The organism is Actinacidiphila alni (assembly GCF_900112845.1).
In the GTDB taxonomy this organism is placed as follows: Bacteria; Actinomycetota; Actinomycetes; order Streptomycetales; family Streptomycetaceae; genus Actinacidiphila; species Actinacidiphila alni.
Genome location: NZ_FONG01000001.1, coordinates 1 through 115,343, shown reverse-complemented (window position 1 = coordinate 115,343; position 115,343 = coordinate 1). Strand labels below are relative to the sequence as shown.

Annotated in this window: 87 protein-coding genes and 2 pseudogenes (1 of these 89 running past the window's edge); 46 read left to right on the top strand and 43 right to left on the bottom strand. The window is 72.6% G+C overall.

Features of this window, described 5'->3' with window-relative positions:
* From BM076_RS00440 to BM076_RS00430, 3 genes are all read left to right on the top strand, one after another.
* Nucleotides 1-334 carry the 3' end of a nucleotidyltransferase family protein gene (locus BM076_RS00440; protein ID WP_177246265.1) on the top strand. Its footprint begins 344 nt before the window's first position, so only the last 334 of its 678 coding nucleotides appear in the window; the start codon falls outside the window, past its left edge; it ends in the stop codon at nucleotides 332-334.
* Between the two features lie 139 nt (nucleotides 335-473).
* Nucleotides 474-2,093 (top strand): malate synthase A, encoded by a 1,620-nt coding sequence (aceB, locus tag BM076_RS00435; protein ID WP_093711272.1) that lies wholly within the window; start codon nucleotides 474-476, stop codon nucleotides 2,091-2,093.
* Nucleotides 2,094-2,167: 74 nt separating this feature from the next.
* Nucleotides 2,168-2,656: a GNAT family N-acetyltransferase gene (locus tag BM076_RS00430; RefSeq protein ID WP_093711694.1), complete on the top strand. Its 489-nt coding sequence runs from the start codon at nucleotides 2,168-2,170 to the stop codon at nucleotides 2,654-2,656.
* Here BM076_RS00430 and BM076_RS00425 read toward each other — a convergent pair.
* The 9 genes and pseudogenes from BM076_RS00425 to BM076_RS00385 form a co-directional block, all read right to left on the bottom strand.
* Nucleotides 2,637-3,452 (bottom strand): SDR family oxidoreductase, encoded by an 816-nt coding sequence (locus tag BM076_RS00425; protein WP_093711693.1) that lies wholly within the window; start codon nucleotides 3,450-3,452, stop codon nucleotides 2,637-2,639. The two genes, BM076_RS00430 and BM076_RS00425, sit on opposite strands and share 20 nt — an antisense overlap.
* Nucleotides 3,453-3,599: 147 nt before the next feature.
* A pseudogene (locus BM076_RS00420) lies at nucleotides 3,600-4,988 on the bottom strand (nucleobase:cation symporter-2 family protein); the annotation flags it as partial.
* 378 nt (nucleotides 4,989-5,366) lie between these two features.
* Entirely contained in the window at nucleotides 5,367-6,737 is a 1,371-nt protein-coding gene (locus BM076_RS00415) for an 8-oxoguanine deaminase (RefSeq protein WP_093711271.1), read from the bottom strand.
* 15 nt (nucleotides 6,738-6,752) lie between these two features.
* Nucleotides 6,753-7,670: a factor-independent urate hydroxylase gene (gene pucL, locus BM076_RS00410; RefSeq protein WP_093711270.1), complete on the bottom strand. Its 918-nt coding sequence runs from the start codon at nucleotides 7,668-7,670 to the stop codon at nucleotides 6,753-6,755.
* A gap of 5 nt (nucleotides 7,671-7,675) precedes the next feature.
* Nucleotides 7,676-8,107, bottom strand: coding sequence for a hydroxyisourate hydrolase (gene uraH / locus BM076_RS00405; protein ID WP_093711269.1), 432 nt, complete (start codon nucleotides 8,105-8,107; stop codon nucleotides 7,676-7,678).
* A complete protein-coding gene (uraD, locus tag BM076_RS00400; RefSeq protein ID WP_093711268.1) occupies nucleotides 8,104-8,637 on the bottom strand; it encodes a 2-oxo-4-hydroxy-4-carboxy-5-ureidoimidazoline decarboxylase in 534 nt (177 codons plus the stop codon). The genes uraH and uraD overlap by 4 nt, the downstream gene beginning before the upstream one ends.
* 128 nt (nucleotides 8,638-8,765) lie before the next feature.
* Nucleotides 8,766-9,107 carry a helix-turn-helix domain-containing protein gene (locus BM076_RS00395; RefSeq protein WP_177246294.1) on the bottom strand — a complete coding sequence of 114 codons (342 nt, stop codon included), beginning with the start codon at nucleotides 9,105-9,107 and terminating at the stop codon, nucleotides 8,766-8,768.
* 53 nt (nucleotides 9,108-9,160) lie between these two features.
* Nucleotides 9,161-9,487, bottom strand: coding sequence for a hypothetical protein (locus BM076_RS00390; RefSeq protein ID WP_093711266.1), 327 nt, complete (start codon nucleotides 9,485-9,487; stop codon nucleotides 9,161-9,163).
* A complete protein-coding gene (locus BM076_RS00385; RefSeq protein ID WP_245795615.1) occupies nucleotides 9,484-10,872 on the bottom strand; it encodes an amidohydrolase in 1,389 nt (462 codons plus the stop codon). Before BM076_RS00385 ends, BM076_RS00390 begins: the two co-directional genes overlap by 4 nt.
* 263 nt (nucleotides 10,873-11,135) lie before the next feature.
* On the opposite strand from BM076_RS00385, the gene BM076_RS00380 reads away from it, so the two are divergent.
* Nucleotides 11,136-11,324, top strand: coding sequence for a thiazolylpeptide-type bacteriocin (locus tag BM076_RS00380; RefSeq protein WP_093711265.1), 189 nt, complete (start codon nucleotides 11,136-11,138; stop codon nucleotides 11,322-11,324).
* A 92-nt stretch (nucleotides 11,325-11,416) separates the two neighbouring features.
* Here BM076_RS00380 and BM076_RS00375 read toward each other — a convergent pair whose 3' ends face one another.
* The 9 genes and pseudogenes from BM076_RS00375 to BM076_RS37150 form a co-directional block, all read right to left on the bottom strand.
* On the bottom strand, nucleotides 11,417-13,447 hold the full coding sequence (locus BM076_RS00375) for a TOMM precursor leader peptide-binding protein (protein WP_093711264.1): 2,031 nt from the start codon (nucleotides 13,445-13,447) through the stop codon (nucleotides 11,417-11,419).
* The gene (locus BM076_RS00370; protein WP_093711263.1) at nucleotides 13,444-14,205 is read right to left on the bottom strand and encodes an ABC transporter permease; all 762 of its coding nucleotides are present in this window, start codon (nucleotides 14,203-14,205) and stop codon (nucleotides 13,444-13,446) included. Before BM076_RS00370 ends, BM076_RS00375 begins: the two co-directional genes overlap by 4 nt.
* Before the next feature lie 107 nt (nucleotides 14,206-14,312).
* Nucleotides 14,313-15,248, bottom strand: a pseudogene (locus tag BM076_RS00365) (ABC transporter ATP-binding protein); the annotation flags it as partial.
* 1,625 nt (nucleotides 15,249-16,873) lie between these two features.
* The gene (locus tag BM076_RS00360) at nucleotides 16,874-17,992 is read right to left on the bottom strand and encodes a lantibiotic dehydratase C-terminal domain-containing protein (RefSeq protein ID WP_093711262.1); all 1,119 of its coding nucleotides are present in this window, start codon (nucleotides 17,990-17,992) and stop codon (nucleotides 16,874-16,876) included.
* The gene (locus tag BM076_RS00355; protein WP_245795614.1) at nucleotides 17,989-20,793 is read right to left on the bottom strand and encodes a lantibiotic dehydratase; all 2,805 of its coding nucleotides are present in this window, start codon (nucleotides 20,791-20,793) and stop codon (nucleotides 17,989-17,991) included. Before BM076_RS00355 ends, BM076_RS00360 begins: the two co-directional genes overlap by 4 nt.
* A 56-nt stretch (nucleotides 20,794-20,849) precedes the next feature.
* Nucleotides 20,850-22,439 carry a SagB family peptide dehydrogenase gene (locus BM076_RS00350; protein WP_093711261.1) on the bottom strand — a complete coding sequence of 530 codons (1,590 nt, stop codon included), beginning with the start codon at nucleotides 22,437-22,439 and terminating at the stop codon, nucleotides 20,850-20,852.
* A 60-nt stretch (nucleotides 22,440-22,499) separates the two neighbouring features.
* Nucleotides 22,500-24,479 (bottom strand): TOMM precursor leader peptide-binding protein, encoded by a 1,980-nt coding sequence (locus BM076_RS00345; RefSeq protein ID WP_407640598.1) that lies wholly within the window; start codon nucleotides 24,477-24,479, stop codon nucleotides 22,500-22,502.
* Entirely contained in the window at nucleotides 24,476-26,890 is a 2,415-nt protein-coding gene (locus tag BM076_RS37155) for a TOMM precursor leader peptide-binding protein (RefSeq protein WP_245795613.1), read from the bottom strand. Before BM076_RS37155 ends, BM076_RS00345 begins: the two co-directional genes overlap by 4 nt.
* Nucleotides 26,891-26,895: 5 nt before the next feature.
* The gene (locus BM076_RS37150) at nucleotides 26,896-28,557 is read right to left on the bottom strand and encodes a BTAD domain-containing putative transcriptional regulator (RefSeq protein WP_093711260.1); all 1,662 of its coding nucleotides are present in this window, start codon (nucleotides 28,555-28,557) and stop codon (nucleotides 26,896-26,898) included.
* A gap of 709 nt (nucleotides 28,558-29,266) precedes the next feature.
* Here BM076_RS37150 and BM076_RS00330 point away from each other — a divergent pair.
* The 4 genes from BM076_RS00330 (at nucleotide 29,267) to gcl (ending at nucleotide 34,175) form a co-directional block, all read left to right on the top strand.
* Nucleotides 29,267-30,091: a TIM barrel protein gene (locus tag BM076_RS00330; RefSeq protein ID WP_093711259.1), complete on the top strand. Its 825-nt coding sequence runs from the start codon at nucleotides 29,267-29,269 to the stop codon at nucleotides 30,089-30,091.
* 108 nt (nucleotides 30,092-30,199) lie between these two features.
* On the top strand, nucleotides 30,200-31,099 hold the full coding sequence (locus BM076_RS00325) for a 2-hydroxy-3-oxopropionate reductase (RefSeq protein ID WP_093711258.1): 900 nt from the start codon (nucleotides 30,200-30,202) through the stop codon (nucleotides 31,097-31,099).
* 271 nt (nucleotides 31,100-31,370) lie between these two features.
* On the top strand, nucleotides 31,371-32,120 hold the full coding sequence (locus tag BM076_RS00320) for a hypothetical protein (protein WP_093711688.1): 750 nt from the start codon (nucleotides 31,371-31,373) through the stop codon (nucleotides 32,118-32,120).
* Nucleotides 32,121-32,375: 255 nt separating this feature from the next.
* Nucleotides 32,376-34,175: a glyoxylate carboligase gene (gcl, locus tag BM076_RS00315; protein ID WP_093711257.1), complete on the top strand. Its 1,800-nt coding sequence runs from the start codon at nucleotides 32,376-32,378 to the stop codon at nucleotides 34,173-34,175.
* Here the strand turns inward: gcl and BM076_RS00310 are convergent.
* A complete protein-coding gene (locus tag BM076_RS00310; RefSeq protein WP_322934410.1) occupies nucleotides 34,165-35,730 on the bottom strand; it encodes an AMP-binding protein in 1,566 nt (521 codons plus the stop codon). The two genes, gcl and BM076_RS00310, sit on opposite strands and share 11 nt — an antisense overlap.
* Nucleotides 35,731-35,822: 92 nt before the next feature.
* Nucleotides 35,823-37,499: an AMP-binding protein gene (locus BM076_RS00305; RefSeq protein WP_093711255.1), complete on the bottom strand. Its 1,677-nt coding sequence runs from the start codon at nucleotides 37,497-37,499 to the stop codon at nucleotides 35,823-35,825.
* A 112-nt stretch (nucleotides 37,500-37,611) separates the two neighbouring features.
* On the opposite strand from BM076_RS00305, the gene BM076_RS00300 reads away from it, so the two are divergent.
* The 4 genes from BM076_RS00300 (at nucleotide 37,612) to BM076_RS00285 (ending at nucleotide 42,674) form a co-directional block, all read left to right on the top strand.
* Nucleotides 37,612-38,484, top strand: coding sequence for a helix-turn-helix transcriptional regulator (locus BM076_RS00300; RefSeq protein WP_093711254.1), 873 nt, complete (start codon nucleotides 37,612-37,614; stop codon nucleotides 38,482-38,484).
* A 127-nt stretch (nucleotides 38,485-38,611) separates the two neighbouring features.
* On the top strand, nucleotides 38,612-39,280 hold the full coding sequence (locus BM076_RS00295) for a LysE family translocator (protein WP_093711253.1): 669 nt from the start codon (nucleotides 38,612-38,614) through the stop codon (nucleotides 39,278-39,280).
* Nucleotides 39,281-39,490: 210 nt separating this feature from the next.
* A complete protein-coding gene (locus tag BM076_RS00290) occupies nucleotides 39,491-41,032 on the top strand; it encodes an MFS transporter (RefSeq protein WP_093711252.1) in 1,542 nt (513 codons plus the stop codon).
* Between the two features lie 343 nt (nucleotides 41,033-41,375).
* Nucleotides 41,376-42,674, top strand: coding sequence for an MFS transporter (locus tag BM076_RS00285; protein WP_107416914.1), 1,299 nt, complete (start codon nucleotides 41,376-41,378; stop codon nucleotides 42,672-42,674).
* On the opposite strand, the gene BM076_RS00280 is transcribed toward BM076_RS00285, so the two are convergent.
* Complete coding sequence (locus BM076_RS00280; protein ID WP_093711251.1) at nucleotides 42,572-43,165, bottom strand: putative glycolipid-binding domain-containing protein; 594 nt, start codon at nucleotides 43,163-43,165, stop codon at nucleotides 42,572-42,574. The genes BM076_RS00285 and BM076_RS00280 overlap by 103 nt on opposite strands.
* 253 nt (nucleotides 43,166-43,418) lie before the next feature.
* On the opposite strand from BM076_RS00280, the gene BM076_RS37145 reads away from it, so the two are divergent.
* Nucleotides 43,419-43,907, top strand: coding sequence for an SAV_915 family protein (locus tag BM076_RS37145; protein WP_107416913.1), 489 nt, complete (start codon nucleotides 43,419-43,421; stop codon nucleotides 43,905-43,907).
* 53 nt (nucleotides 43,908-43,960) lie between these two features.
* Here BM076_RS37145 and BM076_RS00270 read toward each other — a convergent pair whose 3' ends face one another.
* Nucleotides 43,961-44,803 (bottom strand): GntR family transcriptional regulator, encoded by an 843-nt coding sequence (locus BM076_RS00270; RefSeq protein ID WP_093711250.1) that lies wholly within the window; start codon nucleotides 44,801-44,803, stop codon nucleotides 43,961-43,963.
* 281 nt (nucleotides 44,804-45,084) lie between these two features.
* Between BM076_RS00270 and BM076_RS00265 the strand changes: the two genes are divergently transcribed.
* From BM076_RS00265 to BM076_RS00240, 6 genes are all read left to right on the top strand, one after another.
* Nucleotides 45,085-46,386 (top strand): extracellular solute-binding protein, encoded by a 1,302-nt coding sequence (locus tag BM076_RS00265; RefSeq protein ID WP_245795612.1) that lies wholly within the window; start codon nucleotides 45,085-45,087, stop codon nucleotides 46,384-46,386.
* Nucleotides 46,387-46,463: 77 nt separating this feature from the next.
* Nucleotides 46,464-47,432, top strand: a complete 969-nt coding sequence (locus BM076_RS00260) for a carbohydrate ABC transporter permease (RefSeq protein ID WP_407640597.1) — start codon at nucleotides 46,464-46,466, stop codon at nucleotides 47,430-47,432.
* Nucleotides 47,429-48,337, top strand: coding sequence for a carbohydrate ABC transporter permease (locus BM076_RS00255; RefSeq protein WP_093711249.1), 909 nt, complete (start codon nucleotides 47,429-47,431; stop codon nucleotides 48,335-48,337). Before BM076_RS00260 ends, BM076_RS00255 begins: the two co-directional genes overlap by 4 nt.
* A gap of 83 nt (nucleotides 48,338-48,420) precedes the next feature.
* Nucleotides 48,421-50,016 carry a beta-N-acetylhexosaminidase gene (locus tag BM076_RS00250; protein ID WP_093711248.1) on the top strand — a complete coding sequence of 532 codons (1,596 nt, stop codon included), beginning with the start codon at nucleotides 48,421-48,423 and terminating at the stop codon, nucleotides 50,014-50,016.
* Between the two features lie 96 nt (nucleotides 50,017-50,112).
* Nucleotides 50,113-51,516, top strand: coding sequence for a cellulose binding domain-containing protein (locus BM076_RS00245; protein WP_093711247.1), 1,404 nt, complete (start codon nucleotides 50,113-50,115; stop codon nucleotides 51,514-51,516).
* 186 nt (nucleotides 51,517-51,702) lie between these two features.
* Nucleotides 51,703-53,766 (top strand): sigma-70 family RNA polymerase sigma factor, encoded by a 2,064-nt coding sequence (locus tag BM076_RS00240; protein WP_093711246.1) that lies wholly within the window; start codon nucleotides 51,703-51,705, stop codon nucleotides 53,764-53,766.
* 22 nt (nucleotides 53,767-53,788) lie between these two features.
* Here BM076_RS00240 and BM076_RS00235 read toward each other — a convergent pair whose 3' ends face one another.
* Nucleotides 53,789-54,886, bottom strand: a complete 1,098-nt coding sequence (locus BM076_RS00235; protein ID WP_093711245.1) for a winged helix DNA-binding domain-containing protein — start codon at nucleotides 54,884-54,886, stop codon at nucleotides 53,789-53,791.
* A 119-nt stretch (nucleotides 54,887-55,005) separates the two neighbouring features.
* Here BM076_RS00235 and BM076_RS00230 point away from each other — a divergent pair, with 119 nt between their 5' ends.
* Entirely contained in the window at nucleotides 55,006-56,799 is a 1,794-nt protein-coding gene (locus BM076_RS00230) for a DUF4132 domain-containing protein (protein WP_093711244.1), read from the top strand.
* A 65-nt stretch (nucleotides 56,800-56,864) separates the two neighbouring features.
* On the opposite strand, the gene BM076_RS00225 is transcribed toward BM076_RS00230, so the two are convergent.
* The 6 genes from BM076_RS00225 to BM076_RS00200 form a co-directional block, all read right to left on the bottom strand.
* Nucleotides 56,865-57,146: a hypothetical protein gene (locus BM076_RS00225; RefSeq protein WP_093711243.1), complete on the bottom strand. Its 282-nt coding sequence runs from the start codon at nucleotides 57,144-57,146 to the stop codon at nucleotides 56,865-56,867.
* 190 nt (nucleotides 57,147-57,336) lie between these two features.
* Nucleotides 57,337-58,551: an XdhC family protein gene (locus tag BM076_RS00220; protein WP_093711242.1), complete on the bottom strand. Its 1,215-nt coding sequence runs from the start codon at nucleotides 58,549-58,551 to the stop codon at nucleotides 57,337-57,339.
* Nucleotides 58,552-58,588: 37 nt separating this feature from the next.
* Entirely contained in the window at nucleotides 58,589-60,055 is a 1,467-nt protein-coding gene (locus BM076_RS00215; protein WP_093711241.1) for an NCS2 family permease, read from the bottom strand.
* A 134-nt stretch (nucleotides 60,056-60,189) separates the two neighbouring features.
* Complete coding sequence (gene pucD / locus BM076_RS00210) at nucleotides 60,190-62,604, bottom strand: xanthine dehydrogenase subunit D (RefSeq protein ID WP_093711240.1); 2,415 nt, start codon at nucleotides 62,602-62,604, stop codon at nucleotides 60,190-60,192.
* A 2-nt stretch (nucleotides 62,605-62,606) separates the two neighbouring features.
* On the bottom strand, nucleotides 62,607-63,083 hold the full coding sequence (locus tag BM076_RS00205; RefSeq protein WP_093711239.1) for a (2Fe-2S)-binding protein: 477 nt from the start codon (nucleotides 63,081-63,083) through the stop codon (nucleotides 62,607-62,609).
* Nucleotides 63,074-63,979, bottom strand: coding sequence for an FAD binding domain-containing protein (locus tag BM076_RS00200; RefSeq protein WP_093711238.1), 906 nt, complete (start codon nucleotides 63,977-63,979; stop codon nucleotides 63,074-63,076). The genes BM076_RS00205 and BM076_RS00200 overlap by 10 nt, the downstream gene beginning before the upstream one ends.
* Before the next feature lie 347 nt (nucleotides 63,980-64,326).
* On the opposite strand from BM076_RS00200, the gene BM076_RS00195 reads away from it, so the two are divergent.
* Both BM076_RS00195 and BM076_RS00190 read left to right on the top strand, forming a co-directional pair.
* Nucleotides 64,327-66,006, top strand: coding sequence for a PucR family transcriptional regulator (locus tag BM076_RS00195; RefSeq protein ID WP_093711237.1), 1,680 nt, complete (start codon nucleotides 64,327-64,329; stop codon nucleotides 66,004-66,006).
* Between the two features lie 206 nt (nucleotides 66,007-66,212).
* Nucleotides 66,213-66,983: a hypothetical protein gene (locus BM076_RS00190; RefSeq protein WP_093711236.1), complete on the top strand. Its 771-nt coding sequence runs from the start codon at nucleotides 66,213-66,215 to the stop codon at nucleotides 66,981-66,983.
* A gap of 384 nt (nucleotides 66,984-67,367) precedes the next feature.
* On the opposite strand, the gene BM076_RS00185 is transcribed toward BM076_RS00190, so the two are convergent.
* Nucleotides 67,368-68,207, bottom strand: coding sequence for a Rossmann-fold NAD(P)-binding domain-containing protein (locus BM076_RS00185; RefSeq protein ID WP_093711235.1), 840 nt, complete (start codon nucleotides 68,205-68,207; stop codon nucleotides 67,368-67,370).
* A gap of 89 nt (nucleotides 68,208-68,296) precedes the next feature.
* Nucleotides 68,297-69,016 carry a GntR family transcriptional regulator gene (locus BM076_RS00180; protein WP_407640596.1) on the bottom strand — a complete coding sequence of 240 codons (720 nt, stop codon included), beginning with the start codon at nucleotides 69,014-69,016 and terminating at the stop codon, nucleotides 68,297-68,299.
* A gap of 246 nt (nucleotides 69,017-69,262) precedes the next feature.
* Between BM076_RS00180 and BM076_RS00175 the strand changes: the two genes are divergently transcribed.
* From BM076_RS00175 to BM076_RS00135, 9 genes are all read left to right on the top strand, one after another.
* Nucleotides 69,263-70,294, top strand: a complete 1,032-nt coding sequence (locus tag BM076_RS00175) for a LacI family DNA-binding transcriptional regulator (RefSeq protein WP_093711234.1) — start codon at nucleotides 69,263-69,265, stop codon at nucleotides 70,292-70,294.
* A gap of 99 nt (nucleotides 70,295-70,393) precedes the next feature.
* Complete coding sequence (locus BM076_RS00170) at nucleotides 70,394-72,697, top strand: endo-1,4-beta-xylanase (protein ID WP_093711233.1); 2,304 nt, start codon at nucleotides 70,394-70,396, stop codon at nucleotides 72,695-72,697.
* Between the two features lie 4 nt (nucleotides 72,698-72,701).
* Nucleotides 72,702-74,156 carry an ABC transporter substrate-binding protein gene (locus BM076_RS00165; RefSeq protein ID WP_093711232.1) on the top strand — a complete coding sequence of 485 codons (1,455 nt, stop codon included), beginning with the start codon at nucleotides 72,702-72,704 and terminating at the stop codon, nucleotides 74,154-74,156.
* A 45-nt stretch (nucleotides 74,157-74,201) separates the two neighbouring features.
* On the top strand, nucleotides 74,202-75,212 hold the full coding sequence (locus tag BM076_RS00160; RefSeq protein ID WP_093711231.1) for a carbohydrate ABC transporter permease: 1,011 nt from the start codon (nucleotides 74,202-74,204) through the stop codon (nucleotides 75,210-75,212).
* 14 nt (nucleotides 75,213-75,226) lie between these two features.
* Nucleotides 75,227-76,123, top strand: a complete 897-nt coding sequence (locus BM076_RS00155) for a carbohydrate ABC transporter permease (protein ID WP_093711230.1) — start codon at nucleotides 75,227-75,229, stop codon at nucleotides 76,121-76,123.
* 52 nt (nucleotides 76,124-76,175) lie between these two features.
* Nucleotides 76,176-77,165, top strand: a complete 990-nt coding sequence (locus BM076_RS00150) for a Gfo/Idh/MocA family protein (RefSeq protein WP_218160018.1) — start codon at nucleotides 76,176-76,178, stop codon at nucleotides 77,163-77,165.
* Nucleotides 77,162-78,172 carry a Gfo/Idh/MocA family protein gene (locus tag BM076_RS00145; RefSeq protein ID WP_093711229.1) on the top strand — a complete coding sequence of 337 codons (1,011 nt, stop codon included), beginning with the start codon at nucleotides 77,162-77,164 and terminating at the stop codon, nucleotides 78,170-78,172. Before BM076_RS00150 ends, BM076_RS00145 begins: the two co-directional genes overlap by 4 nt.
* The gene (locus BM076_RS00140; RefSeq protein WP_093711228.1) at nucleotides 78,169-80,202 is read left to right on the top strand and encodes an MGH1-like glycoside hydrolase domain-containing protein; all 2,034 of its coding nucleotides are present in this window, start codon (nucleotides 78,169-78,171) and stop codon (nucleotides 80,200-80,202) included. Before BM076_RS00145 ends, BM076_RS00140 begins: the two co-directional genes overlap by 4 nt.
* Nucleotides 80,195-80,983 (top strand): phytanoyl-CoA dioxygenase family protein, encoded by a 789-nt coding sequence (locus BM076_RS00135; protein ID WP_093711227.1) that lies wholly within the window; start codon nucleotides 80,195-80,197, stop codon nucleotides 80,981-80,983. The genes BM076_RS00140 and BM076_RS00135 overlap by 8 nt, the downstream gene beginning before the upstream one ends.
* A gap of 22 nt (nucleotides 80,984-81,005) precedes the next feature.
* Here BM076_RS00135 and BM076_RS00130 read toward each other — a convergent pair whose 3' ends face one another.
* A complete protein-coding gene (locus tag BM076_RS00130; protein ID WP_093711226.1) occupies nucleotides 81,006-81,992 on the bottom strand; it encodes a LacI family DNA-binding transcriptional regulator in 987 nt (328 codons plus the stop codon).
* The gene (locus BM076_RS00125) at nucleotides 81,989-83,299 is read right to left on the bottom strand and encodes a Gfo/Idh/MocA family protein (RefSeq protein ID WP_093711225.1); all 1,311 of its coding nucleotides are present in this window, start codon (nucleotides 83,297-83,299) and stop codon (nucleotides 81,989-81,991) included. Before BM076_RS00125 ends, BM076_RS00130 begins: the two co-directional genes overlap by 4 nt.
* A gap of 232 nt (nucleotides 83,300-83,531) precedes the next feature.
* On the opposite strand from BM076_RS00125, the gene BM076_RS00120 reads away from it, so the two are divergent.
* The 3 genes from BM076_RS00120 to BM076_RS00110 all read left to right on the top strand — a co-directional run bounded on the left by BM076_RS00120 (nucleotide 83,532) and on the right by BM076_RS00110 (nucleotide 86,833).
* Nucleotides 83,532-84,518, top strand: coding sequence for an acetylxylan esterase (locus BM076_RS00120; protein ID WP_093711224.1), 987 nt, complete (start codon nucleotides 83,532-83,534; stop codon nucleotides 84,516-84,518).
* A 214-nt stretch (nucleotides 84,519-84,732) separates the two neighbouring features.
* On the top strand, nucleotides 84,733-85,599 hold the full coding sequence (locus BM076_RS00115) for a (2Fe-2S)-binding protein (protein ID WP_245795611.1): 867 nt from the start codon (nucleotides 84,733-84,735) through the stop codon (nucleotides 85,597-85,599).
* A 175-nt stretch (nucleotides 85,600-85,774) separates the two neighbouring features.
* On the top strand, nucleotides 85,775-86,833 hold the full coding sequence (locus BM076_RS00110; RefSeq protein ID WP_093711223.1) for a DUF2637 domain-containing protein: 1,059 nt from the start codon (nucleotides 85,775-85,777) through the stop codon (nucleotides 86,831-86,833).
* A gap of 128 nt (nucleotides 86,834-86,961) precedes the next feature.
* On the opposite strand, the gene BM076_RS00105 is transcribed toward BM076_RS00110, so the two are convergent.
* Nucleotides 86,962-87,471 (bottom strand): ATP-binding protein, encoded by a 510-nt coding sequence (locus tag BM076_RS00105; protein ID WP_093711222.1) that lies wholly within the window; start codon nucleotides 87,469-87,471, stop codon nucleotides 86,962-86,964.
* Nucleotides 87,472-87,833: 362 nt separating this feature from the next.
* On the opposite strand from BM076_RS00105, the gene BM076_RS00100 reads away from it, so the two are divergent.
* Complete coding sequence (locus tag BM076_RS00100) at nucleotides 87,834-90,659, top strand: fascin domain-containing protein (protein ID WP_107416912.1); 2,826 nt, start codon at nucleotides 87,834-87,836, stop codon at nucleotides 90,657-90,659.
* Between the two features lie 64 nt (nucleotides 90,660-90,723).
* On the opposite strand, the gene BM076_RS00095 is transcribed toward BM076_RS00100, so the two are convergent.
* Together BM076_RS00095 and BM076_RS37140 are read right to left on the bottom strand one after the other, a co-directional pair.
* Nucleotides 90,724-92,466 (bottom strand): pyruvate dehydrogenase, encoded by a 1,743-nt coding sequence (locus BM076_RS00095; protein ID WP_093711220.1) that lies wholly within the window; start codon nucleotides 92,464-92,466, stop codon nucleotides 90,724-90,726.
* Nucleotides 92,467-92,528: 62 nt separating this feature from the next.
* A complete protein-coding gene (locus tag BM076_RS37140; RefSeq protein WP_245795610.1) occupies nucleotides 92,529-93,356 on the bottom strand; it encodes a protein phosphatase 2C domain-containing protein in 828 nt (275 codons plus the stop codon).
* A gap of 1,687 nt (nucleotides 93,357-95,043) precedes the next feature.
* Between BM076_RS37140 and BM076_RS00085 the strand changes: the two genes are divergently transcribed.
* The 6 genes from BM076_RS00085 (at nucleotide 95,044) to BM076_RS36340 (ending at nucleotide 99,547) form a co-directional block, all read left to right on the top strand.
* The gene (locus tag BM076_RS00085) at nucleotides 95,044-95,487 is read left to right on the top strand and encodes a hypothetical protein (protein ID WP_093711218.1); all 444 of its coding nucleotides are present in this window, start codon (nucleotides 95,044-95,046) and stop codon (nucleotides 95,485-95,487) included.
* A 318-nt stretch (nucleotides 95,488-95,805) separates the two neighbouring features.
* Nucleotides 95,806-96,789 (top strand): helix-turn-helix domain-containing protein, encoded by a 984-nt coding sequence (locus BM076_RS00080; RefSeq protein WP_093711217.1) that lies wholly within the window; start codon nucleotides 95,806-95,808, stop codon nucleotides 96,787-96,789.
* 190 nt (nucleotides 96,790-96,979) lie between these two features.
* Nucleotides 96,980-97,465, top strand: coding sequence for a DUF456 domain-containing protein (locus BM076_RS00075; protein ID WP_093711682.1), 486 nt, complete (start codon nucleotides 96,980-96,982; stop codon nucleotides 97,463-97,465).
* Between the two features lie 103 nt (nucleotides 97,466-97,568).
* Nucleotides 97,569-97,955: a PPOX class F420-dependent oxidoreductase gene (locus BM076_RS00070; RefSeq protein ID WP_093711216.1), complete on the top strand. Its 387-nt coding sequence runs from the start codon at nucleotides 97,569-97,571 to the stop codon at nucleotides 97,953-97,955.
* Nucleotides 97,956-98,160: 205 nt separating this feature from the next.
* Complete coding sequence (locus tag BM076_RS00065; protein WP_093711215.1) at nucleotides 98,161-99,207, top strand: LacI family DNA-binding transcriptional regulator; 1,047 nt, start codon at nucleotides 98,161-98,163, stop codon at nucleotides 99,205-99,207.
* Nucleotides 99,208-99,409: 202 nt separating this feature from the next.
* On the top strand, nucleotides 99,410-99,547 hold the full coding sequence (locus BM076_RS36340; protein ID WP_177246263.1) for a hypothetical protein: 138 nt from the start codon (nucleotides 99,410-99,412) through the stop codon (nucleotides 99,545-99,547).
* A gap of 48 nt (nucleotides 99,548-99,595) precedes the next feature.
* On the opposite strand, the gene rsgA is transcribed toward BM076_RS36340, so the two are convergent.
* From rsgA to BM076_RS00030, 7 genes are all read right to left on the bottom strand, one after another.
* Nucleotides 99,596-100,693 carry a ribosome small subunit-dependent GTPase A gene (gene rsgA, locus BM076_RS00060; protein ID WP_245795609.1) on the bottom strand — a complete coding sequence of 366 codons (1,098 nt, stop codon included), beginning with the start codon at nucleotides 100,691-100,693 and terminating at the stop codon, nucleotides 99,596-99,598.
* Between the two features lie 423 nt (nucleotides 100,694-101,116).
* A complete protein-coding gene (locus BM076_RS00055) occupies nucleotides 101,117-102,133 on the bottom strand; it encodes a LacI family DNA-binding transcriptional regulator (protein ID WP_093711213.1) in 1,017 nt (338 codons plus the stop codon).
* Between the two features lie 157 nt (nucleotides 102,134-102,290).
* Nucleotides 102,291-102,611, bottom strand: a complete 321-nt coding sequence (locus BM076_RS00050; protein ID WP_093711212.1) for an L-rhamnose mutarotase — start codon at nucleotides 102,609-102,611, stop codon at nucleotides 102,291-102,293.
* Between the two features lie 71 nt (nucleotides 102,612-102,682).
* Nucleotides 102,683-103,783, bottom strand: a complete 1,101-nt coding sequence (gene rhaS, locus BM076_RS00045; protein ID WP_093711211.1) for a rhamnose ABC transporter substrate-binding protein — start codon at nucleotides 103,781-103,783, stop codon at nucleotides 102,683-102,685.
* A gap of 164 nt (nucleotides 103,784-103,947) precedes the next feature.
* Nucleotides 103,948-105,021, bottom strand: a complete 1,074-nt coding sequence (locus BM076_RS00040; protein WP_093711210.1) for an ABC transporter permease — start codon at nucleotides 105,019-105,021, stop codon at nucleotides 103,948-103,950.
* Nucleotides 105,014-106,069: an ABC transporter permease gene (locus BM076_RS00035; RefSeq protein WP_093711209.1), complete on the bottom strand. Its 1,056-nt coding sequence runs from the start codon at nucleotides 106,067-106,069 to the stop codon at nucleotides 105,014-105,016. The genes BM076_RS00040 and BM076_RS00035 overlap by 8 nt, the downstream gene beginning before the upstream one ends.
* Nucleotides 106,066-107,586, bottom strand: a complete 1,521-nt coding sequence (locus tag BM076_RS00030; protein ID WP_093711208.1) for a sugar ABC transporter ATP-binding protein — start codon at nucleotides 107,584-107,586, stop codon at nucleotides 106,066-106,068. Before BM076_RS00030 ends, BM076_RS00035 begins: the two co-directional genes overlap by 4 nt.
* Nucleotides 107,587-107,885: 299 nt before the next feature.
* On the opposite strand from BM076_RS00030, the gene rhaI reads away from it, so the two are divergent.
* The 5 genes from rhaI to BM076_RS00005 form a co-directional block, all read left to right on the top strand.
* Nucleotides 107,886-109,052, top strand: coding sequence for an L-rhamnose isomerase (gene rhaI, locus BM076_RS00025; protein ID WP_093711207.1), 1,167 nt, complete (start codon nucleotides 107,886-107,888; stop codon nucleotides 109,050-109,052).
* A gap of 165 nt (nucleotides 109,053-109,217) precedes the next feature.
* A complete protein-coding gene (locus BM076_RS00020) occupies nucleotides 109,218-111,272 on the top strand; it encodes a bifunctional aldolase/short-chain dehydrogenase (protein ID WP_093711206.1) in 2,055 nt (684 codons plus the stop codon).
* A 247-nt stretch (nucleotides 111,273-111,519) separates the two neighbouring features.
* Complete coding sequence (locus tag BM076_RS00015) at nucleotides 111,520-113,013, top strand: rhamnulokinase (protein ID WP_093711205.1); 1,494 nt, start codon at nucleotides 111,520-111,522, stop codon at nucleotides 113,011-113,013.
* Between the two features lie 56 nt (nucleotides 113,014-113,069).
* On the top strand, nucleotides 113,070-113,894 hold the full coding sequence (locus tag BM076_RS00010; RefSeq protein WP_093711204.1) for a (Fe-S)-binding protein: 825 nt from the start codon (nucleotides 113,070-113,072) through the stop codon (nucleotides 113,892-113,894).
* A partial coding sequence (locus BM076_RS00005; RefSeq protein WP_107416911.1) for a lactate utilization protein B occupies nucleotides 113,891-115,343 on the top strand: 1,453 nt, incomplete at its 3' end. The genes BM076_RS00010 and BM076_RS00005, both read left to right, overlap by 4 nt.

The window sequence follows — 115,343 nt, the reverse complement described above, 5'->3', positions numbered from 1 at the left end:
TGCGGCGGCGGTGGCGCGGGTGCTGGCGGCGGCCGGCGGCGGCGAGGCGCTGGTGTCGGCGCTGGCCGCCGCGGTGTACGACGGCAGGCGCGGGCATCCGGTGCTGATCGGCGGTGCGCGCTGGGCCGGGGTCGCGGGCAGTGCGGCCGGGGACCGCGGGGCGCGCACGTATCTGCGCGAGCACGCGGAGCAGACCGTCCTGGTGGAGTGCGGGGACATCGGCGACCCCGCGGACATCGACACCCCGGCCGACCTGCGGCTTCTGCGGCCCGCCGAAGACCGGTCGGAGCCCGGTGGCGGGACCCCCTCTGCACCGGGTGCCACAAAACGTTGAACTTCCGCACTGTGAAATCTATACTCCACCTCGCAGAAGCGTCCGTACCTCGGACCGGCTCAGGCACCGGCAGGCACTCGGTGCCACGGCCGCATCCCGGCGGGCGCCAGGCACACTCGCACTCTGGAGCAGTGACAGCATGTCCGCATCAGCGCCGTCTCCGGCCGTCGTTTCCGAGGCCGCCGGACCCGTCCCCCGCGCGGAGGAGGTGCTGACCCCCGAGGCCCTGGTGTTCCTCGCCGAGTTGCACCGCCGCTTCGCGCCCCGCCGCGCAGAACTGCTGGCCCGCCGCCGTGAACGGCGCGCCGAGATCGCCCGCACCGGCACCCTGGACTTCCTCCCGGAGACCGCGCACATCCGGGACGGCGACTGGCAGGTGGCCCCCGCCCCGGCCGCGCTGAACGACCGCCGCGTGGAGATCACCGGCCCCACCGACCGCAAGATGACCATCAACGCGCTCAACTCCGGCGCGAAGATCTGGCTCGCCGACTTCGAGGACGCCTCCGCGCCGACGTGGGAGAACGTCATCGGGGGCCAGGTCAACATGACCGACGCCTACGAGCGGCGGATCGACTTCACCTCCCCCGAGGGCAAGACCTACGCCCTCAAGGCCGCCGACGAGCTGGCCACCGTCGTGATGCGCCCGCGCGGCTGGCACCTGCCGGAGCGGCACCTGACCGTGGACGGCGAGCAGATCCCCGGCGGTCTGGTCGACTTCGGGCTGTACTTCTTCCACAACGCCAAGCGGCTGCTCGACCTCGGCAAGGGCCCCTACTTCTATCTGCCGAAGACCGAGTCGCACCTGGAGGCGCGGCTGTGGAACGACGTGTTCGTCTTCGCCCAGGACTACGTGGGCGTGCCGCAGGGCACCGTGCGCGCCACCGTGCTGATCGAGACGATCACGGCCGCGTACGAGATGGACGAGATCCTCTACGAGCTGCGCGACCACGCCTCCGGGCTGAACGCGGGCCGCTGGGACTACCTCTTCTCCATCGTCAAGAACTTCCGCGACGGCGGTGCCCGCTTCGTGCTGCCGGACCGCAACGCGGTGACGATGACGGCGCCCTTCATGCGCGCGTACACCGAACTGCTGGTGCGCACCTGCCACAAGCGCGGCGCGCACGCGATCGGCGGCATGGCGGCCTTCATCCCGTCGCGGCGCGACGCGGAGGTCAACAAGGTCGCGTTCGAGAAGGTCAGGGCGGACAAGGACCGCGAGGCCGGGGACGGCTTCGACGGCTCCTGGGTGGCGCACCCGGACCTGGTGCCGATTGCCCGTGCCTCCTTCGACGCGGTGCTGGGCGAGCGGCCGAACCAGAAGGACCGGCTGCGCGAGGACGTGCACGTCACCGCCGCCGAGCTGATCGACATCGCCTCGCTGGACGCCAGGCCCACCTTCGAGGGCCTGCGCAACGCGGTGCAGGTCGGCACCCGGTACATCGAGGCGTGGCTGCGCGGCCTCGGCGCGGTGGCGATCTTCAACCTCATGGAGGACGCCGCCACCGCCGAGATCTCCCGCTCGCAGATCTGGCAGTGGATCAACGCCGGTGTCGTCTTCGAGAACGGCGAGAAAGCGACCCACGACCTCGTGCTGCGGGTCGCCGCCGCCGAACTGGCAGCGATCCGCGAGGAGATCGGCGAGGAGGCGTTCGCGGCGGGCAAGTGGACCGAGGCCCATGAACTGCTGCTGCGCACCGCGCTCGACACCGAATACGTCGACTTCCTGACGCTGCCCGCCTACGAGCAGCTCCAGGGCTGAGGGGACGTGCTCCAGGGCGTCGCCGGGCGCAATCCGCTTGCGCCCGGCGACGCCCGTCCCGCATGCTGCCCGGCATGATCATCCGCGACGCGACCGACGCCGACTGGCCGCAGATCTGGCCGTTCCTGCGGCGGATCTGCGAGGCGGGCGAGACCTTCAGCTATCCGACCGACATCACCGAGGCCACCGGCCGGGACTACTGGATGCTCCCGCCGCCAGCGCGCACCGTGGTGGCGGTCGCGGACGACGGCACGGTGCTGGGCACCGCCAAGATGAACGCCAATCAGGGCGGCAACGCGGCCCATGTCTCCAGCGCCAGCTTCATGGTCGACCCCGCGCACTCCGGGCGCGGGGTCGGCCGGGCGCTGTGCGCCGAGGCGCTGCGCTGGGCGACGGCGGAGGGTTTCCGCGCCATGCAGTTCAACGCGGTGGTGGAGTCCAACACCCGCGCGGTGAAGCTGTACGAGTCACTCGGCTTCCGGGTGATCGGCACGGTCCCCGAGGGCTTCCGGCACCCCCGGCTCGGCTATGTCGGGCTGCACATCATGCACCGGGCGCTGTGATCCCCGGGCCGCGTCCGGCCCTGGCGTCCCGCTTGAGGTGCGCGGTGCGGGCCGCCAGATAGTCGTCGTAGGTGATCCGGCCGTCGGCGCGGCCCGGTGTCAGATTGCCGCCCGCCCGCAGCTCGGCCATCAGCGCGCCCGGCAACCGCAGCGGCACGACCAGCCGGCGCCGGCCCGCCGCGCGCAGCGTGGCGCGGGTCAGATCGGCGGCGCTGCGGATCTGCGGGCCGCCCAGGTCCGGTGCGTGACCGGCCGGTTGGCCCGCGGCCAGCTCCACCAGCCGGTCCGCGACCTCGCCGACGTCGATCGGCTGGAAGCTGACGCCCGACAGGGTCAGCACGGCGGGCAGCCGCTTCTGCGCGACGGTCAGCCGGGCCACCAGGCTGTGGAACTGGGTGGTGCGCTGCACCGTCCACGGCAGTCCCGACTCCTCGACGACCGCCTCGGCGGCGAGCTTGGCACGGTAGTAGCCGAGCGGGACCCGGTCGATGCCGACGATCGAGATGTAGACCAGGTGCGGGTCGCCGCCCGCCGCGACCGCTGCGCCGGTCAGCCGCCGGGTGGCCTCGACATCACCGCGGCCGTTGGTGGTGGCGCAGTGCGCGATCGTGCCGACGCCCGCGAACAGCGCGTCGTCCAGGCCCGCGCCGGTCCGCAGATCGCCGACCGCCCACTCGTACGGCCGCCGGTCCGCCGCCGGCCGCGGGTGCCGGCTGAGCAGCCGTACGGGCCGGCCGGCGGCGAGCAGCCGACCGACCAGCGCGCGGCCGAGGGTGCCGGTGCCGCCGGTGACCAGGGTGACGGCGTCGGCATCGGTGTCGGATGCCGGTCCGGTGTCGGCGTCCGGTGCGGTGTCGGGTTCGTTCGCGGGCTCGGTCGGGCTCAAGAGCGCTCACCTCTGGCTGTGGCCGGTTGAACGCATGGTAGACGGCGCTCCCCCGCGTCAGCGGGATTCCGCGACCGCCGCCGCGGGTCCGGTGCGCGGTCCTGGCACCACCGCGTCCGGCACCACCGCGTCCGGCGGCGCGGCGGCGGGGGTGCGGCGGCCGGTGTGGTGGAAGGCGAGGTTGAGGGCGACGGCGACCAGGCAGCCGGTGCTGATGCCGGAGTCCAGGACGATCCGCAGATGCGGGTCGAAGCGGTCGTAGAAGCCGGTGGAGACCACGGGGATGATGCCGACGCCGAGCGCGGCGGCCACGATCAGCAGATTGTCGCTGTCGGTCAGATCGGCCTCGGTGAGCGTCTTGACCCCGCTGGCCGCGACCGTGCCGAACAGCACCAGTCCCGCGCCGCCGAGCACCGGCTGCGGCACCAGCGCGATGACCGACGCCAGCACCGGGCACAGGCCCAGCAGGACGAGGATGCCGCCGGCCGCGGCGACCACGAAGCGGCTGCGTACTTTGGTGATCGCGACCAGGCCGATGTTCTGCGCGAAGGCGCTGGCCATGAAGCCGTTGAACACCGGGCTGAGCGCGGAGCCGAGCGCGTCGGCGCGGATGCCGGCGGCGATCGTCGCCTCGTCGGCGGGGCGTTCCACGATCTTGCCGAGCGCCAGGATGTCGGCGGTGGACTCGGTCATGCAGACCAGCATCACCACGCACATCGAGATGATCGCGGCGATCTGGAATTCGGGCGCGCCGAAGTGGAAGGGCGTCGGGAAGCCGACGAGGTCGGCGTGCCGGATCGCGCCGAAGTCCGTCTTGCCCAGCGGCAGCGCGAGCAGCGTGCCGAGCACCAGCCCGATGAGGATGGCGATCTGCTGGAGGAAGCCGGTCAGCAGCCGGCGCAGCACCAGCACGATCACCAGGGTCGCCGCGGCCAGTGCGATATTGGACTGCGAGGAGTAGCCGGGGGCCGAACTGTCGCCGCCCTGGGCTCAGTTGACGGCCACCGGCAGCAGCGAGAGCCCGATCAGGGTGATCACCGAGCCGGTGACGACGGGCGGGAAGAACCGTACGAGCCGGCAGAAGTACGGGGCGAGGACGAAGCCGGCGACGCCCGCGACGATCACGGCGCCGTAGATCGCGGGCAGCGCGTGGCCGGGGGCCGCGGACTTGCCGATGGCCAGCATCGGCGCGACGCCCGCGAAGGACACGCCGTTGACGAAGGGCAGCCGGGCGCCGATCCGCCCGATGCCGAGGGTCTGGAGCAGGGTGGCGAGGCCGGCCGTGAAGAGGCTGGCGCTCATCAGGAAGGTGATGTCCGCGGTGGACAGGCCGATACCGGCGCCGACCACCAGGGGCGGTGCGACCACCCCGGCGTACATCGCGGCGACGTGCTGGAGTCCGCTGGTGAGGAGCCTGCCGGGCGGGAGTGACGCGTCCACGGGGTGGACGGGTTGAGCGGTGACCACGTTTCCTCCTGGCGGTTGAACGCGGCGCGCGCCGGACATGGCGCAGTCGCGGTTTCAGGGAGGTGCGTCGGGTGAGGGGCCCGGGCCGGACGGGGTGAGGGTGCGTCGGGCCGAGTGGGGGGGGTGAGGGGGTGAGGGGGTGAGTGCGGCGGGGGTGAGGGGGTGAGGGAGCCTCGCGCCGGGCGGGGTGAGAGGTGCCCCCGGACCTGGTGGGTGAGGGGTGCCCCCGGGCCGCGGGTCCGACCGTGGTCCCGCGGTCCGGGGGCGTGTTGCCGGAGCCCGTGTCAGGACAGGGCCCGGCCACCGGTCGGGGGCCGTCCCTCCCCGACCGGTCGATCCACTGGGGCGACCGGCGTGTTACGCCAGGCCCGCGATGCGCGCCAGGCGCTGCGCCTGCGACTTGGTCAGTCGCGCGATGGCGTCCTCGTCGGCGCGGGTGAGCCGGCTGTTCTCGACCACCGGTACGCCGTTGACCAGCGACAGGGTGACCGGGGCCGCGGCGCCGAGGACCAGCGCGGCGACCGGGTCGGCGATCGAGGCGTGCCCGATGCCGTCGAGCTTCCACAGCACGAGGTCGGCGAGCTTGCCGGCCTCCAGGGAGCCGATCTCGGCGGTGCGGCCGAGGACGCGCGCGCCGCCGTAGGTGCCAAGACGCAGCGCCTGGCGGGCGTTGAGCGCCTTCTCGCCGCCGCCGAGCCGGTTGATCAGCAGGGCGTTGCGCAGTTCGGTGTGGAGTTCGCCCGATTCGTTGGACGCGGTGCCGTCCACGCCGAGGCCGACGGGCACGCCCGCGGCGAGCATGTCGGGCACCCGGGCGATCCCGGCGGCGAGCCGGGCGTTGGACGACGGGCAGTGCGCGACGCCGGTGCCGGTGCGGGCGAAGGCGGCGATGTCGGAGTCGTTCATGTGGACGCAGTGCGCCATCCACACGTCGTCGCCGAGCCAGCCGGTGGACTCGAAGTAGTCCGTCGGGCCCATACCGAACAGCTCGTGGCAGAACTTCTCCTCCTCCACCGTCTCGCTGCCGTGGGTGTGCAGGCGCACGCCCTTGCGGCGGGCCAGCACGGCCGCCTCGCGCAGCAGGTCGGTGGAGACCGAGAACGGCGAGCAGGGCGCGGCGGCGATGTGCAGCATCGAGCCGAAGGAGGCGTCGTGGTGGGTGTCGATGGCCTGCTCGGTGGCGAGCAGGGCGCCCTCGGTGGTCTCCACGGCGAAGTCCGGCGGCAGTCCGCCGTCGCTCTTGCCACGGTCCATCGAGCCGCGCGCGGCGGTGAAGCGCACGCCCAGTTCGGCCGCCGCCCGGATCTCGGCGCCGAGTAGGTCGCCGGCGCCCTTGGGGAAGACGTAGTGGTGGTCCATGGCGGTGGTGACGCCGCCGCGGGCCATCATGCCGAGCGATCCGGAGGCGGCGGCGTACACCATCTCCTCGTCGATCCGCGCCCACGTCGGATACAGCTCCACCAGCCAGTTGAAGAGGTTGCTGTCCTGGGCCAGGCCCCGGGTGATCCACTGGTAGAAGTGGTGGTGGGTGTTGACCAGGCCGGGCGTGACCAGGTGCCCGGTGCCGTCGATCCGGCGGGTGACGTTCTCCAGGCCGGCCGGGGCCGGTCCGGCGCCGACCGACTCGATCAGTTTGCCCGCGACGACGACATGGCCGGAGGCGTACTCGGTGTCGTCGGCGTCGACCGTGGCGACGGCGCAGTTCTCGATGACGATGCGGTTGCTCATGTGCGGTGCTGCCTCTCAGTCCGTCACCGGGATGCCCGGTTCGGCGCCGTCCCGCAGCACGGTGCCCTCGATGAGGCCGTACGGGCGGTCGGCGGCGAGGTAGACCTCGTTGTCGTTCTTGAGGCCGAAGGGTTCCAGGTCGACGAGGAAGTGGTGCTTGTTGGGCAGCGACAGCCGGACCTCGTCCACCTCGGGGCGGGACTCGATCACCCGGGTGCCCATCGTGTAGAGGGACTGCTGGAGGGAGAGCGAGTAGGTCTCGGCGAACGCTTCGAGCAGGTGCCTGCGGACCTCGTCGTACGACGTCTCCCACTGCGGGGCCGGCTGCTCGTCGGCGGTCCAGTTGAACCGCCAGCGGGCGTTGACCTCGGTGGCGAGGATGCGGTCGTACGCCTCCTGGAGCGTCGTGTACTTGTCCTTGACGAAGCCCCAGAATTCGGAGTCGGTGGAGTTGAGGACCACCAGGTCCTTCAGCCCGGAGATCACCTGCCAGCGCGCGCCGTCGAAGGTGACCTCGGTGGTGCGGGTCTCCTGGCCCTTGCGGACGAAGGAGTGCCGCTTCTCCTCGCCGCCGTCGGCCGCGGGGGCCGCGCCGGGGGTGGCGATCCGCTCCCAGGCGTACTCCTCGATCCGGATCCGGGCCCGCTTGATCGGCTCCTGGCTGGTGACGAAGTGCCGGGCGAGGTGGATGCCGAACTGTTCCGCGGACTCGATGCCGTGTTCCTTCGCGAAGGCGAACACCGTGTTCTTGGTGGTGTCGGTCGGCAGTACGTGCGCGTTCGAGCCGGACAGGTGCACGTCGTCCATGTCGCCGGAGAGCGCGACGGAGACGTTCAGGTCCTTGATGTGATGCGTGCCGCCGTCGCGGGTGATCCTGACGACGCGGTTCTCCGCCTTGCCGTACTGATTCTGGCCGAGATACGTGGTGGGCATCGGTGCTAGCTCCCTCGGTATACGGAGTAGCCGAACGGATTGAGCAGCAGCGGTACGTGAAAGTGCTCGCCCGGCCGGACGGCGAAGACGATCGCCACCTCCGGGAAGAAAGCTCCGCTGTCCCTTGCGCGGGGGGCGTCCTGCTGTGCGTTGGCTTGGTTGGCCTTGCGGGTGAAGTACGGCTCCACGTCGAAGTGCAGCCGTACGTGCGTGGTGCCTTCCGGCAGCGCCGGGAGATCCTTGCAGCGGCCGTCGCCGTCCGTGCTGGACGTGCCGTGCGGCGACCAGATCTCGCCGGCCGAGGCGCGCACCGACAGGTGGACGGTCACGCCCTCGGCGGGGCGGCCGACGCTGGTGTCCAGGATGTGCGTGGACACCGAGGTGGCGGCCGCACCGGTCGCACCGGTGTCTCCGGACGTGGCGGTCGTGCCGGTCATGCGGGCTCTCCTTCGGAGGCGGAAGCGGCCGGTGCCGCCGCCTCGGCGAGGCGGGTGAGCCGGATGCGGTTGATCTTTCCCAGTTCGGCGCGGACGATCTCGCGTTCGGTGTCCGTGTCGTTGCCGATCCGCTCCTTGAGGGCGGCCAGCATCTGCGCTCCGGTGCGTCCGGTGGCGCAGATCAGGAAGACATGGCCGTGCGCGTCCTGGTAGGCCAGGTTGAGCGCGAGCAGTTCCTCGCGCTCGGCCGCGCCGACCCCGCTCTGTTCCCGTGCCGAGGTGGCGTCGCCCGGGGTGGGGCGGCCGATCGGCGGGTGTCCGGCCATCGCCTCGGCGAGGTCGCCGGCGGTGAGCGCCGCCATGGCCGTGTCGCTCGCCACGAGGAGGTCCTCAAGGCGGTCGTACGGCCGGCCGGCGGCCAGCGCGGCGTCCCATGCCGTGCTGGCGCACACCTCGTGGAGCTGCGCGGACGCCGCTTCCGGGGTGGCCTCGTTGAACCGGGAAAGGCCCGGCGATGCGGTGGAAGTCACAGTCGCAAGCTAGAAGCCGCCGCCGCGCGACGTCAACAGTTTGTTGAAAACTTCCGGTAACAAAGCCGGGGCACAGGTGAATGGAAGGCGCGGACGGCGGCCCTGCGGTGGCCCCGAGGCGGGCCCGGTCACTCGCCGCTGTCGGCGCTCTTTTCCCTGTTCACAGCCGCTGTCTCGCGGTTGAGGTAGTTGTAGACGGTGAAGCGGCTGACGCCCAGCGCGGACGCGACGGTCTCCACGCCGTGCCGGACGGAGAAGGCGCCGCGTTCCTCCAGGATGCGGACGACGGTCTGCTTGTCCTTGCGGCCGAGGTCGGGCAGCGGGCCGTGCCGCCGTTCGAGGTCGGCCAGCAGGTGGTCGAGGGAATCGGCCAGATGGGGCAGCCGGACGGCCACCACTTCCTGGCCCTCCCAGCTCAGCACCACATCGTCACCGCGCGCCTGGTCCGGCGCGACCATTTCCGCGCCCATCGCGTCCACCAGCGGCTTCACCGCGGCGGCGAAGGGGTGCCCCCCGGCGGTCGTCACTTGCCGACCTCCCCGGCCCCCGTGCCTTCGCCTTCCCCGGCCCCGGTGTTCTCCCCGTCCCCCGCGCCCTCGCCCGTCCCCGCGCCGTCGATCACATTGACCTGGAGCGACACCCGGGTGGCGCCCGCCGCGAGGGTGCGGCGCAGCAGATCGGCGACCGTGCCGACGATCGCGTCGGGCCCGCCCTCGGCCGTGTTGCCGAACGGGCCGACGTCCACCGCGTCCAGCGCCGCGCCCTCCACCACCTCGCGGGCCACCACGGCGTGCGCGGGCGGCTCGTCCAGGTCGAACGGCTCGGTCGTGAATTCCAGCCTCAGTCTCACCAGGGCCCCTCGGGTGGCTGCGGTACGTGACTGCCGACCTTAACCGACGGCATCCGGGCCCGTACCGCCACCGTCATCGCCGCGATGCCCGCCTCCAGCGTCAGCCGGGGGTGCGGGGCGAAGCGCGGCGAGTGGTTGGGCGGCAGCGCGGCCAGCCGCCGCGCGGCGTCGGCGGGGCCCGTCCCCTCGCCCGCCGCCGCCCACTGCCGGGGGCCGGCCGCGCCGAGCATCCAGTAGCCGGTCCTGATGCCCGGCACCCCGTGCAGCCGCACACCGGCCTCCCCGTAGAGCGCGACGTCCTCGGTGGCCATCGAGGGCTGCCAGCGGGTCACCCGCCGTGCCCCGAAGGCCGCCTCGTGGGCGCGCCGCAGGTCGGCGGTCAGCTCCGCGTCGGGGACGGTGGGGCCCGACCTGGACAGCACCCGGACCTCCGGGGCGGGCGGCGCGGGTTCGGGCGCCGCGGCGGCCTCGGCCCGGACGATCCGCTCCACGGCGGCGACCGCCCGGTCCAGGGCGGCGTCGGAGAAGGCCCGGACCGTCACCTGGAGGGTCGCGGTGTCCGCGATGACATTGCCCGCGCCCGGTGTGCCCGCGCGGACCGAGCCGACGGTGAGCACCAGCGGTTCACCGGGCCCGGTCTCGCGGGAGACCACGGTCTGGAGCCGCAGGACGACGGCCGCCGCCGCGATCACCGGGTCGGCGGCGAGCTGCGGGGTGGCGGCGTGGCCGCCGCGGCCGTGCAGCACGATCTCCAGCGTGGTACTGCCCGCGAGCAGCGGGCCGTTGGCGTGCGCGACCATGCCGGCGGGCAGCGGCACCACGTGCTGGGCCAGCACCTCGCCGGGGACGGGGAAGCGCCGGTAGAGGCCGTCGGCGAGCATCGCGGCGGCGCCGCCGAGCGTCTCCTCGGCGGGCTGGCCGACCACCAGCAGGGTGCCCCGCCACCGTTCGGGCTCCCCCGCCAGCCGGGTGGCGGCGCCGGCCAGGCAGGCCAGGTGCATGTCGTGGCCGCAGGCGTGCATCACCGGTACGGGGGCGCCGTCGGGTCCCGGCGCGGTGGCGGTGCTGGCGTACGGCAGGCCGGTCTCCTCGCGGACCGGCAGCGCGTCGAGTTCCGCGCGGATCATGACGACGGGTCCGGGCCCGTTCTCCAGGACGCCGACCACGCCGTGCCCGCCGATCCCGGACTCGACCCGCAGGCCCGCCGCGGTGAGCGCGGCGCCGAAGCGGGCCGCGGTGCGCTCCTCGGCGCCGGACAGCTCGGGGTGCCGGTGCAGGTCGAGGTACAGCTCGGCGGCCCGCGCCAGCACGGCCTCGGGCACGGGTTCAGGCTCGGGAGCGGTCGCGTTCGCTTTCGCGGGTACGGCGTTCATGGGCGCGGTCATCGGGCGCTCCGGACGGGGTCGGGGGCGTACGGGACGGGGTGCGGACCGAGGTGCCTGCCGGGGTACGGGCCGGGTCGCCGCCGCGTACGGGCGCCGGCCGAACAGCCGCGAGACACAAGGGCCTTGGCGCGTGTGGCGTGACACGCGGTCCTGGCGGTGCCAGCGGGATGACAGCGGGCGGCAGGGTGATTCGCCAGTGGACGCGCGTAGAAAGATGCTGCCGGTCCGCTGCGGACCGCGCTCCCTGCTGAGAAGGAGTCATCATGGCTGACATCTCCAAGCTGGACACGCCGCTCGCCTCCCTGGCCCAGGAGATCCTGGAGCTGGAGTCGGAGACCTTCGAGATCACCGACTACTCGGACGCCAGCGAGGTCATGCTCGGCTCGTCGACGAGCTGCTCCAGCACCAGCACCTGCTCCAGCACCACCAGCACCACCAGCTGCACCGCCTGACGAGCCGTCACCCGTATCACGCTCCGCGGACCGGCCTTCCCGGTCCGCGGAGTAGTCATGTCCGACGGGGTTCGGCGGAACCCCGTCGGCGCTCACGGGAACGGGTGCGGGACGCGGCGCACCTCGTCGTCCCGCAGGTCGTCCGGGCGCAGGCCGCCGCGCCGCTGGGCGGTGCGCAGCCGCGGCATGGTCAGCGCGCGCTGCCGCGGCCAGCCGAAGTCGATCGGCAGCAGTCCCGGCGCCAGCGTGCACACCGTCCGCAGGCCCATCCGGCGCTGCTCGGGCGTGGTCTGGTCGACCACGATCACATCGCAGCCGGCCCGCACCAGCTCGTCCTTGCACCACAGCACGTCCTCGCGCAGGTCGAGGCCGCGCGGCCGGCTCCGCTCCCACGCGGCGTAGACGTCCTCCAACGCCCGGACGGCGGGCGGCTCCAGGTAGTTTCCGACGTGCGCCGCCATCTCCGGCAGGCCGAACAGCGCGGCGTGGTCCGGGAGTCGGCGCACAAGGTCGAAGTCGGCCGCCATTGCTGCCAGTTCGGCCGGACGCTCCGTCACCTGCCGTGGCAGGTGCGGGAGATAGGTGAGGATCTCCGAGACGGCCGACTCCACCGCGGTCTCCGGGTCGAAGGCGGCGCCGGCGGCGAAGGCCAGGGTGCCGGGGCCGCCGTCGCGGCGCACGGCGAGGCCGGTGACGACCGGCACCGCGAGGTCGATCCGGTTGTCGAAGGCGTGCACGTCGTAGCCGCACAGCGCGGCGCGGTCGGTCATGGCGCGCACCACCGGGCTGCGGCAGGAGCCGAGGTCGATCTCGGTCAGCGGCGCGTTGCCGTACCAGCCGAGCAGGAAGGCGTCCCGCTCGATGAGTTCGAGCAGGCCGAAGAGCACGGCCTCCTCCAGGCAGCTGCCGATCGCACAGCCGTTGGAGCACTCGAAGACGAAGTGGTCGGCGGCGGTGCCCGCGCTGTAGTAGACCAGCCGGGCCGGCACCAGCAGCTCGCGCTCGTCGCGCAGCGACCAGCCGCGGACCCACGGGATCGGCCGCGCCGGGTCGAAGGGCGCGATCATCGGGTCGGTCGCGTAGGTCCGGGGCGCGTAGAGGCCGCAGTCGCGCGGGTCGAGGGCGGCCTCACCGCGCCCGACGAGGCTGTCGTACGCCTCGGTGATCATGCCGCCGGTCTCCCGGCGGTGGGTGCCGGCGTAGCGTTCGAGCCCTTCGAGGAAGGCCAGATCGCGGCTGGCGGCGAAGGAGTTGGCCTGGCCGCTCCAGGTGACGTCGGTCAGGCCCGCGTAGCCGCGCATGAAGACGCTGCCCGCGACCGGGGCGGTGGTCGGCGAGGTGACGTCCATCCACGTCCCGGCGCCCAGCACCCCGCACACGGAGTTGGCGAGCGCGTCGGTCGGCAGCCCGTACGACCCGGGCGAGCGCAGCCGGTAGCCGTCGGGGGCGGATTTGGCACGGGACACGGGGAAGGGCTCGCGTACGGCAACGTCCGTCTCGGCAGGGCCGGTTGACGTCTCCGGACCATGAGGTCGACGGGGGCCATGAGGTCCGTGCGGTGCGTGCGGTGCGTGCGGACACAGCGGGTCGGCGAGCAGCGGCACGCTCTGGACGTGGCCGGTCTCCAGGTCGTACCGGGTGACCCGGGGCAGGTCGTGGCCGTCGGCCGGCGCGGCGGACCGCAGGGTCAGCTCGTACAGCGCCCACACCGCGTCGACGGCGAAGTCCGGCAGCGGCGGCCAGGCGCCCGCGGCCGTACGGGCGAGGCCGGTCTCCAGGGCCTCGCGTTCGGTGCGGGTACGCAGCCGCTGCCAGCGGATCGCCAGGCAGACCCCGCAGGCGGCGGTGTCGGGCGTGCCGCCCCAAGGGCCGAGCAGCACGGCGTCGGAGGTGAGGTGCACGGTCGCGGACGCGCGGTGGCGCGCGGCCTCCGGCGGCTCGGGACGCAGCACATCGTGGCCGCCGACGACGGCGACGGTCGGCGCGGGCACACCGCCCGCGTGCGCGGCGCGCCGGGCCAGGCGCCGTTCCAGGTCGCGCCCCGCCGTCTCCAGCGGGGTCTGTCCCGGGATGTCGGCCGCGTCGGGCGCGGTCGCGGGTCGTACCGGGGTGTCGAGGCTCATGTCCGGTTGCTCCAGCGGAAAGAGCGGGCGGCGATCAGCCCGAAGACGACGGTGAAAGCGGCGAGCCCCGCGCAGTCCAGGGCGAGCGAGCCCGCCGTGGCGCGGCCCGCGAGCACATCGGTGAGCCCGTGGTCGAGGTAACGCAGCGGCAGCACCCACGACATGGTCTGGATCCAGCCCGGCAGCAGGTCGGCCGGGTAGAAGGAGCCGGACAGGAACGCCATCGGCACCATCACGCAGTTGGCGATGGCGGCGACCGCCTCCGGGGTGTCGGCGAGACTGCCAACCACCAGGCCCATGGCCAGGAAGGCGGCGACACCGAAGACCAGCAGCGGCAGCGCCAGCGGCCAACTCCCGTCCAGGTGAAGGCCGAAGAAGGGCAGCAGCGCGACCGCCGTGAACAGCACCGCCTGCGACAGGCCGACCACGACGGCGACCACGAAGCGCGAGGCGAGCACCGTCGGCAGCGGGGTCGGGGTGCGCCAGATCAGCCGCAGGATGTCGTCGCGCCGCCAGTGCATCAGCGCGAAGGCGGGGCCGAACAGGGCGGCGTTGCCGACGCCCCAGGACAGCACACCGGGTGCCACGTAATTGATGTACGGCAGGCCGTCGTCCACCGACTGGCCGCGGAAGAGCAGGCCGAAGACGACGAGGAAGACCAGCGGGAAGGCGAAGGTGAAGAAGACGGTGGTGCGGTCGCGTATCGACGCCAGGTAAGTCGCCCTGGTCAGCGCCGAGTACGGGGAGGCGGTGGTCACGGTCGGGGCTCCGTTCCGACGGCGGCGCTCGTACTCGCCGTCGTACTCGCACTCGTGCTGGTGGCGGCCTTCGTGGTGGTGGCCTTCGTGGTGGTGGTCGCGGGGCGGTCGTCGGCCGGTCCGGCGGTGCCCGCGGTGCTGGTCAGCCGCAGATACGCGTCCTCCAGCGTCGCCGTCCTGGTCTGGATCGCGTCCATGTCCACGAAGGAACTCACCTCGACCAGCACCTTGTTGGCGTGCCGGGTCTCCAGGACGACCTCGCCGCCCTCGACCAGGACGCGTTCGACGCCCTCGACGGCGCGGGCCTGTTCGACGGTGATCAGGTGCGCGGGGATCAGCAGCCGGGCGGGCGCGGCCATCGAACGGATCAGCGCGCCCGGGGCGTCGAGCGCGACGACCTTGCCGCCCGCGATGATCGCCACCCGGTCGCAGAGCGCCTCGGCCTCGTCCAGGTAGTGGGTGGTGTAGACGATGGTGCGGCCCTCGCCGCGCAGATCGCGCAGCACCGCCCACAGGGCGCGGCGCGCCTCGGGGTCCAGGGCGGCGGTCGGCTCGTCCATGAAGATCAGGTCGGGCTCGTGCACCAGCGCGGTCGCCAGGGCCAGCCGTTGCCGCTGGCCGCCGGACAGGTCGTCGACCCGGCTGCGTTCCTTGTCGCGCAGCCCGACCAGGTCCATCGCCCGCCGCGCCGCCGCCCGGTCCACGCCCTGGAGCGCGGCGACCGTCTCCAGGTGCTCCCACGCGGTGAGCCGGGTGAAGAAGGCCGACGCCTGCGTCTGCACGCCGATCCGGCGCAGCAGCGCCGTGTTCCGCGGCCACGGGCTCTGCCCGAAGACGGCGACCTTCCCGCCGTCGGCCTTCCGCATGCCCTCGACGATCTCCACGAGCGTCGTCTTCCCGGCCCCGTTGGGCCCGAGCACACCGAAGAACTCCCCCTGCTCCACGGTCAGCGACACCCCGTCGAGCGCGCGCACCTCGCCGTACCGCTTGCTGACACCGTCGAGCACGATGGCGGGCCCCACCGTCCGGGGTTGTGTCGTCATGGCACCTCTCTCCCGCTCCTGAGGCGGCCCCGCCGGGGCGGGCCGGTTGGATACGTCATGTCCGCCGCGCACGGCGGCGCCGTCCGGCGGGGCGCCGGGCGCTTCCGGCCCGGCTCTGTCGGCCCGCGCCGTCGCGGACACGGGGACGGCCGAAGCCGCGGGTGCGTCTCCCGGCGCGCGCGAGGTCCCGTCCGCGGCACTGTCGGGCGCCTCGCCCGCCGGGCCGCGCCTCAGCGCGGCTGCCCTCAGGCCCAGGAGGCGGAGCAGCAGGGCGACTACGACCAGGGCGACGGGCAGGTACGGGGTCCAGGCGGACCAGCCGTCGGGGAAGGTCGCGCAGGCCAGGAATCCGGCGGCGGCCAGGGCCGCGACGGCCATCAGGGCGAGGCAGGCGGCGTAGCCGCCGTAGACGACGCGAAGGCGTGTCGGGTAGGCGCGCAGGCGGGCGCGGGCGTCGGGGGCCCCGGCCTCGGCCCCCCGCCGGCCGGGGGCGTCCGTACGACCGCCGTTCGTCGGGGCGGAAGCCGAACGAGAGGGAGCCGCCGCCGCGGCGGCATCCCCTTGCGCGGCCTTCGGCCGGAAGGCCGCCCGTACCGCCACCGCGAGGAACGTGCGGCTCTCGGTGGCGAGTTGGAGGGTGCCGAGGTTGTAGCCGAGGGCTTTGTAGCCGTCGAGCGGCGGGAGCGGGATGAGGTTGAGCAGGGCCATGGCGGTGCCGAGCAGCAGGAGGCCGCCGAAGAAGGGGACGGCCTGGGCCGCGTCGGGCAGCAGGGCCCAGACGATCCAGAAGGGCGCGAGGAACAGCAGATTCATCACGGCGCCCGCCGCCGCGACGGCGACCTGCCGGCCGCGCCGGCCGAGGAACTGGACGTCCCGCACCTCGCAGTACAGATACGTCATGAAGCCCCAGTGCCGCTGGAGCCCGATCTCGCCGACCCGCAGCCCGTACGCCCGCGCCACCACGCCGTGCGCCAGTTCGTGCAGGCCGAGGCTGACCCACAGGACGCAGCCGACGGCGGCGAGCGCCACCGGCTGGTGGTAGAGCCGCCGGGTCTGGTCGACGAGGTCGCCGAGGAACACGGCGGCGAGCACGAGCATGGCGACGGCCAGGGCGTTGAGCGGTACGAGGACGGCGCGGCGGCGCGCGAAGGCCGTCGCGTCGTGCAGCCGGTCCATGAGCGCGGGCGCGTCCGCGACCATCCGGGTCCGGCCGCGCAGCAGCGTCGATTTGGGCGCGGGCTCCTCGGCGGCGCCGCCGGGCGGCACCACCACCGGCCGCCCCCCGTCCAGGAGTTGACGGACCGACAGCACCCGCAGCATCTGCTGCCACTGCGCGTCGCCGAGCCGCGCCCCGAACCGCTCGGCGTACTCCGCGCCGATCTCGGCGAGCGACCGGCTGCCGTCGAGCCGCGCGATGATGAAGTGCTCCTTGACCCCGACTTCCATCCGCACCCCGGTGACCGGGTCCTTGAGCAGATGGACGGCGACCGGTCCGCGCATCAGGGCGGGTCCGACCTGGATGCCGGGACGCAGCGCGGGCCGCAGCCCGAGCAGGCGGCCGGCCATCGCGCCCCCTGCCGCCGTACTTCCGGTCGTTGTGCCTCCGGTCGCCGTATCCCCGGTCGTCATGGCGCCGCCGACGGCTGGGGCTCGCGCAGCGCGCGGGCCAGGACGTAGGAGAGGAACGCCTCGTCGCGGACGGTGACCGACAGCCGGTTGTTGGTCATGTGCATGTACGGCGACAGCAGCATCGGCAGTGCCTGCGCCGCGTCGGTCACCGGCAGGTCGCGCTCGCCGTCCCAGGAGCGGAAGACCAGGTCGCCCCGGTCGGCGAGCGCCACGACCCGTTCGCGCAGTTCCAGGCAGTGACCGGCCCAGCCGCCGAGGAATTTCGGCAGCCGCCCGGGGTCCTCGACGACCGCCCGGCGGATCTCCTGGAAGCGCCGGGGCAGCGCGTCCATCGACCGGTAGGCGCGGTCGTAGCCGTCCTGCGCGGTGTAATTGGTGCCGGAGAAGGCCGAGTTCCAGAACTCGTGGTAGCGGTCGAGGAATTCCAGCAGCGGCGCGTCCTCGCGCAGCAGACAGCCGGACATGGTCATCATCAACTGCGCCGACACGCCCAGCAGTACGGTCCGCAGGTGCAGGTTCATGGACGCGAGCGCGTCGATGACCAGGTCACTGGAGCGCTGGAAGTGCCATTCGGCCAGCTCCACCCCGGCCGGGCCGCCGTATTTGCCGTACTCGGGCTCGTACGGCTCCGGGCTGAAGGAGTTGTTGGGCCGCAGCTTCATCCGGCCCTCCTCGTCGACGAGTCCGTTGCGCTCGCCGCCGGGGAACTCCAGCTCGAAGAGGGTGTTGTAGAGGTCGGCGAAGAAGCCGTCCTTGACCTCGTAGAGCGCGGGCCGCTTGCGCAGGAAGGCGTCGATCGCGGCGGTCGCGCGGGCCGCGACGACCGGTTCCGCCTGCGGTGACGACGGCCGCAGCCGCACTCTGATGTGCGGGCCCTCCAGCCAGTAATTGATGAAGAAGTAGCCGCTCAGCAAGCCGTCGCGGGTGAGTGCCTCGACCAGCGGGCGGACGCATTGCAACAGGAAGGGGCGGGGGCTGGCGGCGTAGAAGACGTGGAACGCCTGCCAGTCGCCGCGCCCGGCCGCGCCGCCGGGCGCGGTGGCGGTGGCGATGTCGGTGATGGCGGCGGGTGCGGTGTCGTGGGAGGGGGCGGGTCGCGCCCCGGGTGCGGTCATACGGCGCTGTCCTGCCTTCCGTGCGGGCCCGCTCCGGCCGGTGCTGCCGCGCGGGGGACGATCTCGACGGCCAGTTCGGCCACGTGCCGGCCGCGCGGCGAGCGGACGTGCAGCTCCTCCTCGCCGGGCAGCATCTCCTCGAACACGGTCCTGGTCCGGCCGCCGCCGGTCAGTCCGTCGAGCGCGATCAGCGACAACGGGCTGTCGAAGTCGACGTATTGGGGCTTGGAGCCGCCGAAGACCGCGCCGAGGCCGCCGGCGCCGTCCGCCTTCTCCTCGTGGACGGTCGCGAACACCCGGTCGGGCAGCCCGTGTTCATGCCGCCAGCGCTGCCAGCGCAGATAGCACCCGGCCTCGTCCAGGCCCGGTTCGCGGACCGGCAGGCTGCCGGGCGCCGCCGTCCACGACCTGCGGTGCAGGACGAGGCCGCGGTAGCGGACCCGGGGACGGGCGGTCACGCCGTCGCGCTCGGGTCCCGCCGGGACGCCGCGCCACACGTCGACGGCGGCGCGCGAGGTGGGCGAGAACAGCAGGAGTGTGCGCGGCACCTCGGGCAGCACCATCGGCACCAGATAGCCGAGGTAGAGCGGGACGACCTCGCGGCCGAGCCGCCGGGAGCGCAGCACCAGCCGGTCCGCCACCGGGTCGTGCTCGGCGTAGAGGTCGTCCAGGTCGATCCGGCCCTCGGCGAGGACGGTGCTGCTCTCGCCGGGGCAGACGATCTCGTGGTCGGTGAGCCGGCCGTGCAGATTGAGATTGGTGGTGGCGGAGCCCGCGGTGATCTCGGCGAAGACGGCGCCGGGCGGCTGCCAGTCGCGCAGGGTGTCGCGCAGCCGGTCGGTGAGAGTGCCCTCCCCGGCGTCGCCGTCGCGTTCCCGGCTGCCGCCGGGCGCCGCGTCGAAGCAGTGCGTGAAGCGGGTGAAGGGGAAGGACAGCCCGCCGTAGGAATTGTTGAGCACGACGAGCGGGTCCTCGGCGCGCCGGGCGAGTTGCAGGAAGTGGCTGTGCGGGGCGAAGTGGCTGCCGAGCGGGGCGAGTTCCGCGGTGACGGCGGCGACGGTCTCCTCGTCGAGCCGCAACTCCTCGCCGGGCGCCGCTTCGTGGGCGGCCCAGGCCGCGCGCATCCGGCGGGTGAATTCGGCGCGCGCCCGGTCCAGCGCGGTGACCTCGGGCATGCCGAGCCAGTTCTCCTCCGGCGCGTGGCCGCCGTCGGCCGCCCAGGGCGACTTGAGCGAGGTGAACTGCAGATACTGCGTGAAGATGTCCTCGTGGAAGTCGTGCACGAACCGCAGCAGGTCGTCGCACCGCCCGCCGCGGCCGTAGCGGGCGAGGAAGAAGCCCTTGAGGATCAGCCGCTGCGGAAGGGCGACGTCGAAGGCGGGCAGCATGCCGGTGAGCGCGTGCAGCGGCGCTGCGGCCAGCTCTGTCCACTCGGTGAGGTCGGCCTCGACGCTGTCCTCGCGGACGTCCTCGTAGAGCAGGGTCTGCGGCAGTGACGGCGTGGCGGCGCCGAGGTCGCTCTGGAGCGCGAGCAGGTCGCGGCGCAGCTCGCCGAGCAGGGCGCGCCGGTCGGCGACACCGGCGGCGGGCCAGCGTTCCACGCAGGCGGCGGGTCCGTCGAGCCGGTCGGCGACGGCCTCGGCCCAGTCGCGGTCCAGGGCGCGCAAGGCGTCCTGGAAGGACCGCAGCGGGTCGGGGGTGTGCACATCGGTGGCGAGGCCGGTCATCTGGAGGATGCCGAGGTCGAGCAGGGTCGCCGCGTACTGCTCGGCGTCCTGCTCGCTCGCGCCGGTCCCGGCCGCCAGCCAGGCCGTCAACTCGGCGTATCTGACGGGCTGTTCGCCGTGGAAGAGGGCGATCATCCGTTCCAGCACGTCGCTGTGGCGCAGGAAGAACAGCCGGTCGTGGGCCGCGTCGAAGCTGACCTGGGCGCTGTCGTCGCCGGCGGTCACCGAGCGGCGGACGTAGCGGATGCGGTTCTCGTCCAGCTCCCAGCCGGCGGACAGCGCGACGGGCAGGTCGCCGCGGCGGGCGTCGTCGCCGCCGATCAGTTCGGCGATCCTGGCCAGCACCACCACATTGAGCCGGGGGTGGCTGGTCCAGCCGCCGCCGGTGCGCACTTCGGGTCCGACGTCGCCGAAGCGGCCCTCGGCGACGGCGGTGAAGGTGCTGAACGGGCTGGTCTTGCAGGCGGTCCGGTACAGATACGCCAGCAGCGAGCGCTCTTTCTTGCGGGTCCGCTTGTCGGGGACGGGCGCGCGGTCGGCGATGAAGGCGTCGAGCTGCCCGTCCAGCGTCGGCGAGGCCAGCGCCAGGGCGAGCCGCAGCCGTTCCTCGCCTGCCAGGCCGCGCAGTTCGGCGCGGCTCGCGGCCAGGTCCCGGTCGATCAACGGGCCGCCGTCGCCGCGCAGTTCCTCAAGGCGCAGCCGTGACTCCAGCCAGTCGGTGAGCAGTTCACCGGTCCGCCCGCCGGCCGCCGCGGCCAGCGCCCGTACTGCGTCGGGGTCACGCGGCAGCCGGTCGTTGAAGACCTGACGGCGCAGTGCGAGCACCGCGCGCCGCTCCCCGTCGTCCTCGGTGGCCTTGACCAGCAGGGTCAGCGGGTCGCTCAACTCGGCGGCGAGCGCGGCCAGTCGCCGCTCCGCGGCGAGCACGCGGTCGGCCCAGCGCCGGGTGTCGGGGCAGCGCAGCCGGTGGACGGCCTCCACCGGCAGCCCCGCCACGCGCAGCATGAAGCGGCGGTGCAGCAGCCACTCCCGCGGCGCCTCGATGTCCGGCGCGTCGGCGGCGGTCACGCTCATGCCGCTCCTTCCTTCGGTTCGTGCGGGGTACGGTTCGGGCGCCGGCGGTGGGCCCGTCAGGCGATCTCGTAGCGGAAGTCGGCGGGGCGCGGCCGTTCGTGGCCGATCATCATGATCAGCAGCGGCACTTCGCCGGTCTCCTCCAGCGCCAGCTCCTCGGTGAAGGAGATCGCGTCGAAGCCGAGCGCGACCCCGCAGGACAGACCGGCCGCGGCGGACGCGGTGTAGACGGCCTGTGACGCGGCGCCGATCACGGCGTTGACCAGGCGGTAGCCGCGGTCGCCCACCGCGTCGAGCACGGCGGTGGTCCGTGCGACGGGCACGATCACCGCCGCCGCCTGCTCCAGGTTGTAGTTGGCGAGGAAGTAGTTGCGCTGCAGGAATTCGCCCGGTGCTCCGGCCTTGACCAGTCGCAGCGACCGGTCGGCCGGGTCGTACAGATAGCTGCCCTGCGCGATGCCCGCCACATGGTTGACGAAGACGTACGAGCGGCTGAGCGGCCCGGCGCCGGGGGTTTCGGTGTCGCTGTCGAGGGTGCCCGCGGTATCGACGGCGGCGAGCACCGTGGACAGCGCCTCGGCGGGCAGCGGTGTGACCGCCTGGAAGCGGCCGAAGCTGCTGCGGCGGGACCGCAGTGCCGTGCCCACGGCGACGTCGAGGGGGCGCGGCGCGGGCAGCGCGGTGCGTTCGCCGCCCGCCGGCACCGGTAGCGCGAGAGCCGTGTCCAGCGCCCCGGCGGGCGGGCGGTCCGCGGCGCCGTCGAGGGTCGCCGCGTGCATCCGGCGTACGGTCTCGAAGGTCATGGTGGTGCGGGAGCGCTCCTGGTCGGCGTGGTGGACGCGGGGCGCGAAGGACGCTTCCACGGGCGCGGGCCGCGCGGACGGTGCGCCCTCCCAGGTCAGTGGGACGACGGCGAAGACGCCCTCCTCGTCCTGGTCGAGGCCGAGCAGCCGGCCGAGCCGCGCCTCGTCGAACCACAGCGCGGGCCCGATGTGCAGCCCGCGTGCCCTGGCCCAGATCCGCCAGGTCTGGAGCAGCGCGCCGATGTCCATCGTCACGACGTGGTAGCTGAAGCTGTTGTACTTGAAGGCGTTCTGCCAGAAGCGCACGCCCAGCACCAGGAACTGGTCGCAGTCCGCGCCGAGTTCACCGCCGAGCGCGGCGCGCACCTCGGCGGTGGCGTCCCCGGCGAGCAGCCGCCGCATGCGGTGGTGGGGCGTGGAGTAGTAGTAGACGCCGGGCGTCAGCGGGCCCGAGGGGCCGCTGACCCAGTGCACGCCGATCGGGTAGAGGCCGCCGCCGGAGGCGGTGCCGCGCGACCAGTTGGCCTGGGTGTACATCGGCAGCGTGCCGAGGTCGGAGTTGGCCTGCACCGCCAGCCGCCGGCCGACCAGGCCGTACGACTCCTGGAGCATCCCCGACAGCAGCGGCAGCGTGAAGGCGCCGGTGCCGCGCGGCCCGAACAGGCCGCGCTGGACGGTCGCTTCCGGCGGCGCCTCGTCGCGCGGCAGCGGGAAGGACTCGGCGCCGGGGAAGTGCTTGCCCTTCCTCGGCCGGTCCGCCCAGTCCGGCACGAAGTCGGCGGGCTCCATGGGATACCGGCCCCGCCGGACGATGGCGGTCGCGTACTCATGGGCGAATCCCACGGGCGTTCCTCTCTCGGTCGAAGCGGGGCGGGGCGTCATGGCCATGTGCCTGACGGTGCGTCACGGAAAGGGGTGCGGTGCCTCGTTGAGGTCGTCGGCGGTCAGGTCCCGGTCGCGCAGGCCCGCTTCCCGCAGCGCGGTCCGCGTCCTGGGCAGGTGGCGGGCGCGCTGTCTGCGCCAGCCGAAATCGATGGGCAGCAGGCCGGGCACGATGACGCCGGCCGTGTGGAAGCCGAGCGCGCGCTGTTCCGGCATGGTCTGGTCGATGACGATCACGTCGAAGCCGGCCTTGGTGACGGCCCCGACGCAGGTGGCGACGTCGGCGGCGAGGTCGTCGGCGGGCGGGACGGCGCCGGCCCCGGTGGCGGCGAGGGCGTGCAGCGGGACGAGCGGCCGGTCGCCGCGCAGCAGGAAGTCGGCGTGCGCGGCCAGGTCCGGCAGCCCGTACATCAGTGGGTGGTCGTGCAGCACCTGGACACGGTCGAAGTCGGCGGCCAGGGCGCGCAGTCGGGGTTCGTCGCGGGCGGTCCTGCGGCGCAGGTTGACCGCGTCGGTGGCGATCTCGCAGAGTCCGGCGGCGAGTGCCGCCTCCGGGTCGAGTCCGGCGCCCGCGCCGAAGCAGAGCCGGCCGAGGCCGCCGTCGATCCGTTCGGCGACCGCCGTGACCACCGGGATCGGGAAGGTGACGCGGGTGTCGAAGAAGCGGGCCCGGTAGCCGTACATCGCCAGCCGGTCGATCATCGCCCGGGTCTGCTGGCTGCGGCTGCCGCTCGCGTCGATCTCCGGCAGCGGCGCCCTGCCGTACCAGGCGAGCAGGAAGGCGTCGCGCTCGACGACCTCCATCAGCCCGAAGTACACGGCTTCGGCGAGACTGCCGCCGGACGCGCAGCCGTTGGAGCTCTCCTGCACGAAGCGGTTCGCGAGGCCACCGGGCGCGTGGTAGTACGCCAGGATCTCCGGTACGAGCAGCGGGTGTTCGTCGCGCAGCGACCAGGCCCACACCCAGGGGATCGGCCGGTCGGGGTCGAAGGGGCGCACGCCCGGCTCCGCGCGGTGGAAGTCGTCGCTGTAGAGGCCGCAGGCGCGCGGGTCCAACACCTCGTGCTCGGCGGCGAGTTCACGGAAGGACGCGGTGACGGCGGTGCGTTTGCCGCGCGGGCGCATCCCGGCGAAGCGTTCGAGTCCCTCCAGCAGGCCGACGCGTTCGCTGGAGCGGTAGCGCGGGGTGTGGCCGCCCCAGAAGCACTCGCGCAGGTAGTCGCCGGAGCGCAGCAGGAAGGAGCCGACCGTCGAGGAGGTGGACGCCGAGATCAGGTCGGGCACCACGGAGGGGCCGAGCATGCCGGCCGCGGGATTCACGAACGCCTCGAACGGTATGTCGTAGTCGTCGGCGTCCCGCGCCCTGAACACCTCGGGCGCGGGCTTCGGCGCCGGCGGGAGCACGATCCGCGCGGCCTCGGCGGTGTCGGCGGGCCGGTCGCCGCAGCGCGGGCACTCGGCGTCGGGCACGAAGGAGAAGCGGGTGACGCGCAGCGTCTCCAGGTCGGCCAGGAAGGCGTAGGGGAAACGGCGGTCGGCTCCGGCGCCCGGCCGGTCGCGGTGCGCCGCGACCAGGGCGGCGAGGCCGTCCACGCCGAAGTCCGTGGCGTACGGCGGGCGTCCGGCGGGCCGGGTGCCGGAGCCGGTCTCCAGTGCCTCGCGCAGTGCCCGCGACCGTACGCTCTGCCAGCGCCGCGCCAGGCAGCGCCCGCAGCCGGGTCCGCCGCCGGGGGCGAACGGCCCGACGACGGCGTGGTGTCCGTAGACGCGGACCTCGACGGTGTCCGCTGACGTACCGTCAATCGCACTGCCGTGCACGGTCAGTTCGTCGCGGACGCCGAGCGCGCGGACGCGCACCGCGGGGACGGCGCCGGTGGTGTGCGCGGCGAGGCGGGCCGTGAGCCGGGCGGCCAACTCCGCGCAGGCGTCCGCGAGCGGGGCACCGGCGGGTGGCGCCCCGGCCGGTGCGGCGGGCGCGACGGGCGCGGGGGCGGTGGTCACGGGCGGGCCGCGGCGGTCGTCAACAGGACGCGGGTGGCGTGGACGCGGCCCGCGGCCAGGTCGGGGGCGTGGACCGGGACGGCGAGCACATCCTGTCCCGCGGCGCGCAGCCGCGCCGCGACGGCCGCCCAGTCGGTGGCCGCGGCCATGTCGACGGCGCCCTCTTCGGAGACCTGGACCGTGCCGGCGTCGAGGTCGGCCAGCAGCGGGTCCCCCGCGTCCAGCGGCGCCCCGGCCGCACCCTCGACCTGCACCGCGCCCAGCAGATCGCGTACGGCGTCGAGCGCGGCGTCCCGCCACCGCGGGCCGGCGGCGAGGGTCCACCGCCACCGGCCGGTCGCCGGGTCGGCGGCGCGGGCCAGGACAACGGGCAGCGCGCGTTCCTCGGCGGCGCCGAGGTCGAGGATCTCCAGGTCGACGCCGAGGCCGGCCGCCGACCGGGCGAGGAAGGTCAACTCGGCGTCCTCGCCGGACAGTTCGCCGACCGGCAGGCGCCGCACGGTGAGCGTGCCGCGCAGGGCGCGGCGCAGCGTGTCGTGCGCGAGGGCGGTGCGGACGGCGCGGCCGGTGGCCTCGGCGGCCGTGCCGCCCGCTCCGGTGCCGGCCGAGCCGGCCTCGACGATCCGGTCCCGGTTGTCCGGGCCGTACGGCCGCACGGCCGCCGCGGGCACCAGCAGCGTCTCGCCGCCGAGCAACGAGGTGGCGGTGCACCAGCGCGGGACCGCCCCGGCCGCGGGGCCGACGCCGGAGGCGATGCTCAGCGCGGCCGGGTCGACGGACCGCCACTTGCCGCGCGCGGCCTCCAACTCCGCTCCGGACAAAGCCTGTCGGACGGGGACGACATGCTCGGCGTACACCTCGGCCGCGCGGTACAGCGCCCGCAGCCGGGCGCCCGCGACATGGTGGACGTCGAAGGCGGTGATCTCCCGCCGGACGCCGTGCCCGGTGCCGAGCACCACGGTGCTGACCTTCAGCGGCGTCTGGGACAGATCCTCGTCCGCGTACGCGCCGAAGACGCCGCTGCGCTTCTGGACCAGCACGGCCCGGCCGGTGAGTTCGGCGAGCGCCGCCTGCGCGGCGTCCTCCTCCCCCGCGCCGTCCGTCACGGGCCCGCCGAGCGGCGAGACGGCGGCATTCCCGGCCGCCGCGCTTTCCGGTACCTCTTCCGGGGTCGCGCCCGCCGAGGTGTCCGCTACGGCCTCCGGTGCCGTACCCGACCTCTCGGCTTCAGGCGTACCGATCGCGGTATCGGCGGCCGGTGCCGCCAACGCGGCGTCCAGCGAGGCGAGTTCGGGCAGCGGCTGCGCATCGGCGGCCTCGGGCGCGGCGCCGCAGCGGGGGCAGCGGGGGTGCGGGAGGAGGGGTTCCGCGGTGGTGTCGAGCGAGTCGATGTCCTGGACGAGGAGCTGATTCTCGGTCTCGGCGGGCAGCACCCCGGTGGTGCGGCGGAAGACCTCGTACGCCAGCAGATTGCCGATCATCGCGGCGAGCGGTCCGCCGACGGTGGGGGCCGCGCTGCCGGCGGGGCCGGCGGGGGCGACGGTGCTCCACAGGTCGGCGGCGGCGCCCGCCGGGCCGTTGGCGCCGAGCCGCAGCGCGGCGCAGGTCCAGCAGCCGGCGGCGTCCGGCGCGGTCAGCGGGCCGATCACCACGGATTCGCCGAAGGTCCAGGCGGGCAACAGCAGGCGGCCGGCTGGGAGGCCCGCGTCGAGCAGGCGGGCGGTCTGCCGGGGCGCGTGCCCGCCGGTCACCAGCACCAGGTCGTAGCCGTCGAGCTGGTCCCAGCCGTAGCCGCCGGACGCGGCCTCGGCGTCGGGCGCCGCCTCCAGCAGATTCACCTCGGCCGGGCAGCCGGCCGCCCGCAACTCCGCCGCCTCGTCGAGGACTTCGGCGAAGCGGTTGCCCGGGGTGTCGACGGTGCGCGGCACCGCGACGGCGGCGCAGCCGTTGCGGATCAGGCCGAGTACGGCCCAGCGGGCGAGCGCGTCGTCGCCGAGGACCGCCACCCGGGTCCGCCGGAAGCGCGCGAAGCGGTCGGCGGCGCCGTCGGTGTAGTGGTCGACATAGTCGATCTGGGCGGCGAAGCGGTCGGCGACGGCCGGGGCGAGCGGCTCCGCGTCGGCCGCGGGCGGGACGGCGTCCCGCGCGAAACCACGCGCGTAGAGCGTGCTCACCAGCCGGACCACCATCTCACGCTGCTTGTCACCGAGCCCCTGGCAGAGCGCGGCCACCGTGTGATCGCCCGTCAGGTGCGGGACGATCAGGGTCGCGAAGCGGTAGGCGGACGGCATGACGACGCTGAAACCGCCGCGCGCGTTGTGGAAGTGCACACCGGTCGGCGTCTGCGTGTACAGCACGTCCCGCCGGATCCGCGGCCGGGTGTCGGCGATCTCGTCATACGGTGACACCATGTCAGTCACGCCTCCGTAGTGTGCAGTTCCGCTGCGCTGAGCCGCCGCGGTGTGGTGGATGTGCCCTTCCCGCCCCCGGCCCGGCCGGCCGGGATCCCGGCGCCGCCGGGAGCGGCTTCGGTACGACCGGGGGCGGATCCCGAGCGGCTGGGTTCTGCTCCGGTACGGCCGGGGGCGGATCCCGAGCAGCCAGGTTCTGATCCGGCACGGCCGGAGCCGGATCCCGAGCGGCTGGGTTCCGCTCCGGTACGGCCGGAGCCGGAATCCGGGCAGCCGGGTTCTGATCCGGTACGACCGGACGCGCGCCCGGTCCGGCCGGAAGGTGTTCCCGCGCCGCCGGAAGGGATTCCGGTACTGCCGGAGGCGGATCCGCCGCAGCCGGTGGATTCGGCACCCCGGCCGGGAAGTCCCTCCGCGCGCCCGGCCGACGACCCGACGGGCCCGGCCCGTTGCCCGGACGGATCCGACACCGCCCCGGACCCCACCCGGCCCGGCGCCGCCGCTTCCGCCCGGTCCGGCGCTGTCGCGGCCGTTGACCGGCCCGTCGCTCCCGGTGCCGCCGACCGGTCCGATACAGTCTCCGGCCGATCCGGCGGCGCCGCCGCCCGGCCCGCCGCCGCCGACGCCGGCCGGTCTGCCACTCCCACTGCCGCCGACCGGTCCGGCACCGTCCCCGCCCGGTCCGGCGCCGCCGCAGTCTGCGTCGCCGATCCGCCCGGCGCAGCCGTTACTCCGCCGGTGGCCGCCGCGCGGGCGAAGACGCGCAGGAGTTCGTGCATGCGGTACAAGCCGCGCGGGCCCTCTTCCAGCAGACCCGCGCCGACCAGGCTGTCCAGCACCCGGCCGCCCTCGACGGGCTCCCCGGCCACCGGGTCGCCCGCCGAATTCCCCGCCGGGGCGGCGGCGGACGCGGGACCGGGCCCGGCGACTGCGGCGCGGTGCGCCGCCCGCTCGGGTTCGCCGCGCAGGATGGCCAGTTCGAGGCGCTGGAGCGCGGGGCCGGGGTCGACCCCGAGGGCCTGCGCGAGATGGGTCTTGACCCGCCGGTACTCGGCGAGCGCCTCCGCGCGGCGGCCGACGCGGTACAGCGCCTCCATCAGCTGCTCGGTGAAACGTTCATGCAGCGGATGGGCGCGCGCGGTGGGCCAGATCTCGGCCACCGCCTCCCGATGCCGCCCGCATGCCAGTTCGAGGTCGAAGACGCGCTCGATCGCCCGCAGCCACTCCTCGTGCAGGCGCGGCAGTTCGTCGCGATGCAGCAGGTCGGACGGGACATTGGCGAGCAGCGGCGGCTGCCACAGTGCGAGCGCCTCGCGCAGCAGCCGCAGCTCCGCCTCCGGCTCCTCGGTGGCATAAGCGCGGTCGAGGAGTTCCCTGAACTGCACGAGATCCAATGTGCCGGCGTCGGCCGTGAGCCGGTATCCGCCGGGCACGGCCTCGATGGTGTTGCCCGCGATCCCGTATTTGCCGAACAGCCGCCGCAATCGCAGGACACAGCTGTGCAGCGCCGACTTGGCCTGGGCAGGCGTCTCCTCGCCCCAGATCACGCGTTGCAGGAAGTCCGCGGAGACCACCGAATTAGCATTCAGCAGCAATGCGGCGAGCAGGGCGGCCGGCCGGGACGGCTGGAGCACCGCGGATTCGCTGCCGTCCGTGACGGCCAGCATTCCGAGAACCCGGAATCGCGTCCGCGCGACTACCGCCTGCGGCGGCGTTCCGCCATTTGCCGCTGGTAATCCGGCACTGTTTTCGAGCGCATTCGACCAGACCACCGATCCACCGTCCCCGTAGCCCCGTATCGACCGCCGACACGTCCGGCAGGTGTGGGCCGGAGCACGGCGGAGTCCTTTGAGGCCCATACCGGTTGGCGGTCAGCAAGGACAGTACGGCAGCGATGTTTGGCTTGTCCAGGGAAAAATCGGATGCCGGGGGGTTAGCGATCTGTTAGAGGGGTGCGGTGCGCCCATACACGAACTCACTCCGGAAAACGGGACACACCGGACCGTACCCCTCCGGTACGGAAGCGAGCAATCGGACATTCTTCGCAGTATTGCGGGATCGTAAAGCGGCATTCGCCTTACCCCTCGCCGGACGGCTTTATGCGCGCCACCGGGAGGTCGACTTCGCTTTACGCAGGAAGTTCGCCCCGGCTTTGCTCTCCGGGCGCCGCCACTGGAATAGACCAGGACCAATTCCGTGACACCCGCCCGGGGTCTGAGCTGCGAAGAGGGCGCGGTGGCCGGAAGCCGCCGGTCGGCGGGCCCGCGGCGGCGGGACGCGGGCCGGTGGCCACGAAGACTTGACAGCCGCCGAGGGGCTGATTCAATGTTCCACAAGACAGAAAACAACTTCCGCAATACGGAAGGGGCGCACACAGTGAGCTTCGCCGACGCGCGCTTCGATGTGAACCTCTCGATCCTGTTCACCGAACTCCCGCTGCTGGAGCGGCCCGCGGCCGCCGCCGCGGCGGGCTTCGACGCGGTCGAGCTGTGGTGGCCGTGGGTCGACGACCCGACACCGCCGCAGGCCGAGCTGGACGCGCTGCGCTCCGCGCTGGAGTCGGCCGGCACCCGGCTGGTGGGGCTGAACTTCTACGCGGGGCAGCTGCCGGGCCCCGACCGCGGCGCCCTGTCGGTGCCCGGCGAGGAGTCGGAGCGCTTCCGCGCCAATGTCGACGTCGCCGCCGGCTTCGCCGCGTCGGTCGGCTGTACCGCGCTCAACGCGCTGTACGGCAACCGGGTCGAGGGCGTGGACCCGGCCGCGCAGGACGAGCTGGCGCTGGAGAATCTGGTGCTCGCCGCCCGCGCCGCCGACCGGGTCGGCGCCACCTTGCTGATCGAGGCGCTCAACGCGCCCGAGTCGCCGCGTTATCCGCTGGTGAGCGCCCCGGCCGCGGTCGAGGTCGTGGACCGGGTGAACACCGCCACCGGACTGGACAACACGCGCTTCCTGCTGGATCTCTACCACCTGTCGATGAACGGCGAGGACCTCGCCGAGGTCGTCGACCGCTACGCGGACCGCACCGGCCACGTACAGATCGCCGACAACCCCGGCCGCGGCGCCCCCGGCACCGGCACCCTCCCCCTGGAGGACCTGCTCGGCCGCCTGCGGAAGGCGGGCTACACCGGCTGGACCGGCCTGGAGTACAAGCCCGGCCCCGACGGCAGCGCCGCCGCCTTCGACTGGCTCCCCCGCGGCTAGCACCCGATCCGTACGACAGGCACCGGGCCCGGTCCGTACCGCGGGCCGCAGGGCCCCGGGGCGCCTCGCGCTCCCGGGCCGGGCCCCATCACACCCCGAGAGGACCTCATGAGCACCAACCTTCCCAAGGTCGCCTGGATCGGCCTCGGCATCATGGGCTCCCCCATGGCCGAGAACCTGATCAAGGCCGGATACGACGTCACCGGCTACACGCTGGAGGCCGCGAAGCTGGAGCGGCTGGCGGCGGCGGGCGGCACGGCCGCCGGGTCGATCGCCGAGGCCGTACGCGACGCCGATGTGATCGTCACCATGGTGCCGGCGTCGCCCCAGGTCGAGGCCGTCGCGTACGGCGAGGACGGCATCCTGGCACACGCCAAGCGGGGCGCGCTGCTGATCGACACCTCCTCCATCACCCCGCAGACCTCGATCGACCTGGCGAAGGCCGCCGCCGACAAGGGCATCCGGGTGCTGGACGCGCCGGTGTCCGGCGGCGAGGCGGGCGCGATCGAGGCCGTGCTGTCGATCATGGTCGGCGGTGAGCGGGCCGACTTCGACGCGGCCAAGCCGCTGCTGGACGCGCTGGGCACGACCGTGGTCCTGTGCGGCCCGCACGGCGCCGGCCAGACGGTGAAGGCCGCCAATCAGCTGATCGTCGCGGTCAACATCCAGGCGTGCGCCGAGGCCGTGGTCTTCCTGGAGAAGTCCGGGGTGGACCTGGGCGCCGCGCTCGAGGTGCTGGGCGGCGGCCTGGCCGGTTCCACCGTGCTGGCCCGCAAGAAGGCCAATTTCCTCAACCGCGAATTCGCGCCCGGCTTCCGGATCGACCTGCACCACAAGGACATGGGCATCGTCACCGACGCGGCCCGCACCGTCGGCGCCGCGCTGCCGGTCGGCTCGGTGGTGGCCAATCTGGTCGCCTCGCTGCGCGCCCAGGGCGACGGCGGCCTCGACCACTCCGCGCTGCTGCGCGGCGTGGAGCGGCTGTCCGGCCTCCCGGTCAAGGACTGACCCGGGTCGCGGGACCGCCTCCCCGGCCGGGGGCCCACGTCACGTCGGTCCCCGGCCCCCCTGAACACCGTCCGGCGGTGCGTGACTTGTCCTGTCGCGCCCAAACGCACCGCCGGGCGGGACCACCCCCGCGCGCCCCGGACGAATCCCGCGCGCACCTCATCCCGATCGGCCGTGGCCCCCGCAGGGCTGACTCCTGCACTATGGGACGTGCATGTCGTGCACGATGTCCCTGGCACATTCCGCCGCCGCCGACCGGGAGTTGTCCACCATGGCAGAGCGCGTGCTCGTACGCTGTCCGGCCTGCGACCGGGAGCATGCGTACATGGCGCCGACGTATCCGTGCGCGTGCGGTGCGCCGCTCGCGCTCCCGGTGCTGTCCGGGGGCGCGCCCGAGCAGATCGCGCACAAGTCGTGGGACGAGTCCTGGGTGCGGCTGCGGTGTCCGGACTGCGGCAGGACCGACGAGTGGCCGATGCCGGAGTTCGACTGCGCGTGCGGCGCGCTGATCCGGCTGCCGGTGGCGGGCGAGGCCGCGCAGGAGGCCGGGAGCCTGCCGGTGGGCGCGCACCAGACGGGTGCGCCGCCGGACCCGACCGGTGACGTACCGCCGCCGCCCACCGACCGGCCGCCCTTCCGGCCGGTCACCATCAGGACCGGGCGCGACGCGCTGACCGCCGCCGCGCAGTTCCTGAAGTGGCTGGGCTTCGGCGGGATACGGCTGGCCGGCGACCGTACGGCCAACGGCATCGACCTGCGCGGCGACGGACTGGTGGCCCAGGTCGACCCCACCACCCAGCCGACCGCGGCCCGCGACGTGGAGTGCCTCTGGCTGAACTGCGCCAACGAGGACGCGGTCGGCGCCTTCTTCTCGCTGGCCGGTTACGCCCATGACGCGCGGCTGCGCGCCGACCAGCTCGGTGTGCCGCTGTTCGTGATGGACCTGACCGGCACCCCGCAGCCCGTCAACGACGCGGCGGACGACCTGATCAGGACCGGCCCCGGCGGCACCGCCGGCTGAGCCCCACCTCGCGCGCCCTCCCCGAGGCGCCCGGCAGCGGAACTCCCCCGCGCCGGGCGCCTTTTCGCTGTTCACCGGGCCTCTTCCCGCGCCGTCCCCGGGCGTCTTGACGGGTGCCGCGACACGCTTTACGTTGTTTCCATATAGCAGAACTACTTTTCCACATTACGGAATCATCCTGGCGGGTCGGCCCGAACGGTCAGCCCGGACGGTGTGGAGGGAAGTAGTCGCCGACAGAAGCAGGAGAGGGACCTCATGCCTCGTATGACCGCCGCCCGCGCGGCCGTGGAGATCCTCAAGCTGGAGGGCGTCGATGTCGCGTTCGGCGTGCCCGGGGCCGCGATCAACCCCTTCTACGCCGCGCTCAAGGCGGCCGGCGGCATCCGTCACACGCTCGCCCGGCACGTCGAGGGCGCGTCCCACATGGCCGAGGGCTACACCCGCGCCGCCCCCGGCAACATCGGTGTGTGCATCGGGACCTCGGGCCCGGCCGGCACCGACATGATCACCGGCCTGTACTCCGCGACCGGCGACTCGGTCCCCATCCTGTGCATCACCGGCCAGGCCCCGACCTCCGTGATCCACAAGGAGGACTTCCAGGCCGTCGACATCGCCTCGATCGCCGCGCCGGTCACCAAGGCCGCCACCACCGTGCTGGAGGCCGCGCAGGTCCCCGGCGTCTTCCAGCAGGCGTTCCACCTGATGCGCTCGGGACGGCCGGGCCCGGTGCTGATCGACCTGCCGATCAATGTGCAGCTCACCGAGATCGAGTTCGACCCGGAGACGTACCAGCCGCTGCCGGTCTACAAGCCGGCCGCCTCCCGCGCCCAGATCGAGAAGGCGCTGTCGATGCTGCTGGCCGCGCAGCGCCCGCTGATCGTGGCCGGCGGCGGCATCATCAACGCCGACGCCTCCGACCTGCTGGTGGAGTTCGCCGAGATCACCGGCACCCCGGTCATCCCGACCCTGATGGGCTGGGGCACCATCCCCGACGACCACGAGCTGAACGCCGGCATGGTGGGCCTGCAGACCTCGCACCGGTACGGCAACGCCACCTTCCTGGAGTCGGACTTCGTCCTCGGCATCGGCAACCGCTGGGCCAACCGCCACACCGGCTACAAGCTCGACGTCTACACCGAGGGCCGCACCTTCGTGCACGTCGACATCGAGCCCACCCAGATCGGCAAGATCTTCGCCCCGGACTACGGCATCGCCTCCGACGCCAAGGCCGCGCTCGCGCTCTTCGTCGAGGTCGCCCGCGAGCTGAGGGCCGAGGGGCGGCTGCCGGACCGCCGCGCGTGGATCGACGCGTCACTGGAGCGCAAGGCGACGCTGCACCGCCGTACGCACTTCGACAACATCCCGATCAAGCCGCAGCGCGTCTACGAGGAGATGAACCGGGCCTTCGGCCCCGAGACCCGCTACGTCACCACCATCGGCCTCTCGCAGATCGCCGGCGCGCAGATGCTGCACGTCTACCGGCCCCGGCACTGGATCAACTGCGGCCAGGCGGGCCCGCTCGGCTGGACGATCCCGGCCGCGCTGGGCGTGGCCACCGCCGACCCGGACGCGCAGGTGGTGGCGCTCTCCGGCGACTACGACTTCCAGTTCATGCTGGAGGAGCTGGCCGTCGGCGCCCAGCACCGCATCCCGTATGTGCACGTGCTGGTGAACAACTCCTACCTGGGGCTGATCCGGCAGGCGCAGATCGGGCTCGACATCGACTTCCAGGTCAATCTGGAGTTCGAGAACATCAACTCGCCCGAGCTGGGCGTCTACGGCGTCGACCACGTCAAGGTCGTCGAGGGCCTGGGCTGCAAGGCGATCCGGGTCACCGACCCGGCCGAGCTGGGCGCGGCCTTCGAGCAGGCCAAGAAGCTGGCCGCCGAGCACCGGGTGCCGGTGGTGGTCGAGGCCATCCTGGAGCGGATCACCAACATCTCGATGAGCACGACGGCCGACATCAGCAATGTCGTGGAATTCGAGGAGCTGGCGACCGAGCCTGGCCACGCGCCCACCGCGATCAGGCCGCTGACCTCCCCGGTTACGGCCTGAAGTCCTCCCGCAGCTCCACCTTGCGGATCTTGCCGCTGACCGTCATCGGGAAGCCGTCCATGATCCGCAGGTGGCGCGGCACCTTGTAGTGCGCGAGCCGGTCGGCGCAGAAGTCCTCGACCTCCGCCAGCGTCGGCGGATCCGCCGGGTCGCGCGGGATGACGCAGGCCAGGATCTCCTCGCCGTACCGCTCGTCGGGCACCCCGACCACCTGCACATCGGCGATCTTCGGGTGGGTGTAGAGGAATTCCTCGATCTCCCGCGGATAGACGTTCTCGCCGCCGCGGATGATCATGTCCTTGATCCGGCCGACGATGGCGAGATAGCCGTCGTCCCGCATCACCGCGAGGTCGCCGGTGTGCATCCAGCGCCCGGCGTCCACCGCCTCGGCGGTGCGCTCGGGCTCCTCCCAGTAGCCGAGCATCACCGAGTAGCCGCGGGTGCACAGTTCGCCGGGCTCGCCGCGCGGCACCGTGACACCGCTGACCGGGTCGACGACCTTGACCTCGATGTGCGGCAGCGCCCGGCCGACGGTGGCGGTACGGTGCTCCAGGCCGTCGTCCATCCGGGTCTGGGTGGAGACCGGCGAGGTCTCGGTCATCCCGTAGCAGATGGACACCTCGGCCATGTGCATCTCGGCCATCACCCGCTTCATCACCTCGACCGGGCACGGCGATCCGGCCATGATGCCGGTGCGCAGCGTCGTCAGGTCGTAGCGCGCGAAGTCGGGCAGGCCCAGCTCGGCGATGAACATCGTGGGCACCCCGTACAGCGAGGTGCAGCGCTCCTGCTCGACGGCGCGCAGCGTGGCGGCCGGGTCGAAGGACGGGGCCGGGATGACGATGCAGGCGCTGTGCGTGGTGGCGCCGAGATTGCCCATCACCATGCCGAAGCAGTGGTAGAAGGGCACCGGCAGGCAGATCCGGTCCTCCTCGGTGTAGCCGACCGTCTCGCCCACGAAGTAGCCGTTGTTGAGGATGTTGTGGTGCGAGAGAGTGGCGCCCTTGGGGAAGCCGGTGGTGCCCGAGGTGTACTGGATGTTGATCGGGTCGTCGCAGCTCAACGTCGCCTCGATGGCTGCCGGTTGATCCTCCGGTATCCGCTCGGCGGCGGCCAGCAGCGCGTCCCAGGTCGGGTCGCCGATGAACACCACCTCGCGCAGCCGCGGCAGTTCGCCGCGCACCCGCTCGACCATCGCCCGGTAGTCGCTGGTCTTGTGGCCGGTCGAGGAGATCAGCACCTCGATGCCGGACTGCCGCAGTACGTAGTCGAGTTCGTGCACGCGGTAGGCCGGGTTGATGTTCACCATGATCGCGCCGATCCGCGCGGTGGCGTACTGCACCAGCACCCACTCCGGGCAGTTGACCGCCCAGATGCCGACCCGGTCGCCCTTGAGCACGCCGAGCGCGAGCAGTCCGCGCGCCAACCGGTCGACGTCCGCGCCGAATTGGGCGTACGTCCAGCGCCGGCCGCCGGCCACGTCCACCAGCGCCTCGCGGTCCGGGTGGGCGGTCACCGCGCGGTCGAGATTGCGTCCGATGGTGTCCCCGAGCAAGGCCGTCTCCCCCGTCCCGTGTGCGTACGACGGTTCCGCCGTCCCGTGTGCGTGCGACGATGCCGCGGCGCCCGCCGTACCGGTCGCGCCGCTCACCGGTAGTCCTCCTCGTGGAATTCGGCGCTCCCGTCGTGCATCGTGCGTTCGCGCAGCTCGATCCGGCGGATCTTGCCGGAGACGGTCTTCGGGAGGTCGGCGAACTCCAGCCGCCGGATGCGCTTGTACGGGGCCAGCACCGCCCGCGAGTGCGCGAAGATCGCCTTCGCCGTCTCGCCGTCGGGCGCCCAGCCCTCGGCGAGCACCACGTACGCCTTGGGCACGGCCAGCCGCAGCTCGTCGGGGGCGGGCACCACCGCGGCCTCGGCGACCGCCTCGTGTTCGAGCAGCGCGCTCTCCAGCTCGAAGGGCGAGATCTTGTAGTCGGACGCCTTGAAGACGTCGTCGGCGCGGCCGATGTACGTGATGTAGCCGTCGGCGTCGCGCGAGCCGATGTCGCCGGTGCGGTAGAAGCCGCCGCTCATCGCCTCCGCGGTCGCCCCGGGCGAGCCCGCGTACCCGGTCATCAGGCCGACCGGCCGCTCCGCGCGCAGGTCGAGGCAGATCTCGCCCTCGTCGCCGACCTCGCCGGTCACCGGGTCGACCAGGGCGACGGTGTAGCCGGGGGTGGGGCGTCCCATGGAGCCGGCCTTGACCAGCTGCCCGGGGCAGTTCGCCACCTGCACGGCCGTCTCGGTCTGGCCGAAGCCGTCCCGGATCAGCACGCCCCACACCCGCCGGACGTGCTCGATCACCTCGGGGTTGAGCGGCTCGCCGGCCGCGACGACCTCGCGCGGCGGGGTGCGCAGCGCGCTCAGATCGGCCTGGATCAGCATCCGCCACACCGTCGGCGGGGCGCAGAAGCTGGTGACCCCGGCGCGCTCCATCTCGGCCATCAGCCGCCCGGCGTCGAAGCGCGTGTAATTGTGCACGAAGACGGTCGCCTCGGCGTTCCACGGCGCGAACAGACTCGACCAGGCGTGCTTGGCCCATCCGGGTGAGGAGATGTTGAGGTGCACATCGCCCGGCCGCAGCCCGATCCAGTACATGGTGGCGAGGTGGCCGACCGGGTACGAGATGTGGCTGTGCTCGACCAGCTTGGGCTTGGCGGTGGTACCTGAGGTGAAGTACAGCATCAGCGGGTCGCCCGACGGGGTCGGCCCGTCGGGGGTGAAGTCCGGGGTGGCGGCGTACGCGTCCTCGTAGCCCAGCCAGCCCTCGGGGGCGCCGCCGACGGCGATCCGCGTGTAGTCGCCGGGGACATCGTCGAACTTGGCCGCGTCGGCGGCGCGCACGACCACGTGCCGGGCCCCGCCGCGGTCGATGCGGTCGCGCAGGTCGGCCGGGCCGAGCAGTGGGGTGGCGGGGATGACGACGGCGCGCAGTTTCATCGCGGCGAGCGCGGTCTCCCACTGCTCCACCTGATTGCCGAGCATCACCAGCACCCGGTCGCCGGCCCCGACGCCTTGCGCGCGCAGCCAGTTGGCGACCCGCGCGGACCGCTGCGACATGCCCGCGTAGGAGACCCGCAGCTCGCTGCCGTCCTCCTCGACGATCCACAGGGCGGTGCGGCCGTTGTCCCGCGCGACGACGTCGAACCAGTCGAGCGCCCAGTTGAACTCCGCCGGTCGCGGCCAGTCGAAGCCCGCGCGGGCCGCGTCGTAGTCCTCCCGGTGCCGCAGCAGGTAGTCGCGGGCGGTCCGGAAGGCTCCGGTCGCGTCCGTTGCCGCCATCTGTCCTCCTCGTCGGTGCACCCCTCGGTAGCATCGTGCGTCAGTGACCTGGGTCTCACTACCCCCGGACGGGGGTGAGCACGGGGTGGGGCCGGGCGAGGAGGTGGAGCGGATGGACGCTCAACGGGCCGAGGCGGTCGAGGTACGGGCCGCCCTGCTGCGGATGCGCAGGTCGGGACTGCTGCCGGTGGCCTTCGGCGGTCTGGTGACCGGCGCGGGACCGGCCGGCGGCCACGGCGCCCGGCAGTTCCGGATCTCCGAGCTGGCCGGCACCGCCACCGAATCGCTGCGCGGCCTGACCATCACCACCGGCAACGGCCTGGGCGGCAAGACCCTGGCCACCGCCCGGCCCTGCTCGGTCACCGACTACGGCGTCTCCCGGGTGATCAGCCACGAGTACGACCCGGCCGTCGCCGCCGAGGGCCTGCGGTCGGTGCTCGCCGTCCCGGTCGTGGTCCGCCGCCGGGTGCGCGGGGTGCTGTACGGCGCGCTGCGGCAGCCGTACGCGCTGGGCGACCGGCCGCTGACCGTGGTGCTCGACGCGGTGCGCGAGCTGGAGCAGACGCTGGCGGTACGGGACGAGGCGCAGCGGCTGCTCTCCTTCTGTCAGCAGCCGGTCACCTCCGACCCGCGGGCCTGGGAGCAGGTCCGCGAGGCGCATTCGGAGCTGCGCGCGCTGGCCGGCCGGATCCCCGACCCCCACCTGCGACAGGAGCTGCTGACGGCGTGCGCGCGGCTGGCCTCGGCCGCCGTGCCGGGCGCCGCCGCGGAGTCCCGGGCCGCGCGCCCGGCGCCGCTGACCGCGCGCGAGCTGGATGTGCTGGCGTCGGTGGCGTCCGGCGCCACCAATGCCGCGGCGGCGGCCCGGCTGCGGCTGCGGCCGGAGACGGTGAAGAGCTATCTGCGGTCGGCGATGCGGAAGCTGGGCGCGCACACCCGGCTGGAGGCGGTGGTCGCGGCGCGCCGCGAGGGTCTGCTGCCCTGACCGGCCCCGTCCAGGGCCCCTCCCACGTCGGCCCGCCCGATATGGGGCGGCGGACGCCGCGGGCCCGGGGCTACGCTCGCGGCACGCCGCACCGGCGGCGGCACGGGACGCGGCGGAGGTGGCGGGGATGTCGGTCGACAGATTGCTCGGATTCGCGGCGATGTCGCTGGTGCTGGTGCTGATCCCGGGCCCGAGCGTGCTGTTCGTGCTCGGGCGCGCGCTGGCGCACGGGCGGCGGACCGCCCTGGGCAGCGCGCTGGGCAATGCGACGGGCGCGTACGTACTGGTGACGGCGGTGTCGGTGGGGCTCGGCGAGATCGTCGCCCGGTCGGTGACGGTGTTCGTGGCGCTGAAGCTGGCGGGCGCGGCCTATCTGGTGTTCCTGGGCGTGAAGGCGTTCCGGCACCGGGGCGCGCTGTCGGCGGCGATGAGCGACGGCGGGGCCGAGGGGGCCGACACGTCCTCCGGGACGCGTACGCGCGGGGACGTGCGCACCCTGTGGGAGGGCTTCGTCGTCGGCGTGACGAATCCGAAGACGATGGTGTTCTTCGCGGCCGTGCTGCCGCAGTTCGTCGACCGCGGCGCGGGCCATGTGCATGAGCAAATGCTGCTGCTCGGGCTGGTGTTCACGGTGATCGCGCTGGTCTGCGACAGCGTGTGGGCGCTGACCGCGTCGGCCGCCCGCACCTGGTTCGCGCGCTCCCCGCGCCGGCTGGCGGCGGTCGGCGGCACGGGCGGTCTGGCGATGATCGGCCTGGGCGTGACGGTCGCCGTGACGGGCCGCGCGGATCAGTGACCGGGGTTCACACGGACCGGTGGCCGCAGGCCGCGCGGATCAGTGACCTGGCCCTTTCGGCGGTGTGATCAGCGGCACACAGGGGCACACAGCGAAACGTTTGCGTTTCGATAGGTCCGGTCGTACGGTCGGTGGAGTACGAAACCGTTTCGTTCTTACAGCGGTTCCTGTCGGTTCCTGCCCGCCCGTCCCTTTCCGGGAGTCCGCCTCATGTCATCCCAGTCCACCGCCGACTCGCAGGTCGGCGACTCCGCGGCGGCCTCCGCGCCCGCCGCCGGCACCGGCCTCACGGCGCCGGTGCAGAAGCAGGAGAAGGCGAACCACCGCTGGTGGGTGCTGAGTGTCATCGCACTCGCGCAGCTCATGGTCGTCCTCGACGCCACCATCGTGAACATCGCGCTGCCCTCCGCCCAGCGCGACCTCGGCTTCAGCGACGGAAACCGGCAGTGGATCGTCACCGCCTACTCCCTCGCCTTCGGCTCCCTGCTGCTGCTCGGCGGCCGGCTGGCCGACCTGATCGGCCGCAAGATCGTCTTCCTGACCGGTGTCGTCGGCTTCGCGGGCGCCTCCGCCCTGGCCGGCGCCGCGCAGAACTTCGAGGTGCTGGTCACCGGCCGCGCGCTACAGGGGCTGTTCGGCGCGCTGCTCGCGCCGGCCGCCCTCTCGCTGCTCAACACGACCTTCACCGACGCCAAGGAACGCGCCAAGGCTTTCGGCATCTACGGCGCCATCGCCGGTGCGGGCGGCGGCGTGGGCCTGCTGCTCGGCGGTCTGCTCACCGAGCACCTGAGCTGGCGCTGGACGCTGTACGTGAACCTGATCTTCGCCGTCCTGGCCTTCGCCGGAGGTATGAGCTTCCTGCGCAAGGGCGCGCCCGCCGACCGTCCGAAGCTGGACATCCCCGGCACGATCATGGTCACCACGGGTCTGTTCGGTATCGTCTACGGTTTCTCGAACGCCGAGACCCACGACTGGTCCTCCCCCCTGACCTGGGGCTTCCTGGCGGCCGGCGGTGTCCTGGTGGCCGCGTTCACCTGGTGGCAGACCCGGGTCACGCACCCGCTGCTGCCGCTGCGCGTACTGCTGGACCGCGACCGCGGCGCGTCCTTCATCATGCTGGCGATCTCCGGCGCCGGAATGTTCGGCGTCTTCCTCTTCCTGACCTACTACCTGCAGGCGTCGCTCGGCTACACCCCGGTCAAGACGGGTCTGGCGTTCCTGCCGATGATCGGCGCGCTGATGGTCTCCGCGCAGCTGGCCACCAACAGCCTGATGCCGCGGTTCGGGCCCCGGCCGATCGTGCCGCTCGGCATGGCGATGGCCGGTGCCGGTATGGCCTGGCTGACCGTCCTCGACCTCAACAGCACCTACGCGGCGCACGTCCTGCCGCAGCTTCTGGTGATCGGCTTCGGTATCGGTCTCGCGCTGCCGCCGTCGATGAGCGTGGCCACCGCGGGCATCGCAGCGGAGGACGCGGGCGTCGCCTCGGCCGCGGTCAACACCATGCAGCAGGTGGGCGGTTCGATCGGTACGGCGCTGCTCAACACGCTGGCCGCGAGCGCCGCGACGAGCTACCTGCACAGCCACAAGCCGTCCGCGGCAGCCGCCGCCCAGGCCCAGTTGCACAGCTACTCGACCGCCTACTGGTGGTCGGCAGGGCTCTTCGCCGTCGGCTTCGTGCTCGCCCTGTTCATGTTCCGCAGCGGCAAGCCCCAGCAGACCGGCGACGGCGCCCAGGCCGTCCACATGTAAGGCGGGCCGACTGGTCCTCCCCAACCCCCCGGCCCCGCAGGAGCGGAGTGTGGTCGGGGTCCAGGGGGCCGGCCGCCGGGTCATCGTGGGGACGGGACACCCGGCATCTCCGGCCCCCTCGCAGCAGCCGCCCCGCCAGTGCGCCGCCCCCGTGCGCACAGGCGGGGCGGCCGTTTTTCCATGTCCCCGGGCCGGCGGATCCGGTACCGTACCGCTCATGTACTCCCCCCGTGCGTAGGCCGTGGCACGCGCCGTCGGCCAGTGGGCCCCCGTGTCGTCGGGCGGCCGGGCTGTGGCGCATCCGATACCACCCGCCCGTAGACGCACACCCGGGGAATCCACCATGTCCACGTCCCGCCAGGCGGCGCTCCCGCCTGCCCCTTCGTATGCCGCCGTCTTCCGGCTGCCGCATGCCCGCCGCACCTTCGGCGCGGCCCTGTTCGGACGGCTCGGTTACGGAGTCGTCTCCCTCTCACTGGTGCTGTCGCTGACGCACGCGACCGGGTCGCTGTCCGGCGGCGGCCTGCTGGCCACCCTGTTCGGCACCGTCTCGGTGCTGCTCGGCCCGGCGCGGGCCGCGCTGGTGGACCGCTGGGGCGCGCGGCGCGGACTGACCGCGCTGGCCCTGCCCTTCGCGACGGCGCTGTTCGCCCTGGCCGCCGCCGTGCGCGAGAGCGCGCCGCCGCTGTGGCTGCTGACCGTGCTGAGCGGCGCGGCCGGTTCGCTGTGCCCGCCGCTCGGCCCGAAGATGCGCGCGCTGTGGAATGCGCTCACGCCCGACGAGGCCCTGCTGCAACGGGCGTTCAGCGTCGACACCGTCGCCGAGGAGCTGATCTTCCTCGGCGGCCCGCTGCTGGTGGTGGCCGTGCACCCGACCGGCGGCCTGGTCCTGTCGGGCGCGCTGATCGGCTGCGGCACCCTGGTCATGGTCTCCTCACCGGCCGCCCGGCTGCTCGCGCCGCGCGCCAAGGACGCCGGCGTACGGGTCCGGCTGCGGCTGTTCTGCGCGAACGGCGCCGGGGTGCGCAGGGCCGCGTACGCCGCCGCCGGCATCGGCTGCTGCCTCGGCGGCATCGATCTGTATGTGATCGCCTTCGCCGACCGGCAGCACCACCCCTCGGCGGTCGGCTGGATCCTCGCGGCGCAGTCCGCGGGCAGCGCGCTCGGCGGGCTGCTGTACGGCCGGATCTCCTGGCGGCTGACGCCCGGTGAACGGCTGCCCCGGTTGCTGGCCGTGCTGGCGGCGCTGCTCGCCGGTACGGCCGCGGCGCCCTCGCTTCCGGTGCTCGGGGTGTGTGTCGCGGCGGTGGGGACGCTGATGGCGCCGATCCTGTCGACGGCGTATCTGTCGGCCGCGGCCACCGCGCCCGAGGGCGCTGCCACCCGGGCCACGACCTGGGTCAACTCGGCGGTGAACGCGGGCAGTTCGTCCGGCGGCGCGCTGGCCTCCCTGCTGGTGGCCCGGCTGCCGCTGCCGTTGTGCTTCCTGCTGGCCGCCGTCGCACCGCTGCTGGCGGCGGTCGCGGTGGGCGCGGCGGGTCAGGCCGTGGGGCCCTTGGGGGCGGCCCGGTTGATCCGGGTGGCCATGCCCTCGTACCGGACGACGAGGCCGTCCGCGTCGAAGTCGAGTTCGCTGCGGTAATTGCCCGAGCTGTAGCCGAGCCTGGCCCCGGACAGCAGCGGGGTCAGATGGGTGTAGCTCTGGATCGACGGCCGCACGGCCAGTGTGGGCACCGGCACGAAGGCCATCAGGAAGTCCTGATGGCCTTCGTTGCGGTGGAGTTGGTGCCGCAGCACCGGCATCGTGTTGGTCAGCGGCGACATGCCGAGGTCGCAGTCCAGTGCGCCGTCGAGTTCGATCACGACATGCCCGTTGGCCGTCCAGCGGCTGCGCTCGTCGCGGCGCAGCTCCAGCTCGTAGGTGCCGTCCACGGTGTGCGACACGACGTGCAGCAGCCGGGTGGCGTATCCGTTGTCGGTCTCCAACTCGTAGCTGACCCAGTACGGTTCGGGCTTCATGCCGACCGCGCGGCCGTGGGCGCGGAGTCGTCCCGGCGCCAGGTCCACCCACGCGGTCTCGTACCCGGCGGTCTCCTCGACGTGCCAGGTCAGTACGGTGTTCGGCGCTGTCATGGCGCAAACGTAACCTTCACCCCGGATCGGGCGCCGGAGATCCGCCGAAAACGGCCGGCCGTCCGGCCCGCCGGGACCGGGCGCGGCGGCCGGTCACCCGATCGGCGGCGGGCGCCCCGGCCGGACGCGCCCGCCCGGGCGACGCCGGACCGGGCCGGGGTGTCCGAAAAGCGCCGCCGGGCCCGGCGCGGGCCCGGTGTCCACGCTGTGACCTCAGGGGATGCGGGCCGGGCGGCCGGGTTACGGTTGCGGTATGCGCGTGAGCCAGCACGACGGACCCGGCGACCGGACTCCCGAGGGACAGCCCCACGAGCAGACCGCCGCACCGACCCCCGTTGCCGCGCCGGGCGCCGCCGCCCCGCAGCCGGGGCCGCTCTACGTGCCGGTGCGGCCGGGGCCCGCGGGCTATGTCGTCCGGCTGTGGCGCACCCCGGTGGGCAGCAGGACCGCGGTCGCCTTCACCAGCGACCAGCGGCTGCGCTCGGTACTGGGGCCGACGCAGCCGTGGATCAAGCTGTCGGAGAGCGCGCTGCGGGCGATGGCCGAGCCGCTGGGCGCGCACCATCTGACGGTCGACCCGCTGCTGACCGCCCGGCCGCCGGCCGTCTGGGCGGAGCCCGCGGCGGACCGCCGGGAGCCGGGGCGGGATCCGGCCGGGGAGACCGGGACCGATGGCGGCGCCGGAGCCGGTGGCAGCACCGACGACGGTGCCCGGCCGCGCTCGGCGGGCCTGACCCCGTAAGTCCGGACGGTCCGGCGCCCGGCACCCGCCACCCGCCACCCGGCGCGGCGCCCTCAGCCGGCCGGCTGCACCTCCCCCACCATCAGCGCCGTCACGTCGCCGCGGCCCGCGAGGTCGCCCGGGGGGATGCCCGGGTGGTGGCGGTCGGCGGACTGCGCGGTGGCGGGCGCGGCGTCGCCGAGGGCGAGCCGGGAGACGATCCGGTAGCGGTCGCCGCGGTAGACGGAGTGCACATACTCCACCGGGCGGCCGGTGTCGTCCTTGGTGAGCCGTTCGAAGAGCAGCGCGGGCGAGAGCACCGGCACGCCGATCAGCCGGGCCTCCTCGTCATTGGTCACGGTGGGCTCGATGGACTGCACGGCCTCGTGCACATGGACGCCGTGCCGGGCGCGCAGGAAGTCGTAGAAGTCGCCGGACTCCATGTCGTCGGCGTGCAGGCCCGGCACCAGATCGGCCGGGACGTGCAGATATTCGATGGCCATCGGTTCGTCGTCCACCAGCCGGAGCCGGGCGATGTAGGTGATCTCGGCGGCCGGCGAGATGTGCAGCTTGCGGCCGACGCGGGCGCCGGCCTGCACGGTGGTGAACTCCAGCACCCGGCTGGCCCAGGTGCCGGACGCCTGCGGCAGGCGGTGCGCCTGGCCGTCCAGCGCCAGCTCCTGGGTGATCTTGGCGCGGGCCACGAACATGCCGCGGCCGTGCTCGCGCACCAGCACCCCGGTGGTGACCAGTTCGTCCACGGCGGAGCGCAGGGTGGGGCGGGAGACGCCGAGCCGCTCGCACAGGGTGCGTTCCGAGGGGATCGGGTCGCCGGGCGCGCACGACTCGACCAGTTCCATCAGATAGTCGCGGACCCGTTCGCGTTTCAGCGCCGAGCGCGGCGGCTCGCTGGCCATGGGGTGCACCTTCCGTTTCGGTGACCCGCCGATTCGGGTGCGGCGGGTACCGGCTTCGTTCCGTACTGGTGAGCCGAGGTTATCCAGATGCTGACCAGTATGCCAGCGGTCCTGGCCACTTCGCGGCCGGGGTCGGTTCGTATACGTCCTGTTCTACGTCATGTCTGCTTCGGTGCGCGACCTCTTGACGTCACCAGTGGTCTATGCCACCTTCACTGACCAGCACCGAACCAGTTGGCCACTGGTAAGCCCTGTTCCGCTTCTGTCCGAGGTGACACCCCGTGAGACCCAGCAGACTCCTTCCCGGCGCCGCGGCGCTCGTCCTCGCCGTCACCGCGCTCACCGCGTGCGGCTCCTCCTCCGACTCCGGCGATTCCGGTGCCACCGGAGGCACCGGCGGCTCCGCCAAGACGCCCGCCCCCGCCAAGCTCACCGTGTGGATCATGCGCGGCAGCATGTCCGACGGCTTCCTCGGCCGCTTCAAGTCGGACTTCGAGGCCGGGCACAAGGGCACCACCCTGGACATCCAGATCCAGGAGTGGGACGGCATCGGCCAGAAGATCACCAGCGCGCTGGCCAGCAACGACGCGCCGGACGTGATGGAGGTCGGCAACACGCAGGTCGCGCAGTACGCGGCCAGCGGCGGCGTCAAGGACCTCACCGACAAGGTCACCGACCTCCAGGGCGCCGACTGGATCCCCGGCCTCGCGGACCCCGGCAGGATCGACGGCAAGCAGTTCGGCATCCCGTGGTACGCGGCCAACCGCGTCGTGGTCTACAACAAGGACCTGTTCTCCAAGGCCGGTATCACCACCCCGCCCAAGACCCGCGACGAGTGGATCAAGGACACCACCAAGCTCAACACCGGGGGCAACGACGGCATCTACCTGCCGGGCCAGACCTGGTACGCGCTGGCCGGCTTCATCTGGGACGAGGGCGGCGACCTCGCCGTCAAGGACGGCGGCAACTGGAAGGGCGCGCTGGACACCCCGCAGGCCAAGGCGGGCATGGAGTTCTACAAGCAGCTCCAGGCGCTGGGCAAGGGCCCGAAGGACTCCGACGAGGCCAAGCCGCTGCAGGCCGACGTCTTCGCCAAGGGCAAGAGCGCGCAGATCATCTCGGTGCCCGGCGGCGCCGACGCGATCATCAAGGCCAACCCGGCGATGAAGGACAAGATCGGCTTCTTCCCGATCCCGGGTAAGACCGCCGACAAGCCGGGCGCGGTCTTCACCGGCGGCTCCGACCTGGTGATCCCCGAGGCGTCCAGGCACCAGGAGCTGGCCTACGAGGTGGTCAAGGCGCTCGCCGGCACCAAGTGGCAGACCGACATGGCCAAGGAGATGAGCTACGTGCCCAACCGCACGTCGCTGGCCGGGGTGCTGTCGGGCAACGAGGGCGCCTCGGTGATGGCGGTCGGCGCGGCCAACGGCCACGCCACGCCCAACTCGCCCAACTGGGCGGCCGTCGAGGCCAACAACCCGATCAAGCAGTACATGACCCAGGTGCTGACCGGCGCCGATCCGGACGCGGCGGGCAGGACCGCCTCGGCCGCGATCACCAAGGCCCTCAACACCGCCTCCTGACCGCCTCCTGACCCGGCCCGACGCCCGCCGTCGCGCCCGACGCGCGCCACGCCCCAGACCTCACCAGGAGAACCGCCGTGCTCACCGCTTCCGACACCGCGCCCCGGCCGGCCGTCGCGGATCCGCCACCGCCGTCGCGCGGACGGCGGCGCCGCCGCTCGCTCGCCGCGCTCTGGCCGTATCTGCTGGTCGCCCCCACCGTGGTGGGCACGGCCTTCCTGCTGGTCTATCCGCTGGTCAGAAACACCGTCATGTCGTTCCAGCACTTCGGTCTCGGGGAGCTGATCCGGGGCGGCGCGACCTGGGTCGGCTTCGCCAACTACCGTACGGTGCTGGACGATCCGGAATTCTGGACGGTGGTGCGCCGCACCCTGTGGTGGACCGGGCTCAATGTCGTGCTGATCATGGTGCTCGGCACGCTGATCGCGCTGATGCTGAACAAGCTCGGCAAGCGGATGCGGCTGGCGCTGATGAGCGGTCTCGTGCTGACCTGGGCGACCCCGGTCATCGCGGCCACCACCATCTTCCAGTGGCTGTTCCAGTCGCGTTTCGGAGTGGTCAACTGGCTACTGGTAAAGCTGGGCTTCGCGTCGTACCGCGACTACACCTGGTTCGCGCACGGCGGCTCCACCTTCGCGATCCTGGTCACGCTGGTGGTCTGGCAGTCCGTGCCGTTCGCCGCGCTGACCCTCTACGGCGGCCTCACCACGATCCCGGCCGAGCTGTACGAGTCGGCCAGGATCGACGGCGCGGGCGCCTGGGAGACCTTCCGGCTGGTCACCTTCCCCATGCTGCGCCCGCTGTTCGCGCTGATCACCTCGTTGGAAGTGATCTGGTGCTTCAAGTGCTTCGCCCAGATCTGGGTGATCAGCGAGGGCGGTCCGAACGGCGCGACCACCACCTTGCCGGTCTACGCCTTCCAGATCGCGCAGTCCCTGCACAAGTACGACCTCGGCTCGGCGGTCTCCACGCTGACCGTGCTGATCCTGCTCGGCGCGCTGGTGTTCAACCTGCGCCGGATGTTCCGCGAGGAGGGCGCGCAGTGAGCACGCTGACCGCAACTGGTAAGGCCGCACGTTCCCGTACCGCTCGCCCCGGGGTCCCGGGCGGCGCACGGCCGCGCCGCAGGTCGCTGCGGCGGCTGCCGCTGAACCTGGCCGCGCTGTTCACCCTGGCGCTCACCGTCTTCCCGGTCTACTGGATGGTGATCACGGCCTTCAAGCCGACCACCGCGATCCAGTCCGACACACCGTCCTTCCTGCCGCTGCACCCGACCCTCGCGCACTTCGGCACGGCCGTGCACGCCGACGGCTTCGGCACCTTCTGGCGCAACAGCCTGACCGTGACGCTCGGCGCGGTGCTGATGTCGCTGGTGGTGGCGCTGCTGGCGGCCTTCGCGGTCGGCCGGATGCGCTGGCGCGGGCGGCGGGCCTTCATCCTGCTGGTGTTCACCGCGCAGATGGCGCCCTGGGAGGCGCTGCTGATCCCGATGTACGTCATCGCCCGGGACACCGACATGCTCGACAAGCTGTCGATGCTGACGCTGGTCTACTTCATGACCACGCTGCCGTTCACGATCGTCACGCTGCGCGGCTTCCTCGCCGCGATCCCGGTGGAGCTGGAGGAGGCCGCCCAGGTGGACGGCTGCACCCGGCCGCAGGCCTTCCGCCGGGTGACCTTCCCGCTGCTCGCGCCCGGTCTGCTGTCCACCTCGCTGTTCGGCTTCATCACCGCCTGGAACGAATTCGCCTTCGCCAACACGCTGATCATCAAGAACCAGGACGCCCGTACGCTGCCGGTCTGGCTCTCCTCGTTCAGCAATGTGTTCGGCACCGACTGGGGCGCCACGATGGCCGCCTCCTCGCTGTTCATGCTGCCCGTCCTGCTGGTCTTCCTCGTCCTTCAGAACCGGGTCACCTCCGGAATGACCGCCGGCGCCGTCAAGGGCTGATCCCCGCACTCCCCCGCACCGATCTCCTGGCCCTCTGCCGACGCCGTCGCCCGCCGACCCCTGCCGCCCCCACTGGAGCCGCTGTGATCATTCCGCACCCCACCCATATCGCCCGTATCCCGGGCCACTTCACCTTCGACGAGACCACCGCGGTGCGTGCCGACGGCGCCGCGCGCGCCGCCGCGGACCTGCTGCGTACGTATCTCGCGCCCGCCACCGGACTGCCGCTGCGGCCGGCCGCGGACGGCCGGGTGGTGTTCTCGCTCGACCCGGCGCTCGGCGGTCTCGGCGACGAGGGCTACGGCCTGACCGTGGGGCCGGACGCGGTGCTGCTGCGGGCGGCGAAGCCCGCGGGGCTGCTGCACGGTGTGCAGACGATCCGTCAACTGCTGCCCGCGCAGGCCCTGTCGGAGCTGCCGCAGTCCGGCGTCGAGTGGCGGATGCCGTGCGTGCAGGTCACCGATGTGCCGCGGTTCGGCTGGCGGGGCATGATGCTGGACGTGGCCCGGCACTTCCAGCCGATGTCCTACCTGCGGCGCTTCGTGGACCTGCTGGCGCTGCACAAGCTCAATGTGCTGCATCTGCACCTGACCGACGACCAGGGCTGGCGGATGCCGGTCGCCGCGTATCCGCGGCTCACCGAGGTCGGCGGGGTCAGGGCCCGCTCGATGATCGGCCGCTCCGGCAGCACCCGCTTCGACGACGTCCCGCACGGCGGCGCGTACACCACCGCGGAGCTGCGCGAGCTGGTCGCGTACGCCGCCGCGCGCGGCATCACGGTGCTGCCGGAGATCGAGATGCCGGGCCACACCCGGTCGGTGCTCGCCGCCTACCCGGAGCTGGGCAATGTTCCCGGGCGGCAGCTCGACACCTGGACCGAGTGGGGTGTGTGCGACACGATCCTCGGCGTCCACGACGAGGTGCTGGACTTCTGCCGCACCGTGCTCGGCGAGGTGCTCGACGTCTTCCCCTCGCCGTATGTGCACGTCGGCGGCGACGAGTGCCCGACCGTGGAGTGGGAGCGCAGCCCCGCAGCCCGGCAGCGGGCGCGTGAGCTGGGGCTGCCCGCGCCCAAGGCGCTGCACGGCTGGTTCATGGAACGGATCGGCGACTTCCTGATCGAGTCCGGGCGCCGCCCGCTGTGCTGGGCGGAGGACTCGGGCGCGCTGCCGCCGGAGTTCACGGTGATGCCGTGGCGGGACACCGACCACGGCCTGGCCGCCGCACGGCGCGGCCACGACGTGGTGATGGCGCCGCACCGCTCGACGTACCTGGACTATCCGCAGGCCCCGGGCCCCGGCGAACCGCTCGGCCAGGCCGGCGACGTGGTCGACCTGCGGGCCGTGCACGGCGGGCAGACCGTACCCGCCGCGTGGGAGCCGGAGGCCGCCGCCCGGGTGCTGGGCACCCAGGCGCAGCTGTGGACGGAATTCGTGCCGACCGCCGAGCACGCCGACTACCTGGTCTTCCCCCGGCTGTGCGCGCTCGCCGACCGGGCGTGGAATCCGACCACCGACTGGTCCACCGACTTCCTGCCCGCGCTGCTGAGGCACGAGGACCGCCTCGCCGCACTGGGCGTCCACCACCGGGGCGCGCTGCCGCCCAGGTCCGCGCCGCGGCCCACCGCCCCGGCCCGTACCGCCCCCAGAACCGCTCCTCCTCGCTCCACCTCTCGGTAACCGCTCCACCCCCAGTAATCCCGCACCACCACCCCCCTCTGGAAAGGGATCACCGTGTCAGGAAAATTCCGTATATCCACCAGAGTCCGTACGGCGATGGCCGTCTGTACGGCGGCCGGTCTCGCCTGTGCCGCGCTCACCGCGATGCCCGCCTCCGCGGCAGGCGACTCGCTGAGCGCGCAGTACCGCACCAGCGCCACCGGGGCCACCGCCGACCAGGTCGAGCCGTGGCTTGAGGTCACCAACACCGGCAGCACCACCGTGCCGCTGAGCACGGTCACCGTGCGGTACTACTTCAAGTCCGACGGTCCCAGCGTCAGTTACCGCTTCGCGTGCTCGTGGGCGGTCAAGGGCTGCGGCAACATCACCGGCACCTTCGGTACGCTCGCCAATCCGACCGCCACCGCGGACCGCTACCTGGAGATCGGCTTCACCTCCGGCGCGGGCTCGCTGGCACCGGGCCAGAACACCGGCGACATGCAGTTGCGCTTCTACCGGGCGGACTGGCAGACCATCACGCAGTCCGACGACTACTCCTTCAACGGCGCGCAGACGTCGTACGCCAACTGGAACAAGATCACCGTGCAGAAGTCCGGCTCGGTGGTCTGGGGCACCGCCCCGGCCGGCAACGACCCGACGAACCCGCCCACCGACCCGCCGACCGACCCCGGCAACCCGGGCGACCCCAACGCGCCCACGCTCTTCGACGACTTCAACTACTCCTCCAGCTCCGACGCGGCCGTGCAGCAGCACGGCTGGACGGTCAAGTCCGGCCAGGGCGGCCCGGGTGTGGCCGGGGCGACCTGGTCGCCGCAGGACGTCACCTTCGTCGCCGACGGTGCCAGCAACAAGGTGATGAATCTGCGGCTCACCACCGACGGCACCGCGGCCGGCACCAAGGAGACCGAACTCCAGACCACCGCGCGGAAGTTCAAGAACGGCACCTACGCGGCCCGGGTGAAGTTCAACGACACCCCGACCGGCGGCCCCGACGGCGACCACGTCAACCAGACGTTCTTCACCTTCACGCCGCTCAACGCGCCGATGGACCCCGACTACAGCGAGCAGGACTTCGAGTACCTGCCCAACGGCGGCTGGGGCGAGACCCAGAACATCATGTACGAGACGTCCTGGGAGACCTACAACCCGGACCCGTGGAACGCGGTCAACACCCACGGCCAGCAGTACGGCAGCCTCGACGGCTGGCACAACCTCCAGATCACCATCGACAACACCAACATCACCTACTACATCGACGGCAACCAGGTCGCGCAGCACGGCGAGCCGTACCTGCCCGAGACGCCGCAGTGGATCGACTTCAACCACTGGCTGATCGACCTCGCGGGCCAGACCAGCAGCACCCCGCGGTCGTACAACGAGCAGGTCGACTACGTGTACTTCGTCAAGGACCAGGTGCTGACGCCCGCGCAGGTGCAGTCCCAGGTCGCCGCCTTCCGCACGGCGAACACCACCTTCAAGGACACCGTGCCCGGTTCCTGATCCCGTGGCGCCGCACCGCGCGACGCCCCGACCGCCGGCCCCCCGGACCTCCTCCCGTGCCCGCACGGGAAGTCCGGGGGGCCGGCGGGTTTCTGTTATCCCCCCGGTCGTGGCACCGTCTCCTGTCCGAGGGCGGAAACGGCTCACCCCCGGGCGGTGTCCGGGCCAGGACGGAGAGTGAACAGCATGCGCGCAGGAGACCGGGTCGGTCCGGACCCCGCGTTGGTCGGTGCGGCGCGGGCCGGCGACCAGGCGGCGCTGGACCGGCTGGTGGCCGAGTGCCTGCCGCTGGTCTACAACATCGTCGGCCGGGCCCTGGACGGGCACGACGACGTGGACGACGTGGTGCAGGAGACGCTGCTGCGCGTGGTGCGCGGCCTGCCGGACCTGCGCGACCCGGCCGCCTTCCGCTCCTGGCTGGTGGCGATCGCGGTCCGGCAGGTGCGCGACCGCGAGCACGCCCGCAAGGCGGCCTGGCACCAGCAGACCGCGCTGGACGCGGCCGAGCTGATACCCGACCCGGCCTCGGACTTCGCGGCCGTGACGATCCTGCGGCTCGGCCTGACCGACCAGCGCCGGGAGATCGCCGAGGCCACCCGCTGGCTGGACCGCGACGACCGTACGCTGCTGGCGCTGTGGTGGCTGGAGGAGACCGGTGACCTGGGCCGCTCGGAACTGGCCGACGCGCTGGGGCTGACCCGGCAGCACGCGGCGGTGAAGGTCCAGCGGATGAAGGAGCAGCTGGAGACGTCCCGCGCCGTGGTGCGGGCGCTCGGCGCCGCCGACGGCTGTCCTGGGCTCCAGCACGTGACGAGCGGCTGGGACGGGGTGCCGAGCCCGCTGTGGCGCAAGCGCTTCGCCCGGCACATCCGCGGCTGCGAGCGGTGCGGGCGGCCCGGCGCCGCCCTGCTGCCGATGGACCGGCTGCTCAGCGGGCTGCCGCTGCTCCCGGTGCCGCTCGGACTGCCGTACGGCGGCGGCCCGTTGGCCGGTGGCGCAGGTCCTGCCGCCGGGCACTTCGGCACCGCCGTCCCGCCGCACGCCGCTCCCTTCCAGCCTCCGCTCCAGCCGTCCCTTCAGTCGTCCCTTCAGCCGCCGGGCACCGTACCGGCGCACACCCCGATGCCCCCCACACCGGCCGCCGCCCCACCGGCGGCCCCGCGCACCGCTCCGCGCCACCGCCCCCCACGGCGGAGCGGTGCGCCCCGGGGAGTACGCGGCAGGCTGCTGCACAGCCCGGTCGGTGTCCCGGCCGCCGCCATGGGCGCGGTCGCGGCGGTCGCGGCCGGTGCGCTGCTCGCTGTGCACCTGACCGCCGACTCCTCGCCCGGCACGCCCGCCGCGCAGGCGTCACCCACCCGGCCGGCGGTGGTCTCCTCGGCGCCCGCCACCATCGCGAAGCCGTCCCCGTCCGCCACGCCGAGCCCGAAGCGGACCACGGCAAGGCCGACGACGAAACCGCCGGCGTCGCCGAAGCCCACGACGCACGCCCCGGCCGCCCCGCCGCCGGCCGCGCCGGTCTCCTCGGTCCGCAAGGGCGTCGGGGTGTGGAACTTCAACGGGGTGAACACCGCGCTGAAACGGTCCGGCGCCGGCTGGTACTACACCTGGTCGACCACGCACAGCGGGATCAGCGGCCCCGGATTCGTGCCGATGATCTGGGGCGCCGACAGCGCGAGCGCGTCGGCGCTGGCGCAGGCGAAGGCGGCGAGCCCCTATCTGCTGGGCTTCAACGAGCCGGACATGGGCGGCCAGGCGAACATGACGGTCGATCAGGCACTGTCGCTGTGGCCGAAGTTGATGGCCAACGGCCAGACGCTGGGCAGCCCCGCGGTCGCGTACGGCGGTGACACGGCGGGCGGCTGGCTCGACCGGTTCATGACGGGTGCCCAACAGAAGGGCTACCGCGTCGACTTCATCGCCCTGCACTGGTACGGCGGCGACTTCAGCACGCCGAACGCCGTCTCGCAGCTCACGTCCTATCTGACGGCCGTCCACAACCGCTACCACAAGCCGATCTGGCTCACCGAATTCGCGCTGATCGACTTCTCCAACGGCACCCGTTTCCCGACCGACAGCCAGCAGGCGGCCTTTGTGACGGCGGCGGCGAAGAAGCTCGACGGTCTGCCGTGGCTCCAGCGCTACGCCTGGTTCGGCCTGGGCGCCGACGACAGCAAGCCGAGCAGCGGCCTCTTCCACAGCGGCCCGGTGGAGACGGCGGCGGGCAAGGCGTTCGAGGCGGCGCGCTGAGTCGCTGCGCGCGCCGGAGGCGTCAACCCGCCTTCTCGAAGCGGACGTCGGGGCGTTCGGCCGCCGGATCGGAGGCGGCCAGCAGCCGCAGTCCCTCCGTGCCGAGCGCGTCCCGGTCGGCGGCGGACAGCGGGGTGAAGGGCGTGACGACGACGGCCGCTTCGTCCTTCGCGCGCTCGAACCGCCAGGTGCCGCCGACGAATCCGTCGACCAGGATCGTGCCGCGGACGATGCCGTTGACGGTCATCACCTTCGAGCGGTGCGCGTCGTCGAGGATGCGGCCGCGGTCGGCGTGCGAGAGCAGCAGATTGTCGAAGTCGGCGACGTAGCGGGCGGAGACCTCGATGCCGGGGTCGGCCGGCGCGGCGTCCGGCAGGTCGTACAGCTCGCGGCCGTCTTCGGTGGTGTACATCCGGCACTCCAGGGCGCCGAACACCTTTTTGAGGCCGGTGAGCCCGCTCCACTTCTGCATGTCGGCCGGGGTGGCGGGGCCGAAGGCGGCCAGATAGCGGCGGGCCAGCGACGCCGGGTCCGGCTCGGCCAGGGGCGCGCCGAGCCAGTCGTCCAGCAGCGCGTAACGGGGCTGCGCGCTCGCGCCCCACAGGCCGCGCGGCGGCACCTGCACCAGCGGCGCCCACACCCGCAGTGCGTTGACCAGCGACGCCGGGTCGGCGTCCGGCCAGCGGGCGCCGAGGACGGTACGCAACTCGCTCGGCCCCAGCGGCTGTTCGGCCAGCGCGTCACGGCCGTACGCGATCATCTCGTCCCGGTCGACGCCCGCGGTGCCGGCCGCCCATTGCGAGGCGCGCAGTCCCCGGTCGAGCATCGGCTGGAGCCACGGCCGCAACCGCAGCGCGTCCGCCGCCGTCACCAGATGCACGGTGCCGCGCATCAGCACGATCCGCACGAGCGCGCGCCCGGTGAGCAGGGCGCCGGGCTCGTCGAAGGAGAAGCCGGCGAGCCGGGTCCACAGCCCGGGGTAGGGAGAGGTGGGGTGCTGCGACTGGAGGCCGATCAGATGGCCGACGGCGTCCTCGGCGGACATCGCCGACCGGTTCAGCAGGAGCTGCCGGTCGAGCAGGGTGCGGTTGAGGGTGCGGCGGTCCAGCGGCTTGTGCATGGCTTCTACGGTAGGGGCAGTCGCGGACGGTTCCGGTCCGCGACGGCGGGCGTGGCCGGTGCGAGGGACGCGAAGGACGCGGCCCGGACGGTCGGTGCGGCGGACGGAGGTGGTCGGCGGTGACCTTGTCGGTGACGGCGTGGTGGGCGGCGCGGCGCGGGTACGACTTCCCGCGGCGGGTCACGGGGCGGACGGCCGCGCCGTTGCAGCCGCGCTCTCTCAGCCGCGCCCTGGTGCGTGCGGCGCGCGCGGACGAGCGGGCGCGGGCCGGGGAGTCCGGGCGGCGCGGCGCGAAGAGCGCGGGCGACGTGCCCTGGACGACGGCCGCGCCGGGACCGCACAGCGCCGCCGCCGTCGCGGCCCTGTCGCAGGAGGACCGGCGCCGCGCGGCCCTGGCGGTCCAGCGGCTGCGCAGCGGCCTGGTCGTACGGGACCGCGAGCAGCGCATCTCGGCGGCGCTGGCCGCCGCGCACTGCCGGTGGTCGGCGAGGCGGGCCGAGGAGCTGTTCGCCCTCGCCCTTGAGGGCATCGACCCGGTACGCCCCGCCGTCACCTGGCGCCCGGACACCCCGCGCGCGCTCGAACTGCCGCTGGCCGCCTACAAGGAGCTGGCCACCGCCGACCGCGAGCGGCTGCACCCGTATCTGCGCACGGTGCTGACGATCCATCACTTCGACGCGCCGCTCGGCACGAGCGACCCCTCGCCGGACCCCGCGGCCGACCCCGCCCGGCACGCGTTCGTCGCGCGGCTGCGCGCCCTGCTGCCCCCGGCCTACGACGTGGACGGCCTGCTGGGGCACCGGGACGCGTTCTCCACCGCGGCCCGGAAGGCGCTCGGCGCGCACGCGTACCGCCCCGAGGTCGCCGAACTCATCTGCCTGTGCGCGCGGTTGACCGACCCCCGGCCCTCCTACGAGTGGCTGGGCCGGGTACGGGAGCTGGTGCAGAGCAGGCCGGACGCGCGCATCGCGCTGGCGCCGCTGCTGCGCTCGGCCGGCGCACACCTGGAACGGCCCGGCGCTGTACGGCACAGCAGTGGTGAACTCACGGCGGAGAGCGGCCTGTTGCTGTCCGGCGCGGCATGGGCGGTGTGCGTGACCGAACGGGTGGCGGCCGTCCGCGACCTGGAGCGTGCGCTGTCGCAGTATGTCGGCGTGCCGCCGGAGGACCTGTCGGAGGGCGCGGCGGTCTTCGTCCGGGGCGGTTTCGCGGCGCTCGGCGCGCTCGCCGGGGAGCCGGGTGTCGGGCAGCACCAGCGGCTGCTCACCGCGTCGGGCGCGAAGCCCGTCAAGGCGGCGCAGGAGGCTCTGCTGCACCTGCGGCGGTATCCGACCGGCTGGGACCAGGACGCGCTGAGCGTCCCGATCGGCGAGTACACGGCGCATTTCACGGTCGCCGCGGACGGCCGGGTCACGCTCGGCTTCCGCAATCAGCAGGGGCGGCTGCTGGCGAAGGCGCCGCGCCGGGTCAGGTCCCGTACCCCGGCGGCCTACGCGGCGCTGCGCGCCCGGCTCGCGGAGCTGAACGAGCGCACCACCGCGCTGCTCGGCTCCTTCAGCGAGCGGCTGCACGGCGATCCCGGGCAGTCGGCGCAGGAGTGGCGGACCGCGCATCTCGACCCGCCGGTCTTCGAGCCGCTGACCCGGGCGCTGATCTGGCAGGCGGACACCCTCGCCGGACCCGTCGTCGGGGTGCCGGTGCGCCGCAAGCGCTCCACCGGGTGGATGCTGCGCGATCTCCAGGGCCGCTTCCACGAGTTGATCGACACCACCACGATCCGCCTGTGGGACCCGCGCCAGGCGGACGCCGCCGAGGTCGCCGCCTGGGCGGCGGCCCTGCGCAGGCGCCGCACGGTCCAGCCGGTGCCGCAACTTGCGCGGCTGGCACAGCGGTCGAAGTCGCCCGGGACATAGGAGGGCGCGGCGGTTCCGGGGCCCCGGAACCGCCGCGCCCGTCATTCAGCGCCCGCGTCGGCCGCTCAGTAGCAGCGGTACTCCCGCGTCCCGGCCGGCTGCGGGCCGGTCGCGGGGTTGATGAAGGTGACGTTGTAGTCGCCGTAGCGGAAGCCGTTGCCCGCGATGAAGGTGCGGGTCAGGGTCTGCTTGTAGCTGCCGTAGGAGGCGCTGTTGGTGTAGCTGGACGGGCAGCCCTTGCCCGTGAGGTTGGCCGGTCCGTCCGCGGCCGACGCGACTCCGGTCACCCCGAGGAGGAGCGCTCCGCCGATGGTCACCGTGGAGGCCACTCTGATCAGATTGCGCATCGCTTGTCTGGTCCTTCCGGTACGTCAGTGCACTGGCAGGTCAAGGGACTTGCAGCCGGTGAGCGGCCGGGTGCGGACCGCGGCGGCTCACCGGTCGCCGCTGATAGTGCACGGTTGCACCGAACCGGGTCAATGGTCTGGACCAGATTGGTCTGGACCAGAAATGGAGCGGGGCGTACCGCCCGCCCGTTCAGGCCGCCGGCGGACCGAGACGCCGTGCCGCGGGGGCCGACGAGTGGCGGCCGGGGGCGTGGTGGATCGGGGTGTGGGCGCCGGTCAGCGGAGCGCCGGAGCCGCCGCGGGAGTGCGCGACGATCTCCGCGGCGATGGACAGCGCCGTCTCCTCCGGGGTGCGGGCGCCCAGGTCGAGGCCGATCGGCGAGTGCAGCCGGGTCAGGTCCAGGTCGCCGACACCGGCCTCGCGCAGCCGCCCCAGCCGGTCCAGATGGGTGCGGCGCGAGCCCATCGCGCCGACGTACGCCAGCGGCAGCCGCAGCGCCCGCTCCAGCAGCGGGATGTCGAACTTGGCGTCGTGGGTGAGGACGCAGACCACCGTACGGCCGTCCAGCCGCCCCGCGTCCGCCTCCGCGTCCAGGTAGCGGTGCGGCCAGTCGACCACCACCTCGTCGGCCTCGGGGAAGCGCCGCGGTGTGGCGAAGACCGGGCGCGCGTCGCAGACCGTCACGCGGTAGCCGAGGAAGGCGCCGGCCCGCACCAGCGCGGCGGCGAAGTCGATGGCGCCGAACACCAGCATCCGCGGCGGCGGCACACTGGCCTCGACCAGAAGCGTCAGCGGCTCGCCGCAGCGGCTGCCGTCGGCCCCGATCTCCACCGTGCCGGTGCGGCCCGCGGACAGCAGCGCGGACGCCTCGGCCGCGGCCGTACGGTCCCGCTCGGCGTCACCCAGCGAACCCGAGACGGCGCCCGGCTCCGTACCCTCCCCCGCGCCCGGGAAGCCGGCGGCACCGGTCACCAGCAGGGCCCGGCCCAGCAGGTCCGCGGGGCCCGCCACCACCCGGGCCAGCGCGGCCGGCGCGCCGGAGACCGCGGCCGCCAGGGCGCCGGCGATCTCGGGCCGCGCCGCCGGATCGATCCGCTGCACGAAGATGTCGATGACACCCCCGCAGGTCAGGCCGACGGCGAAGGCGTCGTCGTCGGAGTAGCCGAAGTGCTGGAGCACGGGCTCGGCGTCCGGGCCCGCCGCCAGCACCTCCTGGCACAGCTCGTAGACCGCGCCCTCCACGCACCCGCCGGACACGCTGCCGACGGCGGCGCCGTCCTCGTCGACGGCGAGCGCCGCACCGGGCTGGCGCGGGGCGCTGCCGCCGGTCGCGACGACCGTCGCGACGGCGAACGGACGCCCGAGGCCGCACCAGCGGTCCAGCTCGTCAGCGATGTCCAGCATGGCGTTCCAGCTCCTTACAACACGTGCCGTACGGCGGTCACTTGACGCCGAGCCAGCCCTCGATCGGATGCAGGGCGAAGTAGACGACGAAGACGGCGGTGAGGATCCACATGAACACGCCCGCCTCGCGCCACTTGCCCTGCGCGGCCTTGATGGCGGTGTACGACACGACGCCGGCGCCGACGCCCGCGGTGATGGAGTACGTGAACGGCATCAGGGCGACGGTCATGAAGACCGGTACGGCCACGGCCCGGTCGGACCAGTCCACGTGCCGGGCGTTGCTCATCATCATCGCGCCGATCACCACCAGCGCGGCGGCGGCGACCTGGCTCGGCACGATCTGCGCCAGCGGGGTGAAGAACAGGCCGAGCGCGAAGAGGATGCCGGTGACCACCGAGGACAGGCCGGTCCGCGCGCCCTCGCCGACACCGGTCGCGGACTCGATGAAGACGGTCTGCCCGGACGCGCCGGCCACACCGCCGATCGCGCCGCCGGCGCCGTCGATGAACAGCGCCTTCGACAGGCCCGGCATGCGGCCCTTGTCGTCGGCGAGCCCGGCCTCGGTGCCGACGCCGATGATGGTGGCCATCGCGTCGAAGAAGCCGGCCAGCACCAGGGTGAAGACGATCACGCCGACGGTCATGCCGCCGATCGAGCCCCAGCCGCCGAATTCGACGTGTCCGAACAGGCCGAAGTCCGGCATCGAGACGGCGCTGCCCTCCAGCTTGGGCGCGCTGCCGCCCCAGTCCGCGGGCGTGAGGTTCCCGGCCGCGTTGACGACCACCGCGAGCACCGTGCCGACGACGATGCCGATCAGGATCGCGCCGGGGATGTTGCGGGCCTGGAGCATGAAGATCAGCAGCAGCGTGACGCAGAACAGCAGCACCGGCCAGCCGTGCAGCTGGCCGCCGGCGCCGAGCGCGACCGGGGCCGTACCGTGCGGGTCGCCCTTGCCCACGAAGCCGGCGTTGACCAGGCCGATCATCGCGATGAACATGCCGATGCCGATGGTGATGCCGTGCTTGAGCGGCAGCGGTATCGCGTTCATGACGATCTCGCGGAGCCCGGTGACCACCAGCAGCACGATGACGCCGCCGTAGATCACGCACATCCCCATGGCCTGCGGCCAGGTCATGTTCGGCGCCACCTGGGTGGAGATCACCCCGGCGACGCTGAGTCCCGCCGCGAGCGCCAGCGGCACCTTGCCGACGAAGCCCATCAGCAGCGTGGAGACGGCCGCGGCCAGCGCGGTCGCGGTGATCAGCGCGGCATGGCTGAGCTTGTGCCCGGACGCGTCGGGTCCGGACAGCAGCAGCGGGTTGAGCAGCAGGATGTAGCACATCGCCATGAAGGTCGTGATGCCGCCGCGCACTTCGCGGGGGACCGACGAGCCTCGGGCGGAGATGTGGAAGTACCGGTCGAGCCAGGATCTCCCGGCGGGCTGTCGCGAGCCTTCGCCCGCGTCCTCCGCCGCCGTCCGCGGCTCTACTGGCGTCTGGGTCATGGTGCCAACTCCCAAGGTTCACAGGGGCACCCGTACGCGGTGTACGGGATTTGGGATCCGCATGGCCTGCACGACCCGGGGGACGGCCCGAGACGATCAGGGGTGGAGGCGGGGGGCGGGAGCCCCCCGCTCCCCTACGATCCGGTCAGATGCTCCGGCCGGATCGGCGTCTTGTTCAGCTCCAGCCCCGTCGCGTTCCTGATCGCCGCGAGCACGGCGGGGGTCGACGACAAGGTGGGCGCCTCGCCGATGCCGCGCAGCCCGTACGGCGCGTGCTCGTCGGCGAGTTCGAGCACGTCGACCGGGATGGTCGGCGTGTCGAGGATGGTGGGGATGAGGTAGTCGGTGAAGGAGGGGTTGCGCACCTTCGCCGTCACCGGGTCGACGACGATCTCCTCCATGACGGCCACGCCCAGGCCCTGGGTGGTGCCGCCCTGGATCTGGCCGACCACCGACAACGGGTTGAGCGCCTTGCCGACGTCCTGGGCACAGGCGAGTTCGACCACCTTGACCAGGCCGAGTTCGGTGTCGACCTCGACGACCGCGCGGTGCGCGGCGAAGCTGTACTGGACATGGCCGTTGCCCTGTCCGGTCCGCAGGTCGAACGCCTGCGTCGGCCGGTGCCGGAACTCCAGCTCCAGGTCGACCGCCTCGTCCTCCAGCACCTCCGCGATGCCGGCCAGCGCCTCGCCGCCGTCGGTGACGACCTTGCCGCCCTCCAGCAGCAGTTCTGCGGTGGCCCACGCGGGGTGGTAGGTGCCGAATTTGCGGCGGCCGATCTCCAGCACCTTCTCGCGCACGGCCTCGCAGGTGTTCCGTACGGCGCCGCCGGTCATGTACGTCTGCCGGGAGGCGGAGGTGGATCCGGCCGAGCCGACCTGGGTGTCGGCGGGGTGGATGGTGACCTGGGTGACGCCGAGTTCGGTGCGCGCGATCTGCGCGTGCACGGTGACGCCGCCCTGGCCGACCTCGGCCATCGCGGTGTGCACGGTGGCCACCGCTTCGCCGTTGATGACCTCCATCCGCACCCGGGCGGTGGAGTAGTCGTCGAAGCCCTCGGAGAAGCCGACGTTCTTGATGCCGACCGCGTAGCCGACGCCCCGGACGACGCCTTCGCCGTGCGTGGTGTTGGACAGGCCGCCGGGCAGCGCCCGTACGTCGGCGGCGCCGCCGGCCACCTCCCACTGCCGTTCGGGCGGCAGCGGACGGGACTTGACCCGGCGCAGCAGTTCGGCGACCGGGGCGGGCGAGTCGACCGGCTGCCCGGTCGGCATGACCGTGCCCTGCTCCATCGCGTTGCGCTGCCGGAACTCCACCGGGTCCAGGCCGAGTTCGGCCGCGACCTTGTCCATCTGCGCCTCGTAGGCGAAGCACGCCTGGACCGCGCCGAAGCCGCGCATCGCGCCGCAGGGCGGGTTGTTGGTGTAGAGCGCCAGCGCCTCGATCGCGACGTCCTCGACGACGTACGGGCCGATCGACAGCGAGGCGGCGTTGCCGACCACGGCCGGGGAGGCGGAGGCGTACGCGCCGCCGTCCAGCACGATGCGGCACTTGACGTGGGTCAGCTTGCCGTCGCGGGTGGCGCCGTGCTCGTACCAGAGCTTGGCCGGGTGCCGGTGGACGTGGCCGAAGAAGGACTCGAAGCGGTTGTAGACGATCTTCACCGGCTTGCCGGTGCGCAGCGCCAGCAGACAGGCGTGGATCTGCATCGACAGGTCCTCGCGGCCGCCGAAGGCGCCGCCGACGCCGGAGAGCGTCATCCGGACCTTCTTCTCCGGCAGGCCGAGCACCGGCGCGATCTGCCGCAGGTCGGAATGGAGCCACTGGGTCGCCACGTACAGGTCGACGCCGCCGTCCTCGCCGGGCACCGCGAGGCCCGACTCGGGGCCGAGGAACGCCTGGTCCTGCATGCCGAAGACGTACTCGCCGCGTACGACCACGTCGGCGCGGGCCGCCGCCGCGTCCGCGTCGCCGCGCACGATGGGCTGGCGGTGCACGATGTTGGGGTGCGGGACATGGCCGCTGTGGTGGTCGTCGCGGCCCTCGTGCACCAGGATCGCGTCCGGGGCGGTCGCGGACGCCTCGTCGGTGACGACGGGCAGGTCGGCGTACTCGATCCGGATCTTGGCGGCGGCGCGCCGCGCGGTCTCGGGGTGGTCGGCGGCGACCAGCGCGACCGGCTCGCCGTGGTGGCGGACCTTGCCGTGCGCGAGGACCGGGGTGTCCTGGATCTCCAGGCCGTAGTTCTTCACCTCGGTGGGCAGGTCGTCGTAGGTGAGCACCGCGTAGACGCCGGAGGTGGCCAGCGCCTCGGAGGTGTCGATGGAGCGGATCTCGGCGTGCGCGACGGTGCTGCGCAGCGTGTAGCCCCAGAGCATGTCCTCGTGCCACAGGTCCGAGGAGTACGCGAATTCGCCGGTGACCTTCAGGATGCCGTCGGGGCGCAGCGTGGACTCGCCGATGCCGCCCTTGGTCGTACTGCCCTGGGTGAGGCTGGTGGGGGTCCGGGTGACGGACGAACTCGCCCGCGGTGACGTGGTGTCGGCCATGGTCACACCGCCTCTTCGGTACGGGCGGCGGCCAGCCGGACCGCGTCGAGGATCTTCTCGTAGCCGGTGCAGCGGCACAGGTTGCCCGACAGGGCCTCGCGGATGTCGCCGTCGGACGGCTCGGGGTTGCGCTCCAGCAGTTCGTCGGCGGCGACCAGCAGTCCGGGGGTGCAGAAGCCGCACTGGACGGCGCCGGCGTCCACGAACGCCTGCTGGACGGTGGACAGTTCACCGCCCTCGCCGGCCAGGCCCTCGACGGTGACGACCTCGCGGCCCTGCACCTGTCCCGCGGCCACCAGGCACGAACAGACCGGCACGCCGTCGAGGCGGACCGTACAGGAACCGCATTCGCCCTGTTCGCAGGCGTTCTTGGAGCCGGGCAGGCCCATCCGCTCGCGCAGCACGTACAGCAGGCTCTCGCCCTCCCATACGTCGTCGGCCTCCTGCGGGGCGCCGTTGACGGTGAAGGTCACGCGCATGGCTTGCTCCTGTCGTCCAGCTCGTCCTGCTCGGTGCCGCGGTACTGCTCCCAGGTCCAGCCGAGCGTGCGGCGGGCCATGACGCCCAGCGCGTGCCGCCGGTAGGACGCGGTGCCGCGGACGTCGTCGATGGGGTTGGCGGCGCCGGAGACCAGGTCGGCGAACTGCCGGGCCACCGCGGGCGGCAGTACGCCGCGGCTCTCCCACAGGCCCGCCTCGTCCAGCGCGGCGGCCAGGAACTCCTCGGCGGTCGTGGCCCGGATCGGGGTGGGCGCGGCCGAACCGATGCCGGTCCTGACCGTACGGGCGTCGGGGTGCAGCGCCAGGCCGAAGGCGCACACCGCGATCACCATCGCGTTGCGGGTGCCGACCTTGGAGAACTGCTGCGGTCCCGTGGCCTTCTTCAGGTGGACCGCGCGGATCAGCTCGTCCGGTTCCAGGGCGTTGCGCTTGACGCCCTTGTAGAAGTCGTCGATCGGGATCAGCCGGGTGCCGCGCACGGACACCGCCTCGACCTCGCCGCCGCCCGCGAGCAGCGCCGGGTGGGCGTCACCGGCCGGGGAGGCGGTGCCGAGGTTGCCGCCGACCCCGCCGCGGTTGCGGATCTGCGGGGAGGCGACGGTGTGGCTGGCGAGGGCGAGTCCCGGCAGCTCCGCCCGCAGGTGCTCCATGATCTTCGTGTACGGGACGGAGGCGCCGAGCCGTACGGTGTCGCCGGCCACCTCCCACTCCTGGAGCTCGGCGATCCGGTTCAGGTCGAGCAGGTGCTCGGGCCTGCGGTGGTCGAAATTGATCTCGACCATCACGTCCGTGCCACCCGCGATGGGCACAGCTGAGGGATGCTCGGCCTTCGCGGCGAGCGCCTCCTCCCAGCTGGCGGGGCGCAGGAATTCCATGGGGTTCTCTTCTCGAATTCGAGCGGGCTGTTCATGTCCTGTACACGCGGCGTGCGCCCAGTACACGGCCGCAGGGCCGTCCGGGTGCAGTCACCGAAACCATGAAGCGGTTGGCTGGCCAGGGGGTGGGTCTTGTAGATTCCTCCGAAAGGGCCCGCTCCGAAACGTCGCGGCATCGCACCCGCAACACCGGTGTCCGAGACTTCCGGGACTGCGGCCCCCGGGCCCACGCGATCACCGACCGCCACGGACCACGATCACCACCGACGACCGACCACCGAACACCGACCACCGGCAACCCGACCATCACCGACCACCGACCGGGCCGAGAACAAGAGGCGACGACCATGCGGCTGCGCGCACTGCTGGAAACCGAGGCACTCGGCCTGCGGCTGCTCGGCGGCGAGGAGGAGCTGGACCGTACGGTCCGCGGCGTGATGACCACGGATCTGCGCGATCCGAGCCGCTATCTGACCGGCGGCGAGCTGGTGCTCACCGGCCTGGCCTGGCGGCGCGGCCCGCGCGACTCCGAGCCCTTCGTCCGGCTGCTGGCGGGCGCCGGTGTGGCGGCCCTCGCGGCCGGCGAGGCGGAGCTGGGCCCGATCCCGGAGGACCTGGTGGCGGCCTGCGTACGGCACCGGCTGCCGCTGTTCGCGGTGGACGAGAAGGTCGCCTTCGCCACCGTCACCGAATACGTGGTCCGGCAGGTCTCCAGCGGGCGCGCCGGCGACCTGGCGGCCGTGGTGGACCGGCACCGGCGGCTGATGTCCTCCGGGCCCGCGGGCGGCGGCCCCGACGCGGTCCTCGGGCTGCTCGGCAGCGACCTGGACCTGCGGGCCTGGGTGCTGTCCTCGGTGGGCCGCCAGATCGGCGGCGTCGACCGGCCGCTGCCCGCCCAGGTCCGCGCCGAGCTGGCCGGCGCCCAGCAGGCCGCCGCCCGCACCGCGCGCCCGGCCCCGCACCGGGTGGCCGTGCAGGGCGGCCGGGTCTACTCGCTCTTCCCGGTCCGCGCCGCCGACACCGACGTACGGGCCACCGTGCTCTCCGACTGGTTCCTGGCCGTCGAGGCGGACGCCGGTGAGTGGTCCGCCGAGCGGCTCGACCTGCTGCACGGTGTCACCCAGCTCATCGCGGTGGAGCGGGAACGGCGGGACGCGGCCCGCACCGTACGACGGCGGCTGGCCGCTGAGGTCTTCGAGCTGGTGCGCGGCGGGGCGCCGCCGGCCGAGATCGGCGCCCGGCTGCGGGCCGCCGCGCCCGTCCTGGTGCCCGGCGCGGGCGGCGCGCCGCACTGGCAGATCGTGGTCGCCCGGGTCGACTGGGCCGGCGGCGACGTGTCGTCGGGCCCGGTCGCCCAGGCGCTGCTCGAAGAGGCGCTGGCCGATCCGGCGGAGTCGGGACCCGACGCGGCGGACCGGATCGCGGTGGCGCACTCCGACGACAAGGCGATGGCCCTCGTACCGCTGCCCGGGCCCCCGCGGGATCCTGCTCCCGGGGAGGACACCCCTGAGGACTCCCCCGGCTCCACCGGTGTGCTGCACGCCGACCGCCTGCTGGAGGTGCTGCGCGGCCCGCTGAGCCGCGGGCTGGCCGAGGACGGCCGGCTCACCATCGGCGTCAGCGCCGCCGTGCACTCCGCCGAGGGGCTGCGCGGCGCCCTGGAGGAGGCCAGGCACGCCCGCCGGGTGGCCGCCGCCCGCCCCGGCCGGGTCTGTGTCGCCGGGCACGAGGAGCTGGCCTCGCACGTCCTGCTGCTGCCCTTCGTCCCGGACGACGTGCGCCGCGCCTTCACCGCCCGGCTGCTCGACCCGCTGCGCGCCTACGACCGCAGGCACCGCGCCGAGCTGATCCCGACGCTGGAGGCGTTCCTGGAGTGCGACGGCTCCTGGACGCGCTGCGCGACGCGGCTGCACCTGCATGTGAACACGCTGCGGTACCGCATCGGGCGGATCGAACAGCTGACGGGACGTGATCTGTCCCGGCTGGAGGACAAGTTGGACTTCTTCCTCGCGCTGCGGATGAGCTGACGCCGCTGGTGCGGGCGTCGTCGGCACGGCACGCGGACGTCTTCACAAATTCACCTGCCAGGCCGTCCCACCTGCTGACCCGGCGTTAGTGATCCCGTTCACAAAAGGTGATCTCCAACCCCTTGGCGTGGACCCCCGGCGCGTGTTGGACTTCCGCCACTGCACGGAACTCACACTCGCTCGACGACGCGCTTGGGGGAGAGGCTGTGGCGGATACCGCCCTGTCGGAATCGGTGGTCGGGGAACCGGACGTATGGCGGCTGCGGGCACGCGGCTGCTGGGCGGAGGCAGCGGCACTGCTCGCGCCGTACTGCGCCGACCATCCGGGTGCCGCGCTGCGGAGGGCGGAGCTGCTGGTCGAGGGGTGCTTCTACCATCTCGACGGCTGGGCCGAGGCGGAGGACGCGCTGCGCGCCGCCGAGGCGCTGGCCGGCACCGACGAGGAGCGCGGGGCCGCGGCCTCGGAGCGGGGGTATCTGGCGTACGGCGCCACGCTCTTCTCGGTACGGGACCGGGCCGACGAGGCCAGCTCCGCTTTCGGGCGGGCCGCCGCGCTGCTCTCCCCCGCCTCGCCCGGGCGGCCCCTGCTGGATTTCCGGCGCGGGCTGGTCGCGGAGAATCTCGCGGCCAATCCGGCCGCGGCCCGTGCCGCGTACCGGCGTGCGCACGCCGGGGCCGTCGCGCACGGTGACGTCTTCCTCACCTCCTTCACCTGGCGGCACCTCGCCGGGCTCGCCGCCGCCGAGGGTGATCTGGCCGAGGCCCGGCACGGCTTCTCCGAGTCGCTCCGGATCCGCGTTTCCCTCGGCCACCTCGTCGGTACCGCGCCCGCGCTGCTCGCTCTCGCCGACGTCGAGGACGAGCCCGAGGCGGAACGGCTCCGCCTCGAGGCCGCCCGCCTCTACGCTCTCCTCGACAACGTCCCCGCCTGGCTGGCCCCAGCCTTTACGCCTCCCGCTAGGGCCGACACCCTCTGAACCCGCACGCGCGGAGGACGGCCCCCTCCGGCGGAGGAGGGTGCCCCTCCAGGGGCGCGGGGACGCGGCGCTGCACTTGCGGAGGACGTTCACCTTCAGGGGCGCGGGGAACTGCGCGCTCAGCCCGCGCGCGCCTTCAGGCGAAAAGCCGCCACCAGCGGGGCAGACGCTGTTGTTTTTGCGACCACCGGCCGGTGGGGGCGGGCCGCGCAGTTCCCCGCGCCCCTTTCGGGCACCCACTTCCGTCAGCGCAGCGCCGCGTCCCCGCGCCCCTAAAAGACCTCGCTCGCCGTCAGGCAAGAAGGCACCCCCGCCAGGGGATCACGCACCGCCCTCCGCAGGAGAACAGGCGCCGCGCTCCGCGGGGAGAGGGGGTACCCGGAGTCAGGGAGTCCATATGCCAGCGGCAGCGGTGGCGCGGGCATAGGCGGAGAAGTCGCGCGGGCCGCGACCGAGGGCCTGGTGGACGCCGTCCGAGAGGTGGGCGTTGCGACCGTCGAGGACCTCGGCGAAGAGAGCGGTGAGGAGCCCGACGACTTCCTCGGGCACCCCGTCGGCGGCGAGAGCGGCACCGTACTGGTCGACGGGCAGGTACGTGTACCTGATGTCGCGCCCGGAGGCACGCCCGATCTCCGCGACCGCCTCGCCGAAGGTGAGCAACCGGGGCCCGGTGACCTCGTAGAGCCGCCCGACGTGCCCGTCCTCGGTGAAAGCGGCGACGGCGACGTCCGCGATGTCGTCGGCGTCGACGAACGGCTCGCCGACATCGCCCGCGGGCAGCGCGATCTCGCCGGCGAGCACGGGCCCCAGCAGATAGTCCTCGCTGAAGTTCTGGGCGAACCAGCTCGCCCGTACGATCGTCCAGTCGGCGCCGCTGTCCCGGACGGCCTGCTCGCCGCGCAGCGCGCCCGCCTCGCCGCGGCCGGAGAGCAGGACGAGTCGGCGTACGCCCAGCTCGACGGCGAGCGCGGCGAAGGCACCGACGTCGTCGGCGCCCTCGGGGGCGGCCAGGTCCGGCGAGTAGGCGATGTAGGCGGCGGTGGCGCCGTCCAGGGCCTTGGGCCAGGTGGCGCGGTCCTCCCAGAGGAAGGGCGGCTCACCGGCCCGGGAGCCGATCCGGACGTGCCGGCCGCGGGCCCGCAGTCCCGCCGCGACCCGGCGGCCGGTCTTGCCGGTGCCGCCGAGGACCAGCACGTTCTCGTGGTGTGTCGCTGTCGGTGTCATGGCTCAAGCCAACGCCTGCGGGCCCGCCGCGGACCATGGCCCACGCGCTCACCGGCATACGCGCGCGTCCAGGCGTGGTCAGCCCGTGCTCAGCCCCGGGCGGAGCCGGAGAAATGCTCCCTGACCAGCGCTTCGACGGTGTCGAGGTCGCCCGAGACGAGCGCGTCGAGCAGCACGGCGTGCTCGGTGGCGTCGGCGAGCAGCTCGGCCGGGCGGGTGGCGCGCGAGGGGTGCCGGACGGCCAGCGGCCACTGCGCGCGGCGGTGCAGTTCGTCGGCGACCGAGACGAGCTGGAGATTGCCGGACAGGGCGAGCATCGCGCGGTGGAAGGCGCGGTCGGACTCGGCGTAGGCGGCCCGGTCGCCGAGCGCGGCGGCGGTGACGGTGGCCTCGGCCAGCGGGCGCAGCGCCTCCCAGCGGTCGGCGGCCACGCTGCGGGCCAGGCCCAGCACCACCGGCACCTCCAGCAGGGCGCGTATCTCGGCCAGCTCGGCCAGGTCGCGGGAGCTGCGTTCGGTGATCCGGAAGCCGCGGTTGGGCAGCACCTCGACCGCGCCTTCCCTGGCCAGCAGCTGCATGGCCTCGCGGACGGGCGTCGCGGACACCCCGTAGCGGCTCGCGAGCGCGGGCGCGGAGTGCACGGTGCCGGGCGGCAGCTCGCCGGTGACCAGGGCGTGCCGCAGCTCGCCGAGCACCTGGTCGCGTACGGACAGCCGCTCGGGCATGCGGCGCGGCGCGGGCAGCCCGGCCCGCCGCGCTGCGGCTCGCTCCACCGCGCCGTCCTCTCCTCGTCCGGATCGCCGCGCCACCCGTACGGCGCAGTCGGGTAAGGGTAACCCGCGTCCGGAGCGAGACAGGAAAGCCTTTCCTAAGCGGCGATGACGGCCGCGCGCACGGCACTCCCCCGGCCCGTACCGCCGAAATCCCCAACAACAGTTTCTGCGCGACGCATTGACGTTGGACCAGTCCAACACTAGCTTCCAGAATCACGGTTGGACTGGTCCAACAGCCGTATCCCACCCCCGTATTGGACCAGTCCAAGAGAAGGGACCGTGATGGCGAAACTGACCATCCGCGATATCGCACGGCTCTCCGGGCTCTCGAAGTCCACGGTCTCCCTGGTGCTGAACGACAGCCCCAAGGTGGACCCGGCCACGCGCCGTCGTGTGCTGGAGGTCATGCGCCGCCACAACTACGTCCCCAGCTTCGCGGCGACCGCGCTCGCCAAGGGCGACACCGGGCTGATCGGCATGATCGTGCCTGGTCTGACCTGGCGTTTCATGGCCAATGTCAACTACGGCGTGGCCAAGGTCGTCGAGGACACCAAGTACGAGATCGTGCTGTTCACCAGCACCAACGAGCGGGACTACGACAGCGTCGTGGACCGCGTCCTCAGTTCGGGACTGAGCGCCGGGCTGCTGGTCGTCACGCACGACGGGCAGCCGCTGGACCGGCTGACCGACCTGCACCGGGCCGGTATGCCGATCGTGCTGATCGACACGGTCGGCGGCGCCCGCGACCTGCCGTCCGTGGGCGCGGACAACTACGCGGGCGGCCTCGCCGCGGGCCGCCATCTGATCGGTCTCGGGCACCGCAGGATCGCCTGCGTCCTCGGCCCCGTCGACCACCCCTACGTCAGGGAGCGCCGCCGCGGCCTGCGGGACGCGCTCGCCGAGGCCGGGATCGAGCCCGATCCCGCGCTGGAGGCCGAGACGGACTTCGAGCACCAGCTGATCCGGGAACGCACCGGTGAGCTGATGGCGCTGCCCGCCGCGCGCCGGCCGACGGCGATCTTCGCCTTCCACGACTCGGCGGCCTTCACGCTGCTCGACACGCTGGCCGAGCGCGGGCTGCGGGTGCCCGAGGACGTGTCGGTGATCGGCTTCAACGACATCGACGCGGCCTCGCACGTCCGCCCGGCCCTGACCACCATCCGCCAACCGTTCACCGACATGGGCAGGCAGGCGGCCCGGCTGCTGCTGACCGCCCTGGACCCGGCGGCGGAGCCCGCCGCCGACCCGCACCCCGTCCTCCCCACCGAACTCGTCGTCCGGGACAGCACAGGAGCCGTACCGGCCACCGGCTGAACCCGTACGTCCCCGGCTTTCCCTTTCCTTTCACGGCTCCCGCAGCCGCCGCACGGAGCAGAGAGCGCCGTGCCCACCATTCCCCAAAGGGGTTTGTCCATGAGGCATTTCGGCCTGCCGAAAAAGACAGGAGTATGTGTCGCCACACTGTTGCTGGCCGCATTCACGGTGCAGTTCGCGCCGACCGCGGCCCGCGCCGCGGATCCCGTGCAGATCCTGCCGGCCGATCCGCTGCCCGCATTCACCCAGACCAAGGGAAGTCCCGCACCGCAGACGCAGATCGTCCCGGTCACCGGCAGTTCCGATTTCAGCCGGGCACTCCAGATCACCACCACGGCCGCGCCCACGAGCGCGGGCCTCGACGGTGAGTACGAGTACGCGCTCGGCGCCGGGACCGTCGCGTCGGTGAAGACCGACGACGCGGCGGTGATGACCTTCTGGGCGCGTTCGGTCACCCCCGCCGCCGGGCAGGACGCCGGCTACGCGACCGCCGTCTTCGAACGGGACGGCGGCAGCTTCAAGAAGTCCGCGACCGCGCCGCTGCGCTTCACCAGCACCTGGACGAAGTTCAGTTATCCCTTCCGGATCGCCGAGGACTACGCGCCCGGCGAGGCGCACTTCCAGTTCTGGCTGGGCTACGGCGCCCAGACCTTCCAGATCGCCGGGGTGTCGGTCACCGACTGGGGCCAGGGCACTCCGGCCGGCTATCCGACGATCAGCTACGCGGGCCGGGACGCGGACGCCTCCTGGCGCGCGGCGGCCGACGCCCGTATCGACCAGTACCGCAAGGGCGGTCTGACGGTGAAGGTGGTGGACGCCGCGGGACACCCGGTGCCCGGCGCCACGGTGAAGGCCGACATGCAGGACCACGCCTTCGGCTTCGGCACCGCGGTCGACGCGGCGACGATGATGGCGAACACCGCCGACGGCCAGAAGTACCGGCAGGCGGTGACCAACGGCGACTTCAACCGGGTCACCTTCGGCAACAACCTCAAGTGGAACCACTGGGAGAACACCACCGAGCGCGCCACCGTCACGCTGCCCGCCCTGAAGTGGGTGCGTGAGCAGGGGCTCGACTTCCGCGGCCACAATCTGATCTGGCCGTCGTGGGGCAACATGCCCGCCGATGTGCAGGGCCTGGCGGGCGACAGGACCGCGCTGCGGTCCCGGATCGACACCCACATCACCGACGAGGCGAGCGCCCTGACCGGCCAGGTCGACACCTGGGACGTGGTCAACGAGCCCTACTCCGAGCACAACGTGCAGGACATCATGGGCCCGGACGAGATCAATCGCTGGTACAACCTCGCCCGGCAGGCGGACCCCAAGGCGAAGCTGGTGCTCAACGACTACGACCTGCTGGAGGACAACGGCTGGGACAAGCGCCACCAGGACTACATCACCGGCCTCGTCACCCGGATCAAGAACGGCGGCTACCCGCTCCAGGGCCTCGGCCTGGAAAGCCACTTCACCGGTCTCCAGCCCACCCCGCCGCAGGACGTCTACGACCTGCTGAACCGGTACGCGGCGCTCGGACTGCCGCTGGAGGCCACCGAGTTCGACATCCCGACCACCGACCAGCAGCTCCAGGCGGACTACACCCGCGACTTCATGACGATCCTCTTCAGCCAGCCCGACGTGACCGCGATCAGCACCTTCGGGATCTGGGAGAAGAACATCTGGAACCCGCTGGCGGCGCTCTACAACGCCGACTGGTCGCTCAAGCCCAACGGCCAGGTCTGGCACGACCTGGTGACCAGGCAGTGGTGGACCAACGCGTCCGGCACCACCGACAGCGCGGGCGCGTACACCACCCGCGGTTTCCTCGGGGACTACGTGGTCACGGTGACGGCGAACGGCGCCACCGAGAAGGTCCATGTGGATCTGGCGACCAACGCGGGCAGGACGGTCACCGTCGTGGCCGACGGAACGCCCTCCGACGACACCGAGTTGCTCGGCAACGCCGACGCGGAGAAGGGCAGCGTCGGCTGGTACGGCTTCAGCCCCAGCACGGTGAAGCCCGACACCACGACCTTCCACGCCGGCCAGGTGGCCGTCCGCTCCACCGGGCGGACCGCCGAGTGGCAAGGGCCGGCGCAGGGTGTCCAGGTGGCGAACGGGCAGCGCTACACCTCGGACGCCTGGGTGCGGCTGGCGGGCGGCGGGGTGTCGAGCACCACCGCGCAGATCAAGATCAAGCTCAGCTACACCGACGGCACGTCGGAGTCGGTGCCGCTCGCGAGCGGCACGGTGACCACCGGCGGCTGGACACATCTCGCGTCGGCCGGCGCCGTACCCCTGTCCTTCGGCAAGACCCTCGACCACGCCGAATGGTGGGTCAGTACGGCCGCGGGGACCAACGACCTCCTCATCGACGACGCATCGCTCAAGAACGGAGCGTAGCCCCATGTCCCCGATCAGCAGACGCGGCTTCCTCACCGCTTCCGCCGCGCTCGGCGGCGGCCTGACCGCCTGTTCGTCCTCGTCCGCCAAGTCCACGCCGTCCGGCACGAGGACCGTCACCCACTGGGACTGGTTCGTCAGCCAGGAACCGTGGATCAAGAACGAGATAGCGGTCTTCGAGAAGGCCAACCCGAAGATCAGGATCAAGCGGACGGTCCAGGTCAGCGACAAGTACCCGGACCTGATCAATCTGGCGTTCCGCGGCGGCGACGCCCCGGACTTCTTCCAGATCCCGTCCACCCCCGCCTTCCCCGACCAGGTCGCGCAGGGCTGGCTGGAGCCGCTGGACGCCCGCGCCACGGCGGCCTGGCAGTCCCGTTTCCCGCAGGGCAGCTTCTTCAACGGCGTCGACATGGTCGACGGCAAGGTCTACAGCGCGCCCTTCGGCGGCGCCGCCCCCTGGCTCCAGCTCTACATCCACAACGGCCTGTTCAAGCAGGCCGGCATCACCAACCCCGACGGCAGCGTCAAGCTCCCCAGGACGTGGGACGACGTGACGCTGGCGGCCGAGGCGATCACCAAGAAGAGCGGCGGCAAGGCGCACGGCATCGGCTTCGGCAACGCCCAGAACGCCACCCTGACCTGGTGGATCGAGCTGTTCGTCCGCGGCGCCGGCTCCCCCGCCGGATACGGCACCGACGGCCCGGACTACCGGGTCGGGAAGTGGACCTTCGGCTCCGACCGCAATTACGCCGACTTCCTGACGCTGCTGCTGGAGTGGAAGAAGAAGGGCTACATCTACCCGAGCGCGATGAGCATCGGCGACGAGCAGGCGCGGGCGTTCTTCGAGCGCGGCAAGTTCGGCATCACCGTCGGCGGGGTGTGGAACCAGCCCACCTGGGCCGAGCACCACTTCTCCGACTACAGCCTGACAACGCTGCCGTCGCCGACCACGACCCCCAAGGCGTTCTTCTACTACCCGCCCGGCGGCCGGGTGTTCGGGGTGTCGAAGGCGGCCGCGCTGACCGACGAGGCATGGGCCTGGTTCGACCATCTGCACAGCGTCGAGGCCGGCCGCCGCTGGGTCGAGGCCGGACAGGGCCTGTCGGTGTTCCCGCGGGCCAATGACCAGGCGAAGATCACCTCCCCGCAGTTCCAGCAGTACGTGGACACCCGCAGGTACGCGCTGCCGTGGCCGGTGCCCGCGATCCGCAACCCCGAGGTGTCCCAGGTCGTCGTGCCCGCGGTCAAGCCGGATCTGCCGGACGTCACGGCCGGGCTCTACACCGGGCAGCTCAAGGACATGGGGGCGGCGCTCAGCGCGCTGGAGGACCGCAGGAACAAGGCGCTGGCCGACGGGGTGAAGGCGGCGCAGGCCAAGGGCGCCAAGGTCGGCCTCGCCGACTACGTCTTCGCCGACTGGGACCCGACCAAGCCGTACGTCAACAAGCCCGCGTAGCGCGTCCCGGGCGCCCGGCGCCCGGGCACAGAACGGAGGTCACCCGTGCCCCTCGTCGACACGGCGCCGAGCCCGCCCGCGCACCGCGGCGGGTCCGGTCCCGCCACCGCCGCCCCACCGCCGAAGGCCCCGCTGCGGACCCGGCTGTGGGCGGCGCGCTGGAGCTATCTCTACATCCTGCCGCTGCTGGCCCTCCTGCTGACCTTCGTCGTCTACCCGATCTTCGGCTCGCTGGTCTACACCTTCTACCGCTGGAACGGCATCGGCGAGCCCTCGGACTTCGTCGGCCTCGACAACTTCCGGCAGATCGCGCACGATTCGATCTTCTGGGACTCGGTCGCGCACACCTTCGTCTACGCGATCGTCGTCGTCCCGGTGCAGCTGGTGATCGCGCTGGCGCTGGCCCTGGTCCTCAACAACAAGAAGCTGCGCTTCTCCGCCTTCTACCGCACGCTGTTCTTCCTGCCGGTGGTGACGTCACCGGCCGTCGTCGGTGTCGTCGTGCAGCTGATGCTGTCCAACTTCGGTGACACGTTCAACAGCTGGCTGCTCGACGCGCACATCATCGACACCCCGGTGGACTGGCTGGGCAATCCGAGGATCGCGATGGGGATCATCATCCTCGTCGGCATCTGGCAGACCCTCGGCTACAACCTGGTCTACTTCCTGGCCGGGCTCCAGACCATCCCCGAGGAGATCAACGAGGCGGCGCGGATCGACGGCGCCGGGCCGGTCAGGACGTTCCTCCACATCACGGTGCCGATGCTCCGTTCGGTCGGCCTGATGATCGTGATCCTGGCCTTCATCGGCTCCTTCCAGGTCTTCGACCTGGTGCAGGTGCTGACCAACGGCGGACCGTACTTCGGCACCGAAGTCGTCAACACCTACATCTACCACCTGGCGTTCGGCGGGAACCAGGCCGCGGCCACCCAGCCGGACGTGGGCCTCGCGTCGGCCGCGTCCTTCTTCTACGGCCTGCTGCTCATCGGTTTCTCGGTGCTCCAGGTGCTGATCTTCCGCTCCATCGCCAAGCGCCGCGCCGCCGGGCGCGGGTGAAGGAGGACACCCGCATGGCACTGCTCACCGCACGGCGCCCCGCGCCCGGACCGCGGCCGGCCGGCCGCCGCCCCGCTGTCAACGCCCGCCGCGCCGCGGGGCGTTCGGCGACCCATGTGCTGCTGCTGATCGGCGGCCTGATCTGGCTGTTCCCCTTCCTGTGGACGCTGGGCAGCTCCTTCAAGAGCGCCGACGGCTTCTTCAGCCAGGGCCTGAATCCGATCCCGAAGCACGTCATGGTCTCCAACTACTCCGGCGCCTGGAAGGAGGCGTCCTTCGAGAAGTACTTCGTCAACACCGTGCTGGTCGCGGGCGGCGCGGTGGTGCTCACCCTGGCCGCGACCTCGATGGCCGGATACGTGCTGGCCCGCACCGAATTCCCCGGCCGCAAGGCGGTGATCGGGCTGATCTCGGTCACCCTGTTCCTGCCGCACGGCTACACGATCATCCCGATCTTCGACATCGTGCGCGGGCTGCATCTGCTGAACACCCTGTGGGCGGTGATCATCGTCCAGTCCTCCAGCAGCCTGGTCTTCGCGACCTTCCTGTTCATGGGCTACTTCTCCACGATGGACCGGGAGATCGAGGACGCGGCCCGGGTGGACGGCGCGAGCTTCCACCAGACCTTCTGGCGGGTGATGCTGCCGCTGTCCGGACCGATGCTGGCGACCGTCGGCCTGTTCACCTGCATCACGGCCTGGAACAGCTTCTTCATCCCGCTGGTCTTCACGCTCTCCAAGCCCGAACTGCACACGCTGCCGGTGGGGATGTACTCCTTCCTCGGCCAGAACTCCACCGACTGGACGTTCCTGTGCGCGGGTTCGGTGATCTCGCTGCTGCCGATCGTCGTCATCTTCCTGCTGCTCCAGCGCTACTTCGTCAACGGCCTGGCCGGCGCCGTCAAGGGCTAGCACCTCGGCCGGGACCTGATCTGTGCCTCCTTCCGTCCGGAAAGGACACCAAGTGCCTCTGCGTCTCGCCCTGTTGAGCTTCTGGCACGTACACGCACGCGACTACGCCCGGCAGGCCGCCGAGCATCCCGGCACCGAGACCGTCGCGGTCTGGGACGAGGATCCCGGCCGCGGCCGGCGGTGGGCCGCCGAACTGGGCGCCGATTTCCACCGGGACCTGGCCGGGCTGCTGGCCCGTACCGATGTGGACGCGGTGGTGGTCACCGCGCCGACCACCGCGCACCGGGAGGTGATCACCGCCGCGGCCGAGGCGGGCAAGCACGTCCTCACCGAGAAGGTGCTCGCGCCCACCTACGCCGAGTGCGAGCCGATCGTGGCCGCCGCCGAGAAGGCGGACACGGTCCTGATGCTCGCACTCCCCCGGCTGTACGACGGATACACCCTGGCGATCAGGGAGTTGCTCGCCGAGGGGGCGCTGGGCGACCTCACCTCGGTACGGGTCGGGCTGGCGCACGACGGCGCGCTCGGCGACGGCTGGCTGCCCGGCCACTTCTACGACCCGGCGCAGACGGCCGGCGGCGCGCTGATCGACCTCGGCTGCCACCCGATGTATCTGGCCCGGCTGTTCCTCGGCCGGATGCCGGAGTCGGTGACCGCGGTCCTCGGCCATGTCACCGGGCGCGCCGTGGACGACAACGCGGTCGCCGTCCTGCGCTGCGCCGACGGCGCGCTCGGCGTGGTCGAGGCCGGATTCGCCGCCGCCCGCTCGCCGTTCGGCATCGAACTGCACGGCACGCGCGGCAGCGCTCTTTACGGCACACCCGAGCCGCGGCTGCTGGTCGACACCGACGGGCAATGGCGCGAACGCGCGCTGCCGCCACGTTCGGGCACACCCTTCGAGCACTTCGTGCGGCACATCACCGAGGGCAGCAGGCCGCAGGAGAACCTCGCGCTCGGCCTGGACCTGACCCGGCTGATGGAAGCCGCCATGAACAGTGCCGGGACCGGCACCGGGACCACCGTCGCGGGGAGCGCCGTATGACCGTCACCATAGGGATCATCGGCTGCGGGAACATCTCCCGCAAGCACGTCCGCGGCCACCTGTCCGTACCGGAGCGGGCCACGATCGCCGCGGTGGCGGACGTGGACGCCGCCGTCGCCGCCGAGCGCGCGCAACAGGCGGGCGGCGCACGGGTGTTCACCGACTACCGGGAGCTGCTCGAGGACGGCGGCGTGGACGCCGTCGACATCTGCCTGCCGCACCATCTGCACGCGGAGGCGATCGTCGCGGCCGCCGAGGCGGGCAAGCACGTCCTGTGCGAGAAGCCGCTGTGCCTGACCGTCGCGGAGGCCGGGCGGATCGCGGACGCGGTGCGCGCCGCGGGCGTCACCCTGATGTGCGCGCACAATCAGCTGACGCTGCCCGCGGTCGCCCGCGCCAAGGAGCTGATCGACACAGGCGCGCTCGGCCGGGTCTACGACCTGCGCACCGCCGACAGCTTCTTCAACGACTTCGACCCGGCCACGATGGGCTGGCGGGCACACACCGCCACCAGCGGCGGCGGCGAACTGATCGACACCGGCTACCACCCCGCCTATCTGCTGCTGCACCTGGCAGGCGCCAGGCCCGCCGAGGTGACCGCGCTGCTCAGCACGCACCGGCTGTCCTTCATGGAGGGCGAGGACTCGGCGCGGGTGCTGGTCCGCTTCGAGGGCGGCGCGGTCGGCGAGATCGTCACCAGCTGGGCGTACGACCCGGCGCCCGGCACCGGGATGTTCGCCGTGGCGGGCGAGCGCGGCAGCCTGTGGAGCGACGGCACGACGCTGCGCCACCGGCAGCGCGGCGGCGGGACCGAGACGACGAGCTTTCCCACGGTGGACTCGGTGCCCGCCGTCTGCGCGGACTTCACCGCCCGGCTCACCGCCGGGGTCCGCCCGCCGCACACCGAGCAGGAGGGCACGGACGTCCTCACGGTGATCCTCGCGGCGTACGAGTCCGCGCGGGACCGGCGCACGGTCGCCGTGGCCGGACTCCGGGCGGGCCGGTGACGGGGCCCGGCGCGGCGCGGGACGCGGCCGAGGAACGCGGGGAAGCGGGGGGATACGCGGGCGCCGACTTCGACTTCGACCTGCGGCGGAGCGTGGCGGAGACCCTGTGGACCGGCAGCGGCTGGTCCACGGCGGCGCTGGTGCCGGGCACGGTGTGCGGGGTCGGCGCCTGCTACGCCCCGCCGCACGCGGCGCCGCAGGCCCGGCTCTCGGTCGCCTTCGAGGCCGGCGGCGTGCGCATCGAGGACAACGGCACCCCCGGCATCGCGGGCGGCGGCCTGCTGCTGGCCGGCGGCGTCTGGCGGCTGGACGGCATCGAGCGGCACGGCACCTACCACCGCAGGGACACCGGCGGCCGGCTGGTGTCGCTGTCGGTGCGCAGCACCCTGACCCCGCTGTACGGGCAGCCCGGCTACGCCCTGCTGATCCGGGTCCGCAACCGGGGCGACCACCCGCTGGACGTCCGCGTGCTGCCCGAGCTGACGTCGGGTCCCGTGGGCCGGGTGCCGCTCGGCGACTGGGGCTGGATGCCGCCGCTGCCGGAGCTGACCGGCCGCACCCGCGCCGAACTCGTCCACGAGGGACTGGAGTTGAGGCTCGATCCGGGCGGCGAGGGCGACTGCGCGCTGGCCGTACGGATCGGGGACGGTGTCCGCGGCGGATCACCGCGGGAGTGGGCGCGCGCCTCCCGCGAGCGTACGGCGGCCAGGACCGCGAAGGCGCTCGCCCGGGTGCCGCGGCTGGTCACCGATGTGCCGGGGCTCGACGCGTACTACCGGCGCTCGCTGGCCAGCGGTCTGGTCTGCCTGTGGGACAACCCGGCCTTCGCGACCTCGCCCTTCGTGGCGACCTCCGGCATCGACGGCGGCGCGCTGTGCGCGTACGCCTGGGACACCGGCGGCTATGCGCCGCACACCCTCGCGCTGATGCTCGGCGGCGCGGTGGGCGATGTGCTGGAGACCATGGTCAAGGCGGATCTGACGGACCATTACGCGATCGCGCCCGACGGTACGGGCACGGGTGTCGCGTACGCCTACAGCGGCTGGTCGCTGGTGATGCTGGCGCATGCGGCGGCCTGCCACGACGGGCTGGGCCCCGGCCTGCTCGCCCGGCTGCACGAGACGGAGTACCGCCTCGCCGACCGCTTCCCTGCGGCCGGCGAGCTGCGGGACTACGGCTCGCAGCACAATCTGCTGGAGATGCGCGGCTCCGGCTGGGAGCACGTCGTCGCCAGCCCCAACGCCGAACGCGCCTGGAGCCTGGACCTGTTGGCGGAGCTGGCGGAGGCGACCGGCGCCGCGCTGCCGGTGGCGGAGCTGCGCGCGCGGGCCGGCCGGATCCTGCGGGCGGTGCGCACCGAGCTGTGGGACGCGCGGGCGGGCTGGTTCCGCAGCCGCTATCCGGACGGGCACGGCGAACTCGCCTACTCCGTCCAGGCGTTCGACGCGCTGCGGGCCGGCGCCTGCACACCGGAGATGGCCGCGGCCCTGCTGTCGCACCTGCGCGAGGGCGCCTTCCTCGGCCCGTACGGGGTCAGCAGCGTCTCGGCGGAGGACGGCCCGCACTACGAACTCGGCGACGTCGACTGGTCGGGCGGCGGCGCCTACACCGGCGAGGCGCCGCAGTTGGCGCTCACGCTGTGGGAGCGCGGCGAGGACCGGACGGCGTGGGACGTGCTGTCCCGGGTGCTGTGGCTCGGCGCGCACTTCCCGTACTACCCGCAGGACCACTACTGCGACCGGCCGGCCGCACCGCCGCGCGGCCGGCGCGCCAATGTGATCGCCGGGCTGACCGGCGCGGAGGCGGTGCTCACCGGTCTCGCGGGGCTGCGGCCGCGCCCGGACGGCGCGCTGGACTGGGCGCCGCCCGCCTGGCTGCCGGGCGCCGTCGAACTGCGCGGGCTGCGCTACCGCGGCCACGAGATCGATCTGCGGCTGGCCGACGGCCGCGCCGCGGCGGCCGTGGACGGCCGCACCCACCGGGCCGGGACGTCCGGCCCCGTACGCATCCTGGAGGCACCCGATGGCTGACACCGACGCCGGGACGACAGAGCCCGGTGTGCTCGACCGCTTCGAGACCGACGGTTACGCGATCTTCCGCGGCGTCCTGGACCAGGAGCTGATCGCGGAGGCCGCGGGGCACGTGGACTGGCTGCGCCGCCGCCATCCGGGGCTGCGGACCGAGCAGCTCGGCCACACCCTGATGCGCGACGACCCGTTCTGGGTGCGGCTGGTCGCCGACCCGCGGCTGCTCGACATCGCGGAGCTGTTCGTCGGGCCCGACATCGACCTGTTCGCCTCGCACTACATCAGCAAGCCGCCGTACACGGGCCAGGCGGTGCTGTGGCACCAGGACGCGGCCTTCTGGCCGCTGGAGCCGATGCGGGTGGTGACGCTGTGGCTGGCCGTGGACCGCTCCACGCCGGAGAACGGCTGCGTCCGGCTGGTCCCGGGCAGCCACCGGGGCGGGATCGCCGCGATGCGGGCCAACACCGACGTCGACAATGTGCTGGGCGAGGAGATCGCGGTCGAGGTCGACGAGTCGGCGGCCGTCGACATGGTGCTCGCGCCCGGTGACGTGGAGGTGCACCATCCGGCGATCGTGCACGGCAGCGCGGCCAACACCTCGTCGCACCGCCGCTGCGGCCTGACGATCCGTTACATCCCGTCGTCCACACGGATCACGGCGCCGGAGCGGCCGTATCCCAGCGCCTTCCACCTGCGCGGCGAGCCGGGCGTCAACCTCTGCAATCCGGTGCCGGTGTACGACCCCGCGCGGCACTATCCCTTCAGCGGCGCGGGCCGTCGGTGACGGCACCGGACGGGCGCCCGCGTCAGGGGGCGGGCGCCCGGCCGGTGGACTCGCGGACGGTCAGCGCGGTGGGCAGGGCGACCAGCCGGGGCGGGCCCTGCGGGTCGGCGATCCGGGCCAGCAGCAGGTCGACGCCGTGCGCGCCCATCGCGTCGATGGGCACATGGACGGCGGTCAGCGCCGGATGGATGGCGCGGGCCAGGTAGGTGTCGTCGACCGTGATCAGGCTGAAGTCCCCCGGCACGGAACGGCCTTGACGGGCCAGGCCGCCCGCGACGCCGTGCGCGACCATGTCGTTGTGGGCGATCACCGCGGTGGCCCCGCTGGTCGGCACGAGGTCGGCGGCGGCCCGCCCGTTGTCGTAGGTGAGGTCGAACGGGCCGAGGTGCTCGACGAGTTCGACGCGGAATTCGTCGCAGGCGGCGCGCATCAGCCGCCGGAAGCCAGCGGTGCGTGCCGTCCTGGTGCCGTTGACGTACACGATCCTGCGGTGGCCGAGCGCGGCGAGGTGGCGGACCGCCTGCCGCATGCCGACCGGCAGTTCGGCGTAGGCGCAGTCGGTCTGCGGGACGTGCAGGCCGATGAGTGCGACCGGTCCGGCCGCGGCGAGCGAGCGGAGCATGTCCTCGGGCATCCGCGGCCCCGCGAGCAGCAGCCCGTCGGTCTGCCGGGCCATCGCCTTCGCCAGGCCGTACGCCTCGTCGTGCGCGTCGCCGGTCTCGGTGAGGAACAGGGCGCGGTCCGCGGTCCTGGCCCGCCGCTGCACCGACTTGACGATCTCCCCGAAGTACGGGTTGGCGATGTCGGGCACCAGCAGGCCGAGGGCACCGGTGCGGCCCCTGGCGAGCGAACTGGCCGTCCTGTTGGGGCTGAAGTCCAGCCGCCGGGCCACCGCGAGCACCCGCTCGCGGGTGTCGGCCCGGACGGTCTCCGGCAGGCTGAAGGTGCGCGAGACGGTGGACGCGGACACCCCGGCCTCGCGCGCCACGTCGGCCATGGTCGCGCTCATGGGACGCGGACCACGTCCGCGGTGTCGACCGCCTCGCCGGTGGCGAAGGACGCGTTGGCGGCGAGCCCGGTGGCCAGCGCCCACGCGCCGTCGGCCGCGGTCGACGCGGGTCCCGGCTCGCCGTCGTAGAGGGTGCGCAGCATCCGCGCGTCGCCGCCGCCGTGGCCCGCGTGGTCGAATTCCGGGACCTTCAGCTCGCGCGGCGGCTCCCACAGCGGGCGCAGCAGGATGCGCGCGCCGCCCGCGTTGTCCAGCGCGGTGTCGCCGTGCACCGCGCCCTTCGCGGACGACAGCCGGGCGCTCGGCCGCTGCCAGTGGCTCTCCACGACCTCCAGCTCCAGCCGGCCCCCGGTGCCGCTGAACATCACCCGGTAGCCCTCCCAGGGCGCGTACGCCGTGAGGTGATAGGACATCGACGCGCCCGTGTCGTACTGCACCAGGACGGCCATGTCGTCCTCGATGGTGATGCCGTCGCCGAAGACGTTGCGGTCGCGGTGGTAGCCGTCCGCGCCCTCCGCGTCGAGGTAGAGCGAGCGCAGGCCCTCGTTGTCGGCCAGGTGCAGCGCGAAGGGGTCGTCGGCCGCGGCGGGCGCGCCGTGCGCCCGGTCGTAGTCGCGGCGCAGGCCGGTGCGTTCGCCGTTCTCCCGGCCGTAGAAGGCGAGCCGTCCCGCCCCGTAGACGCGCCGCGGGCGAGCGCCGAGCCACCAGTTGACGAGGTCGAAGTGGTGGCCCGCCTTGTGCACCATCAGGCCACCGCTGTTGGCCTTCTCCCGGTGCCAGCGGCGGAAGTAGTCGGCGCCGTGCCGCACGTCGAGCAGCCACTCGAAGTGCACCGAGAGCACCTCGCCGACGGCGCCCGCGGCCAGTTCGGCCCTGACCCGCTCGTGCACCGGGTTGAAACGGTAGTTGAAGGCGACGGCCAGCGGGCTGCCGGTCTCCGCCACGGTGTCCAGGATGCGCCGGCAGCGCTCGCCGTCGGTCGTCATCGGCTTCTCGGTCACCACCCGGCAGCCGGCCCGCAGCGCGGGCACGATGTACGCGTCGTGGGTGGCGTCGACGGTGGTGACGACGACCTCCTCCACGCCCTCGGACCGCAGCATCCGCTCGAAGGCGTCCGGCGGATACGTCCGGGCCTCGGGACGCCCTGCGGCGGTGAGCAGCCGGTTGTGGTGGGCCATCCGTACCGGGTTGGGGTCGCAGAACGCCACCAGTTCCAGTCCGTCGCGGCGGGCCAGGCCCTCGGTGAACAACTGGGCGCGGTGGCCGGTCCCGACGAGGGCGGCTCTCCTGCGGTGCATGGCGGTCATGCCTCACCTCCGTGGACAGAAGGCTTGCACGCGCTTGCAGACGGGTCAATACAGCGGGCATCAAAGGAAGTTGACCGCCTATGTGCAGGCGCTTGCAGAACGTCGGGCGGGCGGGGGACGATTCCTGTCGCCGTTCGCGGCACGCCGGCTCGCACCTCCCCCGGTCTGGCCCGACTCGACCTGACTCGACCCGACCTGACTCGATCCGCCCCGATCCGTCTCTGGAGTCCGCATGGCCCTGTTCGACATGCCCCTCGACGACTTGCGCTCGTATCTCCCGGAGCGCCATGAGCCCGACGATTTCGACGCCTTCTGGAAACGCACCCTGGACGAGGCCGCGCAGCTCGCGCAGGACGGCCCGGCCACCGAATACCGGCCCTACGACGGCGGGCTGAGCACCGTCGAGGTCTACGACGTGACCTTCTCCGGCTGGGGCGGGCACCCGGTCGCGGCGTGGCTGATCGTGCCGAAGGGCGCGCCGGGCCCGGTGCCGTGCGTGGTGCAGTACATCGGGTACGGCGGCGGTCGCGGCCTGCCGCACGACCATCTGGTGTGGCCGGCCGGCGGCCGGGCGGCGTTCATCATGGACACCCGCGGCCAGGGCGCGGCGGGCCGGAACAGCGCGGGTGCCACGCCCGACCCGGTCGGCGGCGGGAATCCGCAGGCCCCCGGCTTCATGACGCGCGGCATCCTGGACCCCGCGACGTACTACTACCGCCGGGTCTTCACCGACGCGGTGCGCGCGGTGGACGCGGCAGCGGCCCACCCGGCCGTGGACGCCGCCCGGATCTGCGTGGCGGGCGGCAGCCAGGGCGGCGGCATCGCCACGGCGGTCGCGGGCCTGCGCCCCGACATAGCGGCGGCCCTGGTCGACGTGCCCTTCCTCCAGCACTTCCGGCGCGCGCTGACCCTCACCGACCAGGACCCGTACCAGGAGATCGTGCGCTTCCTGGCCACCCAACGCGGCGCCCAGGAACAGGTGTTGAGGACGCTGTCGTACATGGACGGGCTGAATTTCGCCGCGCGGGCGACCGCGCCCGCGCTGTATTCGGCGGCGCTGATGGACACCACCTGTGCGCCGTCCACCGTCTTCGCGGCCTACAACCACTGGGCGGGCGAGGAGAAGGAGATCACCGTCTATCCGTGGAACGGCCACGAGGGCGGCTCCACCGAGCGCCGCCCGGAACAACTGCGCTGGCTCCGGGACCGGGTGGCGTAACGGCAGCGGGCGGCTCCCCGGCGACGGGCGGCGCGGAGGCAGGGAAATCGGCGTCCCCCGAATGCCGTAGCCGGACCCCGGGTCGACTTGCCGGGACACCCTCGGGCATGAGTAAGGTAAGCCTTACCTCGTAACGATCTCGGTGGCGCGGTCCTGGCGCCGCGCCGCCGGTGTCGCGACCTCGCCCCGCTCGACACGCCCGATGGTGAGCCGCATGCCCGTACCCGCCGCACCGCCGCCCGCCGCCCCGGCCGGATCGCCGCTGTCCGCGGCGTACGCCCGGCTCGCGGAGGTCTTCCCGGGGCTCGCCGTGACCTCGGTGAGCGGCGGACTGCCGGACGGGCCCGGCTGGACGTGCGCCCGGGAGCTGGCCGAGGGCGGTCCCGCCGCGCACACGCTGACCGCCGCCGTGGCCGCCCAGGTGACCGCGGACCACGGCCGGCAGCCGCGGCCCGACGTGGCGGCGGCGCTGGCCCTGCACCGCTACACCTGGCCGGCGTGCCTGCTCTTCACCGTGCCGTGGTTCGTCGCGCGCCGGGTGCCGCGGCTCGCGGTGACCGATGTGGCCTTCGACGCCGCCGCGGGCCGGATGGCGGTCAGTGCGCGGTCCTTCGCGTGCCTGCCCGGCGACCCGGCCGCCGCCCTGCCGGGTGCCCGCGTCCTGCCCGACGAGGCGGCGCTGCGCGACGAGTTGCGGGCCGCGGTCGCGGAGCATCTCGGCCCGATCCTGACCGGCTTCGGGCCGCGGCTGCGGCGCGGCCCGCGCGCGCTGTGGGGCATGGCGACCGACGAGATCACCGAAGGACTGTGGCGGATCGGCCAGTTGCTGGGCGAGGAGGAGCGGGCCGCGGCCGAACTCTCCGCCCTGCTGCCCGGTGGCACTACGCCGTATGCCGGAGGCGCCGCCTTCCGCGAACTGACGGCACCAATCGGTACTGACGAACCGTCACCGACGGTCACCCGCACCCGGGACCGGCTGACCTGCTGCCGCTTCTATACGATCAGCCCGGCGGACGCCTGCACCACCTGCCCGCGGACCTGCGACGCGGACCGGATCAGGCGACTGGTCTCGGCGGCCTGAAGATCACGCTACGATCTCGCTCAACTGAGCTGTTCTGGCACGGGAGTTCGAGCAATCCATCCAAAGGCGTGCTCTTGGGCCATAACCTCCACAGTCATCCGCGCTCTTCGCAAAGATGTCGGTCGTAAGCCGTCCCGCGGCCCGAGCGCGACGGAAGCGACACTAGGAATCGCACATGAGACTTACCGACATATCGCTGGACTGGGCGCTCTCGGGGGCCATCGGCCTGGTCGTCCTCGCGGCCTGCGTCGTGGTGTTCCGCAACCGGAAGGCGAACCCCGCCGACGGCGCCCAGACCGACTCGTGGGAGCGCAGCGAGGAGCGGCGGCGCCGCAAGGAGGCGATATACGGCAGTGCCTCGTACGTGCTGCTCTTCTGCTGCGCCGCCGTCGCCGCCGCGCTGTCCTTCCACGGCCTGGTCGGCTTCGGCCGGGAGAATCTCAATCTGAGCGGCGGCTGGGAGTACCTGGTCCCGTTCGGCCTGGACGGCGCCGCGATGTTCTGCTCGGTGCTCGCGGTGCGCGAGGCCAGCCACGGTGACGCGGCGCTCGGCTCGCGCATGCTGGTGTGGCTGTTCGCCGGAGCGGCGGCCTGGTTCAACTGGGTGCACGCGCCGCGCGGCATGGGCCACGCGGGCGCGCCGCAGTTCTTCGCCGGGATGTCGCTGTCGGCCGCGGTGCTCTTCGACCGGGCGCTGAAGCAGACCCGCAGGGCGGCGCTGCGCGAGCAGGGCCTGGTCCCCCGCCCGCTGCCGCAGATCCGCATGGTGCGGTGGCTGCGGGCGCCGCGCGAGACGTACGCGGCCTGGTCCCTGATGCTGCTTGAGGGTGTGCGCAGCCTGGACGAGGCGGTCGAGGAGGTCCGCGAGGACCGGCGGGAGCGCGAGCAGACCATGCTGCGCCGCCGCGACCACGACCGGCTGGAGCGGGCCCGGGTCAAGGCGCTCAACCGGCAGCACCGCACCTGGCCGCGTGGCGGGCGCGGCGGCCGTCAGGTCGAACTGCCGCCGGCCGCATCGGCCGCCGGCGGCGGCCAGGCCGCATCGGAGCCTGCCATAGGGGAGGTCTCGGCGGCCGAACTGCCGGTCCGCGCCCGTCCGGCGCTCCAGCCGGTACGCGAGGAGGCCGCGGCGCCGCTGACCATCGACCTCACGGCCGAGGACGACACGATGACGCTGCCGCGTCTTGACTCGCTGGAGCGCAAGCTGGAGGAGATGGAGCGTCAGTTCGGCTGACGCCCGAGACCCGGGCGAAGTGGTCCGGGGGTCCGGGGACGCCCCGGCCGCACGGGGTTCCGGGGGTGCGCACCGACCGAAGACGGCCGGCACGCGCCCCGGGCCCTCGGCCTCGTATCCGTCCCGCCTCAGTCGCGGGGCACACCCAGTTCGAACCAGACGACCTTGCCCCGCCCGTGCGGGTGGGCGCCCCAGGCGTCGGACATGACCTGCACCAGGAACAGGCCGCGGCCCGAGGTGCCCTGGTCGTCGGGGGTGCCGGCCTGGACGGGCACGCGCGGGCGCCGGGCCCGCGTGTCGTACACCTCGACCCGCAGCCGCTGCCCCGCCGCCTCGTCCGGCACGATGGCGGCGGTGAGCACCGCGCCCTGGCTCGTGTGCTGAAGCGCGTTGGTCACCAGTTCCGTGGCGAGCAGCTCGGCGGTGTCGCAGAGCCCCGGCGCGCCCCAGTCGCGCAGATGCTGCCGCAGCAGCCTGCGCACCTCGGCGACGGCCGGCAGATCGGCGTGCCGCACCGTATGCCGCAGTATCTGCCCCGTGGTATTCGTCTGGTCCCCCAACTCTCCCGCGTACGACAGCTCTCCTGATACCGGCAGCACATGTGCTTCCGGCAGTTCTTCCGCTCCGGGCTCTTCCATCGCCCCGCTCCGGACGCCGCCGCGATTCCCCGTCGAACTTCTTGCCGATAGGCATTCCCAACCGGGCGAGATCCAGTCATCGGCCGGTGATCTCCTGATGGCCCCCTGACACGCCGGGGACCCGTACGGCGCGATTCCCCCGAGGCGTCCGTCCTGACCTCGGCGCCCCAAAAAGGTCCGACGTATAGTCGGGACAGCGCTGCGAAAATCCTTGACAGCGCCCCGCCGCGCCCTCCACTCTGTGGCGCACTCATCCCATGTGCCTCTTGGGTGTTGCACCCCATGCAGTGATCCCGCGCAGTTTTCCCGCCGCCTCGGGAGGGGCCGTGAACACACCGCAAGAAAACGCCGGACGTCGGCGAATGATCCGACCACCTGCGCTCATCGCCACCGCTGTGCTGGCCGCCGGCCTGCTCGTACCCGCCGCCGCTCCGCCAGCCACGGCCGCGGGCCCGACCACGGCCTGGCAGAACGGCGCCTTCCACGTCGACACACCGAACGTGGTCCGCCGCTCCAATATCGTGCTGGGCTCGCCGAACACCGCCGCCGCCCAGTCGCTGCCGCTCGGCAACGGTTCGCTGGGCGCCGCCGCGTGGGCGGCCGACGGCTTCACCGCGCAGCTCAACCGCGCCGACACGCTGCCGGGCCGCAAGTCACCGGGCCAGGTGCGGATTCCCGGCCTGTCGGCGCTGACCGGGGCGTCGGACTTCAAGGGCTCGCTGGACGTCTACAGCGGTGTGCTCACCGAGTCCGGCGGCGGCATGACGCTCAAATCCTGGGTGTCGGCGACCAAGGACGAGCTGATCGTGGACGTCACGGGCGCCGACCCGGGCGCCCAGCAGACCGCGACGCTCAGCCTCTGGTCGGGCCGCGCCCCGCAGGCCGCCGCGTCAGGACCGATCGGCACCCTCGCCGAGACCTGGGTCGACAACCAGGAGGCGGGCGCCTCGGGACGGACCTTCGGCTCGCTGGCCGCGCTCTCGGCCGGCGGCCGCAACGTCAGCGCGTCGGTGGTCAACACCACGCAGGTGAAGGTCGTTTTCACGCCCAACACCGACGGCTCGTACCGGATCGTCCTCGGCGCGCCGACCTGGACCGGCGGCAATGCGGCGACCACCGCCGCCAATCTGCTCGGCTCCGACGCGGGCGCCGCGGAGTCCGCGCTGCTGTCCTCCCAGCAGTCCTGGTGGGCGAATTTCTGGGGCAACTCCGGTGCGCTGGAGGCCAATTCCGCCGACGGCACCGCGCAGTACATGGAGACGCTGCGCACCCTGTACACCTACATGGAGGCCGCCTCGATGCGCGGCACGGTCCCGGGCAGCCAGGCCGGTGTCGCCGACATGTTCAACTTCGGCCAGGACCACCAGAACTGGACGCCGTCCGCGACCTGGCTGTGGAATCTGCGCACCCAGATCTCGGCCAATATGAGCACCGGGAATTTCGCGCTGAACATCCCGATCTTCAATCTCTACCAGAACAATCTGTCCGCGATCGAGGCATGGACCCGGCAGCAGATGGGCGGGACGCCCGGCGCGTGCGTCCCGGAGGTCATGCGGTTCAACGGCAACGGCGGCGACCCCGGCAACGGCGCCAACGCGGCGTGCAGCCAGCCCGGCAGCCCCAACTGGAACGCGCTGAACATCACGTCGGGCGCCGAGATCAGCCTCTACATCTGGCAGCAGTACCAGCAGACCGGTGATCTGAACTTCCTGCGCACGTACTACCCGTTGCTGAAGTCGACCGCGACCTTCCTGCTCAACTACCAGAAGGTCGGCTCCGACGGGAAACTGCACGCGATCGCCAACGCGCACGAGACGCAGTGGGCGGTGCAGGACCCGACAACCGATCTGGCCGCGGACGCCGCGCTGTTCCCCGTGGTGGTCAAGGCGGCGCAGCTGCTCAACACCGGTGACAGCACGCTGATCTCCCAACTGACCACCGCACAGGGCCAGATCCCGCCGTGGGCCCGTACGGACTTCGGCCACACCCAGGTGCTGCCGCCGTCCGCCGACGCCGCCGGCAACGACGTGATCGCCTGGTCGTACCAGCCGACCGCCCAGACCCGCAACGGCGAGAACATCGACCTGGAGCCGGTCTACCCGTACAACCTGATCACCGACGACCCGGGGCCGCTCAAGGACCTGGCAGTGCGCACCTACAACCACCGGGTGTTCACCGGCGGCAACGACTGGAGCATGGACGCGATCGACGCGGCCCGGCTCGGCATGGCCGCCGAGGTCGCCGCCAAGCTCAAGTCGATCACGCAGAGCCACCAGGTGTACATCAACGGCCTGGCCGACCTCGGCAACACCGTCGGCACCGAGGCGTACATCGAGCAGGCGTCCGGCGTCGCGACCGCGCTCAACGAGGCGCTGGTGCAGGACTACGACGGGCTGCTGCGGATCGCGCCGGCCTGGCCGGCCGGCTGGGACGCGGCGGGCACCGTGTCCGTGCAGGGCAACACCAAGGTGAGCGTGCAGGTGCAGAACGGCACCCCGGTCACGGTCGCCGTCCAGGCCGGGTCCTCGCAGACCATGCGGGTGCGCAGCCCCTGGCCGGGCCAGTCGGTCCAGGTGGTGAACGGGTCGAGCAACGCCGTGGTGGTCCAGCCGACCACGGCCGGCACCCTCAATGTGCCGGTCGCCGCGGGCCAGTCCTACCTGGTCGAGCAGGTCGCCGGTCCGACGACGTCGCTGCCCTTCGCGCAGGTCTCCGGCTCCCCCGCGACCGCCGCGAAGCACCTGGGCAATGTGCAGATCGGCCTGGACGGCGGCGGCACCCCGCCCGCGAGCGGCACGGTGGTCTCGTTGCGCGCCCACGCCAACGGCGACTATGTGACGGCCGAGGACGCCGGCGCGTCCCCGCTGATCGCCAACCGCACCGCGATCGGCCAGTGGGAGCAGTTCGACGAGATCGACCAGGGCGGCGGGTACATCGCGCTGCGCTCGCACGCCAACAACAAATATGTGACGGCCGACAACGCGGGCGCCGCCCCGCTGCTGGCCAAGGTGGACGCGGTCGGCACCTGGGAGCAGTTCCAGCTGGTCCACAACGGCGACGGCAGCGTCAGCCTGCGGGCCCGGGTCAACAACCAGTACGTGACGGCCGAGAACGCCGGCGCGGCGCCGCTGATCGCCAATCGCACGGCCGTCGGGCCGTGGGAGGAGTTCGACCTGATCCAGAACTGACGCCGTTCCGCGCCCTGTTGATCCCCGCCCCCCTCTGCGGGGTCTTCAGGGCCTTCGGGCCCTCTCAGGGGCGCGGGACGTTGCGCAGATTGGAGCGGGCGAGCTGGACCATCTTGCCGACGCCGCCGTCCAGGACGACCTTGCCCACCGACAGCGCGAAGCCGCCGATCTGCTCACCGGTGATCTTCGGCGGGATGGACAGGGCGTGCGGGTCGGTGACGACGTCGACCAAGGCGGGGCCCTTGTGCCGGAAGGCGCCGCGCAGCGCGTCCCGCAGATCCTTGGGCTTCTCGACACGGACGCCGTACGCCCCGGCCGCGCGGGCGATCGCGGCGAAGTCCGGATTGTGGTTGGTGGTGCCGTAAGCGGGCAGACCCTCGACCATCATCTCCAGCTCGACCATGCCGAGCGAGGAGTTGTTGAACAGCACGATCTTGACCGGGAGTTCGTACTGCACGAGGGTCAGGAAGTCGCCCATCAGCATCGTGAAGCCGCCGTCGCCGGACATCGACACGACCTGCCGACGCCGGTCCAGGAACTGCGCGCCGATCGCCTGCGGCAGCGCGTTCGCCATCGAGCCGTGCGTGAAGGAGCCGATGACGCGCCGCTTGCCGTTGGGCGTCAGATAACGCGCCGCCCACACATTGCACATACCGGTGTCGACGGTGAACACCGCGTCGTCCGCGGCCTCTTCGTCCAAAACCGATGCCACGTACTCCGGGTGGATCGGCACGTGCTTGTCGACCTTGCGGGTGTACGCCTTCACGACGCCCTCCAGGGCGTCGCTGTGCTTCTTCAGCATCCGGTTGAGGAATTTGCGGTCGGACTTCTCGCGCACCTTCGGCGTCAGGCAGCGCAGCGTCTCGCCGACGTCGCCCCACACCGCCAGGTCCAGCTTGGAGCGCCGCCCCAGGTGCTCGGGCCGCACATCGACCTGCACGATCGTCACGTCGTCCGGCAGGAAGGCGTTGTACGGGAAGTCGGTGCCGAGCAGGATCAGCAGGTCGCACTCGTGCATCGCCTCGTACGCGGCGCCATAGCCCAGCAGGCCGCTCATGCCGACGTCGTACGGATTGTCGTACTGGATCCACTCCTTGCCGCGCAAGGCGTGGCCGACCGGGGCCTTGACGCGTTCGGCGAAGGCCATCACCTCGTCGTGCGAGCCGGCGGTGCCGCTGCCGCAGAAGAGGGTGACCTTGTTGGCGCCGTTGACCAGCCGGGCCAGCGCGTCGACCTCCGCGTCGCCGGGGCGGACCGCGGGGCGCCGGGTGACCAGGGCGTGCTCGATGCTGCGCTGCGGCGCCTCCTGGGCGGCGATGTCGCCCGGCAGGCTGATCACGCTGACGCCGCCGCGGCCGACGGCGTGCTGGACGGCGGTCTGGAGCACCCGGGGCATCTGCTGGGCGTTGGAGATCAGCTCGCTGTAGTGGCTGCACTCGCGGAAGAGCTGGTCGGGGTGGGTCTCCTGGAAGTAGCCGGTGCCGATCTCGCTGCTGGGGATGTGCGAGGCGAGCGCCAGGACCGGGGCCATCGAGCGGTGGGCGTCGTACAGGCCGTTGATCAGGTGCAGATTGCCGGGGCCGCAGGAGCCGGCGCACGCGGCCAGCTTGCCGGTGAGCTGGGCCTCGGCGCCGGCCGCGAAGGCGGCGACCTCTTCGTGGCGTACGTGCACCCATTCGATGGAACGGTTGCGGCGGACGGCGTCCACGACGGGGTTGAGGCTGTCGCCCACCACCCCGTACAGGCGCTGTACGCCCGCGCGCACCAGCACATCGATGAACTGCTCGGCCACGGTCCGCTTCGCCATGGGTTCGCCCGTCCTCGTCGGTGACGTCGGTGACTCCTCTCATCTCACCGGGAAGCGGGCCGCTACGCATCCCAGACGGTCACCGCCGTACGGTCGTCGGCGTAGCCCTTGACGCGGGTCTGCGCGTCGGCGAGATACGCGGCCATGCCGGGCGGGCCGCCGCCCCAGCGCTCGGCGAGGTGCACCGCGAGGGCGGGTTCGCCGCGCAGCGGCTCGGCGAGGCCGCCGCTGCACATCAGCAGGGCGTCGCCCGGCTGGGCGACGGTGGCACGGAAGCGGAACGGCGCGGCCGTCTCGTCCGGGGCCAGGTCCAGATCCTGCCAGGTGTCGTCCCTGATCCGGAACAGGCCGCCGTCACCGACGCCGAAGAAGAGGCGGATACGGCATTCGGGGTCGGCGGGCAGCAGCAGGCAGCGCAGCGAGGCGGTGTACGCGCCCTCGTCGAGGCCGAGGTCCTCGCCGCGGGCGCGGAGCCGTCCGTAGCACCGGTCGGTGAGGCGGTGCAGGCCGGATTTGAGCGAGCCGCGGCGGGCGGCGCGCAGGTCGTCCGACAGGCGGTTCCTGCTGCGGCCGACGGCGCCCGCGATCCAGCGGACCGCGTCCTGGGCGGCCTTGTGCGCGTCGTCCGCGGCGCGGGCGCCGCTGGCCATCGCGACCAGCAGCAGGGCGTCGTCGCCGGTGCCGAAGCGGGCGGTCAGCAGGGCGTCCCTGCGGGGCTGGCCGCGGTAGCGCGCGGAGTCGCCGCGCACCGAGACCGTACGCAGCGTCATGCTGCCGTAGCGGGCGCCGTCCAGGACGGTGTCGGCGACGAGCCCGCTCAGATCCTCCGGATCGGCTTCCGGCCACGCGGTCGGCTCGGCCGCGTACGTCGGCGGCCCCCCGCCCACCACCTCCGGCTCCCCGACCTCCGCGGCCCCGTCGTCCGCCCCAGCGGCCACCCACCCCGGCGGCAACTCCGGCGCCCACCGCACGCCCCCTTCCACAAACCCGGTCTCCGCCGGAGAAAACGCGGCCGGCGGCTCGTCCGCCGGGACCACGGGTGACGGCTCCCGGACCGCCTCCGGCTCCGCCGGGACGGAGGGTGACGGCGGCTCGGCCGCCGGCCGGGGGACGTGGGTCGCTTCTGGCTCCGCCGGAGGAACGGGCGACGGCGATTCGGCCGCCGACCCGGGGACAGCGGCTGCCTCCGGCTCCGCCGGAGAGGCGGATGCGGACGGCTTTGCCGCCGGCCAGGGGGTGGGGGTGGATTCCGGCTCCGGCGGAGAGGCGGGCGCGGGCGGCTCGGCCCCTGGCCAAGGCACGCTGACGGTCTCCGGCTGCACGGCGGCCGGCCCAGGCGGTTCAGCCGTTGGCCAGGGGCCGGACACCGGCTCCCGCGGAGCAGCGGGCGCGGGCGACTCGGATGAGGCAGCGTCCGGCTGGGCCGACGTCTGGGCGGTGGGCGCGGCTTCCGGCTGAGCGAGGGGGGCGGGTGCCTCCTCGGCGGGGGGCGGCGACCACGAGGTGGTCGGTTCGGGTGCGGCCGCCTCGGGCGGCGCGAGTGTGGGCGTCGGACCGGGGGCGGGCCTCGGGCCAGGGAGGGCGGGGTCCGTCTCGGTCGGCGCGGTTGCCGGGGGCGCGGCACTGAGCCCCGCCCGGGGATCAGGCGCCGCCGGCCGCGGCGCGGCGGCCTCGGTCACCGTCGTACGGCCCGCGCCGACGGCTTGCTCCGCCTGCTCCGGCGTCTCGTCCGCCGCCTCCGCATTGTCTGCCTGCGACGGCACCTCAGCCGTACCCGACGACTGCGCCGGTACGGCGCGCGCCTGAGCCTCCGGCCGACCGGCCGTGGGACCGACCTGCGTCGCGGACTGCTCCGGCTCCGCCGATACGGGCGTGCCGGCCCCGGGCCGGAACCACTGGCCCGGCGACGCCGTGACGTCAGGCTCCGGCTCAACAAGCCCCAGCCGCAAGGCCGTTGGATCGTTTTGCGCCGCAGTCTGGTCCGGCGAAGCCGGGGCCTCGGGCTCCGGCTCAACAGACTCCGCGCGAGCGGCCATCCCGTCGTTCGACGCTGCGGACTGCTCCGGTTCAGCCGCAACGGGACCTGGCCAAGGAGCCGCTGAACCGTCCGGCGAGGCTGCCTGCTCCAGCTCGACCGGGTCCGGCTCCGCTGATACCGGCGTGTCGCCCCCGGGTCGTAGCCGCTGGCCCGGCGAAGCCTGGGCATCAGGCTCCGACACAACAGGCCCCGGCCGAACGGCCGTTGGATCGTCTTGCGCCGCAGACTGGTCCGGCTCCGCCGAGGCAGGCGCGTCGACCTCGGGCCGGAACCACTGGTCCGGCGAAGCCGTGACGTCAGGCTCCGGCGCAACTGGCTCCGCGCGAGCGGCCATCCCGTCGTCCGGCGCTGCGGACTGCTCCGGTTCAGCCGCAGCGGGCCCCGGCCGAGCGGCCGTTGAATCCTCCGGCGAGGCCGGCGGGGCGGGGGGTGTGGGGGACCACCATTCGCCGGGCTGGGGGCGGGAATCTTCCGGTTCCGGTGCGGTGGGGGGTTTCGGCGGGGTCGACCACCAGTCGGTGGGTGGTTGGGGGGCGGGGGTGTCGCGCGGTGGGGTCCAGGCGGGGCGGGGGGCCGGTACGTCCGGGGCCGGGGCCTGCCAGGCCGTACCGGGCCACAGGTCGGGCTCCGACTCCGGATCGGGGTCCGGCTCCGGGTCCCGGACCGGGAAGGTCGGCGGCGCCGACCAGACGTCCCACGGCGCCTCGGCCGTCTCCTGCGGCGGCTCCGCGAAGGTCGGCGGCGCCGACCACACGTCCAAGTCCCCGCCCTCCGGCGGGGCAGGCGGGGCCGACGGGGCCGGCGGATCGGCCGGCGGCGACCAGGAGGCCGGCGGCGCCGGCGGCATCGGCCGCCGCAGTTTCAAGGTGTCGGCGGCCGGCGTCGGAGGCGGCGGCGCCACCGCGTCCAGGGCGGAATCGAAGTGCGCGTCGACCGAATCCGACGTCGTGGACGGCCCGGCCGCGTCGTCGTCGTACAACTGACGCCACCAGTCGTCCTCTTGGCTGCGGTGGGAGTCCCCCTGCTGGCTCATGCCCTTATTGTCCACCGCCGGGCCCGCCGGGAAACGTGGAACCGCCGGGCCGGCCCCGCCCCCACAACGGGGCCGCCCGGCGGAGTCGTCCGTCCCGGCGGCGACACCCGCCGGGACCTCGGAAGCAGCCCCTCCGCAAAGCCCTCGGTGAAGCTCTCCGCAAAGCTCGGTGCCGCCCACAGTGGCAGAGCGGGCCTCCGGGAGTACAAGATGACCAAGGCGGGAAACCGCCGTGGCTCATTTCCGCCACCGCAGGGAGGGGGGCTCCGTGCTCGGTGCCATCGGTCTGGACGAAGTGCAGGAATCCGCCTACCGGGCCCTGGTCGGCCTGGGCGCGGCCGAGGTCGGCGACCTGTCGCACCGCCTCGGTATCGACGAGGACGACGCGGGCCGCGTGCTGCGCCGCCTGGAGGGTCACGGCCTGGTCGCCCAGTCCTCGGCCCGCCCCGGCCGCTGGGTCGCGGCCCCGCCCGCCGTCGCCCTGGCGGCGCTGCTGACCCGCCAGCGGCACGAGCTGGAGCAGGCGGAGCTGGCCGCGGCCGTGCTGGCCGCCGAATTCCGTGCCGAGGCGACGGAACCCGCCGTGCACGACCTGGTCGAGGTGGTGACCGGCGCCAACGCGGTCGCCCAGCGCTTCCTCCAGATCCAGTTCGGCGCGGAGGACGAGGTCTGCGCCCTGGTCACCGACCGCCCGGTGGCCATCACCGGGATGGAGAACGACGCGGAGCCGGACGCCGCCCAGCGCGGCGTGACGTACCGCGTGGTGCTGGAGCGTTCCGTGGTCACCAGCCCCAACGGCTTCACCGAGGTGTCGGCCGCGCTCGGCCGCAACGAGCAGGTGCGCGTCGTGGACCGGGTGCCGACCAAACTCGTCGTCGCCGACCGGTCGTTGGCGATGGTGCCGCTGACCCGGCGGCTCGCCCAGCCCGCCGCGCTGGTGGTGCACGCCAGCGGTCTGCTGGAGTCGCTGATGGGCCTGTTCGAAGGGGTGTGGCGGCAGGGCATGCCGCTGAGCCTGGACGGTACCGGCACGGTCGCCGAGGAGTCGGCGCAGGAGCCGGACAGCACCGACCTCCAGATCCTCTCGCTGCTGCTGGCCGGCCTCACCGACGCGTCGGCCGCCAAACAGCTCGACCTCGGCCTGCGCACCGTGCAGCGCCGGGTCAAACGGCTGATGGAGATCGCCGACGTCACCACCCGCCTCCAGCTCGGCTGGCACGCGTACGAGCGCGGCTGGGTCTCCCGCGGCTGACCCGCGGACGCGCCGCGTTCACTCCCCCGCGCCGGGGAGCGCGCCGCACATGACACCCAGCCGTACGGCGGGCGTACGGACGGCGTACGGCCCCGGACGCCCGCGTGCGCCGGGTCTCGGACCGGTCTCGGCTCGCGCCCCCGGCGTGATCCGCGCGGCGGACGGCCGCGTCATCGGGCAGGGTGGGTTCATGGGGACCGCACAGGTGTGCCTGATCGGCGCGGTGATGCTGCTCGGACTCGTCGGTGTGCTGACCCCCGGCGTGCCCGGGACGCTGCTCTGCTGGGCCGCCGTCATGTGGTGGGCGACCCGCGAGCACACCAGCCTGACCTGGGGTGTCCTGGCCGCGGCGACCGGTCTGCTGGCCGTCGTCCAGGTCGTGGTGTGGCTGCTGCCGCCGCGCCGGATCCGGGATTCCGGCGTCACCTGGCACACCGTGCTGGTCGCGGGCTCGGTCGCGATCGCCGGCTTCTTCCTGCTGCCGGTCCTCGGCGCCGTCCTGGGTTTCGTCGGCGCGATCTACGTCTCGGAGCGGGTCCGGCTGGGCGGCGGCCACCGTACGGCCTGGACGGCGACGCGTACGGCGATGCGCGCGGTGGGCGGTTCCGTGCTGATCGAACTGCTGGCCTGCCTGATCGTCGTGGGCGCCTGGATCGGCGCGGTGATCGCGGGCTGAGCCCGTACGGACCACGGACCGATCGCAGCGCGCCGCGAGTCGTAGGACCCGCCTCGGGCCAAGGTCCGATGCCGGACGGACACCGGCGTGTGAGGGTGAACGCATGGCTACCACGTCCTCACGCACCGAACTGACCGAAGCCGAGCGGGCCTATCTGCGCAAGCAGCACCTCGGCAGGCTCGCGACCGTCGACGCCCAGGGCCGCCCGCAGGCCAACCCGGTCGGTTACTTCGTCCGCCCGGACGGCGCGATCGACATCGGCGGCTACGCGATGGGCACCACCAAGAAGTGGCGCAATATCGCCGCGAATCCGCGGGTGTCGCTGGTCGTGGACGACATCGCGAGCGTCGATCCGTGGACGGTGCGCGGCGTCGAGATCCGGGGCACCGCCGAGCAGGTCGTGGGGCCGCACGACCTGGGCGCGCACCTGAGCCAGGAGCTGATCAGGATCCGGCCGTACCGGATCATCGGCTGGGGCCTGGAGGGCTGACAGGGCGGGCCCGGGCGGTCGCGCTCCCGTGCGGCCGGTCCCGTGTCCCCCGCCCCCCACCGTCCGGTGCCGCCCCCGTAGCGTCCACCCGTCCCACCTGCCCGGCCGACCCGGAGAGCGCTCTCACGCGTGACCGGGGGAACCGTTACGCTGTGCGCGTACCGACCCCCGGTTTTCTGTTATTCCCGCGTGAAGGAGACGTCCCTTGTCCGACCCGAGCTTCGCGCCGCGTCCCACGTTGGAGGCCGTCGCCGCGCGGGCCGGGGTGTCGCGGGCCACCGCCTCCCGTGTGGTGAACGGCAGCGAAGGGGTGCGGGCGCCGCTGGTGGAGCGGGTCCGTCAGGCGGTCGACGAGCTGGGGTACGTGCCGAATCAGGCCGCCCGTACGCTGGTGACGCGGCGCAATGACGCGATCGCGGTGGTGGTGGCGGAGCCGGAGACGCGGTTCTTCACCGACCCGTTCTTCGCCCAGCAGGTGCGCGGGATCAGCAAGGAACTCACCGCCCGCGACAATCAGTTGGTGCTGCTGCTCACCGAGGGGACGGCGGACTACGAGCGGGTGGGGCGGTATCTGGCGGGCGGCCATGTGGACGGCGCGCTGATCTTCTCGCTGCACACCGACGACTCGCTGCCGACCCTGGCGCGCCGGGCCGGGGTGCCCACCGTCATCGGCGGCCGGCCGGGCTGGACGGACTCCGACAGCGACCACGGCACGCTGTACGTGGACTGCGACAACCGGGGCGGCGCCCGGGACGCCGTACGCCATCTGCTGTCGATCGGCCGCCGCACAATCGCCCACATCGCGGGGCCGCTGGACCAGACCGCGTCCGTGGACCGGCTCGACGGTTTCCGTGACGTGCTGCCGGAGACCGACCCCGCCCTGATCGCCGAAGGCGATTTCACCCCCGAGGGCGGCGCCAGCGCGATGGCCGAACTCCTGCGGCGCCGCCCCGACCTGGACGCGGTCTTCGCCGCCTCCGACGTCATGGCCTCCGGCGCCCTGCGCGTGCTGCGCACCTCGGGCCGCCGGGTGCCCGAGGACGTGGCCGTCGTCGGCTTCGACGACATGGTCTCCGTCGCCGAATGGACCGACCCGCCACTGACCACCATCCGCCAGGACATCGAGGAAATGGGCCGCCTCATGGCCCGGCTGCTGCTGCGCGCGGTCGCGCCGTCGGCCGGTCCGCAGAGCGTGCCCGCGCTGTCCTCGATCGTCACCCCGACACAGCTCGTGGTCCGCGCCTCCGCCTGACGGGCCGTCATCACCCCTCTCAAGCGGTCCGGCACTTCGCCATGTCCCGCCGCCCGGCGCGCCGTTCGCGCGCGTTTCGAACCCGCGCGCGAACTCCGTTCACCCATCCATGGGTTGGGAACACCAAGCAACGGGAAGGTCACGATCAGGCAGCGAACGTGTGGGCATGGTGAAGGCCGTGCCCGAAGAGAGGAGGTCCGACATGGCCTACAGCGTGATCATCGGCGTCGTGATCGTGGCTCTCGTGGTCGCCTGTGTCGTCGGCTCGTTCTGGAGCGCGGGCAGCCCGATCGCCGTACGGCGCCGCCACCAGCAGGGACCGGGCGGCGGCGCCGGATAGGCGTACGGTCCGGCCGGCCCGTTGTCCGCGGCCGGCCGGTGCGGTCCGTCAGGACCTGCGGCGGTGGCCGCCACCGCCGCCGCGCTTGCGCTCGTACATCTCCCGCCCGGCGGCGCTGCGTTGCTTCCACTCGCGCCGCATCTCGGCGCGCAGCCGCTGGTCGGTGCGGGAGGCGATCCACGCGTTCTCGCGCAGCAGCTTGCGGTAGCTCTCCAGGCGGCGGTGCTGCAAGGTGCCGTCCTCCAGCGCGGCCAGCACGGCGCAGCCCGGCTCCCTCTGGTGGGAGCAGTCCTGGAAGCGGCACCCCTCGGCGAGTTGCTCGATCTCCGCGAAGACCTGGGTGAGGCCGCCCTCGGCGTCCCAGAGCCCGACACCGCGCAGCCCCGGGGTGTCGATCAGCACCCCGCCGTCGGGCAGCGGCAGCAGATCGCGGGTGGTCGTGGTGTGCCGGCCCTTGCCGTCGGCGTCACGGGTGGCCCGCACCTCCTGGACCTCGCGCCCCAACAGGGCGTTGGTGAGCGTGGACTTGCCCGCGCCGGACTGCCCGAGGAGCACCGCGGTGCCGCCGGTCAGTACCTCCGAGAGGACATCGAGCCCTTCGCCGGTCGTGGCGCTGACCACCACCACCTGCACGCCGAGCGCCGCCGATTCGGCGTCCTCCAGCAGATAGGTGGTGTCCCCCACCAGGTCGGCCTTGGTGAGGGCGACCAGGGGCTGCGCGCCGCTCTCCCACGCCAGGGTGAGGAAGCGTTCGAGCCGCCCGAGGTCGAGTTCGGCAGCCAGCGACACCGCGATCACCGCGTGATCGACATTGGCCGCGAGCACCTGGCCCTCGGACCGCTTGGACGACGTCGAGCGGACGATCGCGGTCCTGCGCGGCAGCAGTGCCCGTACGGACGGGCCCTTGGGCTGCGCCGGGTCGAGATCGACCGCCGCCCAGTCGCCGGTGCAGGCGACCCGCATCGGGTCCGGCGAGTGCACCGGGTCCGTGTCGGCGCGCACGGTGGTCAGGCCGCCCGCGCCGTCGGCCACGACGACGTCGCACAGCCCGCGGTCCACCCGGACGATCCGCGCCGGTACGAGGCCGGCCGCCGCATGCGCGGCGAAGGCGTCGTCCAGCACCGAGTCCCAGCCGTACGGGATCAAGTCGGAGGAAGAGAGGGAAGGTGAGGTGGAACGGACGGAAGAAGAAGACGGGAGAGACAAGGGAAACCCTTCGAACAGGGCCCCGGCGCGGCGCACACGGGCGCGGCGTGGAAGAAGAGGTCAGCCGGGGACCACAGAGGTGTGGGGGATGAACTTCTGGTTCTGGGCAGCGCCCATCACAAAGACAGCCATCGGGTCACACCTCCTTGGTCGTGCACACGGGCCGACAACGGGCAGCCGCGGCTGCTCCCGTCCGAACACCAGGGACCGTAGCCCCTCCCCCTGCCACCGCGCCACCGGTTTTTCACCGGCGTCCGCGGCCCCGTCACATGGCGGCCGGCGCCGATCCCCCGTCACGCGCCCGCGCCCGGCGACCGGCGCCGACCCCCGTACGACGCCGGCCCCGGCCGGAAGAGCGGGCGGTCAGCGGGCCCCGAGGCTCGACCCCCGCACCACCAGCTCCGGCTGGAGCACGACCTGCCGGTGCTCGTGACCCTCGGCGTCGGCCGTCTCCTCCAGCAGCATCTCGGCGGCCAGCCGCCCCATCGCGACGGCGGGCTGCCGTACGGAGGTGAGCGGTACGGCCGCGGCAGCGGCGAATTCGATGTCGTCGTAGCCGACGATGGCCATCTGTTCGGGGACGGCGACCCGGGCGGCGAAGACGGCCTGGAGGACGCCGAGCGCCAGCAGGTCGTTGGCGCAGAAGACGGCGGTGGGCCGCGGCGACAGGCCGAGCAGCCGGGCGCCGGCGTCGCGTCCGGCGGCGACGTCGAGCCGCTCGGCGGACACCTCGGTGAGCGACTCGGCGGGCAGTCCGGCCTCGGCGAGCGCGGCGAGCGCGCCCGCGCGGCGGTCGCGGACCTGCGGCAGGTCGGGCGGGCCGCCGACGTAGACGATGGAGCGGTGTCCGGCGGCGATCAGGTGCTGGGCGGCGAGCCGGCCGCCGACGACGTCGTCGACCGAGACCGAGCACACGGCGGCGTCCGCCGAGACCCGGTCGACCAGGACGAAGGGAATGCCCTGGCTGCGCAGCGTCTTGAGGCTGTGCCCCGTGGAGTCGGCGGGGGTGACCAGCACGCCGCGTACCCGCTGTTCGGCGAAGAGCGACAGATACTCGACCTCTTCGCTGGTGCTCTGGGCGCTGTTGCAGACCATGACGCCGAGCCCGGCGGCGCGGGCGGCGCGCTCGGCGCCGCTGGCGACGTCCACGAAGAAGGGGTTGCCCATGTCGAGGACGAGCAGGGCGACGATCCGGCTCGCGCCGGCCCGCAGTTGGCGGGCGGACTCGCTCCGTATGTAGCCGAGCCGGCTGATCACCGACTGCACCCGGGTCCTGGTCTCCTCGGACACCAGGTCGGGCCGGTTGATGACGTTGGACACGGTCCCGACCGAGACACCCGCCTGCCGTGCCACGTCCTTGATACCGACCATGGGCTCCACTGCTCCGTCCCGCCCGCCGCCGGCAGGGCTCTCGTCCGCTCTCCCGGCGTCGGTGCGACGTGCTCGACGTGGTCCCGGGGTCAACGCATTGAACTTATTCAAACACAGTGCGTGCAGGCGGAACCGGCACGCGATGAATCGTTCCAACCTCCGTTGTTCACGGCAGGTGGAACACCTCGGTGAGCGGGACCATCGCCGCGTCCGGCGCGACGCCGTCCAACTCCTCGAAGAAGCCCGCCATTTCCGCCTGCCAGCGGGCGTTCACCTCCGTGCCGTCCATGGCCGCGCGGGCCCGGTCGAAGTCCTCGGTCTCCAGATAGCCGACGAGCAGGCCGTCCTCGCGCAGGAACAGCGAGTAGTTGTGCCAGCCGGCGGCGGACAGCGCCTCGCGCATCCGCGGCCAGACGTCCGCGTGCCTGGCACGGTACTCGTCCAACCGTTCCTGACGGACCTTCAGCAGGAAGCAGACGCGCTGCACTTGGGCTGTCCTTCCCCGTCGCCGCGGCCCGGGATCGCTCCCGGTCCGCGGCCGCGGACCCCGGGGGGATATCAGAAGTGGTACTGGTCGATGTTGGACTTGTCGAAGACGGTGGGCTTGCCGAGCACCACGGTGCTGTCCTTGCCGATGGTGTAGCTGCCCATGTCGCCCGCGGTGAAGGTCTCGCCGGGGGCGCCGGTGATCTGGCCGGAGGCGAGCGCGACGGCGGTGTAGCCGGCCAGCGCGCCGAGCTTGGCCGGGTCCCACAGCTCGAAGGACTGCACGGTGCCGTTGGTGACGTACGCGCGCATGTCGTTGGGCGTGCCGAGGCCGGTGAGCTGGACCTTGCCCTTGTACTTGGAGCCGCTCAGGTACTGGGCGGCGGCCTTGATGCCGACCGTGGTCGGGGAGATGATCCCCTTCAGGTTCGGGTACTGCTGGAGCAGGCCCTGCGTCTGCTGGAACGACGCCTGCGCGTCGTCGTTGCCGTACGCGACCTTGACGAGCTGGATGTCCTTGTACTCCGGCTTCTTCAGCTCGTCCTTCATGAAGTCGATCCAGGTGTTCTGGTTGGTGGCCGTCTGGGCCGCCGAGAGGATCGCGATCTGGCCCTTGTTGCCGATCTGCTTTGCCATCAGCTGGACTTCGGTACGGCCCAGGTCCTCGGCGCTGGCCTGCGAGACGAAGGCGTCACGGCAGTTGGTGTTGGTGTCGGAGTCGTACGTGACGACCTTGACGCCGTTCTTGCGGGCCTGGTTGAGCGCGGTGCACAGCGCGCCCGGGTCCTGCGCGGACACCGCGATGGCGCTGGCCTGCTGCTGGGTGAGGGTGTTGACGTAGGAGACCTGTCCCGCGGTGTCGGTGCCGCTGCTGGTGCCGACCTCCTTGTACTTCTCGCCGAGCGCCTCGACGGCCTTCTTGCCGCCGTTGTCGGAGATGGTGAAGTACGGGTTGTTCACCTGCTTGGGCAGGTAGGCGATGGTCAGGCCCTTCTTGATGGGCGCGCTGGGGTTGGCGGAGGCCGCCGCGGAGGAGCCGGAACCGCTCTTGGTGGAGTCGGAGTCGGTGCTCTTCTTGGTGGTGCCGCCACAGGCGGTGGCACCGATCGCGACGGCTGCCACAACGGCGACCGCGGCCGCGGCACGACGGGCGGGGGCGGTTCTGTACGACATGCGGGGTTCCTTTCGATGCCGCACGCGCGGCAGGTGACGACCAGTTGAGGGTGTACGGACGACAAGGACGTGGAACGGGGTGATGACGGGTCGGGCGCCGGGACGGTGGGGGTGCGGTCGGTTCGAGCGGTGGCCGCGGCGGCTTCAGGCGGCGGCCGGCGGGATCAGCCGGTGGCCAGGGCGGCGGCCGGTGGTGCCGCGTCGGCGGCTTTGCGCCGGGCCCTGGCCCGGCCCACCTGCCGGGCGACCCGCGGCGCCAGCACCGAGATCACCAGCAGGACTCCGGTGATCAGGATCTGGGACTGCGCGGAGACGTTGACCAGGCTCATCACGTTCTGCAGCGCGCCGAGCAGGAACACTCCGGCGACCGCGCCGCCGAGGGTGCCCTTGCCGCCGTCGAAGTCGATGCCGCCGAGCAGCACACCGGCGATGACGGACAGTTCGAGACCGGTGGCGTTGTCGTAGCGGGCGCTGGCGTAGTGCAGGGCCCAGAAGACGCCGGTCAGCGCCGAGACGGTGCCGGTGGCGACGAACATCGACAGCTTCAGCCGCTTCACGCGGATGCCGGCGAAGCGGGCCGCCTCCTGGGAGGCGCCGACCGCGAACAGCGAGCGGCCGACCGGGGTGGCGTGCAGCACGATCACGGCGATCACCAGCAGCACCGCCCACGGCACGGCGGCCTGCGGGATGAAGGTGCCGCCGATCCGGCCGGAGCCGAAGTCGAGGTACTGCTGCGGGAAGTCGGTCACCGAGTTGGAGCCGAGCACGATCTGCGCGATGCCGCGGTAGGCCGCCAGGGTGCCGATGGTGACGGCCAGCGACGGCAGTCCCAGTCGGGTCACCAGCAGGCCGTTGACCAGCCCGCAGACGACGCCGAGCAGGACGCACAGCGGGATGATCGTCTCGATGGACATGCCCTCGTTCCAGAGCTTGCCCATGACCGCGCCGGACAGGCCCGCGGTGGAGCCGACCGACAGGTCGATCTCGCCGGAGATCACCAGCATCGTCATCGGCAGCGCGATGAGCGCGATCGGCAGGGTGTTGCCGATCAGGAACGACAGATTCAGCGCGTTGCCGAAGTTGTCGACCATGGAGAAGGAGCAGATCAGCAGGACGACCAGCAGGGCGCCGACGACGGTGTCCCAGCGCAGCGAGTCCCGCGCCCAGGCCGGTACGGCGAAGCCGCCGGACGTGCCGGAAGTGGCTTTCCCCTGCGGGGACTTGGTGGGCTCAGGCATGGTGGATCGCGCTCCTTGTCTGTGCGGCCCGCTTGCGGAGCACCGCGGCCACCCGCAGGGCGACCACCCGGTCGACGGCGATGGCGAGCAGCAGCAGGATGCCGTCGATGGCCTGCACCCAGACCGAGCTGACGCCGATCGAGGGCAGCACACTGTTGATCGAGGTGAGCAGCAGGGCGCCGAGCGCGGCGCCGTAGACGCTGCCGGAGCCGCCGGTGAAGGCGACACCGCCGACCACCACGGCGCTGACGACGGTGAGTTCGTAGCCGTTGCCGGTGCCGGAGTCGACGTTGCCGAAGCGGGCGAGGTAGAGGGCGCCCGCCAGGCCCGCGAGGGCGCCGCAGACGATGTAGGCGGTGAGGATGCGCTTGCGGACCGGCACACCGGCCAGGCGCGCGGCCTCCGGGCTGGAGCCGAGCGCGTACAGGTCCCGGCCGCTGCGGTAGCTGCGCAGGTAGTACGCGGCGACGATCAGCACCACCGCGGTGAGCAGCGCCAGGTACGGGACGGCGCCGAAGCCGTTGTGCCCGAAGTCGGCGAAGCCGGAGGGCAGGTCGGCGGCGGTGATCTGCTTGGAGCCGAACCAGATGGAGTCCAGGCCGCGGATGATGTAGAGCGTGCCGAGGGTGACCACCAGCGCGGGCACCTGGCCGAGGCTGACCAGCAGGCCGTTGACGACGCCGAAGCCGATGCCGAGCGCGATCGCGATCAGCACGCCGACCAGCGGATTGCCGCCGCCGCGCAGGAACTCGCCGGCGGCGAAGGCGGTGATGCCCATGGTGGAGCCGACCGACAGGTCGACGTTGCGGGTGATCACCACGGTGGCCTGGCCGACCGCGACCAGCACGAGGATGGTCGCGTTGAGCAGCAGGTCCTTGATGCCCTGTTCGGACAGGAAGGCGTGGTTGTCGAGCTGGGTGGCCAGCAGCATCAGCACCAGGACGACGAGGATGGCCAGTTCCCTGACCTTCAGCACGCGGTCCAGGAAGCCGCTGGTGGAGGCGGCCTCCGGGGGCGCGGCGGACGCGGGTTTGGCGGTCATGGTCATGCCGCGTTCCTTCCGCGGCCGGTGGCCGCTGCCATGACGGATTCCTCGGTGGCCTCCGCGCGCGGGATGTCCGCGGCCAGCCGGCCCTCGTGCATCACCAGGACGCGGTCGGCCATGCCGAGGATCTCCGGGAGGTCGGAGGAGATCATCAGGACGGCGAGGCCGTCGGCGGCGAGCTGCGACAGCAGCCGGTGCACCTCGGCCTTGGTGCCGACGTCGATGCCGCGGGTGGGCTCGTCGACGATCAGCACCCGGGGATCGGTGGCCAGCCACTTGGCCAGCACCACTTTCTGCTGGTTGCCGCCGGACAGGGTGCCGACGACATCGGCGAGCCGGGCGTACTTCACCTGGAGGCGCAGCGCCCAGTCGACGGCGCGGCTGCGTTCGGCGCCGCGGTTCATCAGTCCGGCGCGGCTGGTGGCGCCGAAGCCGGTGAGGTTGATGTTGCGCTCGATGGACATCTCCATCACCAGGCCCTGCTCGCGCCGGTCCTCGGGGACCAGCGCGAGGCCGGCCGACATGGCCAGGCTCGGGGCGCCGGACTTCAGCGGACGCCCGTCGACCTCGACCTCGCCCGCGTCCCAGCGGTCCACGCCGAAGACGGCCCTGGCGACTTCGGACCGGCCGGCGCCGACGAGTCCGGCCAGGCCGACGATCTCGCCGCGCCGTACGTCGAAGGAGACGTCGGTGAAGACGCCCTCGCGGGTCAGCCGGCGCACGCTGAGCGCGACCTCGCCGACCTTCGCGTCCTGCTTGGGGTACAGCTCGTCCAGGTCGCGGCCGACCATCCGGCGCACGAGGTCGTCCTCGGTGAGGCCCTCGACGGGCTCGCTGGCGATCCAGGCGCCGTCGCGCAGGGTGGTGACCCGCTGGCAGAGCTGGAAGACCTCTTCGAGGCGGTGCGAGATGAACAGCACGGCGGCGCCGGACTCGCGCAGCGCCCTGACGACGCCGAAGAGCCGGGCGACCTCGCTGCCGGTGAGGGCGGCGGTGGGTTCGTCCATGATCAGGACGCGGGCGTCGAAGGAGAGCGCCTTGGCGATCTCCACGAGCTGCTGGTCGGCGATGGACAGGCCGCGGGCGGGCTGGTCGGGGTCGAGGTCGACGCCGAGCCGGCGGAAGAGGTCCGCGGTGGCCTGCCGTACGGACTTGTGGTCGACCCGGCCGAAGGACCGGCGCGGCTGGCGGCCGACGAAGATGTTCTCGGCGATCGAGAGGTCGGGGAAGAGGGTGGGCTCCTGGTAGATGACGGCCACACCGGCGTCGCGCGCGTCCGCGGGGCCGTGGAAGACCACCGGCGCGCCGTCGAGCAGTACGGTGCCGGAGTCCGGCCGGTGGACACCGGCCAGCGCCTTGATCAGGGTGGACTTGCCGGCGCCGTTCTCCCCCGCGAGGGCGTGCGCCTCGCCCGCGTACAGCCGCAACGAGACGTCGCGCAGCGCCCGTACCGCGCCGAAGGACTTGCTCACCCCCTCCAGCGCGAGGACCGGAGTCCGTTCCGGTTCGGGGTCGGTCATTGATGTCTCCTGGATCTCCCGGTCATGCGCCGCGGGGTGAAATGTTTCAATGGAGTTGCCGGGACGTTAGCCCCGCTTGATCAGGCCGTCAAGACTTCCGATGAGCCGTTTCGGGAGATCAACCCCCGGCGGACGCCCAAAGTCGGCTGGAAAGTCACCATCTAGCAGCGCGTCCGGGCCGCATGACACGATTCAATAACGGCAAGCACCCCCACATCGGGTTCACGTCATGACCATTGACATGGCGCAGCACCGCCCTTAAGGTGAGCCCTCAAATGAAACGATTCACAGAGGTTGCCATGACAGACCTGTCGGCCGTGAAGGCGGCGCTGAAGTCCCAGCGGATCGAGACCCCGTCGTGGGCCTACGGCAACTCCGGCACCCGCTTCAAGGTGTTCCGGCAGGAGGGCGTGCCGCGTAACCCGTACGAAAAGCTGGACGACGCCGCCCAGGTGCACGCGGCCACCGGTGTGGCGCCGATCGTGTCCCTGCACATCCCCTGGGACCTCACCGACGACTACGCGGCGCTGTCCACGTACGCCAAGGAGCGCGGCCTGACGCTCGGCGCGATCAATTCCAATCTCTTCCAGGACGACGACTACAAGCTCGGCTCGGTCGCCAACGCCGACCCCGCGATCCGCCGCAAGGCCGTCGACCACCTGCTGGAATGCGTCGACATCATGGACGCCACCGGCTCGCACGACCTGAAGCTGTGGTTCGCCGACGGCACCAACTACCCCGGCCAGGACGACATCGTCACCCGCCAGGACCGCTTCGCCGAGGCGCTCGCCGAGGTGTACGCGCGGCTCGGCGAGGACCAGCGGATGCTGCTGGAGTACAAGCTCTTCGAGCCCGCCTTCTACACCACCGACGTGCCGGACTGGGGCACCTCGTACGCGCACTGCCTCAAGCTCGGCGAGAAGGCGCAGGTCGTGGTGGACACCGGGCACCACGCGCCCGGCACCAACATCGAGTTCATCGTGGCCTTCCTGCTGCGCGAGAAGAAGCTCGGCGGCTTCGACTTCAACTCCCGCTTCTACGCCGACGACGATCTCATGGTCGGCTCGGCCGACCCCTTCCAGCTCTTCCGGATCATGCACGAGGTCGCCAAGAACAACGGGCTCGCCCCGGAGACGGGCGTCGCCTTCATGCTCGACCAGTGCCACAACATCGAGGCGAAGATCCCGGCGATCATCCGCTCGGTGATGAACGTCCAGGAGGCCACCGCCAAGGCGCTGCTGGTGGACCTGAACGCGCTGCGCGCCGCCCAGCTCGCCGGGGACGTGCTGGAGGCCAACGCCGTCCTGATGGACGCCTACAACACCGACGTCCGTCCGCTGCTCGCCGAGGTCCGCACCGAGCTGGGCATCGACCCCGACCCGATGGCCGCCTACCGCGCCTCCGGCTGGGCCTCCCGGATCGTCTCCGAGCGCGTCGGCGGCGAACAGGCCGGCTGGGGCGCCTGAGGCCCTCTTTTCAAGGCTCGGTTCGCCTCCGCCGCGCTAAGCCACTGTCGACGGTCGATCGTGCTCGGCTGCTCGTTCCTCACAGCCTCCGCGCGTTCTCCCTTTCAACAGCGGCCGCTCCGCTTCGGCTCACTCGCCACCAACCCACCCTTCGAAGGAATTCGCATGGCTTCCGCCACCAGCCCCGACGACAGTGCGGTCGGCGCGCTCCTCGGCCGTTCCAACCGGCTCGGCTCCGACCCGCGCAACACCAATTACGCAGGCGGCAACACCTCCGCCAAGGGCACCGCGCCCGACCCGGTGACCGGCGCCGACACCGAGCTGATGTGGGTCAAGGGCTCCGGCGGCGACCTGGGCACGCTCACGGAACCGGGCCTGGCGGTGCTGCGCCTCGACCGGCTGCGCGCCCTGACGCAGGTGTACCCGGGGGTGGAGCGCGAGGACGAGATGGTCGCCGCCTTCGACTACTGCCTGCACGGCAAGGGCGGCGCCGCGCCGTCCATCGACACCGCCATGCACGGCCTGGTGGACGCCGCGCACGTCGACCACCTGCACCCGGACTCCGGGATCGCCCTGGCCTGCGCGGCCGACGGCGAGGCGCTCACCAAGGAGTGTTTCGGCGACAGCGTGGTGTGGGTGCCCTGGCGCCGGCCCGGCTTCCAGCTCGGCCTGGACATCGCGGCCGTCAAGGAGGCGCACCCGCAGGCGATCGGCTGTGTGCTCGGCGGCCACGGCATCACCGCCTGGGGTGCCACCTCCGAGGAGTGCGAGCGCAATTCGCTGCACATCATCCGCACCGCCGAGACCTTCCTCGCGCAGCGCGGCAAGGCCGAGCCGTTCGGCCCGGAGCTGGACGGCTACGGGCCGCTGCCGGAGGGCGAGCGGCGGGCACGGGCCGCCGCGCTGGCCCCGCTGCTGCGCTCGATCGCCTCGCAGGACCGGCCGCAGGTCGGCCACTTCACCGACTCCCCCGAGGTGCTGGACTTCCTGTCCCGCGCCGAGCACCCGCGGCTGGCCGCGCTCGGCACCTCCTGCCCCGACCACTTCCTGCGCACCAAGGTCCGCCCGCTGGTCCTGGACCTGCCGCCCACCACGCCCCTCGACGAGGCCGCCGAGCGGCTGCGCGCGCTGCACACCGCCTACCGCGAGGAGTACGCCGCCTATTACCGACGGCACGCGGCCCCCGACTCCCCCGCCATGCGCGGCGCCGACCCGGCGATCATCCTCGTACCGGGCGTCGGCATGTTCTCCTACGGCAAGGACAAGCAGACCGCGCGCGTCGCGGGCGAGTTCTACGTCAACGCCGTCAATGTGATGCGCGGCGCCGAGGCGGTCTCCTCGTACCGGCCGATCGAGGAGTCGGAGAAGTTCCGCATCGAGTACTGGGAGCTGGAGGAGGCCAAGCTGCGGCGGATGCCGGCGCCCAAGCCGCTGGCGGCCCGGATCGCGCTGGTCACCGGGGCGGGCTCCGGCATCGGCAAGGCCATCGCGCACCGGCTGGTCGCCGAGGGCGCCTGTGTGGTCGTCGCCGATCTCGACGGTGACAATGCCGCGGCCGTCGCCGAGGAGCTGGGCGGTCCTGACAAGGCGGTCGCCGTCACCGTGGACGTCACCTCCGAGGAGCAGATCGAGGCGGCCTTCGCCGCGGCCGTCCTCGCCTTCGGGGGCGTCGACCTCGTCGTCAACAACGCCGGCATCTCGATCTCCAAGCCGCTGCTGGAGACCACCGCCCGCGACTGGGACCTCCAGCACGACATCATGGCGCGCGGTTCCTTCCTGGTCTCGCGCGCCGCCGCCAAGGTGATGATCGAGCAGAAGCTCGGCGGTGACATCGTCTACATCGCGTCCAAGAACGCGGTGTTCGCCGGGCCGAACAACATCGCCTACTCGGCCGTCAAGGCCGACCAGGCCCACCAAGTGCGGCTGCTCGCCGCCGAGTTGGGCGAGCATGGGATCCGGGTCAACGGGATCAACCCCGACGGGGTCGTCCGCGGCTCCGGCATCTTCGCCGGCGGCTGGGGCGCCCAGCGGGCCGCCGTCTACGGCGTCGAGGAGGCCAAGCTCGGGGAGTTCTACGCCCAGCGCACCCTCTTGAAGCGGGAAGTCCTCCCCGAACACGTCGCCAACGCCGTCTTCGCCCTCACCGGCGGCCAGCTCACCCACACCACGGGGCTCCACATCCCGGTCGACGCGGGTGTCGCTGCCGCTTTTCTGCGATAGCAGGGTGGCCCTTCTCCGGTGGAGGACAGTGCCCCGTAGGGGCGCTGGGGGCACCTCCCAGCGGTAGCTGGGGGAGGAACTGCGCGACCAGCCGTCGCGGCGCCGCAGGCAAAAAACCGCCCCCAGCGGGGCAGACGCTGTCTGTTCCACGACCACCGGGCCGGTGGGGGCGGGCCGCGCAGTTCCCCGCGCCCCTACGGGGTCCGTACCTCCGCAGCGAGCGGAGCGCAATTCGTCAAGGAGAGGCATGACCAGCACACCCCCAATCGCAGGCGCAGCCAGGAGCTACGCGGCCGTCGACCTGGGCGCGACCAGCGGTCGCGTGGTCGTGGGGCGGGTGGGCCGGGGGGAACTGACCCTCACGGAAGTGAACCGCTTCGCGAATGTGCCGGTCAGGCTGCCGAGCGGCCTCCACTGGAACCTGCCGGGACTGTTCACCGGCATCCTGGACGGCCTGCGCGAGGCTGCGCGAACGGCCCCGGCCGTGACCTCGGTGGGTGTCGACACATGGGCGGTCGACTACGGCCTGCTGGACGCGGACGGCGCCCTGCTGGGCATCCCGTACCACTACCGGGACGCCCGTACGGCGACGGTCGCACCGCAGGTGCGGGACAAGGCCGGCGCGCAGGAGCTGTACACCGTCAACGGCCTCCAGCACCTTCCGTTCAACACCGTCTTCCAGCTAGCGGCGGCCCGCGACACCGCCCAACTGGCGGCGGCCGAGAAGCTGTTGCTGATCCCGGACCTGCTGACGCACTGGCTGACCGGCAGTGTCGGCGCCGAGGTCACGAACGCCTCGACCACGGGCCTGCTGGACGCCCGCACGGGCGAGTGGTCGCGGGATCTGGCGGCCCGGATCGGCCTCGATCCGGCGCTGCTGCCGCCGCTGCGGCACCCCGGTGAGAGCGCCGGTGAGCTGCTGCCGCACATCGTGGCGGCGACCGGCCTGGCGGCCGGCACCCCGGTCGTCACCGTGGCGTCGCACGACACCGCCTCGGCGGTGGCCGCGGTGCCGCTCACCGCGCCGGGCGGCGCGTACATCTCGTGCGGCACCTGGTCGCTGGCCGGTCTCGAACTGCCCGGGCCGGTGCTGACCGAGGCGTCGCGGGCCGCGAATTTCACCAATGAGCGCGGTGTCGACGGCACCTTCCGCTATCTGCGGAACATCATGGGCATGTGGCTGCTGGAGGAGTGCCGTCGGGTCTGGGCGGCGCGCGGCGAGCCGTCCGAACTGGCCTCGCTGCTGGCGGACGCGGCGCGCGCCGAGCCGTTCGCGGCCGTGATCGACCCGGACGCGCCCGAATTCCTGGCCCCCGCGGACATGCCCGCCGCGATCGCGGAGACTTGCGTCCGTACGGGGCAGCGGGCGCCCGCGAGCCGGGGCGCGCTGGTGCGCTGCGTGCTGGAGAGTCTCGCGCTCGCGCACCGCAGGGTGCTGCGGCGCGCGGCCGCACTGGCCGGGCGGGACATCACCCGGATCCATCTGGTGGGCGGCGGCAGCCGCAACGACCTGCTGTGCCGGTTCACGGCGGACGCGACGGGCCTGCCGGTGATCGCCGGACCGACCGAGGCGACCGCGCTCGGCAACATCCTCGTCCAGGCCCGCGCCGACGGCCTGGTGGGCGATCTCGCCGAGATGCGCCAACTGGTCGCCGACACCCAGGAGTTGCGGCACTTCGAGCCGAGCGGCGACCTCCGCGCCTGGGACGCGGCCGACGCCCGTGTCGTCACGGCCCCCTGACCATCCGTCACCTCCCGACCCCTGACCACCGCCCGTACGACCCCGAGGGAGCCGCGATGCGTGCCGCCCTGTTCCTCACCTGCGTGAACGACACGCTCTACCCACAGACCGGCCGGGCCGTCGTCGCGCTGCTTGAGCGGCTCGGCGTCGAGGTCGACTTCCCGATGGGGCAGACGTGTTGTGGGCAGGCGCACTTCAACACCGGTTACCGGCACGAGGCGGAGCCGCTGGCGCGCCGCCAGGCGCGGGTCTTCGCCGGCTACGACTACGTGGTCACGCCCTCCGGTTCGTGCGCCGCCATGGTGCGGGACATCTACCCGCGGCTCGGCGAGCGGGCCCGGGAGGAGGGGCGCGGCGACGAGTTGGGCCGGACGCTGGCCGATGTGGTGCCCAGGACGTACGAGTTGACCGAATTCCTGGTGGACGTACTGGGGGTGACGGACGTGGGCGCGTACTTCCCGCACACCGTCACCTACCACCCGACGTGTCACGGCCTGCGGATGCTGGGGCTCGGCGACAGGCCGCGCCGGCTGCTGGAGGCCGTACGGGGTCTGGAGCTGCGGGAGTTGGAGGGCGCGGAGGAGTGCTGCGGCTTCGGCGGCACCTTCGCCGTGAAGAACCCCGACGTGTCGGCGGCGATGGCGGCGGACAAGGTACGGCACGCCGAGGAGACCGGCGCCGAGGTGCTGTGCGCGGCCGACAACTCCTGCCTGATGCACCTGGGCGGGACGATGTCCCGGCAGCGCACCGCGATCCGCCCGGTGCACATCGCGGAGATCCTGGCCAGTACGGAGGAGAACCCGCTGACGGTGCCCGCCTCGGGGGCTCCGGTCCATGTCGCCACGGGCGGCAGCACACGCACCAAGGGAGCCGTCCGATGAGTGGTACGTATCTGGGTCTGCCGTCGTTCCCGAAGGCCGCCGCGGCCTCCACCAAGGACACCCAACTCCGCGCGAACCTCACCCACGCCACCCACACCATCCGCGACAAACGGGCCAAAGCGATCGGTGAGCTGGAGGACTGGCCGCAGCTGCGGGCCGCAGGCGCCGCGGTCAAGGACCACACCCTGCGCCACCTCGACCACTACCTGCTGCAGTTGGAGGCCAGCGTCACCGCCGCCGGCGGCACCGTCCACTGGGCCACCGACGCCGACGACGCCAACCACATCGTCACCCAGCTCATCCGTGCCACCGGCGAAACCGACGTCGTCAAAGTCAAATCCATGGCCACCCAGGAAATCGGCCTCAACGCGGCGCTGGCGGAGGCCGGGATCACCGCCTACGAGACCGACCTGGCCGAACTCATCGTCCAGCTCGGAGACGACCAGCCCTCCCACATCCTCGTCCCCGCCATCCACAAAAACCGCCACCAGATCCGCGACATCTTCCGCGCCAACATGGCCGACTGGGGCCGCCCCGCCCCCGAACAACTCTCCGACACCCCCGCAGACCTCGCCGAAGCCGCCCGCCTCCACCTCCGCGAAAAATTCCTCCGCGCCAAGGTCGCCGTCTCCGGCGCCAACTTCATGATCGCCGACACCGGCACCCTCGTCGTCGTCGAATCCGAAGGCAACGGACGCATGTGCCTCACCCTGCCCGACACCCTCATCTCGGTCGTGGGCATCGAAAAGGTCATCCCCACCTTCCAAGACCTGGAAATCTTCCTCCAGACCCTCCCCCGCTCCTCCACCGCGGAGCGCATGAACCCCTACACCACCCTGTTCACCGGCACCACACCCGGCGACGGCCCCACCACCTTCCACCTCGTCCTGCTCGACAACGGACGCACCGACACCCTCGCCGACACCACCGGCCGCCACGCCCTGCGCTGCATCCGCTGCTCCGCCTGCCTCAACGTCTGCCCCGTCTACGAACGCGCCGGCGGCCACGCCTACGGCTCCGCCTACCCCGGCCCCATCGGCGCCATCCTCACCCCCCAACTCCGAGGCACCCAAACAGAACTCGACGCCTCACTCCCCTACGCCTCCACCCTCTGCGGCGCCTGCTACACCGTCTGCCCCGTCGCCATCAACATCCCCGAAATCCTCACCCACCTCCGCGAACGCACCACCCAAGGCGGACCCACCACCACCAACGGCAAAAAAGTCACGATCAAACCCGCACGCGGCCACACCACCGAACGCGCCGCCATGCGCGCCGCCCGCTGGACACTCGACCACCCCACCCTCATGAAGCAGGCCCAGAACCTCGCCACCCGCACCCGACACCTCCACCCCACCCGACTCCCCGGACCCGGCAAAAACTGGACCCACACCCGCGACCTCCCCACCCTCCCCACCCACACCTTCCGCGACTGGTGGAAGAACAACC

Bases quoted from the DNA above. Each gene is read 5' to 3' on its own strand.
- aceB (WP_093711272.1), top strand. From the start codon at position 474: ATGTCCGCATCAGCGCCGTCTCCGGCCGTCGTTTCCGAGGCCGCCGGA.
- BM076_RS00430 (WP_093711694.1), top strand. From the start codon at position 2,168: ATGATCATCCGCGACGCGACCGACGCCGACTGGCCGCAGATCTGGCCG.
- BM076_RS00415 (WP_093711271.1), bottom strand. From the start codon at position 6,737: ATGAGCAACCGCATCGTCATCGAGAACTGCGCCGTCGCCACGGTCGAC.
- pucL (WP_093711270.1), bottom strand. From the start codon at position 7,670: ATGCCCACCACGTATCTCGGCCAGAATCAGTACGGCAAGGCGGAGAAC.
- uraH (WP_093711269.1), bottom strand. From the start codon at position 8,107: ATGACCGGCACGACCGCCACGTCCGGAGACACCGGTGCGACCGGTGCG.
- BM076_RS00395 (WP_177246294.1), bottom strand. From the start codon at position 9,107: ATGGGCGCGGAAATGGTCGCGCCGGACCAGGCGCGCGGTGACGATGTG.
- BM076_RS00385 (WP_245795615.1), bottom strand. From the start codon at position 10,872: ATGACCGCGCCCATGAACGCCGTACCCGCGAAAGCGAACGCGACCGCT.
- BM076_RS00380 (WP_093711265.1), top strand. From the start codon at position 11,136: ATGGCTGACATCTCCAAGCTGGACACGCCGCTCGCCTCCCTGGCCCAG.
- BM076_RS00375 (WP_093711264.1), bottom strand. From the start codon at position 13,447: ATGAGCCTCGACACCCCGGTACGACCCGCGACCGCGCCCGACGCGGCC.
- BM076_RS00360 (WP_093711262.1), bottom strand. From the start codon at position 17,992: ATGACCGCACCCGGGGCGCGACCCGCCCCCTCCCACGACACCGCACCC.
- BM076_RS00355 (WP_245795614.1), bottom strand. From the start codon at position 20,793: ATGAGCGTGACCGCCGCCGACGCGCCGGACATCGAGGCGCCGCGGGAG.
- BM076_RS37155 (WP_245795613.1), bottom strand. From the start codon at position 26,890: ATGGTGTCACCGTATGACGAGATCGCCGACACCCGGCCGCGGATCCGG.
- BM076_RS37150 (WP_093711260.1), bottom strand. From the start codon at position 28,557: ATGCTGGCCGTCACGGACGGCAGCGAATCCGCGGTGCTCCAGCCGTCC.
- BM076_RS00325 (WP_093711258.1), top strand. From the start codon at position 30,200: ATGAGCACCAACCTTCCCAAGGTCGCCTGGATCGGCCTCGGCATCATG.
- BM076_RS00320 (WP_093711688.1), top strand. From the start codon at position 31,371: ATGGCAGAGCGCGTGCTCGTACGCTGTCCGGCCTGCGACCGGGAGCAT.
- gcl (WP_093711257.1), top strand. From the start codon at position 32,376: ATGCCTCGTATGACCGCCGCCCGCGCGGCCGTGGAGATCCTCAAGCTG.
- BM076_RS00305 (WP_093711255.1), bottom strand. From the start codon at position 37,499: ATGGCGGCAACGGACGCGACCGGAGCCTTCCGGACCGCCCGCGACTAC.
- BM076_RS00300 (WP_093711254.1), top strand. From the start codon at position 37,612: ATGGACGCTCAACGGGCCGAGGCGGTCGAGGTACGGGCCGCCCTGCTG.
- BM076_RS00295 (WP_093711253.1), top strand. From the start codon at position 38,612: ATGTCGGTCGACAGATTGCTCGGATTCGCGGCGATGTCGCTGGTGCTG.
- BM076_RS00290 (WP_093711252.1), top strand. From the start codon at position 39,491: ATGTCATCCCAGTCCACCGCCGACTCGCAGGTCGGCGACTCCGCGGCG.
- BM076_RS00285 (WP_107416914.1), top strand. From the start codon at position 41,376: ATGTCCACGTCCCGCCAGGCGGCGCTCCCGCCTGCCCCTTCGTATGCC.
- BM076_RS00280 (WP_093711251.1), bottom strand. From the start codon at position 43,165: ATGACAGCGCCGAACACCGTACTGACCTGGCACGTCGAGGAGACCGCC.
- BM076_RS37145 (WP_107416913.1), top strand. From the start codon at position 43,419: ATGCGCGTGAGCCAGCACGACGGACCCGGCGACCGGACTCCCGAGGGA.
- BM076_RS00270 (WP_093711250.1), bottom strand. From the start codon at position 44,803: ATGGCCAGCGAGCCGCCGCGCTCGGCGCTGAAACGCGAACGGGTCCGC.
- BM076_RS00245 (WP_093711247.1), top strand. From the start codon at position 50,113: ATGGCCGTCTGTACGGCGGCCGGTCTCGCCTGTGCCGCGCTCACCGCG.
- BM076_RS00240 (WP_093711246.1), top strand. From the start codon at position 51,703: ATGCGCGCAGGAGACCGGGTCGGTCCGGACCCCGCGTTGGTCGGTGCG.
- BM076_RS00235 (WP_093711245.1), bottom strand. From the start codon at position 54,886: ATGCACAAGCCGCTGGACCGCCGCACCCTCAACCGCACCCTGCTCGAC.
- BM076_RS00225 (WP_093711243.1), bottom strand. From the start codon at position 57,146: ATGCGCAATCTGATCAGAGTGGCCTCCACGGTGACCATCGGCGGAGCG.
- BM076_RS00220 (WP_093711242.1), bottom strand. From the start codon at position 58,551: ATGCTGGACATCGCTGACGAGCTGGACCGCTGGTGCGGCCTCGGGCGT.
- BM076_RS00215 (WP_093711241.1), bottom strand. From the start codon at position 60,055: ATGACCCAGACGCCAGTAGAGCCGCGGACGGCGGCGGAGGACGCGGGC.
- pucD (WP_093711240.1), bottom strand. From the start codon at position 62,604: ATGGCCGACACCACGTCACCGCGGGCGAGTTCGTCCGTCACCCGGACC.
- BM076_RS00205 (WP_093711239.1), bottom strand. From the start codon at position 63,083: ATGCGCGTGACCTTCACCGTCAACGGCGCCCCGCAGGAGGCCGACGAC.
- BM076_RS00200 (WP_093711238.1), bottom strand. From the start codon at position 63,979: ATGGAATTCCTGCGCCCCGCCAGCTGGGAGGAGGCGCTCGCCGCGAAG.
- BM076_RS00195 (WP_093711237.1), top strand. From the start codon at position 64,327: ATGCGGCTGCGCGCACTGCTGGAAACCGAGGCACTCGGCCTGCGGCTG.
- BM076_RS00185 (WP_093711235.1), bottom strand. From the start codon at position 68,207: ATGACACCGACAGCGACACACCACGAGAACGTGCTGGTCCTCGGCGGC.
- BM076_RS00175 (WP_093711234.1), top strand. From the start codon at position 69,263: ATGGCGAAACTGACCATCCGCGATATCGCACGGCTCTCCGGGCTCTCG.
- BM076_RS00170 (WP_093711233.1), top strand. From the start codon at position 70,394: ATGAGGCATTTCGGCCTGCCGAAAAAGACAGGAGTATGTGTCGCCACA.
- BM076_RS00165 (WP_093711232.1), top strand. From the start codon at position 72,702: ATGTCCCCGATCAGCAGACGCGGCTTCCTCACCGCTTCCGCCGCGCTC.
- BM076_RS00155 (WP_093711230.1), top strand. From the start codon at position 75,227: ATGGCACTGCTCACCGCACGGCGCCCCGCGCCCGGACCGCGGCCGGCC.
- BM076_RS00145 (WP_093711229.1), top strand. From the start codon at position 77,162: ATGACCGTCACCATAGGGATCATCGGCTGCGGGAACATCTCCCGCAAG.
- BM076_RS00135 (WP_093711227.1), top strand. From the start codon at position 80,195: ATGGCTGACACCGACGCCGGGACGACAGAGCCCGGTGTGCTCGACCGC.
- BM076_RS00130 (WP_093711226.1), bottom strand. From the start codon at position 81,992: ATGAGCGCGACCATGGCCGACGTGGCGCGCGAGGCCGGGGTGTCCGCG.
- BM076_RS00125 (WP_093711225.1), bottom strand. From the start codon at position 83,299: ATGACCGCCATGCACCGCAGGAGAGCCGCCCTCGTCGGGACCGGCCAC.
- BM076_RS00120 (WP_093711224.1), top strand. From the start codon at position 83,532: ATGGCCCTGTTCGACATGCCCCTCGACGACTTGCGCTCGTATCTCCCG.
- BM076_RS00115 (WP_245795611.1), top strand. From the start codon at position 84,733: ATGCCCGTACCCGCCGCACCGCCGCCCGCCGCCCCGGCCGGATCGCCG.
- BM076_RS00110 (WP_093711223.1), top strand. From the start codon at position 85,775: ATGAGACTTACCGACATATCGCTGGACTGGGCGCTCTCGGGGGCCATC.
- BM076_RS00105 (WP_093711222.1), bottom strand. From the start codon at position 87,471: ATGGAAGAGCCCGGAGCGGAAGAACTGCCGGAAGCACATGTGCTGCCG.
- BM076_RS00100 (WP_107416912.1), top strand. From the start codon at position 87,834: ATGATCCGACCACCTGCGCTCATCGCCACCGCTGTGCTGGCCGCCGGC.
- BM076_RS00095 (WP_093711220.1), bottom strand. From the start codon at position 92,466: ATGGCGAAGCGGACCGTGGCCGAGCAGTTCATCGATGTGCTGGTGCGC.
- BM076_RS00075 (WP_093711682.1), top strand. From the start codon at position 96,980: ATGGGGACCGCACAGGTGTGCCTGATCGGCGCGGTGATGCTGCTCGGA.
- BM076_RS00070 (WP_093711216.1), top strand. From the start codon at position 97,569: ATGGCTACCACGTCCTCACGCACCGAACTGACCGAAGCCGAGCGGGCC.
- BM076_RS36340 (WP_177246263.1), top strand. From the start codon at position 99,410: ATGGCCTACAGCGTGATCATCGGCGTCGTGATCGTGGCTCTCGTGGTC.
- rhaS (WP_093711211.1), bottom strand. From the start codon at position 103,783: ATGTCGTACAGAACCGCCCCCGCCCGTCGTGCCGCGGCCGCGGTCGCC.
- BM076_RS00040 (WP_093711210.1), bottom strand. From the start codon at position 105,021: ATGCCTGAGCCCACCAAGTCCCCGCAGGGGAAAGCCACTTCCGGCACG.
- BM076_RS00035 (WP_093711209.1), bottom strand. From the start codon at position 106,069: ATGACCATGACCGCCAAACCCGCGTCCGCCGCGCCCCCGGAGGCCGCC.
- BM076_RS00030 (WP_093711208.1), bottom strand. From the start codon at position 107,586: ATGACCGACCCCGAACCGGAACGGACTCCGGTCCTCGCGCTGGAGGGG.
- rhaI (WP_093711207.1), top strand. From the start codon at position 107,886: ATGACAGACCTGTCGGCCGTGAAGGCGGCGCTGAAGTCCCAGCGGATC.
- BM076_RS00020 (WP_093711206.1), top strand. From the start codon at position 109,218: ATGGCTTCCGCCACCAGCCCCGACGACAGTGCGGTCGGCGCGCTCCTC.
- BM076_RS00015 (WP_093711205.1), top strand. From the start codon at position 111,520: ATGACCAGCACACCCCCAATCGCAGGCGCAGCCAGGAGCTACGCGGCC.
- BM076_RS00010 (WP_093711204.1), top strand. From the start codon at position 113,070: ATGCGTGCCGCCCTGTTCCTCACCTGCGTGAACGACACGCTCTACCCA.